General features: G+C 62.9%; 106 protein-coding genes, 1 other RNA gene and 1 pseudogene (2 of these 108 cut by a window edge). 75 read left to right on the top strand and 33 right to left on the bottom strand.

The window, feature by feature from the left end; genetic code table 11:
- The 3 genes in view from ACILSQ_RS11570 to ACILSQ_RS11560 are tightly spaced (each overlapping or abutting the next) and all read left to right on the top strand, a layout consistent with a single transcriptional unit that may run on beyond the window.
- Positions 1–333, top strand: partial view of a DUF1549 and DUF1553 domain-containing protein gene (locus tag ACILSQ_RS11570; RefSeq protein WP_395743784.1) — the 3' end only. 1743 nt of this gene lie to the left of the window's left edge; the window shows 333 of its 2076 coding nt (coding positions 1744–2076); the start codon falls outside the window, past its left edge; the stop codon is at positions 331–333.
- Complete coding sequence (locus ACILSQ_RS11565; protein WP_395743783.1) at positions 330–1697, top strand: DUF1501 domain-containing protein; 1368 nt, start codon at positions 330–332, stop codon at positions 1695–1697. Before ACILSQ_RS11570 ends, ACILSQ_RS11565 begins: the two co-directional genes overlap by 4 nt.
- Positions 1694–2626: a hypothetical protein gene (locus ACILSQ_RS11560; RefSeq protein ID WP_395743782.1), complete on the top strand. Its 933-nt coding sequence runs from the start codon at positions 1694–1696 to the stop codon at positions 2624–2626. The genes ACILSQ_RS11565 and ACILSQ_RS11560 overlap by 4 nt, the downstream gene beginning before the upstream one ends.
- Positions 2627–2642: 16 nt before the next feature.
- On the opposite strand, the gene ACILSQ_RS11555 is transcribed toward ACILSQ_RS11560, so the two are convergent.
- Positions 2643–3623: a hypothetical protein gene (locus tag ACILSQ_RS11555; RefSeq protein ID WP_395743781.1), complete on the bottom strand. Its 981-nt coding sequence runs from the start codon at positions 3621–3623 to the stop codon at positions 2643–2645.
- A 111-nt stretch (positions 3624–3734) separates the two neighbouring features.
- Here ACILSQ_RS11555 and ACILSQ_RS11550 point away from each other — a divergent pair, with 111 nt between their 5' ends.
- The gene (locus ACILSQ_RS11550) at positions 3735–5078 is read left to right on the top strand and encodes a neutral/alkaline non-lysosomal ceramidase N-terminal domain-containing protein (RefSeq protein ID WP_395743780.1); all 1344 of its coding nucleotides are present in this window, start codon (positions 3735–3737) and stop codon (positions 5076–5078) included.
- 1 nt (position 5079) lies between these two features.
- On the opposite strand, the gene ACILSQ_RS11545 is transcribed toward ACILSQ_RS11550, so the two are convergent.
- Positions 5080–5787 (bottom strand): DUF1080 domain-containing protein, encoded by a 708-nt coding sequence (locus ACILSQ_RS11545; RefSeq protein WP_395743779.1) that lies wholly within the window; start codon positions 5785–5787, stop codon positions 5080–5082.
- Positions 5784–7229 (bottom strand): amidohydrolase family protein, encoded by a 1446-nt coding sequence (locus tag ACILSQ_RS11540; RefSeq protein ID WP_395743778.1) that lies wholly within the window; start codon positions 7227–7229, stop codon positions 5784–5786. Before ACILSQ_RS11540 ends, ACILSQ_RS11545 begins: the two co-directional genes overlap by 4 nt.
- Before the next feature lie 280 nt (positions 7230–7509).
- Between ACILSQ_RS11540 and ACILSQ_RS11535 the strand changes: the two genes are divergently transcribed.
- A complete protein-coding gene (locus tag ACILSQ_RS11535; protein ID WP_395743777.1) occupies positions 7510–7935 on the top strand; it encodes a 3D domain-containing protein in 426 nt (141 codons plus the stop codon).
- A gap of 132 nt (positions 7936–8067) precedes the next feature.
- Here ACILSQ_RS11535 and ACILSQ_RS11530 read toward each other — a convergent pair whose 3' ends face one another.
- Positions 8068–9444, bottom strand: a complete 1377-nt coding sequence (locus ACILSQ_RS11530) for a DUF1501 domain-containing protein (RefSeq protein ID WP_395743776.1) — start codon at positions 9442–9444, stop codon at positions 8068–8070.
- A 165-nt stretch (positions 9445–9609) separates the two neighbouring features.
- On the opposite strand from ACILSQ_RS11530, the gene purM reads away from it, so the two are divergent.
- From purM to ACILSQ_RS11490, 8 genes are all read left to right on the top strand, one after another.
- Positions 9610–10611 carry a phosphoribosylformylglycinamidine cyclo-ligase gene (purM, locus tag ACILSQ_RS11525; RefSeq protein ID WP_395743775.1) on the top strand — a complete coding sequence of 334 codons (1002 nt, stop codon included), beginning with the start codon at positions 9610–9612 and terminating at the stop codon, positions 10609–10611.
- Positions 10612–10646: 35 nt separating this feature from the next.
- Positions 10647–11324, top strand: coding sequence for an SGNH/GDSL hydrolase family protein (locus tag ACILSQ_RS11520; RefSeq protein ID WP_395743774.1), 678 nt, complete (start codon positions 10647–10649; stop codon positions 11322–11324).
- 227 nt (positions 11325–11551) lie between these two features.
- Positions 11552–12820: a hypothetical protein gene (locus tag ACILSQ_RS11515; protein WP_395743773.1), complete on the top strand. Its 1269-nt coding sequence runs from the start codon at positions 11552–11554 to the stop codon at positions 12818–12820.
- Positions 12821–12872: 52 nt separating this feature from the next.
- Entirely contained in the window at positions 12873–14165 is a 1293-nt protein-coding gene (gene lysA / locus ACILSQ_RS11510) for a diaminopimelate decarboxylase (protein WP_395743772.1), read from the top strand.
- A 64-nt stretch (positions 14166–14229) separates the two neighbouring features.
- Complete coding sequence (metF, locus tag ACILSQ_RS11505) at positions 14230–15153, top strand: methylenetetrahydrofolate reductase [NAD(P)H] (protein ID WP_395743771.1); 924 nt, start codon at positions 14230–14232, stop codon at positions 15151–15153.
- Complete coding sequence (locus ACILSQ_RS11500; RefSeq protein ID WP_395743770.1) at positions 15150–16097, top strand: ROK family protein; 948 nt, start codon at positions 15150–15152, stop codon at positions 16095–16097. Before metF ends, ACILSQ_RS11500 begins: the two co-directional genes overlap by 4 nt.
- 180 nt (positions 16098–16277) lie before the next feature.
- Positions 16278–16835: an acyltransferase gene (locus ACILSQ_RS11495; RefSeq protein WP_395743769.1), complete on the top strand. Its 558-nt coding sequence runs from the start codon at positions 16278–16280 to the stop codon at positions 16833–16835.
- Positions 16836–16966: 131 nt separating this feature from the next.
- The gene (locus ACILSQ_RS11490; RefSeq protein ID WP_395743768.1) at positions 16967–19273 is read left to right on the top strand and encodes a dienelactone hydrolase family protein; all 2307 of its coding nucleotides are present in this window, start codon (positions 16967–16969) and stop codon (positions 19271–19273) included.
- A 469-nt stretch (positions 19274–19742) separates the two neighbouring features.
- On the opposite strand, the gene ACILSQ_RS11485 is transcribed toward ACILSQ_RS11490, so the two are convergent.
- The 3 genes from ACILSQ_RS11485 to ACILSQ_RS11475 are packed head-to-tail and all read right to left on the bottom strand — an operon-like array spanning position 19743 to position 23358.
- A complete protein-coding gene (locus tag ACILSQ_RS11485) occupies positions 19743–20330 on the bottom strand; it encodes a GNAT family N-acetyltransferase (protein WP_395743767.1) in 588 nt (195 codons plus the stop codon).
- A 2-nt stretch (positions 20331–20332) separates the two neighbouring features.
- Positions 20333–20779, bottom strand: a complete 447-nt coding sequence (locus tag ACILSQ_RS11480) for a SufE family protein (protein WP_395743766.1) — start codon at positions 20777–20779, stop codon at positions 20333–20335.
- Entirely contained in the window at positions 20776–23358 is a 2583-nt protein-coding gene (locus ACILSQ_RS11475; protein ID WP_395743765.1) for a protein kinase domain-containing protein, read from the bottom strand. The genes ACILSQ_RS11480 and ACILSQ_RS11475 overlap by 4 nt, the downstream gene beginning before the upstream one ends.
- Before the next feature lie 170 nt (positions 23359–23528).
- Here ACILSQ_RS11475 and ACILSQ_RS11470 point away from each other — a divergent pair, with 170 nt between their 5' ends.
- On the top strand, positions 23529–23960 hold the full coding sequence (locus tag ACILSQ_RS11470; protein WP_395743764.1) for a YkgJ family cysteine cluster protein: 432 nt from the start codon (positions 23529–23531) through the stop codon (positions 23958–23960).
- A 2-nt stretch (positions 23961–23962) separates the two neighbouring features.
- On the opposite strand, the gene ACILSQ_RS11465 is transcribed toward ACILSQ_RS11470, so the two are convergent.
- Positions 23963–24532 carry a c-type cytochrome domain-containing protein gene (locus ACILSQ_RS11465; protein ID WP_395743763.1) on the bottom strand — a complete coding sequence of 190 codons (570 nt, stop codon included), beginning with the start codon at positions 24530–24532 and terminating at the stop codon, positions 23963–23965.
- Between the two features lie 79 nt (positions 24533–24611).
- Here ACILSQ_RS11465 and ACILSQ_RS11460 point away from each other — a divergent pair, with 79 nt between their 5' ends.
- The 23 genes from ACILSQ_RS11460 to ACILSQ_RS11350 all read left to right on the top strand — a co-directional run bounded on the left by ACILSQ_RS11460 (position 24612) and on the right by ACILSQ_RS11350 (position 47446).
- Positions 24612–25478: an RluA family pseudouridine synthase gene (locus ACILSQ_RS11460; RefSeq protein ID WP_395743762.1), complete on the top strand. Its 867-nt coding sequence runs from the start codon at positions 24612–24614 to the stop codon at positions 25476–25478.
- 187 nt (positions 25479–25665) lie between these two features.
- Entirely contained in the window at positions 25666–26358 is a 693-nt protein-coding gene (gene rpsB / locus ACILSQ_RS11455; protein ID WP_395743761.1) for a 30S ribosomal protein S2, read from the top strand.
- Between the two features lie 22 nt (positions 26359–26380).
- The gene (tsf, locus tag ACILSQ_RS11450) at positions 26381–26980 is read left to right on the top strand and encodes a translation elongation factor Ts (RefSeq protein ID WP_395743760.1); all 600 of its coding nucleotides are present in this window, start codon (positions 26381–26383) and stop codon (positions 26978–26980) included.
- Positions 26981–27341: 361 nt separating this feature from the next.
- The gene (locus ACILSQ_RS11445; protein ID WP_395743759.1) at positions 27342–28406 is read left to right on the top strand and encodes a 3-deoxy-7-phosphoheptulonate synthase; all 1065 of its coding nucleotides are present in this window, start codon (positions 27342–27344) and stop codon (positions 28404–28406) included.
- Positions 28407–29402, top strand: coding sequence for a bifunctional heptose 7-phosphate kinase/heptose 1-phosphate adenyltransferase (locus ACILSQ_RS11440; protein WP_395743758.1), 996 nt, complete (start codon positions 28407–28409; stop codon positions 29400–29402). It begins immediately after the preceding gene.
- A 71-nt stretch (positions 29403–29473) separates the two neighbouring features.
- Positions 29474–29977, top strand: coding sequence for an SIS domain-containing protein (locus ACILSQ_RS11435; RefSeq protein ID WP_395744077.1), 504 nt, complete (start codon positions 29474–29476; stop codon positions 29975–29977).
- Between the two features lie 37 nt (positions 29978–30014).
- Positions 30015–30884 (top strand): FkbM family methyltransferase, encoded by an 870-nt coding sequence (locus ACILSQ_RS11430; protein WP_395743757.1) that lies wholly within the window; start codon positions 30015–30017, stop codon positions 30882–30884.
- A gap of 25 nt (positions 30885–30909) precedes the next feature.
- The gene (locus ACILSQ_RS11425) at positions 30910–32211 is read left to right on the top strand and encodes a flippase (protein WP_395743756.1); all 1302 of its coding nucleotides are present in this window, start codon (positions 30910–30912) and stop codon (positions 32209–32211) included.
- A 6-nt stretch (positions 32212–32217) separates the two neighbouring features.
- Entirely contained in the window at positions 32218–33777 is a 1560-nt protein-coding gene (locus ACILSQ_RS11420; protein ID WP_395743755.1) for a hypothetical protein, read from the top strand.
- Complete coding sequence (locus ACILSQ_RS11415) at positions 33737–34846, top strand: glycosyltransferase (protein ID WP_395743754.1); 1110 nt, start codon at positions 33737–33739, stop codon at positions 34844–34846. Before ACILSQ_RS11420 ends, ACILSQ_RS11415 begins: the two co-directional genes overlap by 41 nt.
- Positions 34843–35403: an acyltransferase gene (locus tag ACILSQ_RS11410; protein WP_395743753.1), complete on the top strand. Its 561-nt coding sequence runs from the start codon at positions 34843–34845 to the stop codon at positions 35401–35403. Before ACILSQ_RS11415 ends, ACILSQ_RS11410 begins: the two co-directional genes overlap by 4 nt.
- 16 nt (positions 35404–35419) lie before the next feature.
- Positions 35420–36268, top strand: coding sequence for a hypothetical protein (locus ACILSQ_RS11405; RefSeq protein ID WP_395743752.1), 849 nt, complete (start codon positions 35420–35422; stop codon positions 36266–36268).
- A complete protein-coding gene (locus ACILSQ_RS11400) occupies positions 36265–37443 on the top strand; it encodes a glycosyltransferase family 4 protein (protein ID WP_395743751.1) in 1179 nt (392 codons plus the stop codon). Before ACILSQ_RS11405 ends, ACILSQ_RS11400 begins: the two co-directional genes overlap by 4 nt.
- Complete coding sequence (locus tag ACILSQ_RS11395; RefSeq protein WP_395743750.1) at positions 37440–38273, top strand: glycosyltransferase family 2 protein; 834 nt, start codon at positions 37440–37442, stop codon at positions 38271–38273. Before ACILSQ_RS11400 ends, ACILSQ_RS11395 begins: the two co-directional genes overlap by 4 nt.
- Before the next feature lie 18 nt (positions 38274–38291).
- Positions 38292–39284 (top strand): exosortase/archaeosortase family protein, encoded by a 993-nt coding sequence (locus tag ACILSQ_RS11390; protein ID WP_395743749.1) that lies wholly within the window; start codon positions 38292–38294, stop codon positions 39282–39284.
- On the top strand, positions 39281–39994 hold the full coding sequence (locus ACILSQ_RS11385; RefSeq protein WP_395743748.1) for an exosortase-associated EpsI family protein: 714 nt from the start codon (positions 39281–39283) through the stop codon (positions 39992–39994). Before ACILSQ_RS11390 ends, ACILSQ_RS11385 begins: the two co-directional genes overlap by 4 nt.
- The gene (larE, locus tag ACILSQ_RS11380) at positions 39991–40791 is read left to right on the top strand and encodes an ATP-dependent sacrificial sulfur transferase LarE (RefSeq protein WP_395743747.1); all 801 of its coding nucleotides are present in this window, start codon (positions 39991–39993) and stop codon (positions 40789–40791) included. Before ACILSQ_RS11385 ends, larE begins: the two co-directional genes overlap by 4 nt.
- A complete protein-coding gene (gene larB / locus ACILSQ_RS11375; protein WP_395743746.1) occupies positions 40788–41546 on the top strand; it encodes a nickel pincer cofactor biosynthesis protein LarB in 759 nt (252 codons plus the stop codon). The genes larE and larB overlap by 4 nt, the downstream gene beginning before the upstream one ends.
- 7 nt (positions 41547–41553) lie before the next feature.
- Positions 41554–42915 carry a phenylacetate--CoA ligase family protein gene (locus ACILSQ_RS11370; protein ID WP_395743745.1) on the top strand — a complete coding sequence of 454 codons (1362 nt, stop codon included), beginning with the start codon at positions 41554–41556 and terminating at the stop codon, positions 42913–42915.
- 23 nt (positions 42916–42938) lie between these two features.
- Positions 42939–43124 (top strand): hypothetical protein, encoded by a 186-nt coding sequence (locus tag ACILSQ_RS11365; protein ID WP_395743744.1) that lies wholly within the window; start codon positions 42939–42941, stop codon positions 43122–43124.
- Positions 43114–43431: a type II toxin-antitoxin system PemK/MazF family toxin gene (locus tag ACILSQ_RS11360; protein ID WP_395743743.1), complete on the top strand. Its 318-nt coding sequence runs from the start codon at positions 43114–43116 to the stop codon at positions 43429–43431. Before ACILSQ_RS11365 ends, ACILSQ_RS11360 begins: the two co-directional genes overlap by 11 nt.
- A 50-nt stretch (positions 43432–43481) precedes the next feature.
- A complete protein-coding gene (locus tag ACILSQ_RS11355; RefSeq protein ID WP_395743742.1) occupies positions 43482–45614 on the top strand; it encodes a bi-domain-containing oxidoreductase in 2133 nt (710 codons plus the stop codon).
- Positions 45615–45631: 17 nt separating this feature from the next.
- Positions 45632–47446, top strand: a complete 1815-nt coding sequence (locus tag ACILSQ_RS11350; RefSeq protein ID WP_395743741.1) for a heparinase II/III family protein — start codon at positions 45632–45634, stop codon at positions 47444–47446.
- A gap of 527 nt (positions 47447–47973) precedes the next feature.
- On the opposite strand, the gene ACILSQ_RS11345 is transcribed toward ACILSQ_RS11350, so the two are convergent.
- The 5 genes from ACILSQ_RS11345 to ACILSQ_RS11325 form a co-directional block, all read right to left on the bottom strand.
- A complete protein-coding gene (locus tag ACILSQ_RS11345) occupies positions 47974–49602 on the bottom strand; it encodes a peptide ABC transporter substrate-binding protein (RefSeq protein WP_395743740.1) in 1629 nt (542 codons plus the stop codon).
- 112 nt (positions 49603–49714) lie between these two features.
- Entirely contained in the window at positions 49715–50077 is a 363-nt protein-coding gene (locus tag ACILSQ_RS11340) for a hypothetical protein (protein WP_395743739.1), read from the bottom strand.
- A 335-nt stretch (positions 50078–50412) separates the two neighbouring features.
- Positions 50413–51288 (bottom strand): ABC transporter permease, encoded by an 876-nt coding sequence (locus tag ACILSQ_RS11335; protein ID WP_395743738.1) that lies wholly within the window; start codon positions 51286–51288, stop codon positions 50413–50415.
- Complete coding sequence (locus ACILSQ_RS11330) at positions 51285–52196, bottom strand: ABC transporter permease (RefSeq protein ID WP_395743737.1); 912 nt, start codon at positions 52194–52196, stop codon at positions 51285–51287. The genes ACILSQ_RS11335 and ACILSQ_RS11330 overlap by 4 nt, the downstream gene beginning before the upstream one ends.
- Positions 52193–52969, bottom strand: a complete 777-nt coding sequence (locus ACILSQ_RS11325) for a creatininase family protein (protein ID WP_395743736.1) — start codon at positions 52967–52969, stop codon at positions 52193–52195. The genes ACILSQ_RS11330 and ACILSQ_RS11325 overlap by 4 nt, the downstream gene beginning before the upstream one ends.
- 78 nt (positions 52970–53047) lie before the next feature.
- Here ACILSQ_RS11325 and ACILSQ_RS11320 point away from each other — a divergent pair, with 78 nt between their 5' ends.
- Genes ACILSQ_RS11320 through dgt form a run of 5 tightly spaced genes read left to right on the top strand, consistent with a single transcriptional unit; the run spans position 53048 to position 56690 of the window.
- Positions 53048–54376: a c-type cytochrome domain-containing protein gene (locus ACILSQ_RS11320; protein ID WP_395743735.1), complete on the top strand. Its 1329-nt coding sequence runs from the start codon at positions 53048–53050 to the stop codon at positions 54374–54376.
- Positions 54377–54381: 5 nt separating this feature from the next.
- Positions 54382–54762 carry a hypothetical protein gene (locus tag ACILSQ_RS11315; protein WP_395743734.1) on the top strand — a complete coding sequence of 127 codons (381 nt, stop codon included), beginning with the start codon at positions 54382–54384 and terminating at the stop codon, positions 54760–54762.
- The gene (locus ACILSQ_RS11310; protein ID WP_395743733.1) at positions 54759–55127 is read left to right on the top strand and encodes a CoA-binding protein; all 369 of its coding nucleotides are present in this window, start codon (positions 54759–54761) and stop codon (positions 55125–55127) included. The genes ACILSQ_RS11315 and ACILSQ_RS11310 overlap by 4 nt, the downstream gene beginning before the upstream one ends.
- A gap of 41 nt (positions 55128–55168) precedes the next feature.
- Complete coding sequence (locus ACILSQ_RS11305; protein WP_395743732.1) at positions 55169–55366, top strand: hypothetical protein; 198 nt, start codon at positions 55169–55171, stop codon at positions 55364–55366.
- A 52-nt stretch (positions 55367–55418) separates the two neighbouring features.
- Positions 55419–56690 (top strand): dGTP triphosphohydrolase, encoded by a 1272-nt coding sequence (gene dgt, locus ACILSQ_RS11300; protein WP_395743731.1) that lies wholly within the window; start codon positions 55419–55421, stop codon positions 56688–56690.
- Here dgt and ACILSQ_RS11295 read toward each other — a convergent pair.
- Both ACILSQ_RS11295 and ACILSQ_RS11290 read right to left on the bottom strand, forming a co-directional pair.
- Positions 56674–56850, bottom strand: coding sequence for a hypothetical protein (locus ACILSQ_RS11295; RefSeq protein WP_395743730.1), 177 nt, complete (start codon positions 56848–56850; stop codon positions 56674–56676). The two genes, dgt and ACILSQ_RS11295, sit on opposite strands and share 17 nt — an antisense overlap.
- 22 nt (positions 56851–56872) lie before the next feature.
- A pseudogene (locus tag ACILSQ_RS11290) lies at positions 56873–58163 on the bottom strand (LL-diaminopimelate aminotransferase).
- Positions 58164–58335: 172 nt separating this feature from the next.
- Here ACILSQ_RS11290 and ACILSQ_RS11285 point away from each other — a divergent pair.
- The 4 genes from ACILSQ_RS11285 to ACILSQ_RS11270 are packed head-to-tail and all read left to right on the top strand — an operon-like array spanning position 58336 to position 62868.
- Positions 58336–59016: a matrixin family metalloprotease gene (locus ACILSQ_RS11285; protein ID WP_395743729.1), complete on the top strand. Its 681-nt coding sequence runs from the start codon at positions 58336–58338 to the stop codon at positions 59014–59016.
- A 45-nt stretch (positions 59017–59061) separates the two neighbouring features.
- Positions 59062–62232 (top strand): PVC-type heme-binding CxxCH protein, encoded by a 3171-nt coding sequence (locus tag ACILSQ_RS11280; RefSeq protein ID WP_395743728.1) that lies wholly within the window; start codon positions 59062–59064, stop codon positions 62230–62232.
- Between the two features lie 52 nt (positions 62233–62284).
- Positions 62285–62485 carry a hypothetical protein gene (locus tag ACILSQ_RS11275; RefSeq protein ID WP_395743727.1) on the top strand — a complete coding sequence of 67 codons (201 nt, stop codon included), beginning with the start codon at positions 62285–62287 and terminating at the stop codon, positions 62483–62485.
- The gene (locus ACILSQ_RS11270) at positions 62482–62868 is read left to right on the top strand and encodes a hypothetical protein (RefSeq protein ID WP_395743726.1); all 387 of its coding nucleotides are present in this window, start codon (positions 62482–62484) and stop codon (positions 62866–62868) included. The genes ACILSQ_RS11275 and ACILSQ_RS11270 overlap by 4 nt, the downstream gene beginning before the upstream one ends.
- A gap of 30 nt (positions 62869–62898) precedes the next feature.
- On the opposite strand, the gene ACILSQ_RS11265 is transcribed toward ACILSQ_RS11270, so the two are convergent.
- The 3 genes from ACILSQ_RS11265 to ACILSQ_RS11255 are packed head-to-tail and all read right to left on the bottom strand — an operon-like array spanning position 62899 to position 67756.
- Positions 62899–63735: a hypothetical protein gene (locus ACILSQ_RS11265; protein ID WP_395743725.1), complete on the bottom strand. Its 837-nt coding sequence runs from the start codon at positions 63733–63735 to the stop codon at positions 62899–62901.
- Positions 63736–63766: 31 nt separating this feature from the next.
- Positions 63767–65125, bottom strand: a complete 1359-nt coding sequence (locus tag ACILSQ_RS11260; RefSeq protein WP_395743724.1) for a DUF1501 domain-containing protein — start codon at positions 65123–65125, stop codon at positions 63767–63769.
- 9 nt (positions 65126–65134) lie between these two features.
- On the bottom strand, positions 65135–67756 hold the full coding sequence (locus ACILSQ_RS11255) for a DUF1549 and DUF1553 domain-containing protein (RefSeq protein WP_395743723.1): 2622 nt from the start codon (positions 67754–67756) through the stop codon (positions 65135–65137).
- 75 nt (positions 67757–67831) lie between these two features.
- Between ACILSQ_RS11255 and ACILSQ_RS11250 the strand changes: the two genes are divergently transcribed.
- From ACILSQ_RS11250 to ACILSQ_RS11235, 4 genes are read left to right on the top strand one after another with little or no spacing between them, the layout of a single operon-like run.
- Positions 67832–68431, top strand: coding sequence for a riboflavin synthase (locus tag ACILSQ_RS11250; RefSeq protein WP_395743722.1), 600 nt, complete (start codon positions 67832–67834; stop codon positions 68429–68431).
- A gap of 35 nt (positions 68432–68466) precedes the next feature.
- Positions 68467–69132, top strand: a complete 666-nt coding sequence (locus ACILSQ_RS11245; protein ID WP_395743721.1) for an ABC transporter ATP-binding protein — start codon at positions 68467–68469, stop codon at positions 69130–69132.
- Positions 69129–71666: an FtsX-like permease family protein gene (locus ACILSQ_RS11240; RefSeq protein ID WP_395743720.1), complete on the top strand. Its 2538-nt coding sequence runs from the start codon at positions 69129–69131 to the stop codon at positions 71664–71666. Before ACILSQ_RS11245 ends, ACILSQ_RS11240 begins: the two co-directional genes overlap by 4 nt.
- A gap of 1 nt (position 71667) precedes the next feature.
- Positions 71668–72744: a lipocalin-like domain-containing protein gene (locus ACILSQ_RS11235; RefSeq protein ID WP_395743719.1), complete on the top strand. Its 1077-nt coding sequence runs from the start codon at positions 71668–71670 to the stop codon at positions 72742–72744.
- A 47-nt stretch (positions 72745–72791) separates the two neighbouring features.
- Here ACILSQ_RS11235 and ACILSQ_RS11230 read toward each other — a convergent pair whose 3' ends face one another.
- From ACILSQ_RS11230 to ACILSQ_RS11205, 6 genes are all read right to left on the bottom strand, one after another.
- A complete protein-coding gene (locus ACILSQ_RS11230; protein WP_395743718.1) occupies positions 72792–73424 on the bottom strand; it encodes a nucleotidyl transferase AbiEii/AbiGii toxin family protein in 633 nt (210 codons plus the stop codon).
- Positions 73421–73876: a hypothetical protein gene (locus tag ACILSQ_RS11225; RefSeq protein ID WP_395743717.1), complete on the bottom strand. Its 456-nt coding sequence runs from the start codon at positions 73874–73876 to the stop codon at positions 73421–73423. The genes ACILSQ_RS11230 and ACILSQ_RS11225 overlap by 4 nt, the downstream gene beginning before the upstream one ends.
- A gap of 91 nt (positions 73877–73967) precedes the next feature.
- Entirely contained in the window at positions 73968–74285 is a 318-nt protein-coding gene (locus ACILSQ_RS11220; RefSeq protein WP_395743716.1) for a Dabb family protein, read from the bottom strand.
- Between the two features lie 9 nt (positions 74286–74294).
- Positions 74295–74669, bottom strand: a complete 375-nt coding sequence (locus ACILSQ_RS11215) for an NADH-quinone oxidoreductase subunit A (RefSeq protein ID WP_395743715.1) — start codon at positions 74667–74669, stop codon at positions 74295–74297.
- Positions 74670–74792: 123 nt separating this feature from the next.
- Positions 74793–75146 (bottom strand): hypothetical protein, encoded by a 354-nt coding sequence (locus tag ACILSQ_RS11210; protein WP_395743714.1) that lies wholly within the window; start codon positions 75144–75146, stop codon positions 74793–74795.
- 206 nt (positions 75147–75352) lie between these two features.
- Positions 75353–76672, bottom strand: a complete 1320-nt coding sequence (locus ACILSQ_RS11205) for a PQQ-binding-like beta-propeller repeat protein (protein WP_395743713.1) — start codon at positions 76670–76672, stop codon at positions 75353–75355.
- Positions 76673–76764: 92 nt separating this feature from the next.
- Between ACILSQ_RS11205 and ACILSQ_RS11200 the strand changes: the two genes are divergently transcribed.
- From ACILSQ_RS11200 to ACILSQ_RS11180, 5 genes are all read left to right on the top strand, one after another.
- Positions 76765–77220: a hypothetical protein gene (locus ACILSQ_RS11200; protein WP_395743712.1), complete on the top strand. Its 456-nt coding sequence runs from the start codon at positions 76765–76767 to the stop codon at positions 77218–77220.
- 89 nt (positions 77221–77309) lie between these two features.
- The gene (locus ACILSQ_RS11195) at positions 77310–78215 is read left to right on the top strand and encodes a universal stress protein (RefSeq protein WP_395743711.1); all 906 of its coding nucleotides are present in this window, start codon (positions 77310–77312) and stop codon (positions 78213–78215) included.
- 15 nt (positions 78216–78230) lie between these two features.
- A complete protein-coding gene (locus ACILSQ_RS11190) occupies positions 78231–79298 on the top strand; it encodes a PAS domain S-box protein (protein WP_395743710.1) in 1068 nt (355 codons plus the stop codon).
- Positions 79265–79942 (top strand): response regulator, encoded by a 678-nt coding sequence (locus ACILSQ_RS11185; RefSeq protein ID WP_395743709.1) that lies wholly within the window; start codon positions 79265–79267, stop codon positions 79940–79942. Before ACILSQ_RS11190 ends, ACILSQ_RS11185 begins: the two co-directional genes overlap by 34 nt.
- 342 nt (positions 79943–80284) lie before the next feature.
- The gene (locus tag ACILSQ_RS11180; protein ID WP_395743708.1) at positions 80285–80518 is read left to right on the top strand and encodes an SWIB/MDM2 domain-containing protein; all 234 of its coding nucleotides are present in this window, start codon (positions 80285–80287) and stop codon (positions 80516–80518) included.
- Between the two features lie 107 nt (positions 80519–80625).
- Here the strand turns inward: ACILSQ_RS11180 and ACILSQ_RS11175 are convergent, their stop codons facing one another.
- Positions 80626–80922 (bottom strand): Dabb family protein, encoded by a 297-nt coding sequence (locus ACILSQ_RS11175; RefSeq protein WP_395743707.1) that lies wholly within the window; start codon positions 80920–80922, stop codon positions 80626–80628.
- A 36-nt stretch (positions 80923–80958) separates the two neighbouring features.
- The gene (locus ACILSQ_RS11170) at positions 80959–82887 is read right to left on the bottom strand and encodes a sulfatase (RefSeq protein WP_395743706.1); all 1929 of its coding nucleotides are present in this window, start codon (positions 82885–82887) and stop codon (positions 80959–80961) included.
- An 85-nt stretch (positions 82888–82972) separates the two neighbouring features.
- On the opposite strand from ACILSQ_RS11170, the gene ACILSQ_RS11165 reads away from it, so the two are divergent.
- Both ACILSQ_RS11165 and ACILSQ_RS11160 read left to right on the top strand, forming a co-directional pair.
- Positions 82973–84343 (top strand): NCS2 family permease, encoded by a 1371-nt coding sequence (locus ACILSQ_RS11165; RefSeq protein WP_395743705.1) that lies wholly within the window; start codon positions 82973–82975, stop codon positions 84341–84343.
- A 2-nt stretch (positions 84344–84345) separates the two neighbouring features.
- Positions 84346–84579: a hypothetical protein gene (locus ACILSQ_RS11160; RefSeq protein ID WP_395743704.1), complete on the top strand. Its 234-nt coding sequence runs from the start codon at positions 84346–84348 to the stop codon at positions 84577–84579.
- 101 nt (positions 84580–84680) lie between these two features.
- On the opposite strand, the gene ACILSQ_RS11155 is transcribed toward ACILSQ_RS11160, so the two are convergent.
- Positions 84681–86504, bottom strand: a complete 1824-nt coding sequence (locus tag ACILSQ_RS11155; protein ID WP_395743703.1) for an ATP-binding cassette domain-containing protein — start codon at positions 86502–86504, stop codon at positions 84681–84683.
- Positions 86505–86579: 75 nt separating this feature from the next.
- On the opposite strand from ACILSQ_RS11155, the gene ACILSQ_RS11150 reads away from it, so the two are divergent.
- The gene (locus ACILSQ_RS11150; protein WP_395743702.1) at positions 86580–88115 is read left to right on the top strand and encodes a hypothetical protein; all 1536 of its coding nucleotides are present in this window, start codon (positions 86580–86582) and stop codon (positions 88113–88115) included.
- A 44-nt stretch (positions 88116–88159) separates the two neighbouring features.
- Positions 88160–88576: a phosphoribosyl-AMP cyclohydrolase gene (gene hisI, locus ACILSQ_RS11145; protein ID WP_395743701.1), complete on the top strand. Its 417-nt coding sequence runs from the start codon at positions 88160–88162 to the stop codon at positions 88574–88576.
- A 1123-nt stretch (positions 88577–89699) separates the two neighbouring features.
- Here hisI and ACILSQ_RS11140 read toward each other — a convergent pair.
- Genes ACILSQ_RS11140 through ACILSQ_RS11130 form a run of 3 tightly spaced genes read right to left on the bottom strand, consistent with a single transcriptional unit; the run spans position 89700 to position 91935 of the window.
- Positions 89700–89900, bottom strand: a complete 201-nt coding sequence (locus ACILSQ_RS11140) for a hypothetical protein (protein WP_395743700.1) — start codon at positions 89898–89900, stop codon at positions 89700–89702.
- A gap of 34 nt (positions 89901–89934) precedes the next feature.
- Positions 89935–90735, bottom strand: a complete 801-nt coding sequence (locus tag ACILSQ_RS11135) for a hypothetical protein (RefSeq protein WP_395743699.1) — start codon at positions 90733–90735, stop codon at positions 89935–89937.
- A gap of 57 nt (positions 90736–90792) precedes the next feature.
- Positions 90793–91935 (bottom strand): hypothetical protein, encoded by a 1143-nt coding sequence (locus ACILSQ_RS11130; protein ID WP_395743698.1) that lies wholly within the window; start codon positions 91933–91935, stop codon positions 90793–90795.
- A 135-nt stretch (positions 91936–92070) separates the two neighbouring features.
- Between ACILSQ_RS11130 and ffs the strand changes: the two genes are divergently transcribed.
- Positions 92071–92165: signal recognition particle sRNA small type (ffs, locus tag ACILSQ_RS11125), an RNA gene on the top strand.
- A gap of 19 nt (positions 92166–92184) precedes the next feature.
- On the opposite strand, the gene ACILSQ_RS11120 is transcribed toward ffs, so the two are convergent.
- Entirely contained in the window at positions 92185–93480 is a 1296-nt protein-coding gene (locus ACILSQ_RS11120) for a hypothetical protein (RefSeq protein WP_395743697.1), read from the bottom strand.
- Positions 93480–93740, bottom strand: a complete 261-nt coding sequence (locus tag ACILSQ_RS11115) for a phosphopantetheine-binding protein (protein WP_395743696.1) — start codon at positions 93738–93740, stop codon at positions 93480–93482. The genes ACILSQ_RS11120 and ACILSQ_RS11115 overlap by 1 nt, the downstream gene beginning before the upstream one ends.
- Positions 93741–93852: 112 nt before the next feature.
- Here ACILSQ_RS11115 and trpC point away from each other — a divergent pair, with 112 nt between their 5' ends.
- A complete protein-coding gene (trpC, locus tag ACILSQ_RS11110) occupies positions 93853–94656 on the top strand; it encodes an indole-3-glycerol phosphate synthase TrpC (protein WP_395743695.1) in 804 nt (267 codons plus the stop codon).
- Between the two features lie 75 nt (positions 94657–94731).
- On the opposite strand, the gene ACILSQ_RS11105 is transcribed toward trpC, so the two are convergent.
- Positions 94732–95634, bottom strand: coding sequence for a LysR substrate-binding domain-containing protein (locus tag ACILSQ_RS11105; protein WP_395743694.1), 903 nt, complete (start codon positions 95632–95634; stop codon positions 94732–94734).
- 94 nt (positions 95635–95728) lie between these two features.
- On the opposite strand from ACILSQ_RS11105, the gene ACILSQ_RS11100 reads away from it, so the two are divergent.
- The 14 genes from ACILSQ_RS11100 to ACILSQ_RS11035 form a co-directional block, all read left to right on the top strand.
- A complete protein-coding gene (locus ACILSQ_RS11100) occupies positions 95729–97162 on the top strand; it encodes a DUF1501 domain-containing protein (RefSeq protein WP_395743693.1) in 1434 nt (477 codons plus the stop codon).
- A 385-nt stretch (positions 97163–97547) separates the two neighbouring features.
- The gene (locus ACILSQ_RS11095; RefSeq protein ID WP_395743692.1) at positions 97548–99893 is read left to right on the top strand and encodes a PQQ-binding-like beta-propeller repeat protein; all 2346 of its coding nucleotides are present in this window, start codon (positions 97548–97550) and stop codon (positions 99891–99893) included.
- Between the two features lie 454 nt (positions 99894–100347).
- Entirely contained in the window at positions 100348–101022 is a 675-nt protein-coding gene (locus ACILSQ_RS11090) for a hypothetical protein (RefSeq protein ID WP_395743691.1), read from the top strand.
- Entirely contained in the window at positions 101019–102146 is a 1128-nt protein-coding gene (locus ACILSQ_RS11085) for an AAA family ATPase (RefSeq protein ID WP_395743690.1), read from the top strand. Before ACILSQ_RS11090 ends, ACILSQ_RS11085 begins: the two co-directional genes overlap by 4 nt.
- On the top strand, positions 102143–102874 hold the full coding sequence (locus tag ACILSQ_RS11080; RefSeq protein ID WP_395743689.1) for a hypothetical protein: 732 nt from the start codon (positions 102143–102145) through the stop codon (positions 102872–102874). The genes ACILSQ_RS11085 and ACILSQ_RS11080 overlap by 4 nt, the downstream gene beginning before the upstream one ends.
- A 4-nt stretch (positions 102875–102878) precedes the next feature.
- Positions 102879–105473 (top strand): hypothetical protein, encoded by a 2595-nt coding sequence (locus ACILSQ_RS11075; RefSeq protein ID WP_395743688.1) that lies wholly within the window; start codon positions 102879–102881, stop codon positions 105471–105473.
- Between the two features lie 9 nt (positions 105474–105482).
- Positions 105483–108296, top strand: a complete 2814-nt coding sequence (locus tag ACILSQ_RS11070; RefSeq protein ID WP_395743687.1) for a hypothetical protein — start codon at positions 105483–105485, stop codon at positions 108294–108296.
- 163 nt (positions 108297–108459) lie between these two features.
- Positions 108460–109164 (top strand): pirin family protein, encoded by a 705-nt coding sequence (locus ACILSQ_RS11065; protein ID WP_395743686.1) that lies wholly within the window; start codon positions 108460–108462, stop codon positions 109162–109164.
- Positions 109165–109216: 52 nt separating this feature from the next.
- Positions 109217–109597 (top strand): hypothetical protein, encoded by a 381-nt coding sequence (locus ACILSQ_RS11060; RefSeq protein ID WP_395743685.1) that lies wholly within the window; start codon positions 109217–109219, stop codon positions 109595–109597.
- A 237-nt stretch (positions 109598–109834) separates the two neighbouring features.
- Complete coding sequence (locus ACILSQ_RS11055) at positions 109835–110329, top strand: VOC family protein (RefSeq protein ID WP_395743684.1); 495 nt, start codon at positions 109835–109837, stop codon at positions 110327–110329.
- Positions 110326–111219: a YceI family protein gene (locus ACILSQ_RS11050; protein WP_395743683.1), complete on the top strand. Its 894-nt coding sequence runs from the start codon at positions 110326–110328 to the stop codon at positions 111217–111219. The genes ACILSQ_RS11055 and ACILSQ_RS11050 overlap by 4 nt, the downstream gene beginning before the upstream one ends.
- A gap of 47 nt (positions 111220–111266) precedes the next feature.
- On the top strand, positions 111267–111872 hold the full coding sequence (locus tag ACILSQ_RS11045) for a nitroreductase family protein (protein ID WP_395743682.1): 606 nt from the start codon (positions 111267–111269) through the stop codon (positions 111870–111872).
- A gap of 168 nt (positions 111873–112040) precedes the next feature.
- Positions 112041–112469, top strand: a complete 429-nt coding sequence (rpiB, locus tag ACILSQ_RS11040; protein WP_395743681.1) for a ribose 5-phosphate isomerase B — start codon at positions 112041–112043, stop codon at positions 112467–112469.
- Positions 112470–112670: 201 nt separating this feature from the next.
- Positions 112671–112908, top strand: the 5' end (the start) of a protein-coding gene (locus tag ACILSQ_RS11035) for a DMT family transporter (RefSeq protein WP_395743680.1). 638 nt of this gene lie beyond the right edge of the window; the window shows 238 of its 876 coding nt (coding positions 1–238); it begins with the start codon at positions 112671–112673; its stop codon lies off the right edge, out of view.

Here is a 112908-nt window from a genome sequence, read left to right as displayed (position 1 = left end):
AGCCTGCCTGAAGTTTTCACGCTGTTCAATTTTGCCGCACCCGAGCGCCCCGTGGCCCAGAGGGATGAGAGCATTCTGCCCGCGCAGTCGCTCTATCTCATGAACAACCCTTGGGTGATCGGGCAGGCACGTCATGCGGCACAGCGCCTCCTCACCGGGACCAAAGGCGACCGTGAACGCATCACCCGCCTTTACGCGCTTGCTTTTGCACGTGCGCCTGCACCCGAAGAAATGCAGCGCATGCTGCTCTTTGTCACGAATGGCAATGAAGACACCTGGACCACCCTTTGCCAGACCGTGATGTCCTCGGCAGAGTTTCGCATCAGCCCATGAACTCCTCGCTTTTAACCCGTCGTGATCTCCTCCGCCGCGGCTCCGCAGGCTTCGGCTGGCTCGCCTTTGCCAGCATGGCGGCGGAAAGCGCCGCGCGCGATGCCGCAGGCCCGCTGGCGGTGAAGTCCACGCATTTCCCCGCTACGGCAAAGCGCGTCATCTTTCTCTGCATGCGCGGGGGCCCCTCGCAGATGGAAACTTTCGACCCCAAACCCGAGCTCTCCGCCCGTCATGGGCAGGCGGGCCGGGTGGCAAAAACAAAGCTCCTCGGCTCACGCTGGAAATTCGCGAAGCACGGCCAGAGCGGCATCGATGTCGTGGAGCTCATGCCGGAGATCGCCCGGCATGCGGACAAGCTCTGTGTGCTGCGCGGCATGGCCACGGACAATGAAAATCATCCACAGGCCCTGGAGCAGCTTCACACCGGCAGCTTCCAGTTTGTGCGGCCCTCCATGGGCGCCTGGGCCGTGCATGGCCTCGGCACGGAAAATGCCAGCCTGCCCGGCTTCATCTCCATCAATCCTCTCACCGCTCTCGGCGGCATCCGCTACTATTCCAGCGCTTTTCTTCCCGCCGCATGCTCCGCCACCATGCTGGGAAACATCAGCCAGCCCGGCGCGCCGCTCACGCTCGGAGACATCAGCAATCCCCGCCTCACCAGCGCAGCCCAGCGCGGGCAGCTCGATCTGCTCCAGGCCATGAACCGCGATCTCTTTGCCAAAACGGCCGACCCGCGCATCGAAGGCCTCATCGAGTCCTGCGAGCTCGCTTTCCGCATGCAGGGGGAGCTGCCGCGCGTCATGGACCTCAGCGGCGAGAGCAAGTCCACGCTGCAGCTCTACGGCGCGGACAAACCCGCTACCGAATCCTTTGGCAGGCAGTGTCTCCTTGCACGGCGCTTTGCGGAAGCCGGCGTGCGCTTCATTGAAATCAGCCACACCGAGTGGGATCTGCACGGTTCGCTCTTCAGCGGCATGACGCGAAACTGCGCCCAGATCGACAAGCCCATCGCCGGCCTCCTGCAGGATCTCGATCAGCGCGGCTTGCTCTCAGACACCCTCGTGCTCTGGGGCGGCGAGTTTGGCCGTTCACCGGATGACGCCTCGCTCGATGGCCGCGGCCACAATAACAAAGGCTACTCCATGTGGATGGCCGGAGGCGGCGTGAAAGCCGGCCACATCCATGGCGCCACGGATGAACTCGGCTACGCCGCTGTGGATGGCCGGGTCCATATCCACGATCTGCACGCCACCATGCTGCACCTCCTCGGCCTCGATCACGAACGCCTCACCTACCGCCATGGCGGCCGTGATTTCCGCCTCACGGATGTGAAGGGCAGGGTGGTGAAGGAGATTCTGGCATGAGGTTCATTCTGTCGCTGCTGTTGGTACTGATGACTGCAGCCGCTTTGCCGGCCGCGGAGATGCGTGGCATGTGGATCTACAAGACCGATGACATCGCCGCTTCCGCTGCTGCCGGCGACTTCCTGTTCGACTTCTGCGCCAAAAGGCAGATCACCGATCTTTTCTGGCAGGTGCATTTTGAACGCCTTGCGGATGGCGGGCGTTCACTGAAAAACGCCGATCAAACGCGCGCTTTCATTCAGCGCGCCCACGCCCACTCCCTCCGCATCCACGCCCTGTTCGGCGATCCCTCCCACGCCTTAAGCACCAAGCACGCCATCGTGTTCGCCAGTGTGGACGGCATCCTTGCCTTCAATCACGAGGGCCCGGCAGACGCCCATTTCGACGGCGTGCATCTTGACATTGAGCCGCACGGTCTCCCCCAGTGGAAAAAAGCAGACATCCCCCAGAAGTGCGAGCTTTTGACCCAGTTTGTGGAGGTTCATCACAAAGCCGTTTCCCGGGCGCACACTGCGGACCCGGCGCTCATCTACGGCGTGGACATCGTCTTCTGGCTGGACAAAACCACAGCGGAAGGCAAGCCCACCTACCCCGTCGACTATCAAGGCGTCACCAAAGACGCGGCCAAACACCTGCTCGATTGCGTCGATCACGTCGCCATCATGAGCTACCGCGACGCCGCCGAAGGGAAAAACGGCATCATATCCCTTGTCGCCAAGACCATCGCCTACGCGGACACCACCAAGGCCAAAGTCTTCGTCGGCGCCAAAATGGCTGACATCGGTCCCAAGATGGAAGGTTTCTATGGCAAAACCGAAACGCAGATGATGGCCTCCTTGAAAGCCGTGGATGACACCTACCGCTCCCATCCCGGTTATGCAGGCCTCGCCTTCTTCATGTACGAAGCCTTTAAAATCATGCCGCCATGAAGCCTGGCTTTGTCGTTCACGCCAGAGGCAGGTCCGATTGCGCACGACAGTATGCATCATGCACGGCGCGCACCGCCTCGGCTTCCGGATGCACAATGCCGCTGCCTAGATCCTTGATGAACCGGCACGAGGCGTATTTGGGCGAGCGCTGGTCATAGGCCTCGATCCACTGCTGCCGCAGAGGCACGTGTTCCTTGGGGAAGGGCCATTTGGATTTTGGCAGGCTCAGCGGCACTTTGTATTTCATTCGCCAGTACTTCGGGCTCACCCGTGCGCGGAAGCATCCCTGCACCGCGCACAGCCGCACGAATCTCTTGTCGGCGTTCAGCGCCTCCAGCGCTTCTTTGGCCGCATCGCCGGCCGGGTCGAAGAGATCATGCATGGCCAGCAGGCGGTATCCCGCGGGAGTTTCATACACACGCAGATACCAGGCTGGACGGCCGGTGGAAAAAGCCTCAATGGCCGTCAACGCCTCCTCTTTGGCCTGGGCCTCCGCCCTGGAAAGCCGCTGCTTGTTGATCTGACCCATGATCGCCGAGGCCAGCCAGGGCAGGCCGATGACCAGACCCAGGCCGGCCATGACCGATTTCGTCAGGATGCCGGTCACCACGCCGAGAACGACCAGCAGCAGGCAGCCTCTCAGGCTCATCTGCAGCATTCCCTGCGGAGACGCATCCACATCGGCAAAGAAAACATCAGGCGTGTTCAGGCACAGCGACCCATAACTGTTGCGCGTGATCACTGCATTCCCGTGTTGTGACACCACTTCTTCGCGGATGGGCACGTTGTCCACGCAGTCGTAAGCGGCTTTTGGCTCCCTTCGCCTCAGCTTCTCACCCGACTCGATCCGCGTCATCGCTTCCTGCGCCCGCTGGTCGGCCAGCAGCTGCGCATCCTCCTGACTGATGTCGGACCATCCCCAGCGCTGCACCGTGATTTGGCGCGAAGGGGTCTTGTGCTGCAGGCGTGCTTCAGCCCAGTAATAGGGAATGACCATGTGGTGAGAGTGGACGAAGGCGCCGCGATGTCAAAGTACGGGCTGAGGTGGCCTCACTAGGCACTGCTCGAAGGTGGCTAGCTTTGTCAGCTTCAATGCGTACCGTAGCGCATGAAACTGATCTGCCTCGCTCTCCTCCTGCCGCCTTTCTCACTTTCTGCAGCCTGGCAGGCCGGCGCGGCCAAAGCCGACATCACGCCCCCAGAGCCAGTGCCCCTCGCCGGCTACGGCGGCAAGACCCGCATGTCCCAGCGCGTGGAGCATCCCATCTGGCTGAAAGCGCTCGCGCTCAAGGATGACTCCGGCGCCACCTCCGTCCTCGTCACCGCAGACCTCGTCGGATTGAGCGACAAAATGATCACGATCATTGCGAAGGCCGCTCAGGAAAAACACGGCATCCCGCGTGAGCGCCTGATCTTGAACACCTCGCACAACCACTCCTGTCCCGTCACGGAGGACGTGCTCTGGCTCTACTATGAGTTCACGCCGGAGGAGACCGCGGTGAAGGACCGCTACACCGCCAGGGTCTATGCAAAGTATGAAGAAGTCATCGGCGCAGCCATTGCAAACCTCGCGCCCGCAGAGCTCGCCTTTGAGCAGGGCCTCGCCGGAGTCGCCGTGAACCGCCGCCGCTCTCGTGGCCCGGAGAGCCGCGCCCTCGGCGGTCAGGTGGATCAAGACGTCCCCGTCATCACCGTCAAATCCGGCAGCGATCTCAAAGCCATCCTCTTCGGCTACTCCTGCCACACCACCGCCCTGGGCGGCCTCAGCATCAATGGCGACTACGCCGGTTTCGCGCAGCTCGAACTGGAAAAGTCCTTCCCCGGCTCCATCGCCATGTTTGTGCAAAATTGCGGCGGCGATGCCAATCCACTCCCACGCATTCGCGGCAAGGATAAAGACATGGAGGCCACCGAACTCGCCCGCATGTATGGAAGCGTTCTCGCCGAAGGCGTGCGCCAGGTCGTCGCCGGCAAAATGAATCCTCTCAGCGGCCCCATCCACGCCGCCATGGGAGAAACAAAACTCCTGCTGCAGCCCGGCATTCCTCTCGAAGAACTCAAGCAGCGCCTCCCCAATCTCACCGGCATGCCCAGGCGCGAGTTCGAGCACTTCATCCGCCAGTACGAAACCCTCGGCTCACCCCCGGACCGCATTCAATATCCCGTTCAGGTGTGGCGCTTCGGCGCAGATTTTCAGTTCATCGCACTGACTGGCGAAACCGTGGTCGATTACTCCCTCAAATTCAAAGCCGCTTATGGCTGGAACAGCACCTGGGTTTGCGGTTACAACAACGACCTCACCAGCTACATCCCCAGCCTCCGTGTACTCAAGGAAGGCGGCTATGAAGGCGCCACCGGCATGTTCGAATACGGCCACCGCGCCCCCTACACCGAGACCGTGGAGGAATTGATCACCACCAAGGTCCAGGACCTGATGCAGCAGACGAAGTAGCTTACTTCCCCACCACCGGAGCCGTCTGCTCCGGCGTCACCATGCCGCCAGGCAGCTCCAGAATGCGGATGTTCTTGAAATGAATCTCCGCCCCCTCCGACTCCAGGCACAGGTACCCTTTGCGCACCGTGGACTGGCTGATCCCGTTCACAAACTTCCCGTTGATCGAGAGCTTCACCGTCCCATCCACGCACACCACATCATACGTGTTCCACTCGCCCTTGCCTTTGCAGCGCATCTCCCAGGACATGCTGCGTCGTCCGCGCGGATTGTCCGGCACGCCCTCCAGCCCGTTCGCGCCAAACAGCTCTCCTGAGACATAGCCTGGGTGATTCGGCTGGCCGTCTTTTCCCGGATGCAGCTTCGGCCACTCCAGCTCCAGCATCTGCACCTCCATGCCCTTGGGCAGGTTTCGCCCCTCCGTCACGGCCCCCTCGCTCCACACAAACACGCCGGAGTTTCCGCCCGCCTCCATGTGCATCCATTCGATGTGCAGCATGAAGTTCTCATACTGCTTCTCGCTGCGCATCACGCCGATCGGCTGTCCTTTGCAAATCAGCATTCCATCCTTCACGCTCCACGTCTCCTTGCTCGTGTTCACATCCACCCAGCCGGTGAGATCCTTGCCGTTAAAAAGATCCCGCCACTGCGGTACGTCTTCTGCGAGCAGGGCGGTGCCAAAGAGGAGGCTTAGAAGAATGGATTTCATGGGTTGATTCTTACAGCGCATCCAGGACGGGCTTCTTTCACGAGTTTGCCTTCCAGCACGACGGGAACGCCGTTCACGATGACATGCGGAATGCCGGCGGAAGGTGTCGTTGGCGACTCAAAGGTGGCGCGATCAATCACCGTCGCTGGATTGAAAACGGTGATGTCCGCGTCGGCTCCCAGGGCGATGCGGCCTTTGTTTTTCATCATCGGAACGTATCCCTCCAGCCGCTGCGCGGGCAGGATCGTCATCTTGGCCAGTGCATCCATCAGCGGCAGCAGCTTCTTTTCGCGTGAGTAGTGCCCCAGCACGCGTGCGAAGGTCCCCGCGCCGCGCGGATGGCCTGTGCCATCGATGAAGGGAACCCCGTCGCTCGCGATCATCACACCCGGATGCGCGATGGCCATCTCCACGTTTTCATCCTTCATCATGTAAATGATCACCCAGCCGCCCTCCTTGCGGTAGCGTTCGAAACTCTCCTGTGTCAGCCGTTCACCCGTCGCGGCCCAGGCGAGATCCCCGTAGTCGATCTTGAGATTGGCCTGCCAGCCGGGATTAAACATCGCGGACTCCAGCACGGTGGACGCGGCGGTGTAGGGATACACCTCCGTGCTGATGTCCATGCCCGCGGTCTTGCTGGCATCGATGAGTTTCAAAACCTCCCTCATGTCGCCGATGGCGCTGCTGCCGATGTGTACGATGTGCAGCGCCGCATCGGTCGCTTTGGCGGCGTTGATCGTCTCCTCGATTGCGGCGATGCCAAAGGCGCGCGTATGCACAAACGCCGGCACTCGGCGCTCCGCGGCGATGCGAAACATGGCTTCGATCTCGCTCGGTGCGGCGGCAGGCGTGTAGTTGATGCCAAAGCCAATGCCCAGCGCTCCCTCATCGAGCCCACGCTTGATCGCATCTCCCATGAGCTTGAGTTCCGCATCCGTCGCCACCTTGTTCGCTCCATCAGGCTTTGCACCGAGTCCCGCGACCTTGGCGCGGTTGACCGCCCAGTGGCCGATCTCCATCCCCGGATGAAATGCGGCAAAGCGCGCGGCGATGTGGCCCACCGTGGCTCCGTAGTTCAGCGGTGCCGTGCCTTCCATTGAACGATACCACGCCGCCACCGGATACACACCTGCTTCCAGGTCGAGCACCGTGGTGACACCATCACAGGCTTTGATCTGCATGTCACTCGTGGTCTGTCCATGTGCATGGAGGTCGATGAAGCCCGGTGCGACGACCTGTCCCTTCACATCCAGAATTCTTTTACCGGCGAGCGGCGTGTGGGAGATCGCGGCGATCTTCCCGCCACGAATGCCAAGATGGCGTACCGCGTCCAGACGAGTCGCCGGGTCCATCACTCGGCCGTTGTTAAGTACGAGGTCGTATTCTTCCGCGAAACATGGGCTGATGTGAAGACACACCGCGAGGAGCAAAAACAATCTCATGACGGGAAAAACGGCAGGCCATGGGCGATTCCTTCGCCTCCGAGGCTCTGGGAAGGATACAGCTTATAATTTTTATGGGGAATGCTGAGGGTGCCTTTAGGGAGCTCAAAAAGATCGAACACCTCCGCGCACCCCATGTCTGATTCTTCACCCCCGGGCGTGCAAAATGACGCCGCCCAAAAACCCCCAAATGACTAACCTCCGCTTGTTCCTGTTGGCCGCGCTCTGCGCGGGTTGTGCTTCCTGCCAGAGTGTTTCCAAGGTCGCCCCACGAAAGCTCGTGAGCGTGCGTTCCGGCAGCACCATCAGCAATGTGAAGACAACCGCCTACACTCAAAGTGAAAGCGACCACATCGTTTACGGTGCCAAAAGCGCCGTTGGCAGCACCCTCAAATTCGGCGCTGTGCGCAGCGCTGCCACCGACTGGTCCGTTTACCCCGTCGGCACCCAGTTCAAAATTGAAGGCGAATCCTGCGTTTATCAGGTGGACGACTACGGCTCCGCTCTCGTCGGCACCCGCACCATCGACCTCTACCGTCCTTCCAAGGCCTCCATGAATGAATGGGGTGCCCGCAATGTGAACATTAAGGTGCTCAAATGGGGCTCCTTCGACCAGAGCCTCGCCATCATGAAGCCGCGTGAGGGCGTCAAGCCCCACATCCGCCAGATGGTCTCCGCCATCGAGAACCGCACTCCCGCTTCTTGATGAGCCTCCCGTGATCGCGTGTTTCGCCGCAGCGCATCGCAGTCCGCAGCCGCCGTATTGTAGTACCGGGTTCGCTTCGCGGCTTCGCAGCAGCCGGTTCCGGGCGCGCCACCCAGCGCTGCGGCAGCCGCTTCACAGCAGCTCCGCCATCACCCTGCCACCCTCATGCACGATCGGTCGCGGGCGGCCCTGCGGATCGATCCAGTTCGTATTCTGTTCGATTCCCAGATGGTGAAACACCGTCGCGGCGAGATCTCCCGGCGCCACGCGGCGGGAGTCGATCTCTCCGCCATGCTTGTCCGTGCTGCCGATCACCTGTCCATGGCGCAAGCCACCGCCCGCCATCACCATCGACATCACACGCGGCCAGTGGTCGCGGCCCGCATTTTTGTTGATCACCGGACTGCGTCCAAACTCGCCCATCATCAGAATCAGCGTGCTGTCCAGCAGCCCACGGTCTTCGAGATCAGTGACAATGGCATGCAGCGTGCGGTCCACACTCGGCAGCAGCGGTGTGAGGCCTTTCTTGATGCCGCCCCACTTCACCTCATCGCCATGGTGGTCAAAATAGCCCCACGCACCGCTCACGGTCACAAAGGTGGAGCCCGCTTCGATGAGCCTCCGCGCTAGCAGCGCCTTTTCGCCGATGCTGTCGCGCCCGTATCGGTCCCGCATCGCGGCAGGTTCTTCCTCCAGATTCAGCGCCCGCTGCGCACTGCCCGCCATCAGCACTTCATAAGCCTGCTGCGTGAAGTGGTCTGCTGAGGCGATGGACTCATTCGCGCCAATGCCGCGCTTCCACTGGTCCATTTGCTCCGCCAGCTCACGGCGGTTGCCAAGGCGTTCAAGGCTCAGCCCGTCCACCAGTTTGAGCCGCCCCGCCAGATCCTTGCCGCTCACCGGATTGAAGGCATTGCCCATGTGGCCCGCGCCCCAGATGTCGGCGGGCAGTGAATCCGCCAGCGCCACATACCCTGGAATGCCCGGCGCATTGGCCCCGCGAAACTTCGCGGCGATCGAGCCCATGGATGGATAGCCGCCGCCATCGCGCCCGTCATTCGTGCGCCGTGCCAGCGGGTTGCAGGCCTGCATGGTGATGGGCGTGTGATCGCTCGCGCTGCAGTCCACCGAGCGCACCAGCGTCAGCCGGTCCATGATCTTCGCCGTCAGCGGCAGATGCTCGCACACATGAATCCCCGGCACCTTCGTCGGGATGTGCCCAAAGGGACCGCGGATCTCGCTCGGCGCCTCCGGTTTCGGATCCCACATGTCGATGTGGCTCGGTCCGCCCGAGAGCCAGAAGAGCACCACATTCGTCTTCCGCGTCACCTGTCCCGCCGCTGCGGCCAGCGCCTGCTGCTGAAAGAGAGAGGGCAGGGAAATCCCCGCCAGTCCGGCGAGCCCCGTCTGCAAAAAGCCCCGCCGGGTCGAGCCGACGCGCAGCAAATCGCCGCCCGCCGGGCTGAAAGCCTGTGAAATGCTCGTGGGTGGGGGGAGGCCGGTTTTCATGCGCGTAAAGGCAGGAGGCTGAACAACCTACGTCGCCAGATCGCCGCCCTTGCGTCGGCCACCCAAATCGTTCCCGCAGGGCAGGGGAGGGCGCCTCCCCCGCCCGCCAAGTTTCCGTTTGAGCCCCACCCGCTTTCGGGCTAGTCAGCAGGCCACCTTTTTTCCATGAGCAGCTCCTCCGCACACACCTACAAACAAGCCGGCGTCGACATCCACGAAGCAGCATCGCTCGTCGATGACATCGGCGTCCTGGTGAAGCGCACCCAGCAGAAGCGGAAGCTGGCCAATCCCTTCGGCCTCTTCGCCGCCGCCTACGACCTCAGCGGCTACAAGCACCCCATCATCCTCACCGGATGCGACGGCGTCGGCACCAAGATCGAGCTCCTCCTCAAGCACGACCAGCTCGAAGCCGCCGGCAAAGACCTCGTCGCCATGAACGTGAACGATGTCCTCACCACCGGTGCGGACCCCATCATGTTCCTCGACTACGTGGGCATCCCCAAGATCCAGAAGACCCAGATCACCCGCATCATCGCCGGCATGACCGAATACCTCGAGGCCTGCAATTGCATCCTCGCTGGCGGTGAAACGGCCGAAATGCCCGGCATGGTGCCCGAAGGCATGGTCGAGCTCAGCGGCTTCGCCATCGGCGCCTGCGAAAAGGAAGACCTGCTTGATCCCGGCACCATCGCCGCGGGCGACGTCCTCATCGGCTGGCCCAGCGCCGGCTTCCACGCCAATGGCTTCAGCCTCGTCCGCCGCATCATCGAGAAGGAAAACATCCAGTTCAGCGAGGACGAAATGCGCACCCTCCTGCTGCCCACGCTGCTTTATCATGAGCAGCCCGCCGCTCTCAAAGCCGCAGGCATCCGCCCGAAGGCCATGGCCCACATCACCGGCGGCGGCCTCCCCGAAAACCTTGGCCGCATGTTCCTCAAGCGCGGTCTCGGCGCCAATCTGCGCATCCCCTTCTGGCAAAACGACGTCGTGCAGAAGGTCCTCCGCCACGCCGACAAAAAGGACGCCATCGACACCTTCAACATGGGCCTCGGCTGGGTCGCCATCGTCTCCGCGGCAGACGCCGACAAAGCCCTCACCTGCGGCAAGAACGCCAAAATCATTGGCGAGATGGACAACAGCGGCCAGGTCGGCGTCGAGATCGTCTGAAAGATTGAGCGCTCTGGGGCAGTGAAGGCAGTTCCATGAACCGCCTCACCACCGCTCTCGCATTCCTTCTCATCCTCGTCAGTGCCTCCGCGCAGCAGCCCGCCAAGGCCAAGCGTCCGCCCAGTCCCGCGATGGACCCCATCCAGGATGTCGCGGGCCTCCCGCGCGTCCTGCTCATCGGCGACTCCATCTCCATCGGCTACACCCTCCCCGTGCGGAAGCTCCTGGAGGGCAAGGCCAACGTCCACCGCATTCCCACCAATGGCGGCCCTACTAAAAACGGCGTGGCAAACATCGCCAAATGGCTCGGCACCAGCAAATGGGACGTCATCCACTTCAACTGGGGCATCCACGACCTCAAGTTCATGCCCGATGGCAAACGCCAGGTCGAGCCCGCCGACTACGAGGCCAATCTCCGCAGCCTCGTCGCTACTTTGAAGAAGACCGGCGCCAAGCTCATCTGGGCCACCACCACCCCCATCCCCGACGGCGACCTCAATCCACCCCGCAAGTTCGGCCAGGTCAAAGAATACAACGAAATCGCCGCCAAAGTGATGACTGAAAACGGCGTCGCCATCGACGACCTCAACGCCCACATCACCCCCAAGCTCGCCACGCTGCAAAACCCGCACGACGTGCATTACTCCGCCGCCGGCAGCGAGTACCTCGCCCAGCAGGTCGCCGCAGAAATCACCAAGGCGCTCGGCAAGTAAGACAGAGTCCGGCAGCATCGCCGCTTTCAAACGCACCACAGCCTTTGGAAAGCCCAGCGCCCAGGAGCGCGGGCCTCCGAGCCCGCAGCAGGTGGCAGACACCCGCAGCCATCTTCTCGTCCCAACCGGTGCTAGAAGCACCAGCGGTTACAAACCCCGCCCCCGATTGTGCCGTGCCCCGGCGGCATTCGTGTGCATGATAGTGGCCAACCCAACCCGCACCCGCCATGAATCCCTCGTTCACGCGCCGCCTATTCGTCACCCTGTTTGCCTTGCTGTTGGGCAGCTCACTTCTCCACGCGGCCCCGCCCGCCACGGACCCCGCCCCCGCCCCCGCCGCCAAGCTCAAGGAGTCCATGCTTCTCCCCGGCGTCAGCCTTTCCCAGGGCATCTCCGAGATCACCGGCGTCGCCATCAGTCCCCTCATGGGCGTCAGCGTCATGGGCGTGTGGACTTATTACAAAACGGAGCCCCACCTGCGCCATCGCCTGCCGTGGTACTGCCACCCTGGCGTCTGGGGCACCGGCCTCGTCCTTCTTGCCATCTGCTTCCTCAAAGACTTCCTGGGCGCCGCCGCCCCGGCGCTCGTCAAAAAGCCCCTCGACTTCTTGGAGCTCTTCGAAAACAAAGTGAGCGCCCTCGTCGCCAGCGTCGGTTTTGTCCCCCTCGTGGCCCTCGCCATGGCCCACTTTGAAAAAGCGCAGCCCCAGGCCTTGAATGAATTCGCGGGCTCCGGCCTCGCCGTCATGCCCCTGGCCAGCCTCATCGACTTCAGCGTCCACACTCCCTGGATCTCCATCCCGGTCGCCATCGTGGCCTTCTTGGTCGTCTGGCTCAGCTCTCACGCCATCAATGTCCTCATCGCCCTCTCGCCCTTCGGCATTGTCGATGCCGGCCTCAAGCTCGTGAAACTCTCCCTCATGGCCCTCGTCGCCGGCGCCACCCTCATCCATCCCTATGCCGGTGCCGCCGTCTCGCTCGTCCTCATCCTCATCGGCCTCCTCTTCGCGGGCTGGTCCTTCCGCCTCACTCTCTTCGGCACTCTCATGGGCCGCGATTTCCTGCTCAACAAACGCGCCGCCGCCACCGATCTCGAAGGTGGCGTGAAAGGCTTCCTCGCCCGCCGCACTCAGGGGGTCCCCGTGCGCACCATGGTCAGGCTCAGGCAGGACCCCTCCGGCACCCCTGTCCTCACCTACCACCCCTGGCTGGTTCTTCCGGAACGCCGCATTCCCGTGCCGGACGCCGGCATGGTCATCTACAAAGGTCTGCTGCATCCCTCGCTCGCCCACCGTCCAGACGAGGTCGCCGCCACGCCGCGCAGCACCCTCATCCTCCTCCCGCGTTACCGCCGGGTGGAGGAAGACATCGCCCGCCGCTTCGGCTGCCAGGAGGTCGTGGATGGCGCCCTCCTTCGGGGCTTCAAAGCCATGCGCCAGTGGCTGGTGGACATGCTCTCCTCCGGCCGGAAACTCGTGGAAATGCGTCCCAGTTGAACCTTAGCAGAGTTGCACCGGGCTGATTCCCGCCTATCTACGCGGCCCGCTTATGCACAGCTTCCGCTACCACCAAGGCCAGTTATTCGCCGAAAACGTCCCCCTGCAGTCCCTTGCCGAGAAACACGGCACGCCTCTCTACGTGTATTCAAAGGCCACCATCACCGGCCACTACACCCGTCTGGACGCCTCCCTGGCCAAGCTGAACCACCTCATCTGCTATGCGGTGAAGGCCAACTCCAACATCGCCGTCCTCAGCACCATCGCCAAACTCGGCGGCGGTTTCGACATCGTCTCCGCCGGTGAGCTCTACCGCGTCATCAAGGCCGGTGGCGATCCCGCCAAGTGCACCTTCGCCGGCGTCGGCAAAACCCGCGATGAAATCGAGTACGCCCTCAAGCAGGGCATCTACAGCTTCAATGCCGAGTCCGAGGCCGAGCTGCATTACATCAATCAGGTCGCCGGCGAGCTCGGCATGAAGGCCCCTGTCGCTGTCCGCGTGAATCCCAACGTGGATGCCAAGACCCACGCCAAAATCACCACCGGCAAGAGCGAAAACAAATTCGGCATCGACTTCGACCAGATCCTCGACGTCTACGCCCGCGTCGCCTCCGAGTGCCCAAACCTGGTCATCAAAGGCCTGCAGATGCACATCGGCTCGCAGCTCACCAATGTCGCGCCCTTCCTTGAGGCCGTGCAGAAGGTCATCCCCCTCGTCACCCAGGTGAAGCAGAAGTACGGCATCGAGTTCTTTAGCATCGGCGGCGGCATCGGCATCAACTACAAGCAGAGCCTCGACTCCGGCGATGTCACCTGGTGGCAGGAAAACGCCGAGGTCCACCCCCTCACCATCCAGGCCTACGCCGAGGCCGTCGTCCCCCACCTTGAGCCTCTCGGCCTCCGCATTCTGTGCGAGCCCGGCCGCTTCATGGTCGGCAATGCCGGCACCATGCTCACCAAGGTGCTCTATGAAAAGCGCGGCTCCGCCAAGACCTTCAAGATCGTCGATGCCGGCATGAATGACCTCATCCGCCCCACGCTCTATGAAGGCTGGCACCAGATCGTTCCGCTGAAGCAGCCCGCGGACGCCACCGTCGAGAAAGTGGATGTCGTCGGCCCCATCTGCGAGTCTGGCGACTTCCTCGCCCAGAACCGCGAAATCCCCCTCGTCAAAGAAGGCGAATACCTCGCCGTCCTCAGCGCCGGTGCCTACGGCTTCACCATGGCCTCAAACTACAACACCCGCCCCATGCCCGCCGAGATCCTCGTCGATGGCGACAAGGCCACCGTTGTCCGCGAGCGCCAGACCCTCGAAGACGTCCTCAAAGGCGAGCACCTCGCCTGATAAACAGGGAACAGATAAACCGGGAACAGAGAACAGAGAACCGGGAACAAAGAAACCGCACTCGATGCACATCGCCGACATTCTCAAAGCCCAGCGTCCCACGCTCTCGTTTGAATTCTTCCCGCCCAAAACGGCGGAGGCTTCCGAGGCGCTGTATCAGACCATCGGCGAGCTGGAGGCCTTCAAGCCCTCCTTTGTCAGCGTCACCTACGGCGCGGGCGGCTCCACCCGCGAGCTGACGCACGACCTCGTGGTCCGCATCAAAAAGACCACCACGCTCGACCCCGTCCCGCACCTCACCTGTGTTTGCCACAGCGAGGGAGACATTGAGTCCATTCTGGAGCGTTACGCAGAAGCGGGCGTCAGCAACATCCTCGCCCTCGGCGGCGATCCTCCCCGGAACCTCGCCAACTACGACCGCGCCAAGGACGCCTTCCAGCACGCGGCTGACCTGGTGGCCTTCATCCGCAAATTCATCGACACCGGCGCGCATCCTGACCCGCGCGGCTTCGGCATCGGCGTCGCCGGTTTCCCCGAAGGCCATCCCACCACGCCCAACCGCGTTCTGGAAATGGACTACCTCAAGGCCAAGGTCGATGCCGGTGCCGACTACATCTGCACCCAGCTCTTCTTCGACAACCACGACTTCTACGACTTCCGCGAGCGCTGCCAGCTCGCCGGTATCAACATCCCCATCATCGCCGGCATCATGCCCATCACCAGCGCCTCCGGCATGCGCCGCATGGCCGAGCTCGCCGCCGGTGCCCGTTATCCTGCCAAGCTGCTGCGCGCCATCCAGCGTTGCGGCAATGACGAGGCAGCAGTGCAGAAGGTCGGCGTCCACTACGCCACCGAGCAGTGCCGCGACCTCCTCGACCACGGCGTGGACGGCATCCATTTCTACACCCTCAACAAATCCCACGCCACGCGCGAGATCTACTCCAGCCTCGGCATCCGGGACTCCGCCGCCGTGCGTCCGCAATCATGAGCGAAGAAGCCCCTCTCATCGCCGCCATCGAGGCCGGCGGCACCAAGTTCGTCTGCGCTGTCGGCACCGGCCCTCACGACATGCGGGATGTCACCCGCATCCCCACCACCACGCCGGAAGACACCCTCGCGGGCGTCACCCGCTTCCTCTCCATGGCCAAGTCGAAGTACGGCTCCATCGCCGCCATCGGCATCGGCTCCTTCGGCCCCATCGATCTCGACAGGAAAAGCGAGACCTACGGCTACATCACCTCCACGCCCAAGCCCGGCTGGCAGTTCACCAACATCGTCCCCAAGCTCCAGGACCGCTACCACGTCCCCGTCGCCTGGGACACCGACGTCAATGCCGCCGTCCTCGGCGAATACCTCTGGGGCGCCGGGCAGGACACGGATCCTCTCATCTACATCACCGTCGGCACCGGCGTGGGCGGCGGCGTCCTGGTCAATGGCCAGCTCCTCCACGGCCTGCTTCATCCCGAGATCGGCCATCTCCTAGTGCCGCCTCCGCAGAACTCCTCCGCCATCCAGCAGGCCTGCCACTGCCCCTTTCACAAGAGCTGCGTCGAAGGTTACATCTGCGGTCCCGCCCTCGCGTCCCGCTGGGGTGTCAAGGCGGAGGCCCTCCCTCCCGACCACCCCGCCTGGGAGGAGGTCGCAGACGTCATGGCGCACGCCTTGCTCAATCTCACCCTCAGCATCTGCCCGAAGCGCATCATTCTCGGCGGCGGCGTCATGAGCCAGGAGCATATCCTGCCGCTCATTCGCGGTCAGCTTCACAAGCTCAACAACGGCTACCTCCGCGTCCCCGAACTCGGCCGCAGCATCGATGACTTCATCGTCGCCCCCGGCCTCGGCGCCCGCTCAGGCCTTCTCGGTGCCCTCGCGCTCGGCAAGTATGAGCTCGACCGCCATCTGAAGGAGCACGCCGCGGCAGCCTCCGTGTGAAGGCGGCCGACTCCAGATCGGCACTTCAAAAATCGAAAATCGCCGCCGCGGAGTCGGAGGTGGACTCAGCCTTTAAGGGTTGTCTTAGCAGCGCTTCGGAAAAAACGGCCTGAGCTTGTGTCGTTGATAAGGTCGGGCGGCAGCATGTCCCCGGCCTGACGATAGCGACGACCCATTACGATGAACATCCTCAATCGACTGTCCTCCATTCCTGGGCGCCTTTTTCCAGCCTACTGCCGGATTAAGAAAGTCGTCATCGCGGGCAAAGGGTATGTGAGCGGTCGCTGGCCGGTCATTCGCAATCTCGGCACCTTTCGCCTCGGCAGCGGCGTTTGCTTCCGGTCCTTCCGCACCAAAACCAGGATCGACGTTCTCAAAAACGCCACCCTCACCATCGGCGACGGCTGCTTCATCAATGACGGTGTAAACATCTGCTGCTCCATCTCCATCACCCTCGGGCCGTACGTCAAAATCGCCGATTGGGCCGTCGTCTACGACACCGATTTCCACCCCATCGATCCCTCCACACCCGTTCATTCGGAGAGCGTCACCGTTGGCAAAAACGTCTGGATCGGCGCCCGCGCCATGATCCTTCCCGGCAGCACCATCGGAGATCATTCCATCATCGCCGCCGGCGCCATCGTGCGCGGCGCCATCCCCCCGCGCAGCATCGCCGCCGGCATCCCCGCCAAAGTCATCAAAACCTTCGACTGCCCCGACGACTGGGTCCGGCCCTGATCCTTCGACGATCGCTCACCCAGCGCGGCATAAGCAGCTCGCCCCCTCGGCCAAATGCCGCCTGCCACTCGGCTTGTTCACAATTCCGTCCCGCTTGCAAGACTCGCACGTTGAGAGTTGATTGATTCCCCATGAAACTTCCGCTCGTTTTTGCCACCCTCCTCCTCGGAGCGCGCGCACTGGCCCAGCAGCCGGAAACTCTGCCAGACACGCAGCCGCTCATCAAAGATGGCGACATCTCCGAGCAGATGCACGCGGCTGCGCTGGAGGACATGGACCAGCTCATTGCCGACTCGCTCAAAACACGCGCGAAGCACTGGCACCGCAATCTCTCCTCCCCGCAAGCCTACGCAGAGTCCATCCACGAGAACCGCGAGCGTTTCAAACACATCATCGGCCTGCGGGACAAACGTGTGCCTGTCGCTCTGGAGCGCTACGGCGACGAGACCAATCTCGCCCTCGTGGGCAAGACCAAGACCTACCGCGTCTATCAGGTCCGCTGGCCCGTGCTCGAGCAGGTTTCCGGAGAAGGCCTCCTGCTGGAGCCCAAAGGCCAGCCCCGCGGTTACATCATCGCCATTCCTGATGCAGATCAGACTCCGGAGCAGATCGCGGGCCTGGTTTCCGGCGTTCCTGCGGAGGCGCAGATCGCCCGTCGTTTCGTGGAAAACGGTTTCGCGGTCATCGTCCCCGTCTTGATCAATCGCAGCGACGCCGGTTCCGGCAATCAGGCCATCCTCATGACCAACATGCCGCACCGTGAGTGGCTTCACCGGCAGGCTTACATGATGGGCCGTCACATCATCGGCTATGAAGTTCAGAAGGTGCTCGCCCTCGTGGACTGGATCAACATTCACCGTCATGATCAGATCGGCGTCGCAGGCTACGGCGAAGGCGGTCTCATCGCCATGTACGCCGCCGCTGTGGATCCCCGCATCGACGCCGCGCTCGTCAGCGGTTACTTCAAGTCCCGCCAGCGCACCTGGCGCGAGCCTCTCTATCGCAATGTCTGGGGCCTGCTCACAGAATTTGGCGATGCTGAGATCGCCACGCTCATCGCCCCGCGCGGCCTCGTCATCCAGTACGCCAACGAGCCCGATGTGGACGGACCTCCGGAGCCCAAAGGCAAGAAAAGCCAGGCCGCGCCCGGAAGGCTCAGCACGCCTGAATTTGACGAGGTGCAGGAGGAGTACCTGCGCATCGACACCCTCGTGCCTCAGAGTCTCCAGCGTCGTTCCCTGGTCAGCAGTGACGCCGCCGCAGCCAATGCACTCGCCAGGCTCCTCAAGACCGACATCAACATGGGCCTCTCCCGCGAGCTGCCGCAGAACCTCCGCCAGACCTACGTGCCGTCCGTGCGCCAGTTCGCGCAGATGAAGGAGATCGAGGCCCACCTGCAGCGCCTCATCCGCGGCTCGGATCAGATCCGCAATGACTTCTTTCTCTACAAGGCCATGCCCGAGTTCCGCAACGAAGCCTGGACCTACGCCCAGTTTGCCGACAAGAAGCCCGACAAGTTCATCGCAGCCACGAAGGACTTCCGCAAAACCTTCTGGGACGAAGTGATCGGCAGAATTGATTCACCGCTGCCCACGCCGAAGCCCCGCACCCGCAAGATTTACGACAAGCCCAAATGGACCGGCTATGAAGTCGTGCTCGACGTCGGTGGCGAAGGTTTCGCCTGGGGCGTCCTGCTCCTGCCCAAAGATCTCCAGCCCGGAGAGAAGCGCCCCGTCGTCGTCTGCCAGCACGGCCGCCACGGCGTGCCGGAGGACGTCATCGAAGGCGACAAGCCCGCCTACCATGACTTCGCCGCCCACCTCGCCGAGCGCGGTTTCATCACCCTTGCCCCGCACAATTTGTACAAGGAGGAGGAGCAGTACCGCACCCTCTCCCGCAAGGGCAATACCGTGAAGGCCTCCATGTTCTCCGTCATGCTCCGCCATCACGAGCAGTGGCTCAAATGGCTCGCCGAACTCCCGCAGGTGGATGCCAAACGCATCGGCTTTTACGGTCTCAGCTACGGCGGCGAATCCGCCGTGCGCATTCCTCCGCTGCTGGACGGCTACTGCCTCTCCATCTGCTCCGGCGACTTCAACGACTGGACCCGCAAGGTGGCCAGCACCGAGGACAAGCACAGCTTCATGTTCACCGACGAATGGGAGATGCCCTACTTCAACATGGGCAGCACCTTCAGCTACGCCGAGCTCACCTACCTCATGTTCCCGCGCCCTTTCATGGTTGAGCGCGGCCATCACGACGGCGTCTCCATCGACCCCTGGGTCGCCTATGAATATGCCAAGACTCGCTGGCTCTACGCGCAGTTCGGCAAGGAGGACAGCACCGAGATCGAATTCTTCAACGGCGGCCACACCATCAACGGTAAAGGCACCTTCAGCTTCCTCCACAAACAGCTCAACTGGCCCGAGCAGAAATAATTCGCGCCTCAGCCTCCGATAAGGGCGGTCCTTCAAAGGATCCTGGAGAGCATGCCTCTTCAACGATCCCGAAGAGCCGTAGTGAAAGGGAGATAGGCGAAGTCAAACAGCCGAGGACAAATCCAGCTTCTCTCCACTGGATGACCAATTGCAACGAGGGCGCAACATGGTGTGTGTGTGTTCAATCACATAGCTGGTTCGATGATCCCGGAGGGATCACAGCGGGTAGCCAGGGGTCAGCTCGCGTAGCGAGCGCCACCCCTGGAAAGCACGCCCAAATCCGGAGAGCAAACCCATCGCCTTCTCCACCACACCGCGCCCTCCAGCAGCGTCTCACCGCTCGCCGCCGCAGATCCCGCGTGTTCTTCGTAGACTCAACGTGGCAGGTCCACGCCCGTGGCATGCCTCCCTCCGGAAAATTTCTGCGGTGCAAAATTCAGCTCTCCCTGCAATCCGGCATCTCCCCTCCTCACCCCAGCTCCTTCACCCAAAACGTCAGCGTCTTCGGCGACTCCGCCTCCTCCCCGATCTCCTTCCACACAAACGTGGCCTGCAGCTCCGGTCGCTTCACATAACCCTGGCCGCGCCAGAACTCATTCAGCTCACGATAACCCTCCGGCCTGAGCGGATGCTGAGCAGCGCGGTCCACCGCACAGAAAGCACTGCGCGTCATTCCCAGCGCCTTCGCATGCGCCTCACGCCGCACAAAGAACTCCTTGCCCAGGCCCTGGCCGCGATACTCCGGCAGCAGGATCGATTCGCCAAAATAGCAGATCTTCGAGAGATCATATCCTGCCTGCTCAAACGCCGCCTTAAACTCCGGCCCCTCATCCACCATCGGCAGGCACGTCGTCGCTCCCACCACCCGGTCCCCGTCAAACACCAGCACCACCAGGCTCCCGGCAGACCTCACATAAGTGCCCAGATAGTCCCGCTCATTCTCCAGGTTGCCCACATACAAATACGGATACTCATGGAACACCGCGATGCGCAGCGCACCGAGGGCATCAATGTGCGGTGCCAGTTCGGCGCCATGAAAGTTTTGCAGACGGAGCATGATCAGGAGTGAGGAGAAGGCGGGCAGACGGCGGACGTTGAGTTGAGAAACTGCTGTGCCATCGCACGGATCTTCCCGCGCATGCCGCCCAGACCGTTCAGCCGCGTGGGCGAAAGCATCTTGCTAAATCCGCAGGCCGTCCACAGCCGCGGCTCCACGGCGGCTGCTTCCGCAGGGGCCGCATCGCTGTACAGCTCGCACAGCAGCGCGGCCAGCCCTTTCACCATCGGCGAGTCGGCATCGCAGACAAAGCGCGTGCGTCCGTTCACCAGCTCGCCATGCAGCCACACACGCGAGACGCAGCCGGGCACCAGGTTCGCCTCCGTCTTGTGCGCCTCGTCCAGTTTCATCGCGCTTCCGCGCGCCACCACGGCGTTCAGGCGCTCGTGCGGATCGTGAATGATGTTCAGGTCGTCGATGAGCGACTGCTGTTTTTCCTCCAGGCTCATTTCAGCTTCGCCAGACGGCCTTTGCACCAGTTCAGCCCCGTCTGGATCGCTTCATCATTGGCGATGGCGCCGGCCAGTTTTTCCCAGATCGCTACTGCGTTCGCAAAAGCAGCCTTCGCCTCCGTCTTCTTCCCGGCGCTCTCGCTGGTGTGTCCCAGCGATCCATAGAGCTGGGCAAGCTGGCTGGCCCACATGCGTCTCTCCGGCGTGAGCTTGTCACTCGCCGGCTGCCCCTTGATCAGGGCTTCCAGCGACTCCACCGCCTGCTTTGCGATCGGGATGGCGGCGGCCGTCTTGTTGCTGTCCGCCAGCAGCTCGGCGTATTCCCCGCGCAGCTTGGCCAGCAGGAATCCGTAGCGCACGTTGTCCTTGTCATCCGCCAGGATTTCATTCACCAGCTCGATGGCGTCCTGCTTCTTCTTGCTGGCCTCACCGGGGTTTCCAGCATCCCGGGCCAGCGAGGCGAGCGCGCCGTAGTTGCGCGCCAGCAGGTACTTCACCTCCGCCCACTCAGGCAGCAGCCGGTTCAGCTCCAGCAGGATCGGCACCGCCTGATTGTGCGCCTCCTTGGCGTCCGAACCGCTGAAGTGACGCCCGATCAGTTCCGCCAGCTCGGTGTAGGCCTCGGCCAGCAGCAGCGCCTGGTCCTGGTTGCGCGGACTGCTGCCCAGCACCAGCTCGCCCATGTCCTTCACCGAATCGATCAGCGTGTTGAGAGCCTCTTCCACCTTGCCCGCGTCCCGCTGGCTGATGCCCTTGGCAAACTTCGCCCGCGCCAGGATGAACTTCTCATCGTTGATCAGCTCATGCCCCATTGCTTTGGGATCCAGAATCACCGGCACACGGGCCAGCGCCTGCTCGGAATCCGCCACATCACCATTGCGCTGCGTGCGCAGGCCGTACTCCAGCCACGCCCGCGCGCATTCATTGCGTGCCAGACGGTTCTTGGGGTCCGCCGCCAGCCCTTTGTCCAGATTGACCGTCGCCTCCTTCAGCAGCGCCAGGGATTCCGCATGGCGCCCCTCGCGGCCGCGGATGTCGGAGAGCAGCAGGCTGTACCGGCCCAGCCACTGCTGGTAGAGCGCGGACTGCGCGCTCTCGCCGTTTCCTTTGCGGATGAGTTCGGCCGCCTGGTCGCGCGCCTTCGTCAGGTAAACCACCGCCTGCGGGGTGTTGCGCAGCTTGAGGTGAAGCTGGCCGATGTTGCCATACGCGCGCAGCCGCTCCACACCCAGCGCCGGAGACTGCTCCAGCGCGGGCAGCCCGCGCATGCAGTACGCCAGCGCGTCCTTGAGCTGCTCCTTCTGAAAGCCCGCCTCCATTTCATTCCCGGTCGGCGTCTGCAGCAGTTGCGTGAGGAACTGGTCCACCGCGTTCTGCGAGTTCTGCAGGTTCTGGTCCGCCACCAGCTTCGCGTGGTGCTCGTTGTCCCTCTCGCTCGTCAGCAGGGAGATGCGGTTGTTCTGCGCCTCATTCTCCATTTTGTTCACGTCATTGATGTTGGAGATGGTGTTCTCCGCCTTCTGCAGGCTGCGCTGGGTCTTGAACGCGTACACAAAGCAAAGCACAAAAATCGTCAGCAGCGCGATGGCCGTGGTCTGCAGCGTGAGCACCTTCTTCGCCTGCTTCTGCCGCTCCCGCACCGTCTGCTCCCGCGACTCCTCCAGCAGGTAGTCGCTTTCCAGCACCTCAAACTCGCGCACGATCTCGCGCATGTCCGCCCAGCGCGCCGCCGGGTTCAGATCCAGCGCCCGCTCGATGATCGCCCGGCGGCGTTCCTCCCACTTGGACTGCGCTTCCGTGGGCCAGAAGATCTTCGGCTGCGCCTTCACCGCGTGCAGCAGCGCATTGCTGTCAATCTGCACCGCCAGACCGGACGCCGCCTTCTGCCGCGCGCGCTCCACCTCGCTCTGCCACATGTCCGCCCCGCGTGGCAGCACCCCGTTCAGCAGGCGGTAGGCCAGCACGCCGAAGCTGTACACATCCCAGGAAGGTCCGTAGCCCGCAAAAACCCCGTCCGGGTTCTCCGCCTGTTCCGGACATAGATGCACAAAGTGGTCCGTCAGCTCCAGATGATGAATCCCCCCCACCCAGCCCTGCGCGATGTCCGTCAGCCGGATCGACGATTCCGGATCGTCCTCCAGCAGGATGTTCGCTGGGCGCAGGTTGCCGTGCGGGATTCCATGCTTGTGCAGCCAGGAAAGTGCGTCCGCCACTTCATAAATGTGTCTCCAGGCCTGCTCGGGCGGCAGCCCGTTGCAGGCGGACTCCAGCGTCGGCGTCTGCCATTGCCGCCGTCCATGGCTGTCCTTGGTCATCACCCCCACCAGCGGCATCACGCAGAAGTAGGGGGTTTTCTCAAAACTATAACTTTCCACCGGCAGCACGCCCCGGTGGTGCGGCATCTGCTGCAGCGCCCGGAACGCCGTCGCCAGGGCCTTCCGGTTGATCGCCATCGAACTGAACACCTTCACCGCACAGGCCTTGCCATTGGTGGAGACCGCCCGGTAAACGGCACCGCAACGCCCGCTGCCGACCAGGTCCTGCAATTCATGTCCGGCGATTTCAGGCAGACTCATGCGTGCTTCAGTTGTCTTTCAGAGAAGGGGTAGTTGGTCCCGGACTAGGCCGAAACCTGATCACGGGTGCGTACGATGGGGTCGGAATGCGAAATCTCAAACTTCAAAATGCCGCTTTGTAAAAATCGCGTGCCACAATAACCAGCACAGCCATGCTGAATGCACACCGCATGAAAAACCCCAAGCCCATCCACTACCAGGAAATCGAGGCCATCTACGCCGACCTGGAGCGCCGCCCGCTGCCGCGCCAGTGTGAGATGCGCACTGGCTGCTGCCACTTCCGCCTGGCCGGCCACACCCCCATGCTCACCCGCGGGGAGGCCCAGTATGCCGCCCAGGGCGTCCGCGCCAGCGGCCGCAAAGCCCTCAAGCCCCACCCTGACGGCGCCTGCCCCCTTCTTGGCCGGGACGGCCGTTGCACCATCTACAGGCACCGCCCCTTCGGCTGCCGCACCCACTTCTGTGCCGAAGCCGGCGGCATGTACCCACGCAAACACGTGGCAGACCTCATCCAGCGCCTCGAAGCCCTCGACGAACGCCTCGGTGGCAGCGGCTCACGCCCGCTGGAGGCCGCAGTCAGCGACGCCCTGGCGGAAATGTGAGATCAGGGGGCAGCGCAGTCCCGCGCCAGCTTCTGGCTGGCCTCGGACAGCTTCGCCAGCGGGTAGGGGACCTCCGCAGCGTTCAGCGGCATGCGCAGCACCACGTTTTCACCCTCCAGACGCACAAAGCCCGCCTTGATGGTTTTCCCCTCCGAATTCGTCCAGCTCATGATCGGCGGCAGCGATTTTTTGGCAGCCACCGGAGCCATCTTCGGCGCATCTTTGTCAAAGCTCGCCCCTTCGCTGATCCATTCGGTGATCTTTTTGATGTCGCTGGTGGAAAGCTGTTCGTCGGGCGGCATGTGGTTTTTGCCGTTGCTGACCATGATTTCGAGAAAGTGGCTCTCCGCCGGCTTTCCCGGACGGATCTGCGCTACGTCATTGTCAGCGATGTCGAGTTTGAAGACTTCGAGATTGTCGAAAACAAACCCCGCTTTCTTTTTCTTGGCCTTCTCGCTGTGGCACTCGTAGCAGTTCTTCTCCAGGATGGGCTGGATGTCCTTCTTGAAGTCCGCGGCAAAGGCGGTGGCCGAAAGGAGCGGGAGGATGAAGGCAAAACGAAGCGGGGACATAGGAGCGCGTGGGGTCGGGAGAGAACGTGCCATCCCGCTTTTCCTTAGCCAGCATCTTTTTTCCGTGGCATGAGACCCCATGCCCGAGCACCGCACCGTCACCGCAGCCGCCGAACTCCTGCCTTTTCTCTTCGAAAACTGGCCGGAGACCAAGCGCACCCGCATCAAGCAGTGGCTGAAATTTGGCAGCGTGCGCGTGAACGACCACGCCGTGACCCGGCACAATCAGCCGCTGAAACCCGGTGACAAGATCACCATCAAGGTGGAACGCGCCCCCCGCGCCAATGCCAAGCCCATGCCCGCCGGTCTCAGCATCGTCTATGAAGACGATGCCATCATCGTCCTGAACAAAGGGGCGGGCTGGCTCACGGTGGCCACCGATTCCGGCAACGGTCGCACAGCCTACGCCGCCCTGACCGACCACGTCCGCGCCACGGACGTCCGCAGCCGCGTCTGGATCGTCCACCGCTTGGACCGGGACACTTCCGGCCTCATCGTCTTCGCCAAAACCGAACCGTACAAGCGCATTCTGCAGCGTAACTGGCACCAGTTTGACAAGACTTACCTCGCTATCGCCGAAGGTGTCATCAAGCGCGATTCCGGCACGCTGCGCTGCCACCTTAATGAGGAATTCTCCCTGCGCGTCCGCAGCGTGCCCCCGGATGAAGACACCCGCGAGGCCATCACCCACTTCAAAGTGCTCAAACGCGGCCAGCACACCACCCTTGTCGAGCTGAAGCTTGAAACCGGCCGCCGCCATCAGATCCGCGTCCACCTCTCCGACATGGGCCACCCCATCGTCGGAGACAAACCCTACGGTGCCACCACCGACCCCGCCCGCCGTCTCGCCCTCCATTCCAGTGAACTCCACTTCATCCATCCGGCCACTGAAGAGCGGATGGACTTCGTCCTGCCACTTCCGGACGTGCTGGCCAAGCTGGTGTGACGATTCTGAAGGTGAAAAACCGCTTGCCGCAGCGGGGGATGCCGGTAACATCGCGCCCCCTTTCGCCGGGCCATGTTGGTCAGGCCAAAGGGTTCAACCCTTAGCCCGTTCGACCGGATCAGCCCCTGCGGCTGAGCGTTTTGCCCCCAAAGCGTGCGGAAGACAGGCGCCTTAGATACCTACATCCATGTCAACACAGATCCTCGCCGAGCTCGTCGAAGCCGGAGTCCATTTCGGACATCAGACCAAGCGCTGGAACCCCAAGATGAAGAATTTCATCATGGGCACCAAGAACCAGATTCACATCCTCAACATCGAGGAAACCGTCAAGCAGATCGACAAGGCCGCTGATTTCCTGGCCGACCTCGCCCGCCGCGGCAAGAAAATCCTTTTCGTGGGCTGCAAACGCCAGGCCCAGGAAGCTGTGAAGCAGGCCTCTGAAGCTTGCGGCCAGTTCTACGTCAACCATCGCTGGCTGGGCGGCACGCTCACCAACATGGAGACGATCAAGAAGAGCATCGCCCGCCTCAACTACCTCGAAGACATCGAGAACAAGCCCGAATTCAAGCTCATGTCCAAGAAGGAGCTGGCCGGCCTCAACCGCGAGCGCATCAAGCTGGAGCGCAACCTCCGCGGCATCCGCCACATGGGCAAGGTGCCTGACGCAGTCGTCATCGTTGACTCCGCCCGCGAGCACATCGCCGTTCATGAGTCCCGCCGCCTCGGCATCCCGATCGTCGCCCTTGTGGACACGAACGCCGACCCGAACATCATCGACTACCCCATCGCCGCCAACGACGACGCCATCCGCTCCATCCGCATCATCCTGCAGAAGCTGATCGACCCCGTCATCGTCGCCACGGCCGAAGCCAAGAAGTAACTTTTTATCCCCAAAACCAACCATGGCTGAAATTTCCGCTAAACTCGTCATGACCCTGCGTGAGAAGACCAACGCAGGCATGATGGAATGCAAAAAAGCCCTCACGGAAGCCGGTGGCGACCTGGAGAAGGCCGAAACCATCCTCCGCAAAAGCGGCACCATCAAGGCCGAGAAAAAGGCCGACCGCCAGACGAAGGAAGGCATCATCGCCTCCTACATCCACATGGCAGGCCGCATCGGTGTGCTCATTGAAGTGAACTGCGAAACCGACTTCGTCGCCCGGAATGAAAACTTCCAGGCGCTGGTGAAGGACATCTCCCTTCACATCGCCGCCGCCAATCCCCGCTACCTTCAGCGCGAAGACATCCCTGCGGATCTCATCGCGAAGGAGCGCGAGATCGGCGCCGAGCTCGTCAAAGGCAAGCCCGCGAACATCGTGGACAAGATCGTTGATGGCAAAATGGAGAAGTTCTACGCAGACAACTGCCTGCTGGAGCAGGCGTTCATCAAGGATCCTGATCTGACGATTGCGAACCTGATCAAGGGCAAGATCACTGAGCTGGGTGAAAACCTCATCGTGCGCCGCTTTGTGCGCTATGCGGTGGGTGAAGACCTGCAATAAAACCAGCCAAACTCGTCACGAAAGGCGGCCGGCGACGGCCGCCTTTTTTGTGTCACTTGTGTGTCGGATTCAGCAATTCATGAGGAAAATGGGATATTTAGCTTTGCTAAAATACTCTGCCTGTGTCAAATTTCCGTAATTGGCATATTTGCTATGAGTGGCTTACCACAACTGGCGGCACGTGCCTGCGTCCTGTGCGCACCTGAGATCCATCGTCCGGAGGTGGTGCCTGAATGAATCGGGCACCAGGGGCGGCAGCTTGTCGAAAGGGCGAGAATTCGCATCATCCATGAAGTTTCGGTTTCCAGCGCCGCCAGACGCCTCCACTTTGCGAGCCCGCTTTTTTTTGCCCCCTGTTGCCGTGAGCCAAACCCACCCCACTGACGACCTTCGCGTCGCTGAAATCCTTCCTCTCATTCAGCCTGCCCTGCTCATGCATGAGTTTCGGCTGGGGGAGCTGGAGTCCGCGTTTGTTGAGGAATCGCGCAAACGTGCCGAAGCCATCCTGACTTTGAAGGATGACCGCCTGCTGGTGGTGGTGGGGCCCTGCTCGATCCATGACACGAAGTCGGCGCTTGAGTACGCGCAGCACATCATTGAGGCGCGGCAGAAGCATGGGGCTGACCTGGAGATCGTGATGCGGGTGTATTTTGAGAAGCCGCGCACGACGGTGGGCTGGAAGGGGTTCATCAATGATCCGCATCTGGACGGCACCTTTGACATCAACGCCGGCCTGCGCGGCGCGCGTGATCTGCTGATCAAGCTTACAAAGCGCGGCGTTCCAGCGGGCACGGAGTTTCTTGATGTGATCACGCCGCAGTACATCGCCGATGTGGTGGCGTGGGGCGCCATTGGCGCGCGCACGACGGAGAGCCAGGTGCACCGCCAGCTTGCGTCCGGACTGTCCATGCCGGTGGGATTCAAGAACGGCACGGACGGCGGCATTCAGGTGGCGCTGGATGCCATCGAGGCCGCCAAAGGGCAGCACTGCTTCCTTTCCGTGACGAAGGACGGCGTGGCCGCGATTGTGAACACGAAGGGGAACAACGCCTGCCACGTCATCCTGCGTGGTGGCAAGGGCGGCACGAACTTCGACGCGGCCTCCATCAAGAGCGTCTCCGACCAGCTCACCGCGCGCGGCCTGCCCGCGAGCGTCATGGTGGACTGCAGCCACGGCAACAGCCTCAAGGACTACCGCAAGCAGCCGCTGGCCTCCGCCTCCCTGGCCGAACAGATCGCCGGTGGCAGCACCGCCATCACCGGGGTGATGATTGAGAGCCATCTCGTCGAAGGGCGTCAGGACACGAAGCCCGGCCAGCCGCTGACCTATGGTCAGAGCATCACCGACGCGTGTGTCTCGTGGGAGACCACGGCGGTCATGCTCGATGAACTCGCCGCCGCCGTCCGCGCACGCCGCCGCAAATAAATGACCTTCACCCGCGACCATCTCCAGCGCCTGGCGCAAGGCCGCATCCTCGTGGTGGGAGATGTGATGCTCGACCATTTCATCTGGGGCCACGTCCGGCGCATTTCGCCGGAGGCACCGGTGCCCATCGTGGAAGTGACACGTGAGGAGTTTTATCCCGGTGGCGCTGCGAACGTCGCCCGCAACATCTCGCCCTTCTCACCGCACACGCACCTGATGGGGCGGGTGGGGAGGGACATGGCTGCGGACCGGCTGCGTGCGCTGCTGATTGAAGACAAGGTCGATCCCGCGCCGCTGCTGGTGCATGAAACACTGCCGACGATCTCCAAGGCGCGCGTGTCCGCACGCCAGCAGCAGATCGTGCGGGTGGACCGTGAAAAACTGCTGCCGCTGACCGACACCGAGCTGATCGAGGTGGAGCAGCGCCTGCGCGATCTCGCACCGAGCCTGGACGCTATCATTCTGGAAGACTACGGCAAAGGATTCATGACGGAGAAGCTCATGCGGGTGGTCGCCAAGGTCGCCGCGGAGCACAAGCTCATCGTCACCGTTGATCCCTCACCGCGCAATCCGCTGCCCTGGGCCGGGGTTTCGCTGGTGAAGCCGAACCGTCTCGAAGCCTTTGCCGCCGCCGGTCTGGAAGACCACCTGCTGCCGGAAGCCCCGCTGGAAAACAAGGAGCTGCTGGAAGTGGGGCGTGTGCTGCTGGCCAAGTGGGATGTGGCCAGCATTCTGGTGACCCTCGGGGAGCAGGGCATGATCCTGTTTGAGCGTGACCTGCCGCCGCACCACATTCCCACTCGCGCCCGTGAAGTGTTTGATGTCTCCGGCGCCGGTGACACCGCCATCGCCCTGCTGACGCTGGCCCTGGCCAGCGGGCACAGCCTGCTCGAAGCCGCCGAGATTTCGAACCACGCCAGCGGCATCGTTGTTGGCAAGCTCGGCACCGCCACATTGACGCCAGACGAACTGCTGGCAGCCTTTGAATCCAAATGAGCCCCGATTTCGACACTCTTTTCAAAACTCATCTCAGCGAGCATCAGGACGCCATCTCCAGACTGACCGCGATGAGCGGTCAGATCGCCCCGCTGGCGGCGGCCTGGCTTGAGGCGCTGCGAGACGGCAAAAAGATCCTGTTCTTTGGCAACGGTGGCAGCGCCGCTGATGCGCAGCACCTGGCTGCGGAACTCGTCGTGCGCTACCGCATCAACCGCCCGGCGCTGGCGGGTCTGGCGCTGACCACGGACACCTCCATCCTCACCGCGCACAGCAACGATTTCGGCTACGACACTGTGTTCGCGCGGCAGATCGAGGCGCTGGCGCAGCCGGGGGATGTTGTCATAGGCATCTCCACTTCGGGCACGAGCAAAAACGTTCTGCTGGGGCTGCAGGCCGCGAACAAGCGCGGCTGCGTGACCATCGCCTTCACGGGTGAAAAGGGGGCGGACTGTGCGGCTGAGGCGAAGCTGAGTTTCAAGGCTCCCTCCGCCATCACGGCGCGGGTGCAGGAATGCCACCTTCTCATCGGGCATCTGCTCTGTGACGTGGTGGAGCAGAGCTTCGCGGTTTAAGGTCAAGCTTACGCTTCCGTTTGGGAGCGCCATGGCCATGTCCATGTTTGTCAATGTCTGCCGGGCGATTCTTCGGAATCCCGGCGTCTCACCGCTGCCGGGGCTTTTCAGGCATTCGGTGTGGCACCTTGTACGGCGGATGGCGCCCCTGCCGCTGAAGGTGACGCTGACGCAAAAGTCACGGCTGGTGCTGACGCGGCGTGAGGAGATGAACGGCTGCGTGGCCCTGGCCTGGAGCCAGCGGCTGTACTGCTACCACAACATGATGTTTCTGCGGATGCTGCTGGAGGCTGGATTTGCGCGCGTCTGCTTTGACGTGGGGGCCAACATCGGGGTCTATTCGCTGCTGATGTCAGAAACGGAAACCGCGCGGGTGTACTCGTTTGAGCCGCATCCCGCCACCTGCGCCACCCTGCGCCGGATGCTTGAATCCAACGGACGCAGCAACGCCAGTGCATTCCAGCTCGCCCTCTCCGATGCCACAGGAGAGCTGCGTTTCACGAATGACGACTGCAGCGCCGTCAACCAGGCGCTGGAGCTGACGCGGGGTGAGGCTGGAGATTTCATCCTGGTGCCCTGCGAAACCGGGCGGGACTTTTGCGCGCGGGAGGGGGTGACCCCGGAAATCATCAAAATAGACACCGAGGGTCTGGAGGCACGGGTGTTGAACGGGTTTGGCGGCGCGCTGCGGCATGCCAAGGTGGTCATGACCGAAATGAACCTGGCGGAGGGCGAGGTGTCCGCCGCGCTGCCAGCCGGTGTCTTCGCGGGACCGTTTCATGTGGATGTCATGACGAAGAAGCTCTCCCGAGGCTGCCGGCCGGGAGAGGATGTGCTGTTTATCAGTCGCGAGTCCATTCCAGCCCTGCGTGATCTCGGCTTTGAGATCGCCCTGGGGGCGGAGTGACGCATGCCCCGCTGTTGTTTTTTTCATGGCTGCCGGAGCCCTCATCGTTAAAACCCTCTCACTGGCGACGGGGCTGCGCATGGTGCGGCTCATGCTGAGCTTTGCGCTAGGCTGCGTGCTCGCACGCCACCTGGGGGGCGGCGGCTTCGGGCAGCTCGCGGTGGCGATGGCGGTGGTGTCGATTCTTTTGAGCGTGGGGGAGCTGGGCTTTGCCCGCTACACGGTGAGGGAGATGATGCAGCCGGGCAATGAGGAGTCCGCGGTGCTGGGGACCACGATCACGGCCCGCTTCATTGTCTCGGCCCTGCTGTTTGCGGGGCTGCTGGCGTGGGTGGCGCTGGCGAGGCCGGAAGGCGCGCTGCTGATCATTGTCTATAGCCTGCAGCTTCTCACGAATCCTGTCTCAGAAATGCTGGGGTGGTTTGAAGTGCACGGCCGAGTGTCCACCACCCTGCTGGTGCAGTTTGCGGCGTTTCTGGTCAGCGCGGCGTGCATTGCGGCCGGGATCTGGCAGGAGATGCCGCTGTGGTTTTTCGCGCTTACTTATGTGCTTGAGGGGTGGATCATCATCGGCGTGTGCGGCTGCATCTTCTGGCGAAACGGAGGACGTGTGCGGCCGGGAGCGTTCCGCGTGCAGCGGGCGTGGGCCATGGTGGCGCGGTCATGGCCGGAACTCGCCAGCCAGGGGGCGCTGATGCTGCTGTTCCGCCTGGACACCCTGATGATCGAGTGGATGCGGGGTCCGGAGGAGGCGGGGGTGTACAGCGCGGCGGTGCGTGTCTCGGAAATGGCCTATTTCATGCCCGGGATCCTTTCACTTTTGTTTCTGCCGGCGCTGGTCCGGGCGCGGCAGGAAGACGCGGCCCGGTTTGAGGCGGGGGCGGTCACGTACTTCTCCGCCTCCATTCTGCTCTCGTTTCTGGTGGCCTCCTTTCTGCTCATTCTATCTCCCGGGATGCCGCTGGCTTTTGGTGCTGAATTTGCCCGCAGCGGGGAGATGCTGCGGGTGCATGCGTGGGCATTCATCCCCTACGCCGTGGGCGTGGCACGCACGCAGATCCTCACGGTGGAGGACCGCCTGGCGGCCAACCTGCCCTCGGTGATTGCGGCGGTGGCGGTGAACGTGCTGCTGAACCTGCTGTGGATCCCCGCGCACGGAGGGGTGGGGGCCGCGTGGGCGACACTGGTCTCCTACACGGTGGCCTGGGTGGCGTGGACGTACCTTTCCCCGTGGCTGCGAAGGAACCTCTCCGGCTTCATGACCCGCGCGTTTGTGGGGCTGCCGCGCTTCACCTGGCTGCGGATGCGTTCGTGGCTGCACGCCTGATTTTATATGCAAGGCAGGGCTTTCATCATCTTCATGGGCGGCATCGGCGCGGTGTACATCATGCTGTCCGTGCTGCTGGGCGGAGGGAACTCCATTGGCGCGCTGGCGCAGTTTCTCTCCATCGGCTCGTTCATTCTGGCGGTGATCCAGCCACGGATGGCGCTGTTCCTGATGGTCATCTACGCGGGCTACAGCGACGTGCTGAAGCGCATGATGGTCTTTGACGGGCATGTCACGATGAATGACGTGCTGTGGGTGCGCGCGCTGTGCCCGCTGACGCTGGCGGGGATCTGCATCGGCACGCTGGTGAGGTCTCTGCACGACGGCAGCCTGTATCAAAAGCGCAGGCTGATGTCCCTGCTGGTGTGTGTGCTGGGATTTGCGGTTTCGGGGATCTCCGCGCTGCGAAGCGGCGGGGGCTTCAACGCGGCGGCCACGCAGCTGGCCGATGGAGCGGCGTACATGTTCCTGCTGTTTGTGGTGCCGTGCATCTTCCGGACTCCGGAGCAGATCGTCGCGTTCATCAAATACTGTCTCATCGTCTTCATCCCGGTGGCGCTGTATGGCATCAAGCAGCAGATTTTCGGGCTGAGCGAGTTTGAGATCGAATACCTGAAGTCCGGGCTGACGGTGCTGTCCAAGCACCTGGACGACGTGCGTCCGCGGCCCTTCTCGACGCTGGTGGACAGCTCCCCCTTTGGCACGAGCTGCGCGGTGTGCGCGTGTCTGGCGCTCATGGTGCGGCGGCACCACCGGGACCACGGCGCCAACACGTGGGGGATGCTGAGCTTCGTGCTGTTTGCACTCTTCGTCATCGGCTGCGTGGCGAGCATGACACGCGTGGCCAACATCAACTGGGCGATGCCGATCCTGCTGCTGCCGGTGCTGCGCAGCGCCAGGGGAACGCTGGCGCTGTATGGGGGAGTGGCGGGGCTGTTTGTGTCCGCGTGCGTGTTTGCCCAGGAGCTGAGCAACTGGGTGACGCAGCTCACGCTGTGGGCGCTGGAAAACTTCGGCGGCACGGCGCTGGGCGAGCAGCTCTCCCGCTTCTGGACGATCTGCGCACGGCTGGACGGGATGCACGACCTGGCCCACAACCCGCTGATGTGGACGATGTTTGGCTACGGCACCAAGGGGGCCTCCGACATGTATGACGCGCATCTGGTGGCCAGCCATGACCTGATCTCAAACCTGCTGCTGGAAATCGGCTGGCTGCCGCTGGGGCTGCTGCTGATCGTGGCGGCGGTCGGGCTGCATTCATTCCACCGGAGCGTGCTGGGGCTGCGGGGAACCTCCTTTTACAACATCTGCGTGTGGATGGTGGGCATCGAGTTCGGGCTGCTCCTTCACAATGTCTTTGCGGGAAATGTCACCTCCACCTTTCCGGTCAATTTCTTCTGCTGGTTCATCGCCGGGGCGATCAATGCGTGCATCGCCTACCATGAAGGCCGGCGCGCGACCGCGCGGAGCAGCCAGCGGGCTCCGGCGAATCTTCAGCCGGCGGGAGCCCAGGCCATGCTGAGTCATGAAATCCGCAGACTGCCTTTCAACCGCCGCTGCTCCTGAGGGGCGGGCCGCGCCCCTGGTGGTGCTGGCGCCGCATGCCCTGAGGCGGCTGAGCGGGAGGCCCGCGCGCTATCTGGACCCGCTGCCCATGCCGGCCTGCGGACGGGCGCTGATCGGCGCCACGTTTGAGGATGACGAGGAGCTGGAGCGCGAGTACATCCGGCGACAGACCGGCGCACTCCGCCGCATGCGGGCTTCGCTGGGGCTGATCTTCCGGAACCGCGGGGCGCTGCGGCAGGCGGACATGATCTACTGCCTGGACGGGATGCACTACAATCTGCTGCTGCTGCTGGCGCGTGCGGGTTTGTTTCGCGCGCGTGGCAAGATCATCCGGCGTCTGGCCTTTCATGATTCGATCCTCAAGACGCTGGCGCCTTTGCTGAAGAAGGCGGCGGGGGGATTTCAGATCGAGTTCATCAGCCATGAGCAGTGCGCCAGGGCAGCGGGGCAGATAGCAGCGGAGAGAGTGGTGCACCGGACGTGGAAAATTGACTGTGAGTGGTACCACCCGCCCGCGGTGGTGGCGGCGGAGGGACCGGCGCTGCTGACCGGCAATGCCAGCCGTGATGACGCCATGGTGGACGGCCTGCTGCAACGAGGCATGAGAGTGACGCGCATCGGCAGGTCTGACCGGCTGGCGGCACGCTTTGCGGCGCATGAGGCGAACCCGAACTTCCGGCTGATCACCAATGCCTCCCATGTCGTCTATCGGGAGGTCCTGCAGGCATCCAGCGTGGTGCTGCTTCCCATCCTGGAATGTGATGATCCCGCGGGGATGACGGCGGCGCTGGAATCCATGGCGAGCGGGATCCCCGTGATCGCCAACCGCAGCATGGGGCTGAGCGAGCTCTTTGCCGCGTGCGAGTACCCGGTGGCGATGATGGAAAACCGTGACCCGGAGGCGTGGGCGGGGGCGATACGGGAGGTGCAACAAAAGCTGAAGAGTCCTGACTTTACGGCCGCCCTGGGGCGTGCGCGGGAGTTTCTGCTGAAGCACCACCATGTGCTGCCCGGCGGCGAAGACTGGAGTGAAGTGCACCGTGCCGCGTGCGAGCCAAGAATGCCATGATCTCCTCTTTTCTGGCGATGGTGAACGGATTTTTCGTAGCGATGCGCACGGGATGCGCGTGGCACCGGAGCCAGCGCTTTTATGGGATGCCGATCATCCTCCGGAAAAAGGGGGCGAGACTGGAGCTGGGGCGTGAGATCACCGCGCTGAGTGTGCCGCGACTGAACGAGATAGGCCTGAGCCAGCGGGTGGTTTTGTCCATGGTCACAGGCGAGGCGGTCATCCACCTGGGAGATGGAGTGGGACTCTCTGGATGCACGCTGAGCGCGCGCCGGGAGATCCGTGTGGGGCGGGGGACGATGATCGGGAGCGGGGCGCTGATCATGGACCACGATGCGCATGCGCTGCCGCTTCCCGGGACGGGAGCGGAGGTGGCGGTGAAGCCGGTGAAGATCGGAGAGCATGTGTTTATCGGCGCGCGTGCCATGGTGCTGAAGGGTGTGACGATCGGAGACCAGGCCGTGATTGGCGCGGGTGCGGTGGTGACGCGGGATGTGCCGGCCCGCCATACGGCGGTGGGCAATCCCGCCCGTGTTTTGCCGCCTTCCACTGAATGAGTTCTTTTTATTTTTGATGAGCCCTTTTGAAACCAGAAGCCACGGTGTGCTCTACATTGCCTATGGCCGCCGCCATCTGGATGAAGCGGTGCATTCATGCCGGAGCCTGAAGCGGGTGCATCCTGAGATGATGATCCACCTGGTGACGTCCGAGGCGGACCTGGCGGAGCGCGGCGGGGAACTGCGCGGGCTGTTTGGCTCCTGCAGCGTGCATCCCGACATCCGGCGCACGTTCCGGGACAAGATCGTGGGAATGCAGCAGACGCCGTTTGAGCGGACTCTGTATCTGGACTCCGACACGGAGCTGCTGGAGCGGGTGGACGACATGTTTGACATTCTGGGGAAGTTTGAGTTTGCGTACTGCCGGGACACGGTGCGCTACGCGATGCCGGCGCCGCAAGTGCCGGCCATTTTCAGCGAGCCCAACGGCGGAGTGCTGGCGTACCGGAAATGCGCGGCCGGTGATGAGCTGCTGGCGCGATGGCTCAAGATCAATGACGAGGAGGAGGCCGCGTATAAAAAACTGCACGGGCCGGAGGCGGTGTATGTGGACCAGGGGGCGCTGCGGATGGCGCTGTACGAGTCTGACATCCGGCAGTATGTGTTTGGCTCCGAGTACAATCTCCGGGTGTACGCGCTCTGGTATGCGGGGGCGAAGGTGAGGATACTGCATGCACGGGAGCCGTGCCTGACCAAGTACCGGCACAGCATCAACCGCAGCGAGGACATGCGCTACGGCGATGGCGAGTGGTGGCCGGCGCGGCAGTTCATCAAGCTCAAAATCTGGATCAAGGAAAACTGCCTGGGACGACCGCGCAACTGGCGCGGCAAGGAGCTGCTGAGCAAGCAGTACCCAAAGCCATGAAGCCCTCCCTGCTGCTGATCTGCCACACGTACGCGGTGCCTGAACACGCCAAAAAGGTGACGGAGCTGGCGCGTCATTTCACGCTGACGTGCGCGACGGTGCGCCCGCAGGACCTGGGGCCGGTGTATGGCTCGCTGGTGGGCGGGGAGGGGCATGGAGAGAGGCCGTGGCGCTATGTGGAACTGGCGGCGTGCGGGGTGCGCCCTTTCAGCACCGCGGCTATTTTGCGAGGTCTCACGAGGCTGGTGCGGAGCCAGCCGTGGGACTATGTGCTGGTGGAAAATGAGCCGTGGTCGCTAGTCAAATGGCAGACGCTGATCGCCTGCCGGGCAGGAGGCAGGGTGCGGAGGTATGGGGAGTTTACCTGGGAAAATGTGAGGCGGCCGGGGCTCAAGGGAGGAGTGCTGGACCTCGTGTACTGGCTCACCGCGCGGTGGACTGACTTCTGGGTGTGCGGCAACACTGCGGCGGCGAGGCTGGTCTGCAAGCATGGCACTCCTGCGGAGCGAGTGATTGTGTGCCCGCAACTGGGCGTGGACACGGCGGCCTTTTGTCCGCTGGAGGAGGAGGGCAGGGCGCGGCAGCGGAGGAAACTGGGACTGCCTGAGAAGGCCTTCATCATCGGCTTTGCCGGGCGGCTGGTGCCGGAAAAGGGAGTGCGGGATCTCATGGCCGCGGTGGAGGCTCTGAAGCAGAGGCATGGAGATGCGGCGCCGAAAGTGTGCCTGGCGCTGATGGGGCAGGGACCGCTGGTGGCGGAGATGCAGGCTGCCGCGGAGTCCCGGCCCTGGCTGCGAGTGCTGCCGCCCGTGAGCCATTCGGAGGTGCATACTTTTCTGCAATGCCTGGATGTGCTGGTGCTGGGCAGCCACCCGGTGCACAGCGGGCCGCATGTGTGGGAGGAGCAGTTTGGGCACATCCTGATCGAAGCGATCGCCTGTGGCGCGCTGGCGGTGGGGAGCACCTCCGGAGCGATTCCCGAGGTGCTGGGTGATGAGGACCTGCTCTTTCCGCCGGGAGATGTCCCGCGGCTGGAGGCGCTGCTGAACCGGCTGATTTCAGAGCCCGACTTTTACCGTGCCAAGCTGGCCGCCTCCACCGCGCGGCTGCAAGGCTGCTACACGCACGCCGCCGTGGCTGACAGGCTGGCCTGCGCCCTTCTGCGCCTGCCATGACGTGCATTGTCATTCCCGTGTACAATCGCAAGGACCTGACCCTGGGCTGCCTGGATCTTTTGCGGTGGACGCGTGAGCGCGCGGACTGGCGGGTGATTGTGGTGGATGACTGCTCCACGGACGGCACCGCGGAGGCCATACGAGAGCAGCACCCGCAGGTGGATCTTGTGCAGGGGTCTGGTGATCTCTTCTGGACGGGGGCCATGCGGCGCGGCATGGAGCGCGCGCTGGATCTTCATGCGGAGGTGATCATCTGGCTGAACGATGACACCTGTCCGGACGAGGCGTCTTTGCTGCGAATCAGCGAGGTGGTGAAACAACAGCCGGACATGGTGCTGGCTTCGCAAGCGGTGGTGAACGGCGCGGTGCACTGCTGCCACTCGCTGAGGCGAGGTCCGGCGCCGAGCAGCGGCGGGGACTTTGACGTGGCTGATGTGCTGGCGGGATATCAGGTGGCCTTTTCGCGGGAGCTGGTGGAGAAGATAGGACTGCCTGACGACCGGCGCTGGCCGCACTACGCGGGAGACAGCTCCTACACGCACACGGCGCATAAGAAGGGCTTCAAGCTCCGCATCGACAACCGCAGCCAGATCCGGCTGAGCGGCTATGAACCCTACCGCCCGGTGGGGCGCGTTTTCTGGGCGGGAAAGAAGAGCCTGAGCCAGCGGATTCATTCGTGCTTCATCGCGAAGAAATCCAAGTACCGCCTGGCGACGCAGTGGCATCTGGATGTGCTGTACCGCGGGCGCCTGGGGGCCTGTGTGGTCTTTCCGGCGCGTCTTGCGGTGTGGCTGTTTCAAATAGCGAGAGAGAGTGTGAAGCCGATTTAAGGCGAGAGGTTCCGGCCCATGTCCCAACCATTCATTCCAAACTCACCGTGGCGCAGCAGGGCGGCAGCTTTGATCTGCGGCGCGGCGGTGGCGCTGATGATGGTGGCGCAGCCCTATGCGGCGGGGTATGGGCCGTTTCGACGCACGCTGTTTGCCGAGCTGCTGATGCAGTGGCAGGATGCCACATGGCAGCATGGCGCGCTGGTGCCATTCATTGTGGCGTATCTGATCTGGCACCGGCGGGCGGAGGCGGCGCGGCAGCCATGCACCTCAAGCCGCGGCGGATTTGTCCTCCTTGTGTTTGCACTGTTCTGCTACTTTGCAGGCTACCGGGCGAACAACTTCTACTGCGGATACCTGGCGATGATGTGCCTGATGGCCGGGGCCTCCCTGTGGCTGGAGGGAGTGCAGCGCAGCCGGACGCGGCTCTTTGCGTGGCTGATGCTGGGCTTCATGTGGCCGCTGCCGTTTCTGGAAGAGAGCATCGGCTACCAGATGCGGCTGCTGATGGTGAGGACGACGGGCTTTGTGCTGAACAGCGTGGGCGTGGATGCACTGGTGTCCGGCACGGCATTGCAATCCATGCCGGAGCCCGAACTGGGGCGGAGGGCGGGGGAGCTTTTCAGCGTGGGGGTGGCGGCGCCGTGCTCGGGTATGAGATCGCTGTTTGCGCTGCTGGTAGTGGGCGCATTGTTCAGCTACTTCCGTCAACGTGTGATGTGGCGGAGGGCGGTGCTGTTCAGCACGATTTTGCCGATCGCCGTCGTGGTGAACATGGTGCGCGTGGTGGTGCTGGTCTTTGCCGCCATGGCCTTTGGCCAGAACTGGGCGATCGGAGACGGGGAGGACAAGGTGTCCACGTTTCATACGATCACGGGCATTGGCATGTTCCTGGTGGCGGTGCTGCTGCTGCAGGCCGCCTCGTGGCTGCTGGACCGCTGCTGCGACGGGCGGGGTCTCAAGCGCGCGCGAACTGTGTCACGCCAGGTGGCTGCATCCTCCGCTTCATGATTGTCCGTGCGTCCATTCTCCTGGTGCTTTGTGGTATGACGATGCTGCTGTGCCAGTTTTCTCCCCAGCCCCGAGGGGGAAAGGAGGCTGGCGTGCTGGCGGAGCTGCCGCTGGTGGCGGGCGGATTTGTGGGAACGAACGAAGAATCAGACAAGAGGGAGCGCGAGCTGCTGCCGCCCGACACGATCATCAAGAAGCGTGAGTACCACACTCCCGGCAGAGGGCGTGATCAGCGAGATGTGGCTCATGCCACGCTGGTCATTGCAGGGAATGACACGCGCAGCATCCACCGGCCTGAAGTTTGTCTGGACGGGCAGGGCTGGACGATCACGAGCTCGACGGTGCGCGAGGTGAAGATGATCTCGGGCGCGGTGCTGCGGGTGCGTGACCTGGGGATCGAGCGCGAGGAGCTGATGCCTGACCGGTCCAAGCTGCGGCTGCGAGCGCACTATGTGTACTGGTTCGTGGGCAATGACCTCAGCACGCCGAGCAATCTGGAGCGCCAGATGCTGAGCCTGCGGGACAGCGTGCTGAGGAATGTGAACCACCGCTGGGCGTATCCTTCGGTGATGGCGCGTGTGACGGACAACCTGACGCCGCAGCAGAGCGGTGAACGCCGCCGCGATGATGCGGAGACGGTGGAGATGATTCTTTCCCTCATCCGCAGTCTTGCACCGAAGTTTCAAAAAAGTTTGATGACGACACCATGATACAAAAACTCAAAGAACATCTCCAACCCCTGGGACGCGTGGCCGTCGCCTACTCAGGGGGGGTGGACAGCACGCTTGTCTTGAAGGCTTCGATTGATGCGCTGGGCGCTGAACACGTCATCGCGTTGCTGGCGGTTTCGCCGAGTCTGCCGCAGAGTGAAAAGGATGAGGCCATCGCATTGGCGCAGCGGCTCGGGGCGCGGCTGGAGATGCTGACGACGGAGGAGGTGAGCGATCCTGATTATCAGAAGAACGCGCCCAACCGCTGCTACTTCTGCAAGGATCATGTCTATCGGGCGCTGCGGCTGTTTGCGGAGAAGAACGGCATCATGCATGTGCTGGATGGCATGAACGCCGAAGACACGCTGGATGTGCGGCCGGGGCGCGCGGCGGCGCGTGAGCTGCAGATTCTAAGCCCGCTGCATGAGCTGGGCTTCAGCAAGCAGGACGTGCGCTATTTTGCCAAGGCGCTGGGTTTGCCCAACTGGGACAAGCCTGCGGCTGCGTGCCTGGCCTCCCGCGTGCCGTATGGAACGAGCGTGACGGCGAAGCTGCTGTCGCAGATCGAGCGTGCGGAGGCGGCGCTTTTTGATCTTGGCTTTCGTGAGCTGCGGGTGAGGCACCATGGGGATGTGGCGCGCATTGAAGTGCCGGACGCGGATCTGCCACGGGTGCTGGAGGAGCGGGAGGCGATCACTAAGGCGCTGCGTGCGGCCGGGTACACGTATGTCACGCTGGATCTTTTAGGGCTGCGCTCCGGCAGCATGAATGAAGTTCTTCAAGCGCGCGCGGTATGAATGAATCCAAACTTCTCGACCTGCTCGACCAGGTCTGCAGAGGCAGCGTGCCTCCTGACCAGGCGCTGGAGCGGCTGCGCACGCTGCCGTTTGCGGAGGCCGGGGAGGTGCTGGCGGACACGCACCGGGTGATCCGGCAGGGATTTCCAGAGGCAGTGTATGCAGCAGGGAAGACGCTGACGCAGACTTCGGATGCGCTGACCGCGCTTGTTGGCGCGCATGGCTGCGCGCTTGCCACGCGTGTGAGCATTGAAACGGCGGCCCTGCTGCTGCAGCGTTTTCCAACGGGGAGCTATGACGGGGTGTCGCGGTTGTACCGCATCGGGCAGATGGGCGGTTCATTTCGATCAGCGACGGTGGCGGTGGTGTGTGCGGGGACTTCGGACCTGCCGGTGGCGGAGGAGGCGGCGCAGACGCTGGAGTTTGCGGGGGCGCGGGTGAGCCGCTTCACGGATGTGGGGGTGGCGGGGCTGCACAGGCTCATGGCGCGGCTGGATGATCTGCGGGGTGCGAGCGTGGTGATTGCCATCGCGGGAATGGAGGGGGCGCTGCCCAGTGTACTTGGCGGGCTCGTGGCTGCGCCGGTGATCGCGGTGCCGACGAGCGTGGGGTATGGGGCGAATCTCGGCGGGATTTCGGCGTTGCTCGGGATGCTGAATTCCTGCGCCAGCGGACTTACGGTGGTGAACATTGACAATGGATTTGGCGCTGCGGTGGCGGCTTTGCGGGTGCTGAATCTGATGGCGAAGGGGTGAATGACACATGTCTCTGGAAGACACTCTCTATCCGCTGCTCAGGCTTTATGAGGCGGCGCCGCAGCCGGTGAAGTCGCTGGCGGGGCGGGCTTATCGCGCGCTGCCGTCGTCGTTGCGTTATGGCTCCGCCTACACGCGGTTTCAGAACGAGGCGCGGGAGGTGGAGACGTGGGATGCGGAGACCATCCGGCGTTATCAGGTGAAGGCCTTGCGGGAGTCAATGATGGCGGCCGCGAAGGCGCCGTTTTATGCGGAACGATTTCCCGCCGACCCATCCAAATTTGAATCACTCGAGCAACTGGCGGACTATCCATTGCTGACGAAGGAGGATTTGATTTTGCAGCGGGAGCGGATGGTGAATCCGGAGTTTGGATCGAATCAACGGCTCTACATCACCACGGGTGGGTCTAGCGGTGTGCCGGTGGGATTTTATCTGCACAAAGGGGTGAGCCGCCCGAAGGAGCAGGCTTATCTGGAGGCGCAGTGGTCGCGGCGGGGGTATCGGGCCGGGGACAGGATGGCGGTGATTCGCGGGGGCGTGACTTCAAGCAAGGCGGGTGGCGGCATCAGTTATTTTGATGCGACGCGGAACTGGCTGATTCTTTCCTCCTATCATCTGACTCCGGAGCGACTGCTGGAGTATGTGGAGGCCTTGAACCGCTTTCGTCCGCAGCATCTGCATGCGTACCCCAGCGCGGCGCTGATGCTGGCGCAGATGGGGGTCAAACTGGAGTTTGAACTGACGTCTTTGCTGTGTGGTTCGGAAAAGCTGACGGCGGAGTCGCAGCAGTATTTGGAGCAGTTCTTTGGCGCGAAGGTGATGCACTGGTATGGGCACAGCGAGCGCGTGGTGCTCGCGGCGCAGGGACGGACGTCCAATGACCTGCAGTTCTGGCCCACGTATGGGTTTGTGGAATTTGGCGAGCCGGATGCCGAGGGAAACCGGGAGATCATCGGCACCTCGTTTCACAATCACGTCATGCCGCTGATCCGGTATCGCACAGGGGATTACGCGAGGATCAACGATGGGGTCGTCTCGGCGATCGTGGGCCGCGATTATGAGTTTTTGGTCAGCGCTTCCGGCCGTCGCATCTCACTGACGGCCATCAACATGCATGACCGCATTTTCGACGGGCTGCTGGCGGTGCAGTTTTTTCAGGAACGTGAAGGCGTGGTGGAATGCCGCTATCAAGCTGGGCCGCAGTGGGGGGGCGGAGATGATGCGATGCGTACGGGATTGATGAAGAAGCTGGGGGATGATTTCGACCTCACACTCCGGCGGGTGGCTGAGGTGGAGAAGACCAGCGCGGGAAAGCATCGATGGCTGGTGACCAAGCTTTGCATGGACAAGCAGCCGCTTGCGAAGTGATCTTGTTTTGTTAGGATTCAGACGTGAGCGCCGCCGTTCTTCAACTTCTCAATGTCATCAAACAGCTTCCGATCGCTGAACAGCTGGAGCTGCACCATGCCATGGCGGAAACGGTTCCCATGAGCGACGATCTCACCGACGATGATTTCGCCGCTCTCGCAGCGGCATCCTTTAGAGCCCTTGACGAAGAAGAGGCCCATGCTGCCTAAACGTGGAGAGGTCTGGCAGGTCGATTTTGGCATGGCGCAAAAGGTCCGGCCGGCACTGGTGATCAGCATTGCGTATGGGGACAATGACCGGGCTTTGATTGGTGTGATACCTCATACAACCGCGACACGAGGATCGAGCTTTGAAGCCGCCATTCCGCTTCCAAGCCTGAAAGAGGGCGCCTTTTTGGTGCAGGGCATTCAAGCATTGCCGCCGAAATATTTCCTGCGTCGCATGGCGGTTCTAAGTGCTGATCAGATGGCGGAAGTCGAACAGTGCCTGCTGAAATGGCAGGGGATGGGCCCCTGAGACGGAAGCAGCTTTTGCAGGGGAAGAAGGAACTGAATCTCGTCGGGAGCATGAAACAACTCGCCCAATATCAGGACGGACGTCTGGAACTGCAGGAGGCGCCTGCGCCTGTGGCGCCGCCGGGAGGCATTCTGGTGCAGACGACCTGCTCGGTGATTTCTCCCGGCACGGAGCGCATGAAGGTGGAGCAGGCGCGGATGTCGCTGCTGCAAAAGGCCCGGGCGCGGCCGGATCAGGTCAAGAAGGTGATCGATACTGCGAAGACGCTGGGCTGGAAGGCCGCGCTGCAAAAGGTGCGCAATCGCCTCGAATCTCCCACGCCGCTGGGCTACTCCGCGGCCGGTGTGGTGGTGGCGGTGGATGAACTGAATACACGTTTTCGTGTGGGCGATCGCGTGGCCTGCGGTGGTGCGGAGTGCGCGTTTCATGCCGAGATGATCGCGGTGCCGGACCTGCTGGCCTCACCCATTCCCGAAGGCGTGGAAGACTGGCAGGCGGCCTATACGACCCTGGCGTCTATCTCCATGGAGGCGGTGCGTCAAAGCGGTGCGCGGCTGGGTGAACGGGTGCTGGTGATGGGGCAGGGACTGGTGGGCCTGCTGGCTACGAGTCTGCTGAAGGCTTCCGGGGTACGAGTGCTGGCCGTCGATTACGTCGCTGATCGTTTGCAGACTTCGCTCGCCATGGGAGCGGAACGTGTGATGAATTCATCGCAGTCGAAGCTGGAGGACGAAGTGCGCGCATGGACAGACGGCCACGGTGTGGATGCCGTGCTGCTTTGTGTCGGTGGCAAAGGACGGGATGCGGCGGATTCGGCCATCGCCTGCCTGCGTGATCGCGGTGTGATGGTGATCGTGGGCATCTACGATGCCGAACTGTCGTGGAAGACGGCCTACATGAAGGACATCCAGGTGCGCTACTCGCGCAGCTATGGACCGGGCCGCTACGATCCGCAGTATGAGTGGGGCGGACAGGACTATCCGATCGGGCATGTGCGCTGGACGGAGAACCGGAATTTTGAGGCGTGCCTGGAGTTGATGCGTACGGGGCAGCTTGATTTGAAGCCAGTGACCACGCGACGCGTGGGGTTTGGCGGAGTGCTTGATGTTTACGACAAGCTGCAGAACGAGCTTGGGGTGGTGATTGAGTATGGTGGCGCCGGCTTCAGCCGGGCTGGAGAGGAGAAGGTCCAATGCCAGTCCGAGTTTCCGGGCCGCCTAAAGGCGGAACTACAAGACGGCGTTGGGAGGCTCGATGTCGTTGGTGCGGGCAATTTTGCGCGGACGATGCTGCTGCCGCATGTGAAGGGGCAAATCGCGCTTGGCACGATTGTGAATGCGACCGGGCTGAGCGCGCGGCATGTGAAGGGGAAATTTGGTTTTGCGCAGGCGGAGACGGATGCGGCCAAGGTGTTTGAAAGGGAGGGGGAGGCCCTGATGATCGGCACGCGGCATCATCTGCATGCGCCTCTGGTGCTGAAGGCGCTGCAGGCGGGAAAGCAGGTGTTTGTGGAAAAGCCCCTGTGTCTCACCCGCGAGGAATTGGAACAGATCGACGCGGCCATGGTGGAATGCGCAGGCAGCGTGATGGTGGGATTCAACCGGCGCTTTGCACCGGCCACCGTGGCGATGATGGAGGTACTGAAGTCTGTCTCAGGACCTAAGACGCTGTCGTTTCATGTGAATGCGGGCGTGCTGGCGCCGGATCACTGGTATGCCAATGTCGCTGAGAGCGGCGGCCGCGTTCTGGGCGAGGCCTGCCACTTCTTCGACTTCGCCTGCCATGTGCTTGGAAAGCCGGTGAAGGTGACGGCGCAAACGGTGGGTCGGCCGAAGGTGCCGGACTCAGTGACGGCGCAGATCGAATTTGCCGACGGGTCATCGGCGCAGGTGATTTATTCGGCTGAGGGCGACACGGCCTATCCCAAGGAGACGTTCCGGGTCTTCGCGGGAGGTGTCGTCATTGCGTGCGAAAACTTCATGAAGCTTTCCGTCTTCAAGAAGCGCAAAGAGACGGTGAAGAAGTTCGCGTCGAAGGGGCATGCGGAGGAGATGGCGGCGTGGCTGGCCTTCCTGAAAAAGGAGGCGGCGCATCCGCTGCCGTATGAACAGGCGCGGCAGAGCATGCGCCTCACGTTTGCCGTTTTGGAGTCGATTCGGGAAGCACGGAGCATTGCACTCTGATGGGGCTGGGCTGGTACATGCAGCGGTTGCGCGCGATGAGCGTGGGCGAGATCGGCCGCCGCATTGCGGAGCGTCTGGGGCGTCGGAATGAGGCCGCCAGCCTGCGGCGCATCTCGCGCAAGGCGTGGGACGGCACCTTTGCCGACGTGCCGCGGCTGCCCTGGCGTGAACGCGTGCCGCCTGAACTGCGCAAACAACTGGCCGCGGATGCGGAAAAGCTCGTGCGCGGGGAGTGGGAGCTTTTTGGCTGGAAGAGCGTGGAAGTGGGCGCGCCGCCCTGCTGGCACCGCGATGCGACTTTAGGCGTGGTGATTGATCCCGACGTTCCGGCGCGAAAGCTGGATCATCGCCATCTGGAGCATGATGCGGATGCGCGCGCCGTGTGGGAGATCAACCGCTGGAGCGAAATGACGCGCATGGCCATGCACAGCGCCTTGAACGGCGACGTGCATGCGATCCGCGTTTCGCAGCTCTGGCTGGAGGACTGGTGCGACCGCAATGTGCCGGGACATGGCATCAACTGGACCAGCCCGCTGGAAGCTGCGCTGCGGCTGATGAACTTCTGCTGGTTCGATGCGCTCGTGCGCGGATGCAATGATCCCGAGCTGGCGCGCCGGCAGGATGAACTGACCGCACGCATCGTTCCGGTGCATGCGTGGTGGATCTGGAAGCGGCGCTCGTTTGGCTCCTCGGCCAACAATCATCTGATAGGAGAGCTGTGCGCGCTGGTGATGGCGCTCAGCCGCTGGCCGGCGCTGGCGCGCATGACGCGACCCGTGGAGCATGTGGTGCGGCTGCTGGAGCATGAGATCCTGCAGCAGTTTGCCGCTGACGGCGGCAACAAGGAGCAGGCCCTGCATTATCACCTCTTCGCCTGGGAAATGTGCTGGCACGCGGGCATGGCGGCGGGCGGCTTCACCGGGGAGGTGCGCCAGCGGCTGGCCCAAGCGGCGCAGTATTTTGTGGATGTCGCGGAGCCACCCGAGTGCTGGGATTTTGGCGATTCCGATGATGCGCAGGTGCTGCCGCTGCCGCTGAAACGTGCCAACGCAGCCGCGGAGTTTCGCGGCTGGCTGCTGAAAAGAGCGGAGGGCGCGGTGCTGCGCTTCTGGCTGGGGGAGCCGCCGCCGGGAGTGAAGGCCGCGATGCGCAGCAAGTGGCAGACCCATGAGCAGAGCGGCCAGGCCCTCTGGCGTGATGCGCGCTGGACGGTGCGGGCGGATGCCTCTCCGCTCGGGCTCGGCAGCATGGCGGCGCACGGGCACCTGGATGCCCTGCATGTTTCACTTTGGTTTGAGCAGCATGCGCTCATCATTGATCCGGGAACCGGCGCTTACTACAGCAACCCGGCGCTGAGGGCGCGGCTGGCTTCGTGGGAGGCGCACAACGGGCCCGTTCCTGTGACCGGCCGGGCCGCACCGCGGCGCATGGGTGCGTTTCTTTGGGCCAGGCATCACGCCAAACCGGTGCTGGAGCTCAATGATGACATCTGCGTGATGACTTTGACGTGCGAAGGGCTGCGGACGCAGCGTGCCGTGCATGTGACGCAGGATTATGTGGAGATCTGCGATGATGCGGGCCCCGAAATTTTGCACGCAGTGACGTGGCAGCTCGCGCCGGGGTGGAGCATTCAGCAGGAGCGCAAGAACGGGTTCGTCTGCCAGCATGCGGAGTCCATTCCTGTGCATGGAACGTTGAACGGCGACGGCATTGAGAGATGGGAGATTGTGGAGCAGGAGGCTTCGCCGCACTTCCGTGAAGTGGTCAGCACTCAGGCTGTCAGGGTCACCTTTCGCGGCACGCTGACAACGATCTGGCGCAAGTCCGACTGACGACTGATAACATTTGCGGCCATTGCGAGGCGCGGGAGATGATCCCGCGCCTTTTTTATTCTTTCGGCTGGAGCCGGGGCAGTGGGTCTCCTGGAAGCGTGCCGCTGCGAGATGGCGGGGCAGACGTCGCTGAAGAATGCGATGCGAAGAAAGCGATGGGTTTGCTGGATCCTAGCGTGCGTAGCACATGAGGCGTCCCCTCACCCCAGCCCTCTCCCCGAAGACAAATTTTGTGGTTTGCGTTTTTCAGCGGCGGGGAGAGGGAGAACCGTATTGGCTGCCCTGCCTTTAATTGGACACGAAATCATTTAGATGCTCTCAAGCTCGGCGTCCGTGGGATATCATACGGAAGGCCGTTGGCCTTCAAAATCAGGTGGTCGATAAAAAGCAGGGAGCATTGTTCGACTGAGATGCAGACCTGTTTTCAAATGTTCGTGGTGTTATCCACGGTTGCTAGCTGCTGCCTTTTCCGCCAAGGCTTCGAAGCTCAAACCGGGGGCGGACGCCTGCGTTCCACAGCACCACATTCACGGCACCAGCTCCACCGCCTTGTAGCAGCGATGGTCGAGGAGGGAAGGGAGCAGTCCTTTGACCTCGGGGCGCATCAGGTAGGAGTGCGTGTACCAGTAGATGGGGATGATGGGCGCTTCCTTGAGCAGAAGGGTTTCAGCCTCGTTGAGAAGCTGCAGGCGTCTGGCGTCGTTGCCTTCCTGGAAGCTTTGATGAATCAGTTCATCGTAGCGGGGGCTGCCCCAGCCGGTGTTGTTGTTGCCGTCGCCGGTCTGCCAGATGCCGAGAAAGGTGGAGGGGTCGAGGTAGTCCCCCACCCAGGCAAAGCGAGCCAGGTCATAATCCAGCTTGCGCTGAGACTCGATGTACACGCCCCAGTCCTGGTTCAGCACGCCGGCGGGAATGTGAAGATGCTCCTTCCACATGGCCTGCACGGCCTCCGCGAGTGAACGGTGGGCGGGGCTGGTATTGATGAGAATGTCAAAAGGCGGAAAATCTTTGCCTTCGGGAAAGCCGGCCTCTGCCATGAGCCTGCGCGCCTCGGCGGGATCAAAGCGCATGACGTCCGGCACTTGATAGCTGGCACTGCAGCCTGGAGGCGTGAGCCCGGTGGCCGGCTTCTGCCCGGCGCGCAGCACATTGCGCGTGATGCTCTCGCGGTCGATGGCGAGGGCCAGGGCCCGGCGCACCAGAGGATTATCGAAGGGCTTCTTCGTGGTGTTGAAGCGGTACATGTACACGCTGAGCAGCGGGTCGTTGTGATAGAAGGGTGATTTGCTCTCGCGGTAGGCGGGGATCTTGGACAGCGGCATGGTCAGCGTCACGTGAAGCTGGCCGTCGGCAAAGGCGCGCTCCTCGGTGGCATCATTGGAGATGGGCAGGAAGACGATGCCGTTGAGCTTTACCGTGGCGGCGTCCCAGTAGTACGGATTGCGCTCCACTTCGAGGGCCTGGTTGACCTCCCAGCTTTTGAGTTTGAAGGGCCCGTTGCAGACCATGTTTGCAGGCCGCGTCCAGCGCGTGTTGCGGTCGGTCATGCTGCCAAATTCTTCGATGGCCTGCTTTGGCATGGGAAACCAGGCGTAGTGCTTCAGCATGCTGGGCAGATAGGGGGCGGGACCCTTGAGGGTGATCTGCAGAGTCAGAGGATCGAGCGCCTTCACGCCGACCTGGGAGAAGTCCTTGATCTTGCCGGTGTGGTACTCCTCGGCATTGAGCATGGGGTAGAGCATGCCCGCGTAGTCCGCGCCGAGCTGCGCGGTGAGGATGCGCTGGTAGGAGTAAACGAAGTCAGCGCTTGTCAGCGGTGCGCCATCGCTCCATCTGCCCTTGGGCTGAAGCTTGAAAGTCCAGACCGTGTAGTTCTCGTGAGTCCATGAAGTGGCGACGCCCGGAGCATCGCCATCGGGATTGCCGGGGGCCGGGGCGATGAGGCCCTCAAAGAGGGCATGAAAAATCATGTGCTCCGGCTGGCCGCTGGCGAGCTGGGGATCCAGCGTGGCGGGCTCGCTGCCGTTTCCGGCCAGGAGAATGCCTGCGCGGGTGGCAGCCTCCACCCGCGTGGGGCGGTGGGTGCGTGCGTGATGAAACCACGCGATGCCGCCGACGAGGGCGGCGAGAATGAGGATGCGAAAAATCCAGCGCATGCGCAAACATGACACGAGGCCCGCCACTCGTGCAACGAGGCATGCACAAAACGGCCCCGCCATGTGCTGGCGGGGCCGCGCGGGTCAGCCGTACTTCATGGGTTCCACGCTACTACCTGTGGAAGCCATGATGGTGGTGGCTGTAACCGTGACCGTAGTTGTAGTTGGGGCGGCAGCCGTTGCCGTAACCGTAACCGCCGACGCCGACTCCAAGGCCTACGCCTACATTGATGCCAGGCTGTACGTAAACAGGACGCGGGCCGGCGGAGCCATACTGGGCCCCGACGGGCACCCACTGGCCGATGGGGCGCCCATAGGCGTCGTAGCTGACGACCTGATACACGGCGGTGATGGGAGTGCCATAGGAGCTGTAGCCGATGACGCGAACCTCGCCCGGGTAGTCAGCTTTGGCGGTGGAGGGAGCTGCAAAACCAAGAACCGCGGCTGCAGCGAGAACTGAGAAGAGTGTTTTCATTGGAGAGTGGATTATTGTATCCGCACTCTCTGACGCGGCTGGTTCGCAACTATTCAGGCCCTGTGAAAATATTTTTACGCGCAGCTCCACCTCTCCCCGGCCAAGTGGTGGTGATGGTAAAGCGGAGCATTGTGTGGCGGAGGCACAAGCTCTCCCGCGGCGAAATGGCCGGAGGACGCTTCTGGAAGACGGGGTGCCTGAAGAAGATGATGGGTTCGCTTCCCGCACTGGCTGCCAAAACCCAGGGGAGCACTCGCTAGCGCTCGGCACCCCTGGGCTGTATTACGGAAGGCCGTTGGCCTTCGAGACAAAGCACTCAGTCTATCATGCAATCCTCAAGAGTGCTGCGACATCGACTTGGGATCAAAGGCGTCCCGCAGTCCGTCACCCAGGAGATTGAGCGCGAGCAGCGTGGTGGAAAAGAAGAGCCCGGGGTAAAGAAGCATCCAGGGGTAGCTTTCCATGGCGCCGGCGCCCTCCTGCAGCAGCACTCCCCAGCTTGCGTCCGGCGGCTGGATGCCGAGGCCGAGGAAGCTCAGCGCCGCCTCCAGCAGCATGACGCCCGGCACGGTGAGGCTGGCGTAGATGATGACGGGCCCCAGCACGTTTGGCAGCAGGTGTTTCCACACGATGTGCCAGAAGCCCGCGCCGCAGGCCCGTGCGGCCACGACGAATTCAAGATTTTTCAACGCCAGCACCTGGCCGCGCACCACACGCGCCATGGTGAGCCACTCCACCGCGCCGATGGCCACAAAGATGAGCCAGAACTTCCGCCCGGCGATGGCCATGAGGAGGATGACAAAGTTCACAAAAGGGAAGGCATAGAGGATGTCCACGATGCGCATCATCGCCGCATCCGTGCGTCCGCCGGCAAGGCCTGAGATCATGCCATAGAGAACGCCGATGGCGACCGCCACGGCCGTGGCCAGGAGGCCCACCTCCAGAGACACGCGCCCTCCGTGCAGGATGCGCGTGAGCATGTCGCGCCCCAGCGAGTCTGTGCCCAGCCAATGAGAGGCGCTGGAATTCGTGGCCTTGAGATCCAGATCCTGCTGCGACTGATCATACGGCGAGAACAGGGGACCCACGACGCACAGCAGCACCAGCACGACGAGAAATCCGAGCGCCCAGGCGTTGATGCGCTGCCGCATCAGGCGGCGCCACGCAGCCTGCATGGGGGAATGACGGCCCTGGCTCGTTTCGTTGCTCATGCCTGGAGACGGATGCGCGGGTTGAGGATGGCCTGGAGGATGTCCACCAGCAGATTGAAGCAGACGATGAGCGCGGCGAAGAAAGTGGAGAGGCCAATGGCGAGGGGGATGTCTTTGTTCACCGCCGCGGAGACAAAGAACTGGCCGAGGCCGGGGAGCTGAAAAACCGTCTCCACAATGAACGAACCCGTGAGCAGGCCCGCCGCGGCAGGACCGAGAAAGTTCAGCACCGGCAGGCTGGCGAGCTTCAGCGCATGCAGAAAGACCACCGAGGTCTCGCCGGCCCCCTTGGCGCGGGCGGTGCGGATGAACTCCTGCGCCAGGGTCTCGCGCAGGCTGCCGCGTGTGAGGCGCGCGATGTAGCCGCTGTAAATGATGCCGAGTGTCAGCGATGGAAGCACCCAGTCCGAGGTGTCAAACCAGCCGGCGGCATTGAACCAGCGCAGGCGGAGGCCGAAGATCATGGCGAGGAGCGGCCCCAGCACCATGCTGGGCGCGCAGATGCCCAGAGTGGCCGCCAGAGTGCTGGCGCGGTCTTCGAGCGAGTTTGGCCGCAGGGCGGCCAGGGCGCCGAGCGGCACGCCGACGGTGAGCGCGAGCAGAAGCGCCGCGCCGCCCACCCTGGCTGAGACTGGAAAGCCGGAGGCGATGATCTCATCCACCCCGCGCCCCTTGTACATTTCAGACTCCGGCAGGTGCAGCGTGGCGTAGTGTTTGAACTGACGTGCGAGCCGAACGATCCACGGTTTGTCACGGCCATAGTATTCGTCCTGCGCCTTCTGGGCCTCCGCGCTGATGGCGCGCTCGCTCCGCGCCCCGCCGCCAGGGGACAGCGCAAAGGTGATGGTGATCACCGCGAAGATCACGATGATGCCCTGCACGATGCGGCTGACGAGGAAGCGGATCATTTCGACTTCTCGTAGAGATCGCTGATGTCCGCGGCGGAGAGCTCGATGAGGTAGGTGGCGATTTTGGCGCCGAGGGCTTCGAAGTAGCGGCGGCCTTTCTCCGCGGTGCTGTGCTGGGGATCTCCGGAGCCGGTGTCGTTCGTGGCCTTCGTCCATGCGCGCTGCGCCCAGGCCCATTTTTCATTGATGGCGTTCAGCTTCCAGCGGTTGTCCGTGCCGGGGCCCCATTCGGATTTCGGCAGCACGAGGTGCGGATGGAAGTGCAGCATGAGGCTGGTCTCGCGCTCATCGGCGTGGTCTCCGACGATATTGAAGATGTCATCTCCCTTCACGGCCTGAAACCAGGAGACGGTGGAGAGAAACATTTTGGGGTGCCTGGCCTGCAGCTCGCGCAGCATCTGGCGGAAGTCGTTGCCGCCATGGCCATTGAGAATGACAAACTTCATGACGCCCACGCCTTCGAGGCTGCTGATGACATCCTCCAGCACCATCAACTGGGTGCTGGGGTTCATGTTGATGCAGAAGGGCACATCAAGCTGGCCGGTCTGCACACCGAAGGGCATGTTGGGCAGGATGGCCACTTTGGCCCCGGCCTCCCAGGCGATGCGGCCTGCCTCGGCGGCGATGGCGTCGTTTTGCAGCGAATCGGTGGCGTAGGGGAGGTGCCAGTTGTGCGCCTCCGTGGCGCCCCAGGGCAGCACGGCGGCCTCATAGCGTGTGGCTTTGACGTGTTTCCAGTTCGTTTCGGCAATGATCCAGGGTCGCGAGCTCATGGGAGGGATGTAAAAGAGGCAAAGGCTTGATGCAACGTCCGACAAACTCGTTCACAAGGGGCGTTTCTTATCACCCCCATGCTGCGTCCGCTGCTTTTTCTTTTCCTCACAGCTTCCGCCTTTGCCGCGGAGATTTCATTTTCGCGGCAGATCGCGCCCGTTTTGATCGACCAGTGCGTGGAGTGCCACCGGGGCGGCAAGGCCAAGGGAAGCTACCGGCTGGACACGGTGGAACTCATGTTCAAGGCAGGCGACAGCAAGGCGGTGCCGGTGGTCGCGGGCAAGCCGGATGAGAGCGAGCTTTACCGGCTGATGGCGACGACTGAGGAGGATGACCGTATGCCGAAGAAGGCCGATGCGCTGCCCGAAAAGGAGATGAAGCTGATCCGCGACTGGATCGCCAGCGGTGCGAGGCTGGATGTGGCGGATAAAAAGGCCTCGCTCAGCTCCATCGTGCCGGAGAAAGAAAAAGCGCAGGCACCGGAAAAATACCCGCGCCCGCTGCCGGTGACGGCGCTGGCCCTGAACCCCGCCGCAGACACGCTGGCCTGCAGCGGTTATTTGGAAGTGACGCTGTGGGACGCTGCCACGGGCAGGCTCAAGGCACGCCTGGGCGGCATGCCCGAGCGCATTCTGGCCCTGGCGTGGATGCGTGAAGATCAGCTCGCCGTGGCCGGGGGTGTGCCGGGGCGCGCGGGCGAGGTGTGGCTGGTCAATCCGGCGAAGCCCACGGAACGCCGGCGTCTCGTGTCTGCCCGTGACTGCGTGCTGGCGATGGCGGCCAGCCCGGACGGCAAACTGCTGGCCTGCGGTGGCGCGGACAATCAACTGCGCTGTTTTGAGCTGCCTTCCGGGAAACTGAAATGGCAGAGCGAGCCGCATGCGGACTGGATCATGGGCATGGCTTTCTCTCCGGACAGCCAGCACATCGCCACCGGCAGCCGGGACCGCACGGCGAAACGCATCGATGCTCTCACGGGCGAGATTGAGGCCACCTTCACGCAGCACACCTGCGCGGTGCTGAGCGTGGCTTTTTCGCCAGACAGCAACGACGTCATCAGTGGTGATGTGGAGGGGGAGATCCGCCGCTGGGACCGCGAGGGCGAGGGGAAGAAAGACACCACGATGCGGCCGGGCGGGCGCACGGAAGTTTTGGCGCTGGGATTTCTGGACCCGAGCACGCCTGTGACGGCGCTGGGCAATGGGGCGGTCGTTTCCGTGGATGTGAAGACACGCCGGGCGAAGGACAAGATCACCCGTCATGAAGACCGTGCGAATGTGCTGCTGATCCAGCGCAGCGGCGAAACGACGCGCCTGATCTCCGGCTGCCACGATGGCAGGGTGAGGGTGAGCGAGATGGGAAAGGCGGAGCCGGTCTTGCAATTCATGGCTTCGCCGGGATGGTAGCGCGCATGTTTGACTCTTTTGAATCACGCACCGATCCGCTGGCCAGCCGCTTTGTGTTTCTGCAGCGGGTGCTGAAGTCTGCGCTGCTGGTTTTCGTGGTGTCCGGAGTGGCGCTGGGACTGGGGGTGCTGGGGTATCATTACATCGCCCGATTTACGTGGATCGACAGCCTGCTGAACGCCTCCATGATCCTGGGAGGCATGGGGCCCATGGGGGACCTGCCCTCGGATGCGGCGAAGGTCTTTGCCTCTCTTTACGCTCTCTTCAGCGGGCTGGTGTTCATTTCCGTCATGGGAATCATGCTCGCGCCTGCGGCGCACCGGGCGCTGCATTTGTTCCATCTGGATGACGAGGACCAGGACCAGGATCAGGATCAAAAATCATGAAACAGGAACGCGTTGTCATCGTGGGCGCCAGCGACAAGCCCGAGCGCTACAGCCACCGGGCGCTTTTGCTGCTGCGGAAGCATGGACATGAGGTGGTGCCGGTGCATCCGCGGCTGGCGGAGATCGAGGGCATTCCCGTCGTGTCTGATTTGAGCGCCATCTCCGGCGCCGTGGACACGGTGACGATGTATGTGGGTGCGGCGATCTCGGATGGACTGCGGGACAAGCTGCTCGGCCTGAAGCCACGGCGGGTCATTTTCAATCCTGGCGCGGAAAATGCGCTCCTGGCGGTGGATTTGGAAAAAGCCGGAATCGCCTGCGCGGATGCCTGCACCCTGGTGCTGCTGAATACGGGGCAGTTTTGAACACAGTCCCCCGCCTGAAAGTCTCAGGCATCATCAACGCCATGCTCGAAATTCAAAAAGCCCGGATCTACGAACGCAGCCGCCTGCGCGCCAAGGGCGTGGCTGAAGACGAGATCGAAAAAACGCAGCACCTGCCCTTCAGGCCCGCCTTTGTGGAGGGCAAACGCCGCCCGCGGGAGGCGGAGGATGACGGCCAGGTGCCCGCGGCCCAGTTTGCCTTCCGCAGGAAGGACCGCTGAGCAGCAGCCTTGCCCGCCCGCCACGACCTGCTAGCATCGCGGCACCCACCGCATGCCAGCGAACCGTTTTTACACCTTCTTCGACTTCGAGACGCTCGATTCACGCCCAGCCCACGCCGGTGAATATCGCAGCCCGTTCCAGATCGACCGCGACCGCATCATCCACAGCAGCGCCTTCCGCCGCCTGCAAAACAAGACGCAGGTGTTTCTCTCCGGGGAGTATGATTTCTACCGCACGCGCCTGACACACAGCATCGAGGTGGCGCAGATCGGCCGCAGCATCTGCGGCTGGCTGACGCAGCAGAGCGAGGTGCTGGATGCGGAGTGCTACATTGATTCGGATCTCGTGGAGAGTGCGTGCCTCAGCCATGATCTCGGCCATCCGCCCTTTGGGCATGCGGGTGAGCGCACGCTGCACCAGCTCATGGCGCCGTATGGCGGCTTTGAGGGGAATGCGCAGACGCTGCGCATCCTGACGCAGACGCTTTTCAGCGAAGGGCGCAGCGGCATGAACCCCACGCGAGCGCTGCTGGACGGGGTGCTGAAATACAAGACGCTGTGGTCCGAAGACAAGAAGGCGAAGAACCACTACCTGTACGATGAGCAGGAGCGCTGGCTGGATTTCACCCTGGGCGGGCAGGCCTTTCCGATGGAGCTCACGCCTGGCAAGGTGCGCAACGGCTTTCGCAGCATCGAGTGCCAGATCATGGACTGGGCGGACGACACGGCGTATTCGCTCAATGACATTGCGGATGGCATCCACGCAGGGTTCATCAATGTGCAGAGGCTGGAGCGCTGGGCGGGGGAGCAGGAGCTGTCAGAGACCGATCAGGCGGATGTGGAGTTTCTGTGCAAAGCGGTGCGCGAGAGCCGGGTGGAGGGCCGGCTGAACCGGCTCATCGGCGAATGCATCCGCGCCACGAAGCTGGTGCCTGCGGCGAACTTTCTCAGCCAGAGCACGCGGCGGCATCAGCATGCGCTGGAGATTGACCCCGTGCAGCGCCGGAGGGCGGATTTGCACAAGAAGATCGCGCTGGAGCTCGTGTTTCTCAGTCCGCAGCTCCAGCAGCTTGATCACAAGGCCGACTTCATTCTCACGCGGGTGTTTGAGGTGCTGCGGGATCGCTACATCGAGACGGTGCAGCCGAAGGGGCTGCACCTGATGCCGCCCGCCATCGAGAAGGAGATCCAGGCCGCGGCGGATGCGCCTGCGCGTGCGCGGCTGGTGTGCGACTGGATCGCGAACATGACGGATCATTTTGCATTCCGGACGTATCGGCGGCTGTTTGACGCGGACTTTGGGTCGATCACGGATTTTGTGTAGTCGTAGCAAACTCACTTTTGCCACGTTCAATGGCTGCCACAAACTCGGGAGAGAGTTCCTCCTGATCATCTAGATAATCCGCCAGCCAGTCCTGCAACTCCAGTGCTGCTTCGCGCGGGAGTTGTTTGATGTCATTCTCGATGGCTTCAAGAACCGACATGGCGGATTCAATGTGTCTCAAATCACAGCGTCGCAATGCGGCGGCAGACTTCTTCGACGTTGGCGCGGCTGTTGAAGGCGCTGATGCGGAAGTAGCCTTCGCCGGCGCTGCCGAAGCCGCTGCCGGGGGTGATGACGACGTTGGCTTCGTTGAGCATCTTGTCGAACATCTGCCAGCTTGTGACGCCCTTCGGGCAGCCGACCCAGACGTAGGGGGCGTTCACGCCGCCATAGACCTGCAGGCCGGCCTTTTTGCAGGCTTCCACGAGGAGGGCGGCATTGCCCATGTAGTGATCGATGAGGGCCTTCACCTGCGCCTTGCCTTCGGGGGAGTAGATGGCCTCGGCGCCGCGCTGGACGATGTAGCTGGTGCCGTTGAACTTGGTGCTGTGGCGGCGGCTCCAGAGGGGATGGATGGCCTGCTTGCCGCCTGCCTTGGTTTTGCCCATGAGGCCTTTGGGGATGATGACGATGCCGCAGCGCACGCCGGTGAAGCCGCCGTTTTTGGAGAAGCTCCTAAATTCGATGGCGCAGTCACGCGCGCCTTCGATTTCATAGATGGAGCGCGGCAGCTCGGGATCGCGGATGAAGGCTTCGTAGGCGGCGTCGTAGAGGATGGTGGTGCCGTTGGCCAGGGCGTATTTCACCCAGGCTTCGAGCTGCGCGCGGGTGGCGACGGCTCCCGTGGGATTGTTCGGATAGCAGAGGTAGGCCAGGTCCACGGGCTCATTGGGGATCTCGGGCACGAAGCCGTTGGCGGGCGTGCATTTCAGGTAGTGCAGGCCGGCGTAGGCGCCGCTTTCGTCGGCATCGCCGGTGTTGCCGGCCATGACGTTGGTATCCACATAGACGGGATAGACGGGGTCGGTGATGGCGATCTTGTTTCCGGCGCCGAAGATGTCGAGGATGTTGCCAGTGTCGCACTTGCTGCCGTCCGAGATGAAAATCTCATCGGCTTCGACGTTGATGCCGCGGGCCTTGAAGTCATGCTCGGCGATGGCGTTGCGCAGGAAGTCGTAGCCCTGCTCGGGGCCGTAGCCGCGGAAGGTGCCGCGGTCGCCCATTTCGTCCACGGCCTTGTGCATGGCGGTGCGGACGGCCTCTGGCAGAGCTTCGGTCACATCGCCGATGCCGCAGCGGATGAGGCGCTTGGCGGCCTCGGTATTGGCTTCGGTGAAAGCCTTCACGCGGCGGGCGATTTCGGGGAATGGCGGCCTCGGTATTGGCTTCGGTGAAAGCCTTCACGCGGCGGGCGATTTCGGGGAAGAGATAACCGGCTTTGAGCTTGTTGTAGTTTTCGTTGATGTAGGCCATGGCGGGGAAAGGAAAGGGGAGGGGAGAGGAAGGGGGCGGGCAGTGTGGCGAGTCGTGGCGGGGATGCAAGAGAGTCAAATTTGTCACTAGGGCCTGAATAATCATTTACAATTCTTACATATGAGAAATCATATCAAGGGTGAGATTCAAAACTGTCGAATCCCACCCTGCCATGAAGAAAAATGCATTCACGCTAAGCCTTTGCTTATGGACCGCCTTCGTGATCAGCAACTGCGCTTATCACGAGGTCGCCTGGCAGAACCAGGAGATCAGCCCTTCTTCCAAGCCCCTCAGCGCCGGCAGGCCGGTCAGCTTCACGAAGCCGCAGCTCTGGAACAAACGCCACCTCACCTGGCGTCTGGATTCCACCGCCATGCCGGAGCGCCTGACTCTGGATGAACTTCAGCGCGAGATCGGTGAGAGCTTCAAAAGCTGGGAGGCGGCCGGCGTCTTCACTTTTGCCCAGGCGCAGGCTGGGGAGAAGGCGGACATCACCATCAGCTTTGGCACCCCTCCTGGCAGAGCCTGGGACGGCCAGCTCGGCAGCATGGGCCATGCCTCCTTCCCCTGGAGCCGTGACCGTGGCCACATCTACCTCGATCCCTCCGAATGGTGGAGCACCCGCTCCGTGGCCCTGATCGGCGATCCCATCACCAAATGGCTGCCGCATGAGATCGGCCATGTGCTGGGCCTGCAGCATTGCCCCGGAGAAGACGAGACCATGAGCGAGACCGGCCCCTACAATCTTCCCGGCAAAAAGAGCTTCGCGCAGCTTCAGCACCTCTACGCCCCGCAGACTCCCGTTTTCACCTGGGTGCAGTGCGTGATGGACAGCTCCGGCGCGGCTGAGTAGCGCGCTGGCAGGCAAGAATGGCGTGCCTTGCGCCGTCCATTCTGCATGCAACGTCCGTTGATCTCATGGCTGGCTCTGATCCTGGCCTCACCTCTCGCCGCCGAGGAACTCAAGTTCCCCACGACGCCGCCCACCGAGCCGCAAAACGCCGCGAAGACCTTCCATGTCCTCGACGGCTTCGAGATGCAGCTCATCGCCGCCGAGCCGCTCGTCACCGATCCCGTCGCCATCACCTATGACGAGGACGGCCGCGCCTACGTGTGCGAGATGAACGACTACCCCTACACGGACAAGGAGCACCACAAGCACGCGCAGGAAAACCCCACCGACCAGGCCATCGGCAAAGTCCGCCTCCTCACCGACACCGACGGCGACGGCATCTTCGACAAAGCCACCGTCTTCGCCGAAGGCCTCTCCTGGCCCACTGGCGCCGCGTGCTGGAAAGGCGGCATCTTCGTCACCGCCACCCCCGACGTGTGGTACCTCAAGGACACCAATGGCGATGGCGTGGCCGATGTGCGGCAAAAAGTCTTCACCGGCTTCAAGAAGCTCAACGTGCAGGCCGTGATGAACAATCCCATCTGGGGCCTCGACCACCGCATCTACATCGCCGGTGGCAGCAATGGAGGCGAAATCCAGCGCGCCCCCGGCAGCGAGGCCGTGACGCCTCTGCCCGCCGATTTCAAACCGCTGCCGATCAAGCGCAACGACTTCAGCTTTGACCCCAGCACGGGTGATGTGAGGCTGGAGAGCGGCGGCGCACGCTTCGGCAACACCTTCGACGACTGGGGCAACCGCTTCCTCTGCAACATCCGCAATCCCTGCCAGCACGTCGTCCTTCCTTATCGCTACCTCGCGCGCAATCCCTACCTTGTCGTCCCCAGCGCTCTCAATGACTGCGCCGAAGCTGGCGACCAGCTTCCCGTCTATCGTACCAGCCCGCCCGAGCCCTGGCGCGAGTTCCGCGCCAAGCGCTGGGTCCAGGAAGGCAGCACCCTGCCCAAGAGCGAACTCGTCGGCGCAGGCGTCGTCACTTCCTCCGCCGGCATCACTGTCTATCGCGGCGATGCCTATCCGAAAGAGTACCGCGACTTCGCCTTCGTCGCCGATGTCGCCGGCAATCTCTTCTACCGCATGAAGCTCGTGCCCGATGGAGTCACCTTTAAAGCCGTGCAGGTGGATGGAACGAAAAACTTCTGCACCAGCGACGACCTCTGGTTCCGCCCCGTCAATTTCGTCAACGCTCCCGACGGCTGCCTCCACGTCTGCGACATGTATCGCGAAGTGATCGAGCACCCCTGGAGTATTCCGGATGACATCCACAGCGCTGTCGATCTGCTGCGAGGACGGGACAAAGGCCGGCTTTTCCGCTTGGTTCCCCGTATTGTAGCACCGCCTTCAGGCGGTTCTGAAAAGGCATCGGCTAAAGGCGGGACTACCATACGACCGACCCCCAAACTCAGCGCCGCCACCACCGCCGAACTCGTTGCATTGCTGGATCATCCCAATGCGTGGCACCGCGAAACTGCGCAGCGCCTGCTGTTTGAACGGCAGGACAAGGCGGCGGTGGAGCCGCTGCTGAAACTCACCCAAGAGGCAAAAACTTCACAGGGTGTCATCAGCGCTCTCTGGACGGCTGCCGAGCTGGGAGGCCTTTTCGGTCCGCCACATTCTGCCTCCAGCGACTCACAAAACAAGACGTTCGCCGTATTGCGCGATGCACTTGAGGGAGACGACCAGCATGTGACGGCACAAGCTGCTTTGATCTCCGATGAACCGCTCATGGGGCTGTCTGACGCTCAACGCAATGTTCTCCGCTTTAACAAACAGCGTCTTATCGGCAAGCATCCGCAATGGATGGCTGCGATTCTGGCGCTGGGGACGGCTCCGGCGGATGTGGTGGCGGAACATTCCGGACGATTGCTCGACGCAGCCTTTGAGGACCGGTGGCTGCAACCTTTGATCATTGATGCCTGTGTGAAAGCCGACCTGAGCCGGGTGGCATTCGCTGCCTTCAATCCACGCGACAAGTTGAGCCGGCAGAGGTCAAAGCTGTTCCCCGCTCTGATTGAAGCCGCATCCGGATCTGCTGACAAGGAGGTCGCGGGCAAAGCTTTTGAACTGCCCATGCTCCTGGATGAGGCGGAGAAGGCAGCGTCCGATCATCCAGTCGTACTGGACGGCCTCGCTCGAACAGCCGCATCGGCAGTTCCAAAGGGGGCGCTGAAGCGAGGATACAAGCTGGCTGATATGTCGGTCAGACCTCAATGTCTCGTCTGGTGGCAGGATCGAATTGCCAAGGCCATGCCGGCAGATCCCGCGGGCGCGGTCCTGCAAGAGAACATCGAATTAGCAGCCCTGCTTCCAGTGTCGGAAGCGAGCTCCACCTTGATTCGGGCCCTGGCACCCAGCCAGCCTGCCGAAATCCAGCTCGTGGCTGTCGAAGCTCTCGGCACCTATCGCGATCCCGTTATCGGCAACATTCTCATCGATGCCTGGCCCAAGCTCACGCCTGCCCTGCGTGAAAAAGCGGCCACCCTCCTCCTTTCCCGCACGGATCGCATCGCCAAGCTGCTTGATGCCATCGAAGCCAAAAAGATTCTTCCTTCCCAGCTCAGCGCTGCCGCGAAGGCCACGCTTGGCCGGCAGAAAACTCCTGCGCTCGCCGAGCGCATCACGAAGCTCATCGGGGATGGTTCCACGTCGAATCGCAAAGCGGTGATCGACAAGTATGCGGCGGCGATGTTTGGCAGTGATGTGGGCGCTCCTGCCCGTAATGAGGCCTCTCCTGGGGGCAGGAATGCCCCCATTACAGGTGATCCCGTTAGTGGCGCGAAGGTTTATGAGACTCTTTGCTTGGTCTGTCATCGTCATCTCGACCGTGGCAATGACGTCGGGCCCAATCTCGGGACCATCAAAGCCTGGACTGCGGAGCAGATCCTCACCAACGTCCTCGACCCCAACCGCGAAGTCTCCCCCAACTTCGCGCTCTACATCGTCGAAACCAACGACGGCCGCACCCTCTCAGGACTGATCGCCAGCGAAACCGCCGGCAACCTGACCCTCAAGCGTGCCGATGGCGGCACGGACACGGTGCTGCGAAGTGAGATCAAGTCATTGACGAGTCCTGGCATCTCGCTGATGCCCGAAGGTCTGGAGGCCGCCATCACCCCCCAGCAGATGGCAGACTTGATCGCCTATTTGAAGGCTCCTTGAGCCAGCAAAATCGACCTTGGTGTTGTGGCGGATTTGCGATAGAATGAGGCAGATGAAACCGGCGATTCCAGAGCAGTTTGCCAACGATCCGCTGTTTCTAGCCGTGATGAAGGACGCGCTGGAAATTCAGGACCGGTTCGCAGCCGAACCCGTGTACGCCAAAACCGGCAAAGGGTTTTTAAGGAGCGCTGGAGTGGAGGAAATTCAAAAAGCCAAAGACCTGGCAAAAAAATCCCAGTCTGCCAAAAGATGAACGATACCAGGCCCTGGCTGGAACGATTCACGTGGGATTTTGTCGTGGCGCAAAACGCCGTGCTCTGCCAGGCCAAAAACGCTCTGCACAAACCCACCTCGGATGGTTACGCTGACACCAAGGCCCTGTGGGACACTCATCATCTCGAACCGATGAGCCTGATGGAAGCTGTGGAGCTCTGCCGAAAGTGCCACCGCATGGCACCGTTCTGTTTCTACAACGGCAACACTTTCGCGGCGATTGCACGATCAATGGTGGGGCAGCTGGACCTGTCAGCCGCAGAAGCCGCCGTCTTGCGCAGCCTCACCGGCCACATCGTCGCCGGAGTGGCCACACCTGGGCAGATCGAGTCCTTCCGGAAGTTTTGTGAGAGGGATCAATGATGCTTTCGGACAAGCATTCCGGCGCCGGCATCACTGCGCTTTCTTCTTCTTAAACAGCAGGGCCGCCAGCGCCACCACGCCGCCGATGATGGCGCCGATCAATCCAGAGCGCCCGATGCTGTTGAAATCCAGCAGGCCTGCCGCAGGGCCTTCCACACGTGGATTGGCGGCCAAGACCGCGTCCCGCCAGGCCGTCACCGCCTGTTCGGCCCAGGTGCGGTCGGCGGGGGAATTGAAGCCGGCATTGGCGTAGAGGTAGAGCAGCCGTCCGTTCACCGGGACAATCATGGTGGCCACCACGCCCCGGGTTTTGGTGTCACGCCCCCCCACTTTGGCGGCCACGTTCATCGCCATCGTGAATCCGAGGCTGCTGGGAGCATCATCGAAGCATCCCAGCATTGCGATATCGCTCAGGCTGAGCGCCGTGTCTGCGTCGGTCGCATCCTGCAAAGCCTTTTCCGCCTTGCCGGAGGCCCTGGCGATCTCCTGGCGGATGCTGTCCTGCGCCTTTTCAATCTCGTCCTTGGTCTGCTGCTTCACCTCACTGAAAGTCCGCTCGCCGATCTCACGGTTTTCCAGCGCGCGCAGCACCTGCGCATTGAAGCTGCGGCCGTTCGCTGACGTGCTGTTTTTGGGCGGGTCAAAGCGCGCCAGATAGCGGTGCGTGGCGGGCAGCATGGAGTTGATCAGGCGGTCGGAGTCGGGGTTCAGCCCGTCCACACGCTCATAACCCACCGGCGCAGGCAGCTTGATCACGCGTCCGCCGACAACAGCTTCCTCGCGCGCGGCGGGTGGCGCGGTGTTCTGACCGTAGCTGGTCGCAAGACTGAGTGCAAACACCGTCAGAAGGGCAGGGAATGAGCGCATGCCGCAGAGCATTCGCGGGCGTCCTCACAAATCAAGCCACAACCGGCGTGATCACGTCTCCATACACATCCGTCAGCCGGAAGTCACGGCCCGCATAGCGGTAGGTCAGCTCCTCGTGGTTGATGCCCATCAGGTGCAGAATCGTCGCGTGCAGATCATGCACGCTCACGGGATTCTGCTCCGCGGCAAAGCCAAACTCATCCGTGCTCCCATGCACCGTTCCGCCTTTGATGCCGCCTCCTGCCATCCATACGCTGAAACCGTAGTGATTGTGGTCGCGGCCCAGCTTCGAGTTCGCGCCGCTCATCTCCACCGTCGGCGTGCGGCCAAACTCACCACCCCAGAGGATGAGCGTGTCCTCCAGCATGCCGCGCTGCTTCAAATCCGCGATCAGCGCGGCAATCGGCTGGTCAATCTGCGCGGAGAGCTTGCGGTGGTTCGTCTCGATGTTGTCATGGTTGTCCCACGGCTGCCCCGCGCCATGCCAGAGCTGCACCATGCGCACGCCACGCTCCAAAAGACGCCGTGCGATGAGCGTCTGCCGCCCGTGCACACCTTCGCCATACAGGTCCCGGATGTGCTGGGGCTCTCGCGTCACATCAAACGCATCCGCCGCCTCCATCTGCATGCGGTAGGCCAGTTCAAAGCTCTGAATGCGCGCCTCCAGCCGTGGATCGCTGCGCTCCCGGTGATGCGCTTCATTGATGCGGCGCAGCAGCTCGAGCTGCCGGTTTTGCACGCGCGCATCCGCATGTGGACTGCGGATGTTTTCAATCAGGCGGTCCACCTGCTCATGCTTTGAATCGACATACGTGCCCTGATACGCGCCAGGAAGAAAGGCCGCCTGCCAGTTCTCCGCGCTCTTGATCGGCATGCCGCCCGGACACATGGCGATAAATCCGGGCAGATTTTCATTCGCACTGCCCAGGCCATAGGTGAGCCAGGCGCCCAGGCTCGGCCGCGCCTGAATCGAATCGCCGCAGTTCATCAGCATCAGCGAAGGTTCATGATTCGGCACCTGCGCCTGCATGGAGCGGATCACCGCGATGTCATCGATATGCGCCGCCGTTTTGGCAAACAGCTCGCTCACCTCAATCCCGCTCTGGCCATAACGTTTGAATTTGAAAGGCGAAGGAAAAGCCGCGCCCGTCTTCCGCTCCGTGAGGCGATGGCTCGGCACCGGCTTGCCCGCATAGCGCTCCAGGGCAGGCTTCGGATCAAACGTGTCCACATGCGAGGGCCCGCCGTTCAGGAAGAAATGGATCACCCGCTTCGCCTTCGGCGCAAAGTGCGGCTTTGAGTCCGCCATCACATCGCCCAGCCCCAGCATCGCCATGCCCATGCCGGAGCGGCGCAAAAAATCTCGGCGTGTGAGGGGAGGGGGATTCATAGCAATCAATCAATCGACAAACATGAACTCGTTCGAGAGCATCAGCACCTGCACCAGCTGCTCCCAGGCATTGAGCTGCAGCCTGGGCTGCGCATAAAAGTCCTTCCCGGCATCCCAGGTCTCCTGCGGCGTGTCACCGCCGGAGCCGGTGGCCTGCGTGCTCGGCACAATCTTGGGCGACCACAAAAACTGATCGCTGTTCAGTCCGTCGGCGATATCCACAATGAAGTCCAGCGTGTCGCCGCTTTGAAACTCGATCGCACTCAGGCTCAGGTCCGCCTTGGAGGCCCGCAGCCGCGTGTCACGCAGCTTGCCCAGCCGCGAATGGCTCATAAAGCCACGAATGCCATCGCCCGCTTCCGGCTCATGAACCAGCACGGACTGGATGTCATACGTGCCGCTGGCAGGGGCGCTCCAGCGGCGCACCACCGCATGCTTGCGGTCGTTCCCAGGGTGCCCGCCTGCAGCCGTGAGCTGCGCCCAGCCCAGTTCCGGGTTCGGCCACGCATCCGCGCCCTGCCAGGCGCTGCCGGTGAAATGCGGCAGCGCCTTGAAATCCTTCACGCGCCCCGCGCTCTCATCCCATTCGCCATAGCCATACTGCCAGGACTTGGAGTGATCCGTTTCCACCGCCAGCGTGGCCGGCTCCTCCCCCACGAAGCGCAGACCGGCCTCGACTTCATCCTGCGTGGCACGGCGCTGGAAAAGCCGCCCGTAGATCCAATGAATCCTCGCAGCGCCTGACGGACCCGCCGCCGCATCTCGCACCAGCGCCCTCGCCTGCTGCACCACAAACGGATGATTCATCCCAAACAAGGCCTGCTGCGGCACGCTGGTCTCACTGCGCTGCGGAATGGAGAGATCAGGATTGGCAAAATCAAACGTGCGCATCACCGCCGGCACATTCTCACGATCCACCAGCGTGTAGAGCGTACGGCGCTTGTTGCTCGCGCCAAACAAAGCCTCAGGCCGGCCTCCCACTTTCAAATTCATCTGCCCCGCCGCCGTCAGCCACGCATCGCGTGCTTCTTCAAAACTCAGTCGGTGCGGGCTCATGCGCGACAGCAGCCGGTTGTCAGGATCGCGCGCATCACTCGTCTGGCTGCTCTGCTGGTAAGTCTGCGAAAGCATGAGCAGCCGGTGCATCGCCTTCAGGCTCCATCCCGAATCCATGAAGCGCTGCGCCAGCCAGTCCAGCAGCTCCGGGTGACTCGGGGTGCCGCCCTGCTTGCCAAAATCACTCGGCGTGCTCACCAGCCCGCGTCCAAAGTGGTGCTGCCACAGGCGGTTCACCATCACGCGCGCGGTCAGCGGATTGCGCGGATCAGTGATGGCCTGGGCAAGCTCCAGCCGCCCGCTTCCCTTCGTGAAAGGGCGCTGCCCGCCAAACAGGCTTAGGTACTGCCGCGGCACCGCGTCTCCCTTCGTCAGCGGATTCCCTCGCAGCAGCACACGCGGCGTGCTCGGCAGCGCGCGGTCCACCAGCACGGTGGCATGCGCCGGCGCGGCGGTGGTTTTGAGAAGATGGCGGTCCACCTCTCCCTGCGCTTTCCACAGCTCGGTGATGATCCCCGTGGGGAAATACATCTCGTTGTTCGCGATGTGCTCGTCCGGCACGTAGGCCGGTGAGTCCTCTTTCTTGAGCGCTTCCTCCGTCAGCTCCAATCCCGGATGCGCCTCCACCCACGCCTTCCAGCGGTGAACGATGAAAGGATTGATGTCCTTCTCATCAATGATCTGGTCAAAGCCCTGCTCCGGGTACTTGTCGAGTTCGGTGAGCGCCTTCTGGTAATCAGCCGCCCTCGCTCGCGTGCGCGCCATCTGCTCCTCACGGCGCTTGGTCATGAGGTCACGGTTCTTCTTCACCAGCTCCGCCAGTTTCTCATCCGCACTCGCCGCGCAGGGCACCAGGGCCTCCGCACTGCTCTGAAAGACTCCGTAGAGCGAATAGTAGTCCCGCGTGGGGATCGGATCAAATTTGTGATCATGGCAGCGCGCGCACGCCACCGTCAGCGCCTGCGTGCCGCGCATCACCACGTCAATCCGGTCATCAATGATGTCATGCGACACACCGAGAAAGCGCCGCCCCAGCGTGAGGAAACCCATCGCCGCCAGATCCGGCGACTTCGCAGGCACCACCTGGTCCGCGGCCAGTTGCAGCAGCAGAAAGCGGTCATACGGCAGGTCCGCATTCAGCGCCCGCACCACCCAGTCGCGATACGGCGTGGCATGCACCCAGTTCTTTTCCTCGCGTGCATACACATAGCCCTTGGTGTCGGAGTAGCGCGCCACATCCAGCCAGTGCCGCGCCCATTGCTCCCCATAGTGCGGTGAGGACAGCAGACGCTCGATCAGCCGCGGGTAAGCATCCGGCGAGGTATCGCGTATAAACGCCTCCGTCTCCTCCGCCGTCGGCGCCAGTCCGGTGAGATCAAAACTCGCCCTGCGGATCAGCGTGCGCGCATCCGCCCGCGGCGCGCTCTTCAGCCCCTCCTCCTTCAGCTTCGCCTGAATGAACTCATCCACTCCCGCGCCTTTCACGGGCTTCAGCGGCTGAAATGCCCAGTGCTCCGCCGCGAAAGCGCTGGCGGAAATGAGAAGGACTCCGAGCTGGACTGGGACACGAGGCATGGACCCGCGTACTACGCGCTGAGAAAGAGGTGTCCTTCCATTCGACAGCCGCCCTTTGTCCGGTTATCTCCGCCCATGTTCACAGGTCTTGTTGAAACCACCGGCAAAGTCATCTCCTTGGACCCTCGCGGAGAAAGCGCGCGCCTGACCTTGAACGTCGGCCCTATGGCCGCGGAGCTCACCGATGGCGAAAGCGTCGCCGTGAACGGCTGCTGCCTGACGGTGACGAGCAAGGATGCGGCGGCGCAAACGGCGAGCTTTGATCTGCTGATGCAAACGCTGAAGGTCACCAGCCTCGGCGATCTTCAAACCGGCTCCCTCGTCAATCTGGAGCGCGCCATGGCCATCGGTGCACGCTTCGGCGGACACTTTGTGCAGGGGCACGTGGATGCGACGGTGAAGGTGCTGGACTGGAGCGAGCACGGGCAGGACCACCGGCTGGAGGTGGAGGTCCCCGCCGACCAGCGCGGCCTCATCATCCCCAAGGGCTCCATCTGCCTCGACGGCATCTCCCTCACCGCGGCAGAGGTCACAGACACCTCCGTCGTCTGCTGGATCATTCCGCACACGTTTCAACTCACCAACCTGCACACCAAGAAGCCCGGCGACCGGCTGAATGTGGAGTTTGACATGCTGGGCAAATATGTGCGCGAGCTGATGCGTGCGATGAAGTGAGCGTCCATGCGTGCGGAGAGGCCGTTCCTTTTCTGATGCCAGTCCTTGAAGTCCAGTCTCTGACCAAAAGCTACGCGGAGCGCCCCATCCTGCGCGGCGTCTCCTTCCATCTCAATCAAGGCGAGCGCGTCGCCCTCCTCGGCCCCTCCGGCAGCGGCAAAACCACCGTGCTCAATTGCGTCGGCGGAGTCGATCACGCGGACAGCGGCAGCGTCACCATCGCCGGCCATGTTCTCGGCAGTTTAAGCGCCGATGAACTCGCCCACCTCCGCCGCAGGCACATCGGCACCGTATTCCAGTTTTATCATCTCCTGCCCACGCTCAGCGCCGCGGAAAACATCGAGCTGCCGTTGCAGCTCCTCGGCGTATCAACCAGCGAGCGCGAAGCCCGCGTGCGCGAGCTGCTCCAGCGCGTCGGCATTGCCCATCGTGCCGCGGCCTTGCCCGGTCAGTTGTCCGGTGGTGAAATGCAGCGCGCCGCCATCGCCCGCGCCGTCGTCCATCGTCCTTCGCTTCTCCTGGCGGACGAGCCGACGGGCAGCCTGGACACGGCCACGGGAGCGCAGGTTCTCGATCTCCTCTCGGAGGTCGTCCAGGAAACCCAGGCCGCCCTGCTGCTCGTCACCCACAGTCCGGAGGCCGTGCTGCATTGCCAGCGCGTGCTGCGCATGCAGGATGGCCGCATCACTGAAGCCGCATGAGCACGGTGCTTCTCATCCTGCGGCGCTGCGCCCTGCGCCACTGGCGGCTGGCTTTGAAGCAGCAGCTTGCGCTGATGCTGATTCTAGCGCTGGGCTCCAGCGTGTATCTGGCGGTGCGGCTGGCCAGCAATGCCGCGCTCTCCGGCTTTGAAACTTTCACGGAAGGCATCACGCGCCAGCCGGACTGGACGGTGCAGGGCGCTGCCGGTTACCTCCACGAGTCCGATCTCCGCGAGATGCGCACCCTGCTTGGCCCGCGCCCCGTCAGCCTCCTCCCCATCATCGAAGAAACCGCCACGCCTGCGCTGGACAAAGGCAACGGTGAGATCGGCTCCCGCGCCACCTGGCGCCTTCTCGGTGTGGACTTCGTCTCTCTGCTCAATCTCCGCGGCGAAGCCCCCGCAGGCCTCGGCTCCAGCATGCAGGCCGTGCATAACGGCGTGTGCGTCAGCCCCAAGCTCGGCGTCAAAATCGGCGAGGAGCTGCGCCTCATCGTGGATGACCGCGTCATCACCGTGAAAGTCGCCGGCATCGTGCCGGAGATTCCCGGAGTTCCCACGCTCCCCGCCCATCTGCTCCTGCTTGATCTCCCGGACGCGCAGACTCTCCTGCGGCGCGGAGACCGTGTGGATCGCGTCGAGGTGCTGGCGCAGGACAGCCCCGCCTTCCCTCATCTGCGCGCAGAAGCCGGTGAGCTGCTCAAATCCAAATGGCAGGTGCTCGGTGGCGCGGACCGCCGCCAGCTCGCAGGCACCATGACTCAGGCCTTCCGCTTGAATCTCACCATCCTCTCCCTTCTCGCCTTGCTCGTCGGCGGTTACCTCATCTTCCAGGCGCTCGATGGCGTCGTGCTCCGGCGCAGAGAAGAGATCGGCATCTTAAAATCCCTCGGCGTCACGGATCGCGCCATCCAGGTCGCCTTCCTTCTCGAAGCCGCGCTGCTCGGCCTCTGCGGCGGTGGTCTGGGCGTGCTGCTCGGCTGGCTCGGCGCGCAGGCCGCCGTCGGTGGTGTCACTAAAACCATGAACGCATTGTATGGCGCCACCAGCGCGCAGCAGGCCGCGCTCGCTCCCGGTGAAGCTCTCCTCGCCTTGTCCATTTCCGTCCTCGCCAGTTTGGTCGCCGCGTGGTGGCCGGCGCGCATGGCCGCTCGCACTCCACCCGCCCATATGCTCGGCCGCCATGCCACCCCCTTTGAAGGCGGTGCCGTCTGGCGCGTTGAGTGGATCGGCTGGGCCTTGATGCTGGCCGCCCTGCTCCTCGCTCAGCTGCCCGTGCTGCGCTATGAAAACGGCACGCGCCTTCCCTTGGCCGGTTACGCCGCCGCCTTGTTCTGGATGCTCGGCGCCGGCCTCGCCGCCAGCGCGGTGCTGCGTCTCATCGCCAGAAAAAAAGCCCTCTCCGCGGTCTGGCGCATCGCGCTCTCTCATCTCCGCCGCCCCACCGTGCGGCATCGCTTTGCCGTGGCCGCCCTCGCCAGCGCCGTGGCCATGACCACCGGCATGGCCGTCATGGTCGCCAGCTTCGACCACACCATGCGCGGCTGGATCTCTCGCACCATGAAGGCGGACATCTACGTCAGCAGTGCCGGAGCCCAGAGCGCCTCATCCACACACACCATCTCGCCGCAGACGGTGCAGGCCCTCGCTCGCGAGTCCGGAGTGGCGGAGGTCGCCGTCGTGCAGTCCCGGAAAATCCTCTGGCATGAAGGCGAGGTGCTGATCCTCGGGGTCGATCCCGAGTTCATGCACAAGCACGCCCTCTATGCCTGGGTGCAGCCGCCCCGGCACGAGCAGTGGTGGAAAACAGACGATGGCATCACGCCTGCGGTTATGAGCGAGAGCTGGAGCGAGCGCTTCCGCACCCACGTGGGCGATGTCCTCGATCTCGCCGGGCACCAGGTGCGCGTCGTCGCCATGAATGCCGAGTACGGCAATGAGCGCGGCTCCCTCGCGCTTCCTTCCTCCGTGTTTCGCCAATGGTTCGCCACCGATGAAGCCTGGCGCGTCGCCTTGATGCTCACACCCGGCACCGATGCGGAGACTCTCCGCAGCCGCATCCAGGCAGCCCAGCCGGGCCTGAGCATCTTCACCAATGCCCACATCCGCAGCGAGGCCCTGCGCATCTTCCGCCAGACCTTTTCCGTCACGCATGCGCTGGAGGTCATCGGCGTCATCGTCGCCGTCGCGGGCCTCGGTCTCGCCCTCACCAGTCTCCTGCTGGAACGCCGCGCCGTTCTCGCCACGCTTTATTCGCTCGGCATGACGCGCCGGGAGGTCGCGCACTCAGCCGCGCTCGAAGGCCTCGGCGTCGCCTGCGCCGGCGCACTCACCGGTATCGCCGCCGGCCTCTGGCTCGGCTGGCTGCTCGTCTATCGCATCAACAAACAGTGCTTCGGCTGGACCCTGCAGTTTCACGCCGTCGGCTGGCATCTCGCACTGCTCGGCGCGGCGGTCGTCGCCGTTGGCATGCTGGTGGCCGCCATGGTCGGCCGCTGGGCCGTGCTGCTGCCACCCGACCACACCGAGGAATGACATGAAGCACCTCCTTTCCCTTCTTCTCATCCTCGTCGCCGCCTTTCTGCACGCGCAGACCACGTCAGACGGCTTCGCCCTTCCTCAGCCCGGCCGTGTCTTCGTGTTTCCCCGCGATCACGGCAGCCATCCCGAATTCCGCACCGAGTGGTGGTACGTCACCGGCCACCTCGATGCCAAAGACGGCCGCCGCTTCGGCTTTCAGGTCACCTTCTTCCGTCAGGCCCGGCATGAGGATGGGAAGACGCTGCACCTCCATCTCGCACACGCCGCGCTGCTCGATGCACAAACCGGCCACTTCCTCCACGAAGAACGCCTGAACCGCGAAGGGTGGGATGCCTCGTCCTCCGAAACCACCCTCGCCGTGCACAACGGCAACTGGTCCCTCACACTCGATGAAGCCACCCAGCACCTCCACATCGCCGCCACCGTCAAGCACGAGGCCTTGCTGCAGTTGGATCTCGAACCCCTCAAGCCCCTCGTCATCTTCGGCAAAGACGGCGTCTCTCGCAAAGGCGCCTCCGCCTCCGCCGCCAGCCACTACCTCACCTGGCCCCGCTTAAAAACCACCGGCACCGTGAGGCTCGGCACACAGCAGCATACCGTCACCGGTGAGGCCTGGATGGATCACGAGTTCAGCAGCAGCCAGCTCGAGGCAGGGCAGGTGGGCTGGGACTGGGCTGCCCTGCAGCTCCGAGACGGCCGCGAGATCATGGTCTATCGCATGCGCCGGAAAGACGGTACCCTCGATCCCGCCTCCACGCTGGCGGTGATCGATCCGCAGGGGCAGGTGCGTCACCTTAACGCCTTCACCTGGGAGGTGCTGGGCACCTGGAAAAGCCCGCGCAACAACGCCGAATACCCGAACCACGTGCGCATCAGCTTGGAGGGGGAAACACTGGAGCTGAAGCCACTAGCCGCCGATCAGGAGCAGGACGGCGGCATCACCCGCCTGCCGTATTGGGAAGGCGCCTGCGATGTGCTCGATGCTCACGGTCAGTCCACCGGCCGTGCTTTCCTGGAACTCGCGGGGTATGCCGGCGATCTCGCTGGCCATCTCACACCAAAGGCGCCGTAAACCTCACTGCAGCGCCTGATTTACGACGGGCAAAAGTCGGATGCCTTTTATCCCAATGCTGCCTGAAGCTCCAAGATCAGGCCGGCAACGAGTTCTTTCTTGTCACGAAACAAATCATCTTCCTCAAAAGCCGGTCGGAAGCGACCCTCCAGTCGGTTCATGTCGGTGGTGAGCATTCGCAGTCGCGCAATCGCTTCCTGCTCAAACTCGGCGCGAAAGTGCGTTGCCAGGAAATGCACATCATACAGATCACGTGCCGTGGTCCGGTTCTCCAGCGCACGAGTCTTTTGTTCGATGAGTCGTCCGGCTCGGTAGGTGCGCAGGCCGGCGCGTTCCACCACATCCTCCTCAGTCACCGTATCACGGCATGACACCTCCACCTTCAGGCGACCCTGCACCGCCTCGCACTCATACTCGATCCGGTAGCGTTGCACGGTCTCCGTGTCCTTCGTCCGGGTGATGCGCAGTTGTTGTGTTAACGGACGCAGCGCATGTTCGATGCGGCTTTCGAGATTCAGTTTCTTCGGCGCATCGAAGTCCAGATCTTCCGAAAACCGGTCCAGACCATAGCATAGCAGCAGCGCCGTCCCACCCTTCAGCACCAGCGGCGTCTCCTGCACTGCACTCAAAACTTTCCGCATGATGTTGACATGCAGTTGCTGGCCTGGAGTGAAGTTCATTGCTGCGCCAGCCACTCGTCCAGCAGCCTGATGGGGGCTGTTTCTTTCAGACGGTCACGCAGCCGCGCGATCTCCACCTTCAGATGTTCAGCCTCGGTGTCGGTGTCGGAATAATCGGCGATGCGCAGATGATCAGGGCGGCGGCCTTGCTGGAGGTTGCCCAGCAGCAGATCAAGGAAAGCCCGGTCACGGTTTGCCGCATAAAAAGTGCTACCCGCTGGGAGTGGCACGCCGCTGTTGCGTAAAATCGCCGCACACTCCCTGACCCCGGTCGTTCCCAGCAGTCCCGACGTATCCGGGAAATTCCGGCCAGCGATGCGAAAGCTCGCCCGCCCTTCAAGAAAAGTGTCCACGAAATGCCAGTTCACAAACGCTGTCTCACCGTCCGGGATCGTCATCGCGGACGTCCCGGTGAGGTAGTGCTCAGGCGTTGTCGCTGGCAGCGTCGTCATACGGGAAGTGTGCCACACCTCATCAAACCAGCCAAGGCCCAAGTTGGCGGAGCTCTACTCTTCCAGGCTGCGGTGGGAAATCCGTCTTCTCCTACGAGTACTTCACATCCTTCCGCGGCTCCATCTCAAACGCCGTGCTCTCCTGCTCGGAGATGTTCGGCTTCAGCACTTCCTCGCGGAATTTGATGTAGTGGGGGTCGTCCTGGCAGATGGCGAGCTTGTCCATGCTCTCCACTTCCAGATAGACGAACCACGGATAGGGCTCGGAAGGGTTCACCCGCTTGCCGGTCTTCACCGTCAGCACCTCGGGCACGCGCAGGAGCATGACGCGGGTCTGCGACATCATGGTCTCCAGCTTTTCCTCCGTGACCTGGGGCTTGAGCTGAAACAGGCTGAGATAAGCGATCATGAAAGCAGACTAGGATTTCCAGTCGAGAACGCCTTTCTTCCAGGCATACACGAAGGCCACCAGCAGGATGGAGACAAACCCGGTGGCCACCGCCAGGATGGAGCCGCCAAAGGCCGCCAGGTAGTCCTTGTAAATGATCGACCAGGGATAGAGGAACACGACCTCGATGTCGAACAGCACAAAGAGCATCGCCACGATGTAGAACTTCACGCTGAAGCGTGGCTGGCTGTCTCCCACCGGCAGCATCCCGCACTCGTAGGCGGAGTCTTTGATCGCGTTGCGCTTCGCCGATCTGCCGAGGAGCGCGGAGGCGATCAGCGTCACGACGGCGAAACCACCGGCAAGGACGATCTGGAGCAGGACAGGGATGTAATTCTCAAACATGGGGGTGAAGGACCCGCAATGGGTAGCGAGACGCGCGGCAGCGTCAAACCCGGACGGAAACAAAAAGGGCCGCCCTGCCCGGCGGCAGAGCGGCCCAAAAGGGTCGAAACGAAGCCTCGATGATCAACCGCGGGCGGCTGCGGCGGCCGTGGTGCGGGCCACCACGGCGGCGCTGCGGGCGGCGATGGCCGCATTGTGCGCGGCGCGCAGGCCTTCCAGGCCGCGGTAGGTCTTGCCCACCTTGGCGCACAGGCCGCGGCTCACCAGGTTCTGCAGCTTCTCATAGGAGCGCAGGCGCAGCATTTCCTCGCCACCGCTCACGGCGTTCTTCAGCTTCAGATTGTCATACACCAGCCCGAACAGCGTGTTAAACTCGTAAGTCTCCGGCTTTGAAAGCACATTGACTAGCTCGTCTGTGACATGATCAGGGACTCGGCGGGAGAAGCGTGTCTTGCGTGTCGGTGTGGTGGTAGGCATAGGGACTTTCAGCTTACCTCATCTTTAGCTTCTTTGCGACGGTTTTGTGATTCCAGGAGGTTTTTTCTCCTACGCCGCATGCGCAATGATAGAAAATCCGACCTGGTGCCGTTTCCTCTAGCTACAGACCCTCTGCCGGTGTTTACATGGCATGGTCTTTTTTTAGTGGTTTGAGTAGTCCCTGACCCCTAAATCGGTAGCTTCCCCTATTGGGCGGAGATCTTGTACAAGGCCCCGCTGGTGCGGATAAACAGGGCCCCTTCCGCCACCGCCGGCGAGGCCGAAATCCGCTCCCCGAGCTGGTTTTGGCGGATCAGCTCAAATTTCTCCGGAGAGGCCCGCACCAGAAAGCTTTCGCCCCGGTCGTTGGAGAAAAGCAGCTTGTCCCCCAGCACCAGTGGCGCCGGCACGTGCTGGCCCGGCAGGCGGTCATCCCACAGGTCCTTGCCCGATTTCACATCCATCGCACTCACGATGCCCCCGCGGGTGATCTGGTACAGCGTGCCGTTCACCAGTGCCGGCGCCGCTTCGCTGGCGTTGCGCTTCTCGCGGTCCCACAGCACGTGGCTGTCGGTGATGTCTCCCGTCATCTTGTCGTCGATGCGCACGCCGATGGTGTGGGCGCGCTCAGAGCCCGTGTTGAGGATGAGCATGTCTCCCAGGCGCAGCGGCGGGATCGCCGCATTGAAGCCCCCATGGCGGATCGTCCACAGCTCCTTGCCCGTGGTGACCTCATAACCAAAGGCCGCGCGGGAGCCGATGGAGACCAGCACTTCCTTGCCGCCCATCTTGAACACCCCCGGCGTGTGGTAGGCCTTGCGCATGTCCCCGTCCCGCGTGGGCTTGCCTTCCTTGTCCAGGTCGTGGTAGTCCGTGGTGCGCGCGGTTTTCCACACGCTCTTCCCCGTCTTCTTGTCCAGCGCGGTCACAAACTGCTGGTCAATGCCGTCAAAGGTCAGGATGAGCAGGTCGCCGTAAACGACCGGGGAAGACCCCGGGCCGCGGTAGTGCCGCACATTGATGTCCCGCCGCTCCCACACTTTTTTCCCCGTCGCGGGGTCGATCCGCGCCGTGCCATAGGTGCCAAAGTGCACATACAGCGCATCCTCCTCCAGCACGGGGGAGGGGGCGGCGTAGTTGTTGATGGGATTGCCCAGGTCTTCCGGAGACGCATTTTCAAACACCACGTCATGGTGCACGACCTTCCCGCTCTTGCGGTCGATGCCGTACAAAAACTGCTGCTTCCCGTCCGCGGTGGCTGCGGTGAACCAGATCATGTCACCCCCGATCACCGGAGAGGAGTGGCCCTGGCCTTCCAGCGCCGTGCGCCAGGCGATGTTTTTGCCGGAGGCTCCGTCCCACTCCAGCGGAATGCGCGCCACATCCGCCGCGGGCACGATGCCGTCCTGCGTGGGTCCGCCCTTCGCGGGCCAGAAGACAGGCGCCGTGGCCGGCTGTGCGTGCGAAGTCACAGACAGCAGGGCAAAGGCGAGGGCGAGGGTGGTGAGGGCGTGCGTGCGGATCATGGGCGTGAAGTTGACGGAACGAACGGGAAATTCTTTCGCCATTGAAAAGAGCATGCATGGTTCCCTGCAGCCAGCCGTATCCCTCGACGATCATGAAAAAGACCCTTCTCGCCTGCCTTGCCCTCACCCTCTGCCTGCACCCGCTGCGTGCTGACGACACCATCGACCAGCTCCGCCGCGCCGCCGAAAAGCTGAAAAACGAATTCTCCAAGGTGAAGGAGAAGGGCGAGGTCAAAGGACGCGAATGGTATAAAAGAGCCAAGGAACATCTGACCACCAGCCGCCCCGAATATCTCAAGCAGTCCGCCGACGCCCTCTCCCGCTGGAAGGCCGACATCGACGTGCTCAAAGACCAGGGCGGCCGCGACTACTTCAAGACACGCGTCACGGCTCTGGAGCAGCATCATGCCTTTGCGGTCAAGGAGCTGGAAACCCTCACCGCCATCACCGACGAGGCCCAGTTTCGCGCGCGGCAGAAGAGTTTTGACAAGACGCTCTGGACGCTCGAGGCCGCCGTGGAGCAGGCTCAGGAAGAGGCCGGGCTCTGACCGCAAGCCCTGCCCACAGCCTCACAATCCCGGCGCGGCATTGCCTTTTTCAGACGGCTATGATGAAATGACTTCAATCCCTCCCGCTTATGAAAAAGCTCCATCACGTCATCGCCGCCATCGACTTCACCCCTACCTGCCGCATCGCCCTGCGGGAGGCGGTCCACCGCGCCTCGCTCGACGCCGCCACCATCACCGTCGTCCATGTCATGGACGAGTTTCTCGTGCATGAGCTCAAGCAGGCCCTCGCCACCGACCAGGCCACCGTCCGCGCGGAATGGCTGGAGCGCCTGAAGAAATTTGTGACGGATGCCGAGGTGGGCGCGGGAGTGAATGCGGAAGTGCGCATTGGCAATCCCTTCACCGAGCTGGTGGCGGCCTGCCGCGACCACTCCGCCGACCTCCTCGTGATGGGCGCCAAGGGATCGCGCAATGAGCCGCACCGCATCGGCGTCATTGCCGCCAAGTGCGTGCGCAAGGCCCCGGTGGATGTCCTGGTCGTGCGCGAGGACGCCCAGGGTCCGTTCAAACGCATCGTCGCCTGTGTCGATTTTTCCGAAAACTCCGCCAAGGCCGTGCAGTGCGCCCTGCACATCGCTCAGCAGGATGGCGCCACGCTCGACTGCCTGCATGTGTTCCAGAGCGCCCTGGCCATGTCGCTCGACTACGGCGGCTTTGCCCCCTCGCTGCCCGCCACCTATGATCCCCAGGCTGTGGAGGTGTGGCGCAAGGACCTGGCCGCCTTCCTGGAGCCCCTGACCCGGGACGCGGCCGGCGTCACCGTTTCCCAGCATGTCACAGAGCGCGTGAACATCCGCGAGGCCATTCTGGATCACGTCGGCGAAGTCCAGGCATCCCTCGTGGTGCTCGGTACGAACGGCAAAACCGGCCTGCGTGAGATGCTCATCGGCACCACGGCGGAAAAAATCGTCCAGCATGCCCCCTGTTCCATCCTCGCCGTGAAGCCGGATGGTTTCGTCATCTCGCCTGATTGATCTCCTCGTTCATCCATGAAGAAGCACGCGCCTGAGGAGTCCAGCGTAGCCCAGCTGCAGGCGGCGCTTCAGGCCAGCGAGCAGATCTCCAGCGCCATCGTGGAGACCGCCGTCAATGCGATCATCACGATCAATTCCGACTGCCTCATCGAAACCGTCAACACCGCCACCGAGCGCCTCTTCGGCTACAAGAGCAGCGAGCTCATCGGCAAAAACATCAGCGTGCTCATGCCCCAGCCTTATCGAGACCGGCACGACGGCTATGTGCACAACTACCTGCGCACCGGCGTGAAGCGCATCATCGGCATCGGGCGCGAGGTTGTGGGCCAGCGCAAGGACGGCTCCGTCTTCCCCATCGACCTCTCCGTGGGGGAGGCCGTGCTGCCCAGCGGCAGGCGCATCTTCACCGGCATCATTCGAGATCTCACGGAGCGCAAGGCGCTGGAGGACAAGCTGCTCCACATCAGCGAGGAGGAGCAGGCCCGCATCGGCCAGGACATTCACGATGATCTCTGCCAGCAGCTCGCCGCCATCGGCTGCCTGGCCAAGGTGGCGGAGAACCATCTGCTGAAGGCCGGCAGAGCCGAGGCGGAGAGCCTGGCGGAGATTGTGGATCTCGTCACCAGGGCCAACACCCGCGCCCGCGAGATGTCCCGCGGGCTCATGCCGGTGGTCATCGACTCCGCCGGTCTCATGGCCGCTCTGGCGGAGCTCGTCCAGAGCACCGCCCGTGCCTACGGGGTCGTTTGTGATTTCCGCTATGACAATCCGGTGCAGGTCAGTGACAACAAGCTCTCCGTGCAGCTCTTCCGCATCGCGCAGGAGGCCCTCTCCAATGCCGTGAAGCACGGCCAGGCCCGCCGCGTGGACATTCATCTCTCCCGGCAGAAGGGCCACATCGTCCTCACCATCCGTGACAACGGCATCGGCATCCCGGATTCGCCGGCCAAAGGAACCGGCATGGGGCTCTTGACCATGAGCCATCGCGCTCAAATGATGGGGGGCACTCTTAAAATCGAGCCCCGCCAAGGCGGCGGCACCCAGGTCACATGCAGCGTTCCCGCACCAGCAAAAAACCCGTGAAGCGTCTTGTCCTCATCGACGATCATCCCATCATGCGGCACGGTCTCGCCCAGTTGATCCGTGCCGAGGAGGGGCTTGATGTCGTGGGAGAGGCGGGCAGCGCGCGTGAAGGACTCGACGCCATCGGCAAGCTCAAGCCCGATCTCGTCGTCGTGGATCTCACCCTGCCCGACAAGAACGGCCTCGAGCTGGTGAAAGACATCCGCGTCCTCCATCCCGCCACGCAGTGCATCGTGCTCTCCATGCATGATGAGATACTTTATGGCGAGCGCGCGCTGCGTGCCGGCGCCCGCGGCTATGTGATGAAGGAGGCTGCCGCGGATCACCTCGTCACCGCGATTCACAAGGTCATCGGCGGCGGTCTTTATCTGAGTGAAACTCTCAGCGCACGCATGCTTGAGCAGGTCACCGGCGCCTCCCGCGCCAGGGCCACCGGCATGGACGCCCTCACGGACCGCGAGCTGGAAATCCTCGGCCTCATCGGCCGGGGCGTGGCCACGAAGATCATCGCCGCGCAGCTGAACATCAGCGCGCGAACGGTTGAGGCCCATCGTGCCCACATCAAGGAAAAACTCGGCATGACGGATGGTGCCGCGCTCGTGCGCTATGCCGTGCAGTGGGTGGAAAGCAGGACAAAGATCTAGCTCCGGCCGCTTGGAAATCGTCTCATGAAAGGGCTCGGATTCATGCTGCTGATGACCTCCGTGCCGTGCGGATGCCGGTCGGCCGGCTCCTGATGCAGGCCAGTCAAAAGCACGGCCCCAAAGCATCTTTGCGCCTGCATCTGCGCAGGGAATGAGAGGCTGTACGCAGGGAAACAACCTCAAATATTGATTAAATTTGCGTTGACGCTCTGCGGGACGCTCTCATAACCTGCTCTTACGGCAACAGCCGCCAACAACACTATGGCCAAGAAAGCAACCAAAGCAAAACCAGCAGCCAAGAAGGCTGCCAAAGCAGCAAAACGGAAACCCAATCCTGCTCTTATGAAGCCGGTGCAGCCTGACGCGGTCCTCGGTGCCGTCGTTGGGACCAAGCCTGCTCCTCGTGGTCAGATCACGAAGAAGCTGTGGGACTACATCAAGAAGAACGGTCTCCAGGACGCGAAGAACAAGCGCAACATCAATGCCGATGACGCATTGAAGGCGGTGTTCGGCGGCAAGAAGACGGTGACGATGTTTGAGATGACCAAGCTGGTCTCCAAGCACATCAGCGCCTGATTCCCTCCTGCATTCCTCACGCCGCGCCCGGTTCCATCCAGGCGCGGCGCTTTTTTTTGCCGCGTGGCGTGGATGTCCCTGCCACCCAGCGCGCGGCTCGTCCGGCCTCACGGCGCGTGCGCCACGTAGTCCAGCTCCATGAACTCCTCCACCTCCGGAATCCAGCGCTCCTTCACAAACGCCGTGTGCTCCGGATGTTCGCTGTAAAACGCATACGCCGCCTCGTCTGCAAACTCCATCGACAGACCGAAGGTGAACGGGTTCTTCCTGCTCGTCTGCCGCAGACACTCAAACTTCCGCACGCCTTCGATTTTCGCGAGTTCGCACGCAGCGCGCAGAAAATCCTGCTCCATGGCTGAACCGGAAGGATGCTTGAGACGGAAGGCGACGGTGTGGCGGATCATGGCGAAAGTATGAAGGCGGGGCAGGGGAGGTGGAAGTCAAAAATCCCAGCGCTGCGCTTTCCCGTTCGCCGGGGCCAGCTCGATGAAGTCGATCTCAGCATCGGGCAGGTACACCCGCAGCGTGCCCAGCGGCCCCTTCTCGCCCAGGTCGATCTTCAGCTCCTGCCAGCCGCCCGCCTTGACCTCAAAGGGCGCGGAGTGGACCACGCTGGGATCTCCCGCCGTGTTTGGCAGCGAGTCGATCTTGCCCGCGCCGCCTGTTTGACTGCGCACGCGCAGTTTCACCGTCGCGGGTCCGGTCATCTTCGCCGTGCCATGTCCCAGAAAGGCGCCGCCGGGTTTGCCGCTGCTCTTCATCGTCAGAATGCCTTCGCTGATGGTGGCCTTGCAGCCGCGCTCCTTCCAGGCTTGCAGCGGATCAGCCTTGGCTTGCGCGGGCACTTTGGCAGCCACCGGCTTGTAGGCAGGATTCGGCCGTGGATAAGTCGCGCCCGTGTCCTTGAGGAAACCGTCGATGAGCGCATCGAGCTCCTTCACCTTGTCCGGCATGGTTGCCGCCAGGTCGTGCGCCTCGCCGAGGTCTTCGCGCAGATTGTAGAGCTCGTGGGTGCTGGGATTGCCAAACCAGCGCAGCAGCTTGAAGTCTCCGCTGCGCACCCACACGCCGCCCGCACGGTTCGCGCCCGCGTGCGGGTGGTAGTTGAAGTAGGCCTCGCGCTTCAGTGCGCCCTCGCCCTTCAGCACCTGCGCATAGCTCACGCCGTCAAACTTTTGCTGCTCCGGCTTCGCGATGCCCAGCAGGTCGATCACCGTCGGATAGATGTCGATCGGCCCCACCACGGCCTCGCTGGTGCTCGCAGGCTGGATCCTGCCCGCCCAGGCCCACATCATGGGCACGCGCGTGCCGCCTTCATACAGCGTGCCTTTGCCCTCGCGCAACGGCGTGTTCATCGTCGGCGGCTGGTCGCCGGCCCACTTGCGCCAGCCGGCCAGGAAGGCGGACTTGTTCTTCTCCGCTGCTTCGGTTTTTCCCGTGCCCGGCACATTGCTGTGCGTGTTGCCGCCGTTGTCCGAGGTGAAAATGATGATGGTGTTGTCGGCGATGCCCTGCTGCTCCAGCTCCGCCAGGATGCGGCCGAAGCATTCGTCCACGCTCTTCAGCATCGAGCCCATGATCGGATTTCCCTGCCGTCCGCTCGGGTCTTTCTTTGCCGCAAAGTACTTCGTGTACTCCTCCTTGTGCCCCCACGGGCCATGCACGCCATAGCACCACAGGTTCAGGAAGAAGGGCCCGCCCTTGCTCGCCTGGATGAACTTCACCGCCTCAGCCGCCTGGCGGTCCACGATGTACTCGCCCTGCGGCCCGTCCGTGATGGTGCCCACCCGGGTCTTCGCCGTCGGCCTGCCATCCGGCACCACGCCATAGGGTGAGAAATACTCTCCCGGCGGCCCCGGGTCCGGATGGCAGTGAAACGCCACATCAAAGCCCTGCTGCTCCGGCCAGTAGGGCTGCGTGAGGCCCAGGTGCCATTTGCCGATGTGCGCCGTGCGGTAGCCCGCGCCTTTCAAAGTCTCCGCCAGTGTGATCTGCGAGGGCTCCAGGTAGTTCTTGCTCTCCGGCAGCAGCATGGGGTCCTTTGCCGGCGCGGTTTCCGGCAGAAACACATGCCCCGGCGGCTGCGGCGGCTGGTGGCCGCTCGCCGTGGTGATGCCATGCCGCGCCGTGTACTGCCCGCTCAGAATGCTTCCGCGGGTGGGCGAGCACAGCGGCTGCGCATACGCGTTCGTGAAGCGCATCGCCCGCGTGGCGAACTTGTCGATGTTCGGCGTCTCATAGTACTTCGAGCCGTACACGCCGCTGTCCATCCATCCCATGTCATCGGTGAGGAACAGCACCACATTGGGCTTCGCCCACAAGGACGACTGAAGGGCGAGACAGGAGAAAACCAGCAGCAGAGATTTCATGGTCCGCTGTCAACGAAGGCGCCCTGCGCGGAATTGCGGATTAAAATTTGCGGCTCCCCGCTTCCACGCTCCTCTGCGCCGCAGCATGAATGACTTCTTCAAGCTGCGTGAGCATGGCTCCTCGGTCCGCACCGAAATCATCGGCGGCGTCACCACCTTCATCACCATGGCCTACATCATGGTCGTGAATCCCGCCATTCTCTCCTTCGCCGGCATCCCGGCCGGGCCCGGCACCGTGGCCACCATTCTCACCGCCGTGGTCGGCTGCCTGCTCATGGCGCTGATTGCGAACCGTCCCATCGCCGTTGCGCCTTACATGGGGGAAAACGCCTTCATCGCCTTTGGCCTCGCCGCGCTGGGCATCGGCTGGGAGCAGCGCCTTGGCGCTGTGTTTGTCAGCGGCGTCCTGTTTCTGCTCATCACTGTCCTCGGCGTCCGCGGCTGGCTCGCCAATTCAGTGCCTGTGAGTTTGAAGCACAGCTTTGCCGTCGGCATCGGCCTCTTCCTTGCCTTCATCGGCCTGTATGAAACCGGCATCGTCACCAGCTTTGTTTCCGGCATGCCCGCCCAGGCCCTGCAGGCAGATGCGCAGGGTCTCGTCATGGCTCCCGCCGTCCCGGTCAAAATCGGCAGTTTGCACGATCCCCAGGTGCTCCTCGCCATCGGCGGCTTTCTGCTCATGACCCTGCTCATGATCCGCAAAGTCCCTGCCGCGCTGCTCATCGGCATCGTGGCCACGGCGCTGGCGGGTGGGGCGCTCGGTTTCGGCCACATGCCAAAGGCTGTGACGGCCATGCCCTTCACGGGCGCGTACGATTTGAGCCGCATCGCCTTCAAGCTGGACATCCCCAGTGTGCTGCAGCTCACCTTCCTCCCGGTGCTCCTCACGCTCTTTCTGATGAGCTTTCTCGACACCCTCGGCACGCTCACCGGCCTCGGCGCCGCTGCGAATCTGCTAGATGAAAAAGGCAGCTTTCCCCAGGTGCAGAAGCCCATGCTTGTCGATGCGCTCACCTGCATGTTCAGCGGGCTGGTGGGCACCTCCACCAGCGGCGCCTACATTGAATCCGCCACCGGCATCAGCGCGGGCGCGCGCACCGGCATGGCCGCGCTCGTCACCGCCGTGCTCTTTGCCCTCTCGCTCTTTTTCATCCCTTTGATCGAGCCCCTGCAGCAGCTCCGCTTTGCCTATGGCCCGGCCTTGATCGCCGTGGGTGTGCTGATGACGGGTTCCGTGCGCCGCATTGACTTCGAGGATCTCACGGAATGGGTGCCCGCCTTCGTCACCATTGTGATGATGCTCTTCACCTACAACATCGCCAACGGCCTCACCGCCGGGCTCGTGGTGCATCCGTTGCTGAAGCTCGCCTCCGGCCGCGCGCGTGAATTGAACGCCGGCACGATCGTGCTCGCCTTGCTCTGCGCGGCTTATTATCTTTTCGGCCTGCCTCACTAGCCATGGTCTCTCCCGCGCTTTTTCTCAGCCTCGTCACGGTCGCCGCTTTTCTTTACAGCCATGTGCTCATGCGGCTGGCGCTGCGCCCCTGGGAGCGGGTGCATGATGAGCACTGGACTGAGCGCGCGCGCTGGCTCTGGCAGGCCCGCAAGTCGCGCGCTGCCATTGCCCTCAGCGTGATCATCCTGTCGGCCCTCACCGCCAGCGAATTCAACAAGCTGGGGACCATGTTCTGATGAGACTCGGGAGTCTTTTCCAGCTCAGCCGTAAAGCCACCTCGCCGATCTGGAAAACGACTGTCAACAATCGTCAACCACCGTAAACATCCATCAACTTTTCAAGAGTCCCACTGGCTGCGCTGCACCCCGATGAAGGACATGCCCAGCCCCACCAGCACATGCACAAAGAGCACAAAGCCGGCGATGGCGGGACTGATGAGATCGGTGGACGTCACCTCCTTCACGGCGTCATAAAAGGCCGTGCTGCGCATGCTGCTCAGGCTGCCGCTCCAGCTCCAGAAGGCCACGATCAGCGGCTGCACCCAGTTCTCCAGCCAGTCTGGCAGCGTCAGCACCGCGCCTGACAGGGGCAGTTGGAAGCCCACGAGATAGATGCACAAAATCGTCGCCTTCTCCGGCGTCTTGCTCATCGCCGAGATGCCCAGGCACACGCTCGTCATCGCCGCGGAGGCCAGGACGAGCAGCACCAGTTTTGTCACCAGGTCTCCCGGCAGGCCTCCCACCACCATGTCCACAAAGCACCCCATCCATAAGCTTTGGGCCAGCACAAAGATGCCCAGGAAGATCACCTTGCTGCCGATGTAGGCAAAGGGGTGCAGCCCGCCGAGTTTTTCCCGCTCCAGGATCAACCGCTCGGAGGCCACCTCACGCGCCGCGTTGTTGCTGGCCATCAGCGTCACCAGCACCACCTGCAGCATGATCAGCCCGGACACCAGCCCGCCTGCCTTGAGCTGCTCCTTCTGAAACTTCTCCACCTGGATGAACTCCTGCCTCACGTTTTCATCCTGATGCGCCGAGAGCGCCTTCAGCGGCTTGATACCATCCAGCGCGAAGATCACCACCAGCAGCGGAAAACCCAGCAGCATGGCCAGGTGCAGCCACACCTGCGCCTTGTCCCGGCGGAAGATCGTCCACCGCCGCCGCAGCAGCTCAAACAACTGCGTGATCATGGACGGCGTTTCCACCGGCGGCAGGTCCAGGTGCTCCGGCTGCGCCTGGGCCTCCTCGGGCTTCGCCACCGCGCGGTTCTCGCGCACCGTGGTCTTGGAGGGTCCGCTGCTCTTCTTTTTCTCCTCCTCATCTTCCGGCAGCACCCGTTCGCCATCAAATCCATGGCGCTGGTAGTACGTCTCGCGGTATTTCTCCCACGACTCATGCCAGTCCCCGGCCTTTCGTTCGGTGAGCTTCAGGTACACCTCCTCGGGGTGCTCCACGGCAAAGTAGTGCATCATCGACTTCGGCGGCCCGTGGTAGGTGAGCACCCCCTGGTACATCACCATCACGCTGTCATACGCGTCCAGGCTTGCCAGGCTGTGCGTCACGTTGATCACCACCCGCTTTGGGTGGCCGCGGGAGAGCACGCGCAGCAGATTCGTGATCTCCGTCTCGGACTTCGGGTCCAGGCCGCTCGTCACTTCGTCACACAGCAGCAGGCAGGGGTCCGTGACCAGCTCCAGCGCCAGGCCCAGCCGCCGCTTCTGCCCGCCGGAGAGCACCTTCACCTGCCGGTCGGAAAGATGCGTCAAACCGGTCACTTCCAGGATGTGGTCCAGCGCCGGGATGAAATCCTCCGTCTGCGCCAGTTGCGTGCGCAGCACCATCGCGCTGGCGATGCTTTCCTCCACCGTGAGCAGGTCGTACGCCACGCTGAACTGCGGCACATACCCCAGGTCTCCGGGGTGCAGGTCCTCCTCATTGCTCAGGTCCCGCCCGTCCCACATCAGCTCGCCGGAGGTCTCCTGCTGGATGCCCGTGATCACCTTCAGCAGCGTCGTCTTGCCGCAGCCGGAGGGCCCCACGATGGCCACCAGATGCGCAGGCGGCACGTTGAAGGTCACTTCCCGCAGCAGATGGAGCGTGCTGTTCTTTTCCGAGTCCGGCGGACCATCGACTTCAAGACAAACGTTGAGCGCTTTGAGCATACAGGTTAAATAACTCCCTGACACTAGGCCCGAGTGTAACGCTCTGGCGATTAAAAAATTTAAACCACCGCCAAAATGCAACGCCGCAGCAGACCGGGAAAGCGCCCTGCCACCTCCTCCTCTTTTCGCTGGCTCTGGTGGCTGGCGGGATTGTTTGTCGCCGGCATCGCGCTGCTCATCTTTCTCGCCCCGTCCCTGGTCACCGGTTACATCCGCTCCTACGTGCAGACCGATGACTTCCGTCAGAAGGCCGAGGCGCTCATCGCCGCCCGCACCGGCGGCACGGCCCGTCTTGCCCCCCTCCTTTGGAACGATGACACCGCGACGGTGGCCGATCTCTCGGTCTCCAATGCGGACTGGAGTGTGGATGCCGGCGGCCTGCGCGCCGCTCTCGACTTCGGCGCCATCCGCCAGGGGAAATGGAGCATCCAGAATGCCGGCACGGACGACCTCTCCCTCCGCCACGCCGCCGCCGCTCCCGCGAGCGATCCGCCCGCGCCCAATCCCGCCAGGTTCGACGAAAGCAGCGATGGCATCCCCTCCTTCCTGCGCCGCTTCATTCCCAGCGAAACCGTCATCAGCGGCTTCGAGGTGCATCGCTTCCTTTTTGAGCACGGCGGCTGGCAGATCTCAGACACCCAGCTCCACCTCGGAAACTGGCAGACCGGGGATGTGTCCCTCTCCGCCAGATTGAACGGCGGCAGGTTGAAAACTCCCATCAATGCTCCGGAGCAAAAGCAGCCCCTCCAGTTTGACCTCGCCAAGGCCACCCTGCGCATCGGCGACAGCCAGTGCCAGGTCAGTGACGCCACCCTGCGCTGGAAGCAGGAATCCGAGGCCACGCTGCGCGGCTCCTTGAAGTATGAGACCGGCGCATGGCAGATCTTCACCCACGTCAAAGCTCTTCCGCTGGATGAATTCCTCAATGCATGGTGGAAGCAGCGCCTCTCCGGAAAGGTCGAGGGCGATTTCGAGATGGCCGGCTCCCGCACTTCCCCCCCCGCCTGGAAGGCCGATGTCTCACTGAAAGGCGGCGAGATCAACGGGCTGCCCATTCTCGACAAGCTCGTCACCTACACCAACACCCACCGTTTCAAGCGCCTCGTGCTCGACATCTGCAGCGCCTCCCTCCGGCCTCAGGGCGACACCCTCCGCATCGAAAACATCATCGTCCAGTCCAATGGCCTCCTGCGCATCGAAGGGGCGCTCACCATTCGCGGCCGCGATCTCGAGGGCGACTTCCTCCTTGGCGTCACTCCTGAAACCCTGGCCAGCATCCCCGGCGCCGGCAACCGCGTCTTCGTGGAAAACAATCCCGCCGCTCCTCCCGGCCTGCAGTGGACGCGCGTCCACGTCGTCGGCACGCTGGATGCCCCGCAGGAAGATCTCAGCAGCCGCCTCATTGGCGCGGCGGGCATGTCCCTCCTGCTCGACACTCCCGGCGCTGTCGTCAACCAGGGCGCCGAGACATTGCTCAAACCAGTGCTCGGAGACGAAGCCGCCAAAGTGCCAGGAAAGATCATCAATGGCGCCAGCGGCATTCTTGAAAATGGCGTGAACACCGGCGCCGGCCTCATCAACAAGGTGCTGCCCGTCTTTCCAGGAAAATGACGTGGTTGCGCGGCCGGGATGTGCCGCTAGCATGTGCTCCGCCCATGTCCGCCTCCCCGCCCATCTCCTTCGCCCCCCGTGAGTCGAAGCACGCCATCGAAGAAGGCATGCTCTTCGCCCCGAAGTTCGATGAGCACGGCCTCATTCCCGCGATGGCCATGGACGCGGAGACCGGCGCTCCCCTCATGCTCGCCTACATGAACGAGCAGTCCCTCAAGATGACCCTTGAGCTCGGCCAGGCCGTTTACTGGAGCCGCAGCCGCAACCAGCTCTGGCACAAGGGCGCCACCAGCGGCGAGTTCCAGGAAATCATCGACATCCGCACCGACTGCGACCAGGATGCCCTCGTCCTGCGTGTGAAACAGCACGGCGGCGGCTGCTGCCACACCAAGCGCCCCACCTGCTTCTACCGCGTCGTCAAATCCGCCGATGGCGAGGCGCTGCTGGAGCCGGTGTCCTAAGTTTGGAAACCCGGCAATGACCGCTGCGCATTCAGGCCGTGGAGCGCGGGCCTCCGGGACCTCTGATCCCGCAGCAGGTCGCAGACACCAAAAGGAATCCTGCCATGATCCGTTGAAGACGGGTCTGTTTCCGGTGTCACGCCTCAGCACTCACGACTGCATCACGGCGCATATTTGGTTCCTGATCGGTTGGCGGTGATATAGCGGTTCGCAAAACTCATTTCCGTTTAGCGGGCTGTTTCTTGATCGCGGATCATGGGCTTCGACGGCGGCTGGCTGAGGACAGCCAGCCCCACCTGCGCCGGGCACTCGCATGCCTGCAGCGAGGTGGGGAGGCTGGTCCTCCAGCCTCCGTCGAACGTCCCCAAGCGCCGCTGACGGGAAATCCGTTTTGGAAGACGCTATACACGTCTTCCGGCAAGACCCACATGTGGAAGCCGGGAGCTGGGAATTTTTAGGAAGGGGGATCGCGATAAGGCGGCAGCCCGCGCTGGGACGAGGATTATAGCGTTTTCCAAAACGATTTCCGGCAAGCGAGTGTCTGGCGACGTTCGACGGCGCTTGGAGGACCAAGCGCCCTACCTGCGCCGGGCATGCGCAGGCCCAGCGCAGGTAGGGCGTGGCTGTCCTCAGCCCGCCGCCGCCGAAGCCCAAGATGACCAAGCAACGACAGCCTCTCTGGCCGGAAATCAGTTTCGCGAATCGCTATACAGGGCCGCACACAGCGCATCCCTACCCGCCCGTCGCGACGCACCAAGGCTGGTAGGGAACCGCTGCGCCGGGTCCGTGATTCCGGGTCTATGGCGGCGCAGGCGCTCAGAAAGGTGCGCCGTCCTTGGGACATGGAAAGGGAAAGACGGGAGCCGTGCCGAGCGCGTGAGGCTCTGCAGACGTGAAAACATAGCTGCATCGGAGCTCCTCAAACGTCACCACTGCGGGCTGCCTCAAAGGCTCCTTTTCAACACGCTGACCACTGCTTCCAGCGGGTGGCAGGCACGTGAACCTCAGGGAGCAGGCCGCAACGGCGTCTCCGCGCTGCGTGAAACCAGATGGAGAAGCTCCCTCTGAGCCACAGCAATCTCTGAGTGGCGTTCAGCCCGCTTAAGCCAGTCGGATGGCTTGCTTAGCGGCTGCCGGGCACCATGCCACCATAGCGGGCATTGCCTTCCCAGGACCGCGGGCGGTTCCAGGGAAGATGGCTGTACTGGCTGCCGTCCGGCCCCACCACTTTCTTGCGCTTCGGCTCATCCGAAGCACAGGAGGAGAGGGAGCATGCAGTCGTGACGGTCAAAAGCAGAAGGCTGATCAGGCGTCGTGTCTTCATGAGAGGGTGTGGGCCCTTCTATGCACCATCCGGATCAGTTCTGCACCAAGTTTTCCAGGATCACGCGGTCTCCCGGCATGATCACCTGGCCGTTCACCACGGCGTCCGGCACGATGGCGGCCATGGAGTTCTTGTTTTCCACGGACATCACGCTGATTTTGCCCACCGTCTGCGCACCACGCGTCACGATCATCTTCGTGTCCTGCGTGAGGCCTGTTGACTTGCCGGCGTCAATGATCACAAAACCCCAGTCGTAGTTCACGGCGATCACGCGTGAAGCCAGGCTGTTGCGCTCGAAATTCTTCCGGCGGTCTTCGATCTTGTGCATCACTTCGTCCAGGCGCTTCTGAATGCCGGCAACCTTCTCCTCCTCGGCGGCCACTTCCTTCTTCTTGGCCTCCGCCTGCCCTTCAAAGTCCAGCTTTTCCTTCTTCAGCTTCTGCATGTCCTCCGCCAGAGATTCCGGCTTCATGCCCTGGGGCAGTTCCTTCAGGAGGGCTTCCAGCTCCATCCTCTTTTTCTCTTTCGCTGCAAACTCCTCCTGAGTGCGGGTCACGTCGCTCTCGGTCTGGGCGAGCTTGGTCTTCTGCGCCTTGAGCTTTTCGCCTTCGATGTCCTGCTCTCCCTGCACGGTTTTGATTTCAGCCACCAGCTTCGGCACGTCCCCCGTGCCCGGACGCAGCAGCACGTCCTCGATCTTCTTCTCGCTCACGATGTCAGCGTTGGTGCGGGCGATCTTGTTGCGGACATCGGCAAACTCACGCCCGTTTTGATAGGCGAAGAAGCTGGCGACAAGAATCACCACGGCACTGAGGATGAAAAGAACTTTGGTCATGAGAGGAAGGGGCTGGAAAAAGAAATCAGGCGGTGAAACGGCTGGCTGGAATCACGATCATTTGGCCGGAGGAGCGGTGCCAAAGGGGTCCGCAGTGCTCGGCGGGGTGGCTCCCCCAGCAGGTGGAGTCGCGCCACCAGCGGGCGGTGTGGCAGGAGGGGTGCCAAACGGATCGGCTCCCATCGCAGGCGTGGTGGCTGCCGGCGGTGTGCCCGCAGGCGCGGCAGGGGCCGGAGCACCAAAGGGGTCGCTGCCCATCGCGGGCGTGGCGGGAGCAGGCGCCGGGGCGGGAGCGCCAAACGGATCAGATCCCATGGCGGCGGGTGCACCAGCGGCCGGAGGAGTTCCGCCCGCAGGCGGTGTGGCTGCACCCCCGGCTACAGGGCCTCCAGGGGCGGGCGTCTTGGGCAGGGCGGCCTTGGCGCTCTGCTCGGCGGCGGCCACCACCAGGTCGCCCTGACGGATGTGCTCGCCTTCCGCGAGGCTGCCCTTCACCAGATCCGCCACGGAGGAGTTTTGCTCCACGTCACGCACCTTGAGCTTGGCCACCACTTCCTTGCCGCGCTTCACTTCCAGGTCGGCATTGGCAAACACGCCGCCGCCATTGCCCTTGTTCAGCACCACAAAGCCCCAGTCGGTGTAGGCATGCGCCACTTTGGCGGTGAAATTGTCATCGACAATGCCGCGGCGGCCGCGGGCTTCACGCTCTTCGGCTTCCTTCGCCGCATTGGTGAGGTTCGTCACTTTTTCCTGCGCGGCGGCCAGATGCTGGTTCTGGTTGGCCAGCGCTGCTTCCGCTTCGGAACGCTCCTTTTTGATCGCTTCGATCTGCGCGATGAGGGCCTTGATGTCGCCCGCCTCGTCGATCTGCTTCTGCGCCTGGTTCACCACCTTGGTGGTCTGTTCCAGGTTCAGCTTCACCGCGGCCAGTTCCTGCTCGGCCGTCTGCACTTTCGCCACGGTCTCCACCTGGGCGGTCTTGGTCGCTTCGAGCTCCTGTTTGGCCATGGCCAGCTGGGTCTCGTGGCTCTTTTTCGCGTCATTCGCTTTGACGATGTGCTCTTTAAGCATGGTCAGGTTCGCCTGGGCCTGGGTTTCACGCTTGCGCTCCTCAGAGAGAAGTTTCTGATTGGACCACGCAAAATAGCAGGCGGTGCCGAGGCAGACGGCGGAGAGTGCAGAGAGAATTTTCCAGACCATACGAGAGCGAATTTGAGATATTAAGGCTCAATTTTTACCGGAAACGCCCGGTTTTCACAACACCAATTTTCGCGCATTTTGCCCGCAGTCTGCAATCCTGCTTGTATCTGGTGATTCTCGCGGCTAGATCACCTGCGTCAGGGGCCGCGGATGTTCAGCTTGCGAACCCCGCCAGGTCCTGACGGAAGCAACGGCAGCCTGCCTGTCCATGTCGCGGTTCCCTGGCACTTTTTCCTGAATTCATGGCGGTCATTCCTCCGCCTCTCCGGCCAGATCAGCCCGGATCCTCTTCTCCACCGCCTGCGCCTCCGCAGTGGACATGCACCCGCCCCGCCACGCCAGGGTCACCGTGATCCGTCCGGCAAAGTCTGAGACAAAAATGCCCAGCCCCGGCGGCGCACTCACGCTGGGGATGGTGAAGATGTTTTCCACCCTCGCGCCGGCCAGCTCCCTGCGGCCCGGCAGGAAGGAGCCGGTATGGGAGTGAAACAGGCTGCAGATCTGCCCCATGTTCGTCATCCGCACCATGGGGATGAAGGTCCTCAGCGGCAGTTGCGCCGCCAGGGTGGTCAGCGCCTCGGAGGCCTGGGCCATCCCCTGCCGGGTGGCCTCCCGGTACTGCTCCAGCAGATGCGCCACCGCCTCCTCCACCGTGCCCAGCGCCCCGGCATTTAGAAACAGCGGCATGGCCCCCATGTGGTTGCCAAAGATCAGGTCCCGGCTCCTCCCCCGCAGTTGGATGGGCAGGTGCAGGTGGATCTCCGGGCTCTCCCATCCGCGCCGCTCATGCAGCAGGCGCAGTCCGCGCGCCGCCACCGCCGCATAAAACGGCATCTGCATGAAGTCCCCGCACAGCCCGCGCAGCCGCGCCTGGGCCTTTGCCGATTCCTCGGCGGAAAGCTCGATCACCCGGTATTCCGGCGCTCCGCCCGTGGGCATCCCCTTCATCCAGGCCGAGAGGCATCCCGCGGCAGTCATCGCATGCAGCCTGTCCGTCAGCGGTTTGGCCCGCCGGTAAACCCGCGCCAGGCTTTCCCGTTTGGGCACGGTGGGGGTGGGCGGGTCCGTCTCGCAGCCTCCCGCCGCCAGCTTTTCCAGCAGCAGGTTGACCCCGCTGCCGTCCAGCAGCGCGTGCCGCCACGTCAGCAGCAGCACATGCCCGCCCTCCTTTCCCCAGGGGAAAACCTCCATCCACAGCGGCGTGGTCAGCGCGCCGCTGCCGCTTTGGCCCTGCAGCCTTTCATGAATCACCTCCGCACCCGGGGGCTGTGCCTGCGCCGGGTGCCAGCGGATCTCCGGTGCGGCGATCGGCCCCCGCGTTTCCCACACCCACTGCCAGCCGCGCCACCGGCGCTTCAGCCGCGCCCCCAGCATCGGGTGCCGCGCATGGATCTCCTCCCAGGCCCGCTTCAGCACCGCGGCATCCGGCCGGCCCTCCAGCCTCACCACCGTCACTCCCCAGTGGGTCCCTTGCCCGTTCCGGCGCATGAAGCACTCGAGCCCCGCGAGAAAAAAATCGACCGAGGTGGCGGGCAGCGTCGGCATCAGGCGGCTAGTCGGCGTTTTTCCCCCAGAAAGCCCGCCAGCGCCCGGGCCGTGGCAAAGCGGTCCCGCGTCATCTCCGCCGGGTTGATCGTCAGCCGGAAGCGCTCCTCAATCTGCAGCAGAAGCTGCATCATCGCCATGGAGTCCAGCCCCATGGAAAACAAATCGGTGTCCGGTGCGAGGGGTTCCTGGGGTTCGAGAATATGTTCGGCGGTGAGCAGTTCGATCACGGCGGCGGGGGTGATGGGCGCTTCGGGCATTCCTTGTAGAAAGAGCCCGCATCCCATAGGACGTCAAGGAGCCCATGCAGGCGTATTTTGCCTTCAGGAGATGGTTGCACATTGCCATCCCGCCGCCACCGTGCGCCCCCCTATGAACAAGCTGGACGAAATCATCGCCCACAAGCACACCGAACTGCAACGCCTGCTGCCCCGCGCTGAAAAGCTCCGCGCCGCCGCCGCCCTGCGCAATGATGTGCGCTCCTTCTATGACGCCCTTCGCGCCGACCCCACCCGCCTGAGCATCATCGCCGAGGTCAAGCGCGCCTCCCCCTCCGCCGGCACCATCGCCGCGGATTTCGATCCCCTCGCCATCGCCCGCGGCTATGAAAAGGCCGGCGCCAGCGCCATCTCCGTCCTCACGGATGAAAAGTACTTCCAGGGCCGCCTCGAATACCTCTCTCTCATTCGCGAGCAGCTCGACATCCCCTGCCTGCGCAAAGACTTCATCATTCACGAGGCGCAGATCTTCGAAGCCGTCGTCGCCGGTGCGGACGCCATCCTCCTCATCGTCGCCGCTCTCGACCAGCCCACCCTCGAGCACCTCCTCGAAGTCGCTCAGACCTTCCAGCTCGATGCGCTGGTGGAAGTCCACAACCTCCCCGAACTCGAGCGCGCCCTCGCCACGGATGCCCGCATCATCGGCGTGAACAACCGCAATCTGAAGTCCTTCACCGTCGATCTCGCCACCACCGAAGATCTCGCCGAGGAAATCCCCGACGACATCGTCCTCGTGGCTGAAAGCGGCATCAAGACCCCGGCCGATGCCGCCCGCCTCGCCGCCGCCGGCGCCGACTCCCTCCTCATCGGCGAGACCCTCATGCGCAGCCAGAACATCCTGGCCGATCTCCCCCTCTTCCGCGCCCCCACCGAACTCGCGCACGAGTTCGGGGAGTAGTTCGTCCTTCGCCCACGCCGCTCCGCGTAACAAGCCCGCGAAGTGGTCCGCACTCTCCGAGTGCGGTTGGTCCGGTCACCCCTTCGCGATCTTCCCCGCCAGCTCCGCGATCAAGCTCGTCAGCGTCGTCAGCTCCTTGCTCGCCTCCTGCTTTGGCAGCACCAGCAGCAGCTCTGTGGTCGGCACCGGCGCCGCCAGCGGCACAAACACACAGCCTCCATGCGGCATCTTGCTCGCATGCTCCGGGATCAGCGCCACACCGCTGATCGTCGTCACCATTCCCAGCATCATCGAGAGCGAATCCACCTCGCTCACGATCTGCGGATCAAACCCCGCCTGCTGGCAGATCGCGCGCAGAAACTCCCGCCGTCCCGGAAAGGAAGCATCTGAAAGCGACACCCAGCGCTCGTCCTTCAGCGCGCTCAGCTTGATCACCTTCTTCTTTGCCAGTGCATGATCTTCTGGCAGCAGCGCCGCCATCTTGTGGCGCGACAGCGTGCGCGTGGTGAAAAACGCGCGGTCATTTTCTGAAATGTTGCCCAGGATCGCCGCATCCAGCTCATGATTGCGCAGGCGGTCCAGTTGCGCGCGCGGCGGCAGCTCAAACAGGCTTACCTGCGCCTTCGGGTGCCGCTGCCGGAACTCCCTCACCGCCGGCACCACCAGGTCATCCAGAAACGGCGCCAGAAAGCCCAGCCGCAGCGTGCGCCTGGCCTTGCCAAACTGCTCGCGCAACTGCTGCGCGCCCGTCTCCGCATCACACACAATCTGCCGCGCCTTAGGCAGAAAAAAGCGCCCCGCATCCGTGAGGTGGATGCGTTTGCGGATGCGGTCAAACAACGCCACCCCCAGCTCCGCCTCCAGCACCGCGATCTGCCGGCTCAGCGCGGGCTGCGTCACATGCAGCCGCTTGGCCGCACTCGAAATGCTCAAATCCTCCGCCGCGGCGATGAAGTAACGTAGCTGGTGAAATTCCACCCCGGATCAGACCACAGTCCGGCAATGTGCGCAAATCGTCCGCGCATCAGCAAGCCGGGCGCATCAATGAACGTACGTGGCTTGCTCTCCTCCCATGGATACTCCCCTCTTTCGTCCTTCGATGGATCGCCGGGCCTTTCTCACGGCCTCGACGCTGGGCCTCGCGTCGCTGCGTTTCGGCCCGGGTGTGAAAGCTTCCACCGGCCCCGGTGCACCTGCGGCGACGCTGGCGAAACCAGCCAAATCCACCGTGCTCTTCTTCCTCTGCGGCGGCGCCTCTCACATCGACATGTGGGACATGAAGCCCGAGGCCCCGCTGGAGTTTCGCGGCGAGTTCAAGCCCATCCGCACCACCGGCGCGGACATCCGCCTCTGCGAGCACCTGCCGCTCCTCGCCAAACAGGCGCACAACTTTGCCCTCGTCCACGGCATTACCGATGGTGGCCAGGCCACCGGCGACCATCACGCCGGTTATTATTACAATCTCACCGGCCATGTGCCGGACATCACCTTCAAACAGCAGGGCAATGACCGCCGCCCCTATCCCGATGACTGGCCCTACATGGGCAGCGTCGTCGGCATGAAGCGCCCGCAGCATCCCACGCTCCCGCAGATCATCTCCCTGCCGCACAAGCCCAGCAAGCTGCCCTTCACCCGCCCCGGCCAGTTCGCCGGTCGCATCGGCATGGAGCACGACCCCTTCTATCTCAACGGCAGCTTCGAGGAGCCGCTGAAATTTAATGCGCCCACCATCTCCATGTCCGGCAGCATGACAGCGGAGCGCATGCAGGACCGCCACGCGCTGCTGAACGCGATGAACCAGGCGCGCCGCGAGCTGGATCACGAGGCCGCGATTCAAAACTACGTGATGCAGCAGGAGCGCGCCTTTCAGCTTCTCTCCTCCAGCAGCGCCACCAACGCCTTCGACATCAAATCCGAATCCGCCAAACTGCGCGAACGCTACGGCAACACCATCAACGGCACCAGCCTCCTCATGGCCCGCCGCCTCGTCGAGGCCGGCGTCCCCTTCGTCACCGTCTTCTGGAAAGAGGACGAAAGCACCGCCAAGCAATGCAAAAGCGCCGGCGGCTGGGACACCCACGGCGACAACTTCAACTGCCTGCGCAAATATCTGCTGCCGCAGTTTGACCAGGCCTTCTCCGCCTTCATGGAGGACATGTCCTCCCGCGGCCTGCTCGATGAAACCCTCGTCCTCGTCACCAGCGAGATGGGCCGCATGCCCAAAGTCGGCGACCGCCGCTCCGGCGGCACCCTCGGCGCCGGCCGCGACCACTGGACCGCCTGCATGAGCGTGCTCATGGCAGGAGCTGGTATCCGCGGCGGCCAGGTCGTCGGCGAGACCGACGCCCGCGCCGAGCTTCCCAAAGACCGCCCCATCCGCCCCGAAGACATCACCAAGACCGTCTACTACGCCATGGGCATCCAGGACCTCGAAGCCAAGGACAAGCTCGGCCGCGCCTACAACCTCCTCGACGAAGGCAAGCCCCTCACCGAACTCTTCGGCTGACCGCCTCCCTGATGCATCGCATGAACGGCACTCGGTCAAAGCAGCCTCGCGCCTCCTCCGCCCCCGTTTTCAGCACCAAAGACGCGGCCTATCGTAGCCCGGGCCTGCGCACGCCACCCCGCCACACGCCCGCGTCTGCCGCACGGCGAGCTGCATACGGTGAACACCCGCTTCAGAAGCACCAAAGGTGCGGCCTATCGCAGCCCAGGGCAAGCGAGCCTCAGCGAGCGCCGCCCTGGGTTCGCCGCCCACACATCCGGAAAGCAAACCCAGCCCTCCGCCACAGTCTCCCGGGTCCCAGCAGCGTCTGCACGCCACCCCGCCACACGCTTGCGCTCAGCGCCCTCTCAACACCCCGCTAACCACCTTTAACCGCTCGCCCTCCATGCATCGCCTCCTCCTTCTCACCGCGCTGTCCCTGTCCCTCTGCGCCACCCTTCACGCCGAGGACTGGCCCCAGTTCCGCGGCACCAATGGCACCGGCATCTCCTCCTCCCAAAATCTGCCGCAGGATTTCTCCGCCGAAAAAAACATCGCCTGGAAGGCGAAGATTGGCGATGGCATCGCCTCGCCCATCGTGAAAAGCGGCAGCGTCTTCACCACCGCCATGCTGGGAGATCAAAAGCTCGCCCTCTTCAGCTTCGACGCCACCACCGGCAGGCAGCTTTGGCGCAGCGATTTCGACACCGGCACCCTCCCGCGCATCACGCCGCCCAACAGCCACGCCTCCTCCACGCCCGCCACCGATGGCGAGCGTATTTACGTTTACTTCAGCACCATCGGACTCCTCGCCTTCGACTTCACCACCGGCAAAGAAGTCTGGCGTCACACCATGCAGCGCCCAGCCTACCTCATGGACTGGGGCGCCGCCTCTTCACCCATTGTTTACAATGGCATGGTCATCTTCTGCCAGGACGACGACCTCGCCCCCTTCGTCGTCGCCGTCGATGCGAAAACCGGCAAAGAAAAATGGAAGACCCCGCGCAAAGACATGCTCGCCGGCTACGCGCTGCCTGTCCTCTGCGAGGCCAATGGCCGCACCGATCTCGTCATCGCCGGCAGCGGCAAATTGAAAGGCTATGATCCTGCCACGGGCAAGGAACTGTGGACCTGCAACACCCTCCTCCGCACCATCATGACCTCCCCCGTCGTGCATGACGGCGTCATCTACATCGCCGTGCAGAGCTACGGCGACTCCACCCGCACTTTGAAGCACGCCCTCCTCGAATGGCTCGACACCAACCAGGACAAAATCCTCTCCCGCGAAGAGACCCCCAAGGAGTTCCACGAGCGCTTCGACGCCTCCGACAAAAACGGCGACAAAGTCATCGGCCCCGAAGAGATCGACACCGCCTTCCAGTCTCCGGACAACATGGCCGCCGGTGGCAACATCATCCAGGCCATCAAAGGCGGCGGCACCGGCGACGTCACCAAAACCCACGTCCTTTGGAACATCGATCCCAAGACGCCCTCAAACCTTTCCTCACCGCTCTTCTCAGGTGGCCGCATCTACGTCGTCAAAAGCGGCGGCATGTCCAGTTGCTACGATGCCAAGGACGGCAAGACACTCTGGGATCGCAGCCGCCTCGGAAACTTCGGCGACTACTTCGCCTCTCCCGTCGCTGCCGATGGCAAAGTGTACATCGCCGCCAAAAACGGCTTCATTGTCGAGCTCGAAGACGCGCCGCAGCTCAAGGTGCTCGGCAAGCATGACATGGGTGAGGAAATCATCGCCACCCCCGCCATCGCCGACGGTCGCCTTTTCGTTCGCACCCGCGAAAGCCTCCTCTGCGTCTCCGCCACCACCTCCGCACTAGCTATCGCAGAGGCAGGGAAGGGGGCCAGCACCTCGGACACCATCGAAATCATCACCGCGCAGCCTCCGCATGGCACACGCCTGTGGAATGGCTACACCGGCAATGCCATGGGCCAGGAATCCTGGACGCAGGAGGAATTGGAGCAGCTTCTCAAGCGCCTCGAAACCCTGAAGTATACCTCCATCGCCATCCCCGCAAAAGTCGCCCCCTTCGCTCCCATCCGTGTCGATGGCGACACCGGCGGCCGCAAAGCTTTCCGCGGTGCCGCCCTTTTCGAAAATCCCGACGTCGCCGCCATCACCGCTCGCTTTCGTGAGCACGCCGACAAGCTCGGCTTTGAAATCATCACCGCGAATCCGGTGCCCGCCTCCGTCCTTCCCAGAAACGATTTCGCCAGCGAAAAGGCCCTGAGCGATTTCGTCACGCCCATGTGCGGCGAAGGCGTCTCCGAGCGAATGTGGCTCGGCTTCCAGGCCATCGACAAAGCCGCCAAACTCATCGCCGAAAACGATCCCTCTCTCGGAGTCCCCGCGCCAGACATGTTCCTGCGTCATCTTCACTCAAAGAAGGCCCTCCCCGACTGGCTCACCGAAGCCAAGACCTTCTACGCCACGGCCATGAACGAAATGTACCGCGCCAACACCCGCGCCCGCGAAGGCTCCCGCAGCTTCACCCTCTACAATGCCAAGCGCCTCGAGTTCACCTTCCACTTCATGTCCGCCATCGAGGCCCTCTACAAATCCCACGACCCCGCCGCTCGCGCCGACTCCCTCGAGGCCGCCATGGAAAGCATCTACAACGCCCTGAACTCCTGGTCAGACGTCGCCCGTGACTCCAGCGACCGCGGCGCCATCGCCCTCCTCAACGAATACGGCTACCGTCCCTTGGTAAAAGTCGTCAAAGGCCGCGAGTGATCGCCAGGGAAGAAGTACGACAGACACTCCTTCTCTGTCGATCAGCGCTCCCAATCTCCCACCTCATACGAACTAGTTCTACACGGTTAAAAAGGGAACCCACTGCCCAGCAAGTCGCTTGTTTGAACCGCTCACACGTCCGGCATGACGGTGCCACTTCTCAGTTCCACAGGAACTGATCTACTTGAGGCTGCCACCCGGGCGAAGCAAAGTAGCTTTGTTCCTGCGGAACAAAGAACGCTCCGCCTGCCCCTGGACTCTTAACAATGGAGAACTAGGCAAATCAGCATTCAGTCCGTGAGTCCGGTCTTCCGTTTGTTCCGCGTGTTCCGTAGGCCGTCATCTCTGTTCCGCGTCACCTGCCGCACCGCATAGCATCCTTCGCCGCCCGCAAAATCGCCTCCCATGAAAACTTGTCAGCCGCTCATTCCAGTTCTTTCTTAGGCGGCATTGCATGCCCGCTGCCGTATCGCTTATTGAATTCTTCTCCGCCCTGCACACCTCGGGTCAGGCAGGTGTGACGAGGGATCCCCTCCCTGCAGACGGCTCAGCCCAGTCCTTCACCCTCCTCAGCCGCGCGTTCCATGAGTCCTGCGAGGATCTTCCCGGTGGCCTGCGTGTGCATCTGGAATGGCGCCCCGAATCCGCGGTAAACGCCCTCCACTACATCTACCGCCTCTGCCAGGCCCTGGTGGATCGCGCCATGCCAGAGGAGGAGGTCCACCGCATCTGCGCCGCCCTGCCCCTGGCGCCATCCTCGCCTGACGAGGTCATGTCGCAGGACCTCACGCTCCGTCATTTGCCCGAACTGCATGCCATGGCCAAATCCATGAGCGAGAGCGACCCTCTCGTCTCGGGAATTGAAGCCGCTGCAAAAATCTTCCCGCTCTCCTCCGTCGGCATCGCCCTCCCGCAGCCGCCAGACCTCACCGCCATCCGCCGGCACGAAAGCCTCTGGCGCTTGTACATCGACCGCGTCATCGAGCGCCAGGACGCCTCCCGTCTCGATGACGAACCAACCCGCCTCGCGGTGGCAGATGCCCTCGGCGCACACGCCCTCTCGCTCGCTCCACGTCTTGCGGCAAAGCTCGCCCTCCATTCCTCTCCTTCTTCCACCCCCGCTCCATGACCGCTCTCGAAATCGCCCGTCATCTCTCCGATCAAATTCTGCGTCCCATGAAAGCCGTCTTCGTCGGCAAGGAGGAGATCATCGATGTCATGGGCATCGCCCTCGCTGGCGGTGAAAATCTCTTCCTTCACGGCCCTCCCGGTACCGCAAAAAGCGCCCTCGTGCATGAGCTGGCACGCCGTCTCGATGCCCGCGCCTTTGACTACCTCCTCACCCGCTTCACCGAGCCCGGCGAGCTCTTCGGCCCCTTCGACATCCGTCGCCTGCGCGAGGGCGATCTCGTCACCAACACTGAAGGCATGCTTCCGGAGGCGGACTTCGTCTTCCTCGATGAGCTGCTCAATGCCAACAGCGCCATCCTCAACAGCCTCCTCCTTGTGCTCAATGAGCGCGTCTTCCGTCGCGGTCGCGAGACCCGCCGCCTCCCCGCGCTCCTCGTCGTCAGCGCCAGCAATCACCTCCCTGAAGAAGAGGCCCTCCGTGCGTTGTTCGACCGCTTCCTCCTCCGCGTCCACTGCGGCTACGTGCCCGAGTCAGAGCTCGCCGCCGTCCTGGAGGCAGGCTGGGAGTTGGAAAAATCACGTCGCACCGCACCTCCCTCCGCAGGCCTGTCCGCGCACGACATCCGCACTCTTCAGGAGGCCCTTCCCACAGTCGATCTCGCTCCGATCCGCAGCCCCTATCTGGAACTCGTCGCTCGTCTCCGCGCCGCGGGCATGGAGGTCTCAGACCGCCGTGCGGTCAAGCTCCAGCGCGTCATCGCGGCTAGCGCCCTCATGTGCGGCCGTCAGGAGGCCCGTGTCTCAGACCTCTGGGTGCTCCGCTGCATCTGGGACCGCGAGGAGCAGCGCGAGATGCTCGCCGCCATGGTGCAGGAGACCCTCAACAAAGACGCACCCGGCAGCGGTGATCATCCCCAGGCCCACGGCGGCAGCGCGCCTGATCCCGAAAGCCTCGCTCGCGATCTCGAAGTCCTCGCAGACGGCTGGGCAGATCTCGCGCCCGGCGTTGCAAAGGATCGCCTCGCCGCTCTCGCCGCACGCGTCCCCTGGGTCAGGCAGACGGAGACCCGTGAGGCTCTGCAGGAAAAGGTGGAGGCACTCTGGCGGAGGGCGGAGGCATGAGCACTCATGCCGGGCAGAGCGTGGCCGTGCTGGCCGCGTCTGACATCCCCTGGCTGGGCCGCTGGCGCACGCTTCCGGGCCACGAGGCCTGTGAAGCAGGCGGGCAGGTCTGGGTGCGCGGCCCTGCCGGCGGAGACTGGGCACGTCTGCCCGCTCTCACCCGCTTCACGGTGGATTCCCTCGGAAGGCTCACTCCCGTGGGCCGCACCCTGCCCACCGCGCGCCTTCCCGAGGGTCCATGGCAGCCCTTGGCGGAGTTTCTCCGTGTGCGCCCTCCGGCTTCTGCGCTGCCTGCACTGCATGTCGCCCCCGTGGCATGGACACTGGTGCCTGCATCGCAGTTTCGTCCGCCCTCGCTCATGGTGCTGCCGTTTGAGGATCTCGCGCGCTGGGGCCTCACAGCTCCGGCCGTTCGCCTGCAGCCGCTTCGCTTCGCCCTCGCCGACGACGGCCGCGCCTGCGTCATCGGCTCCCTTCTGCCTCCTTTGCCTGGAGCGCCATGGTGTGTGGAGGGGCGCATCGCCACTCCCGCGGGCTGGTCCCTGCCCAAAGGCGTCACCCCCGCGCTCGTGGCCTCCAGCATGAGACTCGGCGCCACCGAAACCGCCCTTCTCCACGAGGATGGCAGTGCGGAGCGGCTGCCCGCGGAGGCTTTTGTGGAGCTCACCCGCGGCGCCCTGCGCGCCACCGCGGCCGGCAGCGCCCAGCCTTCTTCTGCGGAGAACTGACCCCATGCATTCTCCCGCCACACTCGCCTACTTCTGCGCCCCCGCGGGCCATCTCTGGGAATGGGAGGACTCGGATGGAAACCAGGGCATGGTATGGTCTGGTAGCCAGGCTCTCGTTGTTTTTCGTCAGGAGCTTGTGGATCTCCTGGAGGCCTGTGTGCCGGTGGGGCTTCCTCCCATGGGCTCCATCCTCCTCGTGGCTGCCGCGGCTTCGGAGAGCTACGATCCCGCCGCCACCCGCGTCCGTCTCTGGGAGGCCGCCGAGCGTGCCACCTGCCTCAGCCAGCGGGCGGCGGCCGAGCGCACCACCGGTGGCAACGACGTCCCTCCGGCGATCGCTTCCCTGTGGGCCAAAGTCGGCGTCGGTCTGGATCAGATTCACGCGCTGCCTGCCGACTTGAGATCCAGCGGCCCCGCCCGCCGCCGCCTTCTGCGCACCCTGTTCGAGGAGGTGGATATCAATCTGCCGCGCAACATCACGCCCGTCATTTCGCTCAGCATACTCTCCGAGTTTGTGCAGACGCCTTTCCTCAACGTCTTCCAGCAGCGCTCGCCCGAGCTCAATGGCGTGGCCCGCCTCCTCAGAGATCTCAGCATCCTTGAAAAAGCCTTCACCCGCTGTCCGCCCGAGCACCTGGAGGAACGCCTGCGTACCGGCATCGACCGCCCGCTTTCACGCGCACCGGAGCTGCCTCTGCCAGAACCTGATGAGACGCCTCTTCCCGAGCCTCCCGCAGACCTGCTCCGCGCGATGGAGCATGAAGGCGGGGAACTCGCCCATATCGCCGGCCTCGTGCGCCGCATCGGCGCCATGCTGCATGTGCCCAAGGCCGTCACCCAGCGCGAGGAGCTCCCTCTCGGCGGTGTCTCGGACATCACCAATCGTGGCGATCCCTCCCGCCTCCTCATGACCGAGCTCGCCTGGGACGATCTCACCTTCGCCGTGCGTCTGGCGCAGGGGGAGGCCCTCTACCTCCGCCGCGAATCCCCTCCCGCCGAGCCTCCGCCCCGCCGCCTCATTCTTATCGATACCGGCATCTTCATGTGGGGAAAGCCCCGCCTCTTCGCCCTCGCTTCCGCCCTCGCCCTCCAGCGGCAGAAAGTCGGCGCGCAGACCGCCATCGCCTCCCTCTTCACGCTCGAGGCCGCCGGTTTCACCCCCGTCACCTTGGACACGGTGCCAGAAGTCCGCGCCCAGCTCGCGCGTCTTCAGCCGCATCCGCACCCCGGTGCCGCTCTCGCCTCTCTGGCAGACTCCGGGCTCTCTCCATTTCAGCCCAACGAAGAAGTCTTTCTCATCACCCACGCCGCGGCCTTGGAAACACTCTGCCACCTGCCCGTGTGGCGCCACCTCGCCACCAGCGTCCCCCTGCACACCCTTCTGGTGGATCGCGAGGGCCACCTGGAACTCTCCCGCCACAGCCTCGCCGGCGCACGTCTCATCGCTCACGCCCGCATTGATGCCGAGGACCTCTTCGAGCCTCGGGCTGCGGGCCGCACTTCCAAGCCATCACCCGCAGCTCTCATCAGCGAGGCCGGTCGCCTGCCTCAATTCTACCGTCAAAAAATCTGGCCCCTCTGTCATCCAGCACCACCAGCAAATGGCAGGACCTATCAATTGGCAAAAGGTCTCATCGGTGTTTCGAAGGCAGGATGTGTTTGCTGGTGGTCCAGATACTACCCATTGGTCGGCAGGTTGTTACTGCCGTGGCAGCCCGCGGATGAACTCTGCTATGCAGGTTTGGACAAGACGGATCCGGACACAGCTTTTCTGGCCTTCCGCTCTCCAGGCGCGGCGTTGGTCGAACTCGCAGTCATCTCGCTCAAGCAAGGCGAGGTCCTCGGCGTGTACACAGTGGAGATCGGTCGCTCAGACATATTCTTTCCATGCTTCAATTCGGGTTATCTGGTGGTGCACCTGGACACCTGCTCTAACGCTTACTCATGCCTCGAGGAGGCCACCAAGATCGGGACGGTTGCCCGTTTGGTTGTTCGGGGCTGGCCTGTCTTCGATGGCTCAAAGTTTCATGAGAATGGCAGCTTCGAGGATTTGCCATGCACGCCGCTCGAACTTTCCAAAAACCTGCTTCCGCAGGATTCGCCGCGCCGCTACATCACAGACATCCAGGGCGTGGCCTTGGATAGCCTGGGCAGAGTGATGATACTGACGGAAGGGAATCACATCTATATGCTCGATGTGAATGCAAATGGCTTCAACTGGGTTGGATGGAACAAGGCCAGGCCGCATTTCCAGCCTTTCAATGAAGTGTCAGCTCCGGGTTGGCAGGATCGCAATCTGCGCATCGCTCTTTTTCCAGATGGCCGTCGCATCGTTGCTGATCCTCGCGGTTACCTGCATGTCTGTGACTCCGGTGAAGAAGCACACGAAATCAGCATCATGCTGGTGAAAGGCCACACTGTTGCCTGGACTCCCAATGGGAAAAAATTTGGCGAATCAAATTTGTTGGGAGGCGACTGGCCCGCTTCGATGTCTGAAGTGTTGCCATTGGTAAGAAAACTTTTCCGCGCCCCTGCGCCAGACAAAGCTCCCCCTATGCTGCTCATGGTGGACCCCAAAACCACGGCTGCCACTTTCTAATCACCGCCCATGCGCACCTTCCCGCTCCGCCTCATCCCCGCCGCTGCTTCGCAGCCGGTCCGGGCTGGCTTCCTGCCGGGCTCGGACGTGGGTGCCTGGCTGGAGGAAATGGCCCTGCATCCCGGCGCGCGCTTTTTCGTCGTGCCAAATTCCATCGAGGAAACTGCAGCGGGCGGCCTGCTCGTCGTCCCGGCATCCACCCAGTCTCCCACCTTCGGCCCCCGCGTCATGCCCTGTGCGCTGGAGCACGGCATCGTCGCCCTGCCTTCCTCCATGCGGCTGGACCCCGCGCTCACTGCGGAGGAGGCGCGGCGTCTTCTGCCGTTCGCGTTTTACTTCTTCCATCCCGCCTTGGGCCTCGTCGCTTTTGAAGAGACAGACGCCATCACCCCCGCCGCATTGATCGTGCCGCCCCTCCCGCGCGGCACCTCATGGCTCCGCGCCTTGCCGGGCCATTCACCACCGCCGCGCCTCACCCGCGTCATGCTCACGTTGCCTGAAGATCCGCTCGATCTCTTCGGCGATGCCGCGCAGGACATCGGCACCCAGTCGCCCAAAGACCTCCAGGACAAGGCGCCGCTCCTCGAACGCTTGGGCGACAAACTCTTCGGCGCGGCAGCCATCGCTGGCATGGGGGCTTTGGGCATCCTCGGCGGACTCGCAAAAATGCTGGGCGCTGGCAAACCGCCCGCCGGCGCTGCAAACCAGGGAGCCGGGGCAAACCAGGGCACGCCCCCTTCGCGCCAGGAACCCAACATCCGCGGCATCCCCATCATGGATCGCATCCTCAAGTGGACGGCCGCCCAGTTCGAAAAACTCCAGCGTCAGCGCGAGCACGAGTTGCAGCGCCTCATGAAGCTGCTGGAGACCAATCCCGAGCTCGGCCTCCGCTATGCCCTCCCTTTTGGTGGCAGTGGCGATGCCTCACGCGGCAAGGCTCCCCCCGGCGGCAGGCTCAGCGAGCGCAATCCCGTCTTCGGCTCCCGTCGCGGCGGCGGTCCGGCCGATGTCTGGGACCTCTCGCAGCAGACCCAGTGGCAGCTCCAGCAAAAATACCGGGAGCTCGCCAATCGCGAGCTCGCTGCGGGCCGCTTTGACCGCGCCGCCTACATCTTCGCTGAACTGCTTGGTGACTGGCATTCCGCCGCAGGCGCGCTCGCGCGCGGCCGCCGTCATCAGGAGGCCGCCCGCATCTACCTCACCAAGCTCAACAACAAACCTCTCGCCGCCAAATGCCTCGAAGACGGCGGCCTCATTGCGGATGCCGTCCTGCTCTATGCCGAGCTCGGCCAGCACGAAAAGTGTGGCGATCTCCTCCGCCAGATCGGCCGCGAACGCGAGGCGGTGGCCGCATTTCAGGAGGCCATCAAAAATAGCAGCGACCGCCTGCACGATGCCCGCATCCTCTTTGAAAAGCTCGATCAGCACGGCCTCGCCATCTCCGTGCTCGCCAGCGGCTACCCTCATTCCTCCCAGGCCTCCCAGTGCCTCGAGCGCCACTTTGAATACCTCCAGCGCATGGACGCCACCAGCGACGCGCTCACGCTCAGCCGTTCCCTGGCGGATCCCGCGCGTCAGCTCTCAGACCGCGTCCAGATGACCACGACCTTGCGCGGCATCTACCAAACTCAGCCGGATCCCGAAGTGCGCCAGCGCCTCGCTCGCGTCGCCACCAGCATCATTGGCGAGGCCCTGGCCGCCGGCACCAGCAAAGACGAGGCCCTCCTCGCCTGCCTCCCTCACTTCGCCGCCAGCGACCTCCTGCTGAAACGCGACAGCCTCCGCTTCGCCAGCCTGCGCGAAAGCGCCCGCCGTCTGGAGCAGAAGGGCGCGCGTGCCACCTCTTCCAGGCAGGCCGTCATCTCTCTCACTCACCGCGGCTCACTCTGCCTTCCCAGAGGCAATCTCTCATGGCGGAGTCTCATCAGCTCAGACAGCCGCTGGCTCGCCATCGGTCAGAATGACAACGCACGCCAGGATGTCTGGACTTTGGGCAAAGACGACAAAATGGTGGGCGCGTTCACCTCGGCCTCAGGCTGGGCTTACCTCACAGGCCTCGCTCCGGTGCTTCCTCCGGCGGGTGATGGCGCCTGGCTTCCATTTGCCAGGAAAGACGAGGTGGCCCGCTACGGGCAGGCCAGCCTGGCAGACTTCTGCTCCGGTCCAAACACCCGTGACCTGCTTATCGATCGCCTCGGCTGGATGCCTCCCCACGTGCTCGCTGTGCAGCCTCAGGCAGACGGCGTCTGGATCCTGCACTGCAACTCCACCCAGACCATCGACCTCAGCTTTTACTCTTATCAGGGGCGGCTGGTGCGCAGTCACGCTCTTGGCTGGACTCCGCCTGAACTGACCGCGACCGTCTGCCTGGCTGTGCATGGTGAGCATGTGCTGATCACCATTGGCACGCATCTCCTGCGCATCAAAAACGGCAGCGTCATCAATCAGACCGAGCTCCCCTCCGCAGTTCTCGCACTCCACGTCACCAGGCCTGTTCAGCCCGCCGCCTTTCTCGCCGTGACCGGTCTCGAAGTCACTCTGATCTCTCCTGCCAAAAACAAGGAGCTCGAGACCATCCTGCTCTTCAGCCAGTCCGGCGCCCGTGCGCCTCACGGCTGTTTTCTCAACGATGGCCGCATCGCTGTGGGAGATGACAAGGCCTGCCTCATTTACAGCGCCTATCCCGAGACAAAGCTCATCCAGAACGCACCGCTGCAGGTTCCCGACAAAACCCGCAGGCCCGATGCCGTCTGCTACTCAGCCTGGTCCGGCACCCAGCTCGCCGTCCTCAACGCCGACGGCGTCATCGACTGGTTTTCCTGAAGGAGCGCGGAATTCATTCCGCAGCACTCCGCCTGCATCCAGCCCTCCGCGCCCCCTCTCCCTGCTCGGCACATGCGTCGCTGCATTCATTACCTCCAGGCATGAACTTCTGAACGAAGTGGCATTGGAGGAATCTGCGCCGCTGCGCGAATACACTCTCGTTATGAAACTCAAACTTCGCCTCTCCAACGAACGCGGTCATGCCAGCCACGGCTGGCTCGACAGCTACCACACCTTCAGCTTTGCCGACTATTACGATCCCGCGCACATGGGCTTCCGCAGCCTTCGTGTCATCAATCAGGACGTGATCGAAGGCGGCGCGGGTTTCCCCACCCATCCGCATCGCGACATGGAAATCTTCAGCTACATCCTCTACGGCGCTCTCGCGCACAAGGACAGCATGGGCAACGGCCGCACCCTCCTCCCCGGCCAGATCCAGCTCATGAGCGCCGGCAGCGGCGTCACCCACAGCGAGTTCAACCCCTCCAGGACCGAGCCCGGCAGCCTCCTCCAAATCTGGATTCGTCCGCGTCAAAACGGCCTCAAACCCAGCTACACCGAATGGCACCCGAAGCCCGAGCATGAAACCGCCGAGAAGGTCCTCGTCATCTCCTCCGACGGCCGCGACGGCTCCGCCACCATCCATCAGGACGCCGACATCTACCGCGTGCGCCTTGCTGCTGGAAAATCCACCACCCACGAAGTCCGCACCGGCCGCGGTGCCTGGCTCCAGCTCATCAAAGGCACGGTGACCGTCAATGGCTCCACGACTCTCAATCCCGGCGATGCCGTCAGCACCGACGACCCCGGCACCCTCACCCTCACCGCCACCCAGGACACCGAAGCCCTCCTCTTCGACCTCCTCTGAAAACAACTGCCAACAACTGCAAACCATCGCCAACAACCGCAAACTTCCCCCTATGAAACACATCCCCACCGCCGCCCGCCTCCTCCTCGGCCTCATCTTCACCGTCTTCGGTGCCAACATGTGGCTCCACTTCATCGATGTTCCTCTCCCCAAGGAAGGCACACCCGCCGCAAACTTCATGTTCGCCATCTACGGCAGCGGCTATCTCGATGTGGTGAAGGTCCTCGAAGTCACCGGCGGCCTCCTCCTCCTCAGCGGCCGCTTCATGAACCTGGCGCTCACTCTTGTCGGCCCAGTCGTGGTAAACATCATCCTCTACCACGTCTTCCTCGTCAAAGGCGCCTACGAAATGCCCGTCATCCTGGCCGTCCTCTCCCTCATCACCCTCGCCAGCCGCAAAGACTACCTCCGCACCCTCTTCGCCGCCAAATAAAGCCTCCCCATGCGGGCCGGATTCGTCACTGAATCCGGCTCGCACGCTTGCAGCATCTCACTCATCGCCCGCAAGCCCACCGCGGCGTGGTCCGCACTCTTCGAGTGCGGTTCCTGGCCCCCCGCCACACCCAGCACCCACAAAAAAACTTCAACCTCACCACCTGCGCCAGCTCTCCCTCTTCTGGAAACAACTGCAAACCATCGCCAACAACCGCAAACCACCGCCAACTTCCCCATGAGTGCTCCCATCCACCCCGCCGTCCGCATCGGCCACGTCCATCTCAAGGTGTCCGACCTCGAGCGCTCCCTCGCCTTCTACTGCGGCGTACTCGGTTTCGAACTCACCCAGCGCTACGGCACCCAGGCCGCCTTCGTCTCCGCCGGCGGCTACCACCACCACATCGGCCTGAACACTTGGGAAAGCCGCGGCGGCAAAGCCCCGCCGCGCGGCACCACCGGCCTCTACCACGTCGCCATTCTCTACCCGGACCGTCCTTCGCTCGCTGACGCCCTGCACCGCCTCATCCAAAACAAAATCCCTCTCGATGGCGCCTCCGACCACGGCGTCAGCGAAGCCCTCTATCTCCACGACCCCGATGGCAACGGCCTCGAGCTCTACGTCGATCGCGATCCCTCCGCCTGGCCTCGCGATGCCAGCGGCGAGCTCGCCATGACCACGGAACATCTCGACCTCGAAGCCCTCCTCGCAGAAGCTCCCGTACAATCATGAAAACCATCTCCATTGCCGAACTCCAGGCGCAGAAAGGCGCCGCCACCCTCATCCACGTCCTGCCGGAGGAGCACTACGCCAGCACTCATCTCCCCGGCGCCATCAATGCCTGCGTTTACGAAACCATCTTCATCACCAAAGTCTCCGAACTCGTCCCGGACAAATCCTCGCCTCTCGTCGTTTATGGCGCAGGCGGCGATTCTCTGGATGCCACCACCGCCGCCGAAAAACTCACCAAGGCCGGTTACACCGATGTGACCGTCTTCCCCGGTGGCATCGCCGAATGCCAGCAGCAGGGCTTTCCCCTCGAAGGCACCGGCACAGCGATCTCGCCACCCGCTCCCGAAGGCCATTTCGAGGTGGACACCGCCGCCAGTCTCGTGCGCTGGACCGGCCGCAGTCTCTTCAATCATCACCACGGCACCCTCAGGCTTTCCGGCGGCAGCATCGAAGTGAAAAACGGCACCCTTCAGTCCGCCCGCTTCACCATCGACATGAACAGCATCGCCTGCGAAGACCTCGTGGACACCGCCTTCAATGCCATGCTCATCCGCCACCTGCGCGATGACGACTTCTTCGCCGTGGACCGCTTCCCCACCGCCGGGTTCGTCTGCGAACATGTCACTCCTCTGCCAGCCTGCACACCCGGCACGCCCAACTACACCCTCCACGGCACCATCACCCTCCGCGGTGTCTCACAGCCCCTCAGCTTTCCCGCCGTCATCGCCGCCGCAGATTCAGACCATCTCACCGGCCAGGCCCAGTTCGAGCTCGATCGCACCCAGTTCGGCAGCCATTACGGCTCCGGCAAACTCTTCGCCTTCCTTGGCAAACACGTCGTCAACGACCACATCCACCTCCATCTCAAAATCCACGCCAAGCGGTCATAACTTTAAACTTCAAACCTGAAACTTTAAACTTCCTCTCTCCCTCCGTCATGCACACCCTCGAAGCCATCGCCTCCCGCCGTTCCGTCAAACAATACGACCCCGCCCACCGCATGACCGATGCGGAGATCCGCCAGCTCCTCGAAGCCGCCATGCTGTCCCCGACCGCCTTCAACATCCAAAACTGGCGCTTCGTCACCGTGCTCGATCCTGAAGTAAGAAAACAAATCCGCGCCGTCGGCTGGGATCAGGCGCAGATCACCGATGCCTCGCTTCTCATCGTGCTGTGCGCCGACAAAGACGCATGGAAGAAGGAGCCCGGCCGCTACTGGAAAAACGCCGCCCAGCCCGTGCAGGACTTCCTCGTCCCCGCCATCGGCCAGTACTACGGTGGCCGCGATCAGGTCCAGCGCGATGAATGCATGCGCTCCTGCGGCTTCGCCGGCATGACCCTCATGCTCGCTGCCAAAGCCATGGGCTATGATACCTCCCCTATGGACGGCTTCGACTTCGACGCCGTCGCCAAAATCATCAATCTCCCCGAGGACCACATCATCTCCTTCATGCTCGCCGTCGGCAAAGGCACCCAGCCCCCATGGCCCAAAGGCGGCCAGCTCTCCTACGACGAAGTCGTCATCCGCGACAAGTTTCATTGACCTCGTTGCCGTTGGTGGGGCTCGCATGGGCGCCAGCAAAGTGGTCCGCACAGTCCCCTGTGCGGCGCTCCGCCATGCCCTCCCCCTCCGCATCTGTTGAAGTGCGCACATTTCTCCCCCTTTATCACCAGTTGTGCGCCTCCGCGATTGGCGCATCCTCCCCCCACCATGAAAATCGCCATCGGCTCCGATCACGCCGGCTACCACTACAAGCAGGCCATCCTCCAGCACCTCCGCGCGGCAGGGCATGAAGTCGAAGACTTCGGCACCCACTCCGAAGCCCGCGTGGACTACCCTCGCTTCATCCGCCCCGTCGCCGAGGCCGTGGCCGCTGGCAGGTTCGAGCGCGGCATCGTTCTCGGCGGCTCCGGCAATGGCGAAGCCATGACTGCCAACCGTCTCCGCGGCATCCGCTGCGGCCTCTGTTGGAACGTCGAATCCGCCTGCCTCACCCGCCTCCACAACGACGCCAACGTCCTCTCCATTGGCGAACGCATGATGGATCTCCCCACCGCCCTCCAGATCGTGGACACCTTCCTCACCACTGCTTTCGAGGGCGGCCGCCACCTCACCCGCATCCAGCAACTCGACGAATAACCCGCCCAAAAAAATCCGGTTCTAAAATTTTTCTGCCCCCAATTTTTTTGCCCTGATCTCCGACCGCTCCTCCCAGCGCTCCTCGGAACCCATTCCACATCTCCAGTCTCTGAAATTTTTCTACCCCTGATCTTTCTACCTTTTTTCTCCGGCCTTCCTGCCACCCGCGTGATTCCCGCTCCCCCCATCCATCTCGCCTGAATGAGCGCCACCCCACGCGCTTCTCTGTGGACCGCCATCATCCCCTGGCTCTTCGTCCTCCTCTGGAGCAGCGGCTTCATCGGCTCAAAGCTCGGCATCCCTTACGCCGAGCCCTTCACTTTCCTCACGCTGCGCTACTGCATCGTCCTCGCGATCTTGATCCCCATCGCGCTCCTCACCCGCGCACCCTGGCCGCGGGGCAGGGGACAGCTCGCCCACGTCGCCTTCGCCGGTCTCA

This window comes from Prosthecobacter sp., assembly GCF_044227185.1.
Taxonomy (GTDB): Bacteria; Verrucomicrobiota; Verrucomicrobiia; order Verrucomicrobiales; family Verrucomicrobiaceae; genus Prosthecobacter.
This window is presented reverse-complemented; position numbering and strand designations above follow the sequence as displayed.

Bases quoted from the DNA above. Each gene is read 5' to 3' on its own strand.
- ACILSQ_RS11565 (WP_395743783.1), top strand. From the start codon at position 330: ATGAACTCCTCGCTTTTAACCCGTCGTGATCTCCTCCGCCGCGGCTCC.
- ACILSQ_RS11560 (WP_395743782.1), top strand. From the start codon at position 1,694: ATGAGGTTCATTCTGTCGCTGCTGTTGGTACTGATGACTGCAGCCGCT.
- ACILSQ_RS11555 (WP_395743781.1), bottom strand. From the start codon at position 3,623: ATGGTCATTCCCTATTACTGGGCTGAAGCACGCCTGCAGCACAAGACC.
- ACILSQ_RS11550 (WP_395743780.1), top strand. From the start codon at position 3,735: ATGAAACTGATCTGCCTCGCTCTCCTCCTGCCGCCTTTCTCACTTTCT.
- ACILSQ_RS11545 (WP_395743779.1), bottom strand. From the start codon at position 5,787: ATGAAATCCATTCTTCTAAGCCTCCTCTTTGGCACCGCCCTGCTCGCA.
- ACILSQ_RS11540 (WP_395743778.1), bottom strand. From the start codon at position 7,229: ATGAGATTGTTTTTGCTCCTCGCGGTGTGTCTTCACATCAGCCCATGT.
- ACILSQ_RS11530 (WP_395743776.1), bottom strand. From the start codon at position 9,444: ATGAAAACCGGCCTCCCCCCACCCACGAGCATTTCACAGGCTTTCAGC.
- purM (WP_395743775.1), top strand. From the start codon at position 9,610: ATGAGCAGCTCCTCCGCACACACCTACAAACAAGCCGGCGTCGACATC.
- ACILSQ_RS11520 (WP_395743774.1), top strand. From the start codon at position 10,647: ATGAACCGCCTCACCACCGCTCTCGCATTCCTTCTCATCCTCGTCAGT.
- ACILSQ_RS11515 (WP_395743773.1), top strand. From the start codon at position 11,552: ATGAATCCCTCGTTCACGCGCCGCCTATTCGTCACCCTGTTTGCCTTG.
- lysA (WP_395743772.1), top strand. From the start codon at position 12,873: ATGCACAGCTTCCGCTACCACCAAGGCCAGTTATTCGCCGAAAACGTC.
- metF (WP_395743771.1), top strand. From the start codon at position 14,230: ATGCACATCGCCGACATTCTCAAAGCCCAGCGTCCCACGCTCTCGTTT.
- ACILSQ_RS11500 (WP_395743770.1), top strand. From the start codon at position 15,150: ATGAGCGAAGAAGCCCCTCTCATCGCCGCCATCGAGGCCGGCGGCACC.
- ACILSQ_RS11495 (WP_395743769.1), top strand. From the start codon at position 16,278: ATGAACATCCTCAATCGACTGTCCTCCATTCCTGGGCGCCTTTTTCCA.
- ACILSQ_RS11490 (WP_395743768.1), top strand. From the start codon at position 16,967: ATGAAACTTCCGCTCGTTTTTGCCACCCTCCTCCTCGGAGCGCGCGCA.
- ACILSQ_RS11485 (WP_395743767.1), bottom strand. From the start codon at position 20,330: ATGCTCCGTCTGCAAAACTTTCATGGCGCCGAACTGGCACCGCACATT.
- ACILSQ_RS11480 (WP_395743766.1), bottom strand. From the start codon at position 20,779: ATGAGCCTGGAGGAAAAACAGCAGTCGCTCATCGACGACCTGAACATC.
- ACILSQ_RS11475 (WP_395743765.1), bottom strand. From the start codon at position 23,358: ATGAGTCTGCCTGAAATCGCCGGACATGAATTGCAGGACCTGGTCGGC.
- ACILSQ_RS11470 (WP_395743764.1), top strand. From the start codon at position 23,529: ATGAAAAACCCCAAGCCCATCCACTACCAGGAAATCGAGGCCATCTAC.
- ACILSQ_RS11465 (WP_395743763.1), bottom strand. From the start codon at position 24,532: ATGTCCCCGCTTCGTTTTGCCTTCATCCTCCCGCTCCTTTCGGCCACC.
- ACILSQ_RS11460 (WP_395743762.1), top strand. From the start codon at position 24,612: ATGCCCGAGCACCGCACCGTCACCGCAGCCGCCGAACTCCTGCCTTTT.
- rpsB (WP_395743761.1), top strand. From the start codon at position 25,666: ATGTCAACACAGATCCTCGCCGAGCTCGTCGAAGCCGGAGTCCATTTC.
- tsf (WP_395743760.1), top strand. From the start codon at position 26,381: ATGGCTGAAATTTCCGCTAAACTCGTCATGACCCTGCGTGAGAAGACC.
- ACILSQ_RS11440 (WP_395743758.1), top strand. From the start codon at position 28,407: ATGACCTTCACCCGCGACCATCTCCAGCGCCTGGCGCAAGGCCGCATC.
- ACILSQ_RS11435 (WP_395744077.1), top strand. From the start codon at position 29,474: ATGAGCGGTCAGATCGCCCCGCTGGCGGCGGCCTGGCTTGAGGCGCTG.
- ACILSQ_RS11430 (WP_395743757.1), top strand. From the start codon at position 30,015: ATGTCCATGTTTGTCAATGTCTGCCGGGCGATTCTTCGGAATCCCGGC.
- ACILSQ_RS11425 (WP_395743756.1), top strand. From the start codon at position 30,910: ATGGCTGCCGGAGCCCTCATCGTTAAAACCCTCTCACTGGCGACGGGG.
- ACILSQ_RS11420 (WP_395743755.1), top strand. From the start codon at position 32,218: ATGCAAGGCAGGGCTTTCATCATCTTCATGGGCGGCATCGGCGCGGTG.
- ACILSQ_RS11415 (WP_395743754.1), top strand. From the start codon at position 33,737: ATGAAATCCGCAGACTGCCTTTCAACCGCCGCTGCTCCTGAGGGGCGG.
- ACILSQ_RS11410 (WP_395743753.1), top strand. From the start codon at position 34,843: ATGATCTCCTCTTTTCTGGCGATGGTGAACGGATTTTTCGTAGCGATG.
- ACILSQ_RS11405 (WP_395743752.1), top strand. From the start codon at position 35,420: ATGAGCCCTTTTGAAACCAGAAGCCACGGTGTGCTCTACATTGCCTAT.
- ACILSQ_RS11400 (WP_395743751.1), top strand. From the start codon at position 36,265: ATGAAGCCCTCCCTGCTGCTGATCTGCCACACGTACGCGGTGCCTGAA.
- ACILSQ_RS11395 (WP_395743750.1), top strand. From the start codon at position 37,440: ATGACGTGCATTGTCATTCCCGTGTACAATCGCAAGGACCTGACCCTG.
- ACILSQ_RS11390 (WP_395743749.1), top strand. From the start codon at position 38,292: ATGTCCCAACCATTCATTCCAAACTCACCGTGGCGCAGCAGGGCGGCA.
- ACILSQ_RS11385 (WP_395743748.1), top strand. From the start codon at position 39,281: ATGATTGTCCGTGCGTCCATTCTCCTGGTGCTTTGTGGTATGACGATG.
- larE (WP_395743747.1), top strand. From the start codon at position 39,991: ATGATACAAAAACTCAAAGAACATCTCCAACCCCTGGGACGCGTGGCC.
- larB (WP_395743746.1), top strand. From the start codon at position 40,788: ATGAATGAATCCAAACTTCTCGACCTGCTCGACCAGGTCTGCAGAGGC.
- ACILSQ_RS11370 (WP_395743745.1), top strand. From the start codon at position 41,554: ATGTCTCTGGAAGACACTCTCTATCCGCTGCTCAGGCTTTATGAGGCG.
- ACILSQ_RS11360 (WP_395743743.1), top strand. From the start codon at position 43,114: ATGCTGCCTAAACGTGGAGAGGTCTGGCAGGTCGATTTTGGCATGGCG.
- ACILSQ_RS11355 (WP_395743742.1), top strand. From the start codon at position 43,482: ATGAAACAACTCGCCCAATATCAGGACGGACGTCTGGAACTGCAGGAG.
- ACILSQ_RS11350 (WP_395743741.1), top strand. From the start codon at position 45,632: ATGCAGCGGTTGCGCGCGATGAGCGTGGGCGAGATCGGCCGCCGCATT.
- ACILSQ_RS11345 (WP_395743740.1), bottom strand. From the start codon at position 49,602: ATGCGCTGGATTTTTCGCATCCTCATTCTCGCCGCCCTCGTCGGCGGC.
- ACILSQ_RS11340 (WP_395743739.1), bottom strand. From the start codon at position 50,077: ATGAAAACACTCTTCTCAGTTCTCGCTGCAGCCGCGGTTCTTGGTTTT.
- ACILSQ_RS11335 (WP_395743738.1), bottom strand. From the start codon at position 51,288: ATGAGCAACGAAACGAGCCAGGGCCGTCATTCCCCCATGCAGGCTGCG.
- ACILSQ_RS11330 (WP_395743737.1), bottom strand. From the start codon at position 52,196: ATGATCCGCTTCCTCGTCAGCCGCATCGTGCAGGGCATCATCGTGATC.
- ACILSQ_RS11325 (WP_395743736.1), bottom strand. From the start codon at position 52,969: ATGAGCTCGCGACCCTGGATCATTGCCGAAACGAACTGGAAACACGTC.
- ACILSQ_RS11320 (WP_395743735.1), top strand. From the start codon at position 53,048: ATGCTGCGTCCGCTGCTTTTTCTTTTCCTCACAGCTTCCGCCTTTGCC.
- ACILSQ_RS11315 (WP_395743734.1), top strand. From the start codon at position 54,382: ATGTTTGACTCTTTTGAATCACGCACCGATCCGCTGGCCAGCCGCTTT.
- ACILSQ_RS11310 (WP_395743733.1), top strand. From the start codon at position 54,759: ATGAAACAGGAACGCGTTGTCATCGTGGGCGCCAGCGACAAGCCCGAG.
- ACILSQ_RS11305 (WP_395743732.1), top strand. From the start codon at position 55,169: ATGCTCGAAATTCAAAAAGCCCGGATCTACGAACGCAGCCGCCTGCGC.
- dgt (WP_395743731.1), top strand. From the start codon at position 55,419: ATGCCAGCGAACCGTTTTTACACCTTCTTCGACTTCGAGACGCTCGAT.
- ACILSQ_RS11295 (WP_395743730.1), bottom strand. From the start codon at position 56,850: ATGTCGGTTCTTGAAGCCATCGAGAATGACATCAAACAACTCCCGCGC.
- ACILSQ_RS11285 (WP_395743729.1), top strand. From the start codon at position 58,336: ATGAAGAAAAATGCATTCACGCTAAGCCTTTGCTTATGGACCGCCTTC.
- ACILSQ_RS11280 (WP_395743728.1), top strand. From the start codon at position 59,062: ATGCAACGTCCGTTGATCTCATGGCTGGCTCTGATCCTGGCCTCACCT.
- ACILSQ_RS11275 (WP_395743727.1), top strand. From the start codon at position 62,285: ATGAAACCGGCGATTCCAGAGCAGTTTGCCAACGATCCGCTGTTTCTA.
- ACILSQ_RS11270 (WP_395743726.1), top strand. From the start codon at position 62,482: ATGAACGATACCAGGCCCTGGCTGGAACGATTCACGTGGGATTTTGTC.
- ACILSQ_RS11265 (WP_395743725.1), bottom strand. From the start codon at position 63,735: ATGCGCTCATTCCCTGCCCTTCTGACGGTGTTTGCACTCAGTCTTGCG.
- ACILSQ_RS11260 (WP_395743724.1), bottom strand. From the start codon at position 65,125: ATGAATCCCCCTCCCCTCACACGCCGAGATTTTTTGCGCCGCTCCGGC.
- ACILSQ_RS11255 (WP_395743723.1), bottom strand. From the start codon at position 67,756: ATGCCTCGTGTCCCAGTCCAGCTCGGAGTCCTTCTCATTTCCGCCAGC.
- ACILSQ_RS11250 (WP_395743722.1), top strand. From the start codon at position 67,832: ATGTTCACAGGTCTTGTTGAAACCACCGGCAAAGTCATCTCCTTGGAC.
- ACILSQ_RS11245 (WP_395743721.1), top strand. From the start codon at position 68,467: ATGCCAGTCCTTGAAGTCCAGTCTCTGACCAAAAGCTACGCGGAGCGC.
- ACILSQ_RS11240 (WP_395743720.1), top strand. From the start codon at position 69,129: ATGAGCACGGTGCTTCTCATCCTGCGGCGCTGCGCCCTGCGCCACTGG.
- ACILSQ_RS11235 (WP_395743719.1), top strand. From the start codon at position 71,668: ATGAAGCACCTCCTTTCCCTTCTTCTCATCCTCGTCGCCGCCTTTCTG.
- ACILSQ_RS11230 (WP_395743718.1), bottom strand. From the start codon at position 73,424: ATGAACTTCACTCCAGGCCAGCAACTGCATGTCAACATCATGCGGAAA.
- ACILSQ_RS11225 (WP_395743717.1), bottom strand. From the start codon at position 73,876: ATGACGACGCTGCCAGCGACAACGCCTGAGCACTACCTCACCGGGACG.
- ACILSQ_RS11220 (WP_395743716.1), bottom strand. From the start codon at position 74,285: ATGATCGCTTATCTCAGCCTGTTTCAGCTCAAGCCCCAGGTCACGGAG.
- ACILSQ_RS11215 (WP_395743715.1), bottom strand. From the start codon at position 74,669: ATGTTTGAGAATTACATCCCTGTCCTGCTCCAGATCGTCCTTGCCGGT.
- ACILSQ_RS11210 (WP_395743714.1), bottom strand. From the start codon at position 75,146: ATGCCTACCACCACACCGACACGCAAGACACGCTTCTCCCGCCGAGTC.
- ACILSQ_RS11205 (WP_395743713.1), bottom strand. From the start codon at position 76,672: ATGATCCGCACGCACGCCCTCACCACCCTCGCCCTCGCCTTTGCCCTG.
- ACILSQ_RS11200 (WP_395743712.1), top strand. From the start codon at position 76,765: ATGAAAAAGACCCTTCTCGCCTGCCTTGCCCTCACCCTCTGCCTGCAC.
- ACILSQ_RS11195 (WP_395743711.1), top strand. From the start codon at position 77,310: ATGAAAAAGCTCCATCACGTCATCGCCGCCATCGACTTCACCCCTACC.
- ACILSQ_RS11190 (WP_395743710.1), top strand. From the start codon at position 78,231: ATGAAGAAGCACGCGCCTGAGGAGTCCAGCGTAGCCCAGCTGCAGGCG.
- ACILSQ_RS11185 (WP_395743709.1), top strand. From the start codon at position 79,265: ATGCAGCGTTCCCGCACCAGCAAAAAACCCGTGAAGCGTCTTGTCCTC.
- ACILSQ_RS11180 (WP_395743708.1), top strand. From the start codon at position 80,285: ATGAAGCCGGTGCAGCCTGACGCGGTCCTCGGTGCCGTCGTTGGGACC.
- ACILSQ_RS11175 (WP_395743707.1), bottom strand. From the start codon at position 80,922: ATGATCCGCCACACCGTCGCCTTCCGTCTCAAGCATCCTTCCGGTTCA.
- ACILSQ_RS11170 (WP_395743706.1), bottom strand. From the start codon at position 82,887: ATGAAATCTCTGCTGCTGGTTTTCTCCTGTCTCGCCCTTCAGTCGTCC.
- ACILSQ_RS11165 (WP_395743705.1), top strand. From the start codon at position 82,973: ATGAATGACTTCTTCAAGCTGCGTGAGCATGGCTCCTCGGTCCGCACC.
- ACILSQ_RS11160 (WP_395743704.1), top strand. From the start codon at position 84,346: ATGGTCTCTCCCGCGCTTTTTCTCAGCCTCGTCACGGTCGCCGCTTTT.
- ACILSQ_RS11155 (WP_395743703.1), bottom strand. From the start codon at position 86,504: ATGCTCAAAGCGCTCAACGTTTGTCTTGAAGTCGATGGTCCGCCGGAC.
- ACILSQ_RS11150 (WP_395743702.1), top strand. From the start codon at position 86,580: ATGCAACGCCGCAGCAGACCGGGAAAGCGCCCTGCCACCTCCTCCTCT.
- hisI (WP_395743701.1), top strand. From the start codon at position 88,160: ATGTCCGCCTCCCCGCCCATCTCCTTCGCCCCCCGTGAGTCGAAGCAC.
- ACILSQ_RS11140 (WP_395743700.1), bottom strand. From the start codon at position 89,900: ATGAAGACACGACGCCTGATCAGCCTTCTGCTTTTGACCGTCACGACT.
- ACILSQ_RS11135 (WP_395743699.1), bottom strand. From the start codon at position 90,735: ATGACCAAAGTTCTTTTCATCCTCAGTGCCGTGGTGATTCTTGTCGCC.
- ACILSQ_RS11130 (WP_395743698.1), bottom strand. From the start codon at position 91,935: ATGGTCTGGAAAATTCTCTCTGCACTCTCCGCCGTCTGCCTCGGCACC.
- ACILSQ_RS11120 (WP_395743697.1), bottom strand. From the start codon at position 93,480: ATGCCGACGCTGCCCGCCACCTCGGTCGATTTTTTTCTCGCGGGGCTC.
- ACILSQ_RS11115 (WP_395743696.1), bottom strand. From the start codon at position 93,740: ATGCCCGAAGCGCCCATCACCCCCGCCGCCGTGATCGAACTGCTCACC.
- trpC (WP_395743695.1), top strand. From the start codon at position 93,853: ATGAACAAGCTGGACGAAATCATCGCCCACAAGCACACCGAACTGCAA.
- ACILSQ_RS11100 (WP_395743693.1), top strand. From the start codon at position 95,729: ATGGATACTCCCCTCTTTCGTCCTTCGATGGATCGCCGGGCCTTTCTC.
- ACILSQ_RS11095 (WP_395743692.1), top strand. From the start codon at position 97,548: ATGCATCGCCTCCTCCTTCTCACCGCGCTGTCCCTGTCCCTCTGCGCC.
- ACILSQ_RS11090 (WP_395743691.1), top strand. From the start codon at position 100,348: ATGCCCGCTGCCGTATCGCTTATTGAATTCTTCTCCGCCCTGCACACC.
- ACILSQ_RS11085 (WP_395743690.1), top strand. From the start codon at position 101,019: ATGACCGCTCTCGAAATCGCCCGTCATCTCTCCGATCAAATTCTGCGT.
- ACILSQ_RS11080 (WP_395743689.1), top strand. From the start codon at position 102,143: ATGAGCACTCATGCCGGGCAGAGCGTGGCCGTGCTGGCCGCGTCTGAC.
- ACILSQ_RS11075 (WP_395743688.1), top strand. From the start codon at position 102,879: ATGCATTCTCCCGCCACACTCGCCTACTTCTGCGCCCCCGCGGGCCAT.
- ACILSQ_RS11070 (WP_395743687.1), top strand. From the start codon at position 105,483: ATGCGCACCTTCCCGCTCCGCCTCATCCCCGCCGCTGCTTCGCAGCCG.
- ACILSQ_RS11065 (WP_395743686.1), top strand. From the start codon at position 108,460: ATGAAACTCAAACTTCGCCTCTCCAACGAACGCGGTCATGCCAGCCAC.
- ACILSQ_RS11060 (WP_395743685.1), top strand. From the start codon at position 109,217: ATGAAACACATCCCCACCGCCGCCCGCCTCCTCCTCGGCCTCATCTTC.
- ACILSQ_RS11055 (WP_395743684.1), top strand. From the start codon at position 109,835: ATGAGTGCTCCCATCCACCCCGCCGTCCGCATCGGCCACGTCCATCTC.
- ACILSQ_RS11050 (WP_395743683.1), top strand. From the start codon at position 110,326: ATGAAAACCATCTCCATTGCCGAACTCCAGGCGCAGAAAGGCGCCGCC.
- ACILSQ_RS11045 (WP_395743682.1), top strand. From the start codon at position 111,267: ATGCACACCCTCGAAGCCATCGCCTCCCGCCGTTCCGTCAAACAATAC.
- rpiB (WP_395743681.1), top strand. From the start codon at position 112,041: ATGAAAATCGCCATCGGCTCCGATCACGCCGGCTACCACTACAAGCAG.